The sequence below is a fragment of the Chryseobacterium taiwanense genome (assembly GCF_000813825.1).
Lineage (GTDB): Bacteria > Bacteroidota > Bacteroidia > Flavobacteriales > Weeksellaceae > Chryseobacterium > Chryseobacterium taiwanense.
This window is the reverse complement of the sequence record NZ_JWTA01000004.1, coordinates 1-115,343: the sequence shown is the minus strand read 5'-3', so window position 1 is coordinate 115,343 and position 115,343 is coordinate 1. Positions and strand designations below refer to the sequence as shown.

111 protein-coding genes (1 of these 111 running past the window's edge) are annotated in these 115,343 nt (G+C 34.2%); 64 read left to right on the top strand and 47 right to left on the bottom strand.

Going from position 1 to position 115,343, the window contains the following annotated elements:
* A protein-coding gene (locus RM51_RS04185) for a cytochrome-c peroxidase (protein ID WP_039365495.1) crosses the window boundary here: on the top strand, positions 1-864 show its 3' portion. The gene continues 303 nt to the left of window position 1, outside the view; only the last 864 of its 1,167 coding nucleotides appear in the window; its start codon lies beyond the left edge, outside the window; its stop codon occupies positions 862-864.
* A 268-nt stretch (positions 865-1,132) separates the two neighbouring features.
* Here RM51_RS04185 and RM51_RS04180 read toward each other — a convergent pair whose 3' ends face one another.
* Complete coding sequence (locus RM51_RS04180) at positions 1,133-2,332, bottom strand: MFS transporter (protein ID WP_039365492.1); 1,200 nt, start codon at positions 2,330-2,332, stop codon at positions 1,133-1,135.
* Positions 2,333-2,589: 257 nt separating this feature from the next.
* Here RM51_RS04180 and RM51_RS04175 point away from each other — a divergent pair, with 257 nt between their 5' ends.
* From RM51_RS04175 to RM51_RS04140, 7 genes are all read left to right on the top strand, one after another.
* Complete coding sequence (locus RM51_RS04175) at positions 2,590-3,846, top strand: aminotransferase class I/II-fold pyridoxal phosphate-dependent enzyme (RefSeq protein ID WP_039365490.1); 1,257 nt, start codon at positions 2,590-2,592, stop codon at positions 3,844-3,846.
* A gap of 5 nt (positions 3,847-3,851) precedes the next feature.
* Positions 3,852-4,490, top strand: coding sequence for a TetR/AcrR family transcriptional regulator (locus RM51_RS04170; protein ID WP_039365489.1), 639 nt, complete (start codon positions 3,852-3,854; stop codon positions 4,488-4,490).
* Between the two features lie 91 nt (positions 4,491-4,581).
* Positions 4,582-5,667, top strand: a complete 1,086-nt coding sequence (gene dnaX, locus RM51_RS04165; RefSeq protein ID WP_039365487.1) for a DNA polymerase III subunit gamma/tau — start codon at positions 4,582-4,584, stop codon at positions 5,665-5,667.
* A 293-nt stretch (positions 5,668-5,960) separates the two neighbouring features.
* Positions 5,961-6,281, top strand: coding sequence for a hypothetical protein (locus RM51_RS04160; protein WP_039365484.1), 321 nt, complete (start codon positions 5,961-5,963; stop codon positions 6,279-6,281).
* 386 nt (positions 6,282-6,667) lie between these two features.
* On the top strand, positions 6,668-7,747 hold the full coding sequence (locus RM51_RS04150) for a chorismate mutase (RefSeq protein WP_039365482.1): 1,080 nt from the start codon (positions 6,668-6,670) through the stop codon (positions 7,745-7,747).
* A 127-nt stretch (positions 7,748-7,874) separates the two neighbouring features.
* Complete coding sequence (gene rsgA / locus RM51_RS04145; RefSeq protein WP_039365481.1) at positions 7,875-8,801, top strand: ribosome small subunit-dependent GTPase A; 927 nt, start codon at positions 7,875-7,877, stop codon at positions 8,799-8,801.
* Between the two features lie 335 nt (positions 8,802-9,136).
* Positions 9,137-9,553, top strand: a complete 417-nt coding sequence (locus RM51_RS04140) for a nucleoside-diphosphate kinase (protein ID WP_039365479.1) — start codon at positions 9,137-9,139, stop codon at positions 9,551-9,553.
* Positions 9,554-9,617: 64 nt separating this feature from the next.
* On the opposite strand, the gene RM51_RS04135 is transcribed toward RM51_RS04140, so the two are convergent.
* The 3 genes from RM51_RS04135 to chrP form a co-directional block, all read right to left on the bottom strand.
* On the bottom strand, positions 9,618-11,462 hold the full coding sequence (locus tag RM51_RS04135) for an alpha-L-fucosidase (RefSeq protein ID WP_039365477.1): 1,845 nt from the start codon (positions 11,460-11,462) through the stop codon (positions 9,618-9,620).
* 290 nt (positions 11,463-11,752) lie between these two features.
* Positions 11,753-12,403, bottom strand: a complete 651-nt coding sequence (gene rpe / locus RM51_RS04130) for a ribulose-phosphate 3-epimerase (protein ID WP_039365475.1) — start codon at positions 12,401-12,403, stop codon at positions 11,753-11,755.
* Between the two features lie 37 nt (positions 12,404-12,440).
* Positions 12,441-13,517: a chryseobasin maturation metalloprotease ChrP gene (chrP, locus tag RM51_RS04125; protein WP_039365473.1), complete on the bottom strand. Its 1,077-nt coding sequence runs from the start codon at positions 13,515-13,517 to the stop codon at positions 12,441-12,443.
* A 51-nt stretch (positions 13,518-13,568) separates the two neighbouring features.
* Between chrP and RM51_RS04120 the strand changes: the two genes are divergently transcribed.
* Positions 13,569-14,273 carry a DUF4294 domain-containing protein gene (locus RM51_RS04120; protein WP_039365471.1) on the top strand — a complete coding sequence of 235 codons (705 nt, stop codon included), beginning with the start codon at positions 13,569-13,571 and terminating at the stop codon, positions 14,271-14,273.
* Positions 14,274-14,312: 39 nt separating this feature from the next.
* Here the strand turns inward: RM51_RS04120 and RM51_RS04115 are convergent, their stop codons facing one another.
* Complete coding sequence (locus RM51_RS04115) at positions 14,313-14,729, bottom strand: NUDIX hydrolase (RefSeq protein ID WP_039365469.1); 417 nt, start codon at positions 14,727-14,729, stop codon at positions 14,313-14,315.
* A gap of 128 nt (positions 14,730-14,857) precedes the next feature.
* Entirely contained in the window at positions 14,858-15,532 is a 675-nt protein-coding gene (gene mnmD / locus RM51_RS04110) for a tRNA (5-methylaminomethyl-2-thiouridine)(34)-methyltransferase MnmD (protein ID WP_039365467.1), read from the bottom strand.
* Positions 15,533-15,616: 84 nt separating this feature from the next.
* Between mnmD and RM51_RS04105 the strand changes: the two genes are divergently transcribed.
* From RM51_RS04105 to RM51_RS04090, 4 genes are all read left to right on the top strand, one after another.
* Positions 15,617-16,687 carry a branched-chain amino acid aminotransferase gene (locus RM51_RS04105; protein WP_039365465.1) on the top strand — a complete coding sequence of 357 codons (1,071 nt, stop codon included), beginning with the start codon at positions 15,617-15,619 and terminating at the stop codon, positions 16,685-16,687.
* Positions 16,688-16,974: 287 nt separating this feature from the next.
* Positions 16,975-17,487, top strand: a complete 513-nt coding sequence (locus RM51_RS04100) for an FKBP-type peptidyl-prolyl cis-trans isomerase (RefSeq protein WP_039365464.1) — start codon at positions 16,975-16,977, stop codon at positions 17,485-17,487.
* Between the two features lie 81 nt (positions 17,488-17,568).
* Positions 17,569-18,606, top strand: coding sequence for a peptidylprolyl isomerase (locus tag RM51_RS04095; protein ID WP_228375772.1), 1,038 nt, complete (start codon positions 17,569-17,571; stop codon positions 18,604-18,606).
* Between the two features lie 124 nt (positions 18,607-18,730).
* Positions 18,731-19,309 carry a hypothetical protein gene (locus RM51_RS04090; protein WP_228375771.1) on the top strand — a complete coding sequence of 193 codons (579 nt, stop codon included), beginning with the start codon at positions 18,731-18,733 and terminating at the stop codon, positions 19,307-19,309.
* Positions 19,310-19,363: 54 nt separating this feature from the next.
* Here the strand turns inward: RM51_RS04090 and RM51_RS04085 are convergent, their stop codons facing one another.
* The 5 genes from RM51_RS04085 to RM51_RS04065 are packed head-to-tail and all read right to left on the bottom strand — an operon-like array spanning position 19,364 to position 22,450.
* Positions 19,364-19,939 (bottom strand): hypothetical protein, encoded by a 576-nt coding sequence (locus tag RM51_RS04085; RefSeq protein ID WP_039365460.1) that lies wholly within the window; start codon positions 19,937-19,939, stop codon positions 19,364-19,366.
* Between the two features lie 38 nt (positions 19,940-19,977).
* Complete coding sequence (nudK, locus tag RM51_RS04080) at positions 19,978-20,559, bottom strand: GDP-mannose pyrophosphatase NudK (RefSeq protein WP_039365458.1); 582 nt, start codon at positions 20,557-20,559, stop codon at positions 19,978-19,980.
* 15 nt (positions 20,560-20,574) lie between these two features.
* The gene (locus tag RM51_RS04075; RefSeq protein ID WP_039365455.1) at positions 20,575-21,486 is read right to left on the bottom strand and encodes a TIGR01777 family oxidoreductase; all 912 of its coding nucleotides are present in this window, start codon (positions 21,484-21,486) and stop codon (positions 20,575-20,577) included.
* 12 nt (positions 21,487-21,498) lie between these two features.
* Positions 21,499-21,843, bottom strand: coding sequence for a DUF2116 family Zn-ribbon domain-containing protein (locus tag RM51_RS04070; RefSeq protein ID WP_039365453.1), 345 nt, complete (start codon positions 21,841-21,843; stop codon positions 21,499-21,501).
* A 4-nt stretch (positions 21,844-21,847) separates the two neighbouring features.
* Positions 21,848-22,450, bottom strand: coding sequence for an HPP family protein (locus RM51_RS04065; protein ID WP_039365452.1), 603 nt, complete (start codon positions 22,448-22,450; stop codon positions 21,848-21,850).
* A 161-nt stretch (positions 22,451-22,611) separates the two neighbouring features.
* Between RM51_RS04065 and RM51_RS04060 the strand changes: the two genes are divergently transcribed.
* The 3 genes from RM51_RS04060 to hisS all read left to right on the top strand — a co-directional run bounded on the left by RM51_RS04060 (position 22,612) and on the right by hisS (position 24,958).
* A complete protein-coding gene (locus RM51_RS04060; protein ID WP_039365450.1) occupies positions 22,612-22,944 on the top strand; it encodes a single-stranded DNA-binding protein in 333 nt (110 codons plus the stop codon).
* A 45-nt stretch (positions 22,945-22,989) separates the two neighbouring features.
* Positions 22,990-23,442: an HRDC domain-containing protein gene (locus tag RM51_RS04055; RefSeq protein WP_039365448.1), complete on the top strand. Its 453-nt coding sequence runs from the start codon at positions 22,990-22,992 to the stop codon at positions 23,440-23,442.
* A gap of 166 nt (positions 23,443-23,608) precedes the next feature.
* Complete coding sequence (gene hisS / locus RM51_RS04050; protein WP_039365446.1) at positions 23,609-24,958, top strand: histidine--tRNA ligase; 1,350 nt, start codon at positions 23,609-23,611, stop codon at positions 24,956-24,958.
* A gap of 85 nt (positions 24,959-25,043) precedes the next feature.
* Here hisS and RM51_RS04045 read toward each other — a convergent pair whose 3' ends face one another.
* Entirely contained in the window at positions 25,044-25,706 is a 663-nt protein-coding gene (locus RM51_RS04045) for a TerD family protein (RefSeq protein ID WP_039365444.1), read from the bottom strand.
* 206 nt (positions 25,707-25,912) lie between these two features.
* Between RM51_RS04045 and RM51_RS04040 the strand changes: the two genes are divergently transcribed.
* Positions 25,913-26,713, top strand: a complete 801-nt coding sequence (locus RM51_RS04040; protein WP_039365442.1) for a class I SAM-dependent methyltransferase — start codon at positions 25,913-25,915, stop codon at positions 26,711-26,713.
* A 42-nt stretch (positions 26,714-26,755) separates the two neighbouring features.
* On the opposite strand, the gene RM51_RS04035 is transcribed toward RM51_RS04040, so the two are convergent.
* Entirely contained in the window at positions 26,756-26,992 is a 237-nt protein-coding gene (locus RM51_RS04035; RefSeq protein WP_039365440.1) for a YtxH domain-containing protein, read from the bottom strand.
* Positions 26,993-27,326: 334 nt separating this feature from the next.
* Here RM51_RS04035 and glgB point away from each other — a divergent pair, with 334 nt between their 5' ends.
* From glgB to apaG, 7 genes are all read left to right on the top strand, one after another.
* Positions 27,327-29,267 (top strand): 1,4-alpha-glucan branching protein GlgB, encoded by a 1,941-nt coding sequence (glgB, locus tag RM51_RS04030; protein WP_039365438.1) that lies wholly within the window; start codon positions 27,327-27,329, stop codon positions 29,265-29,267.
* A 49-nt stretch (positions 29,268-29,316) separates the two neighbouring features.
* Positions 29,317-30,726, top strand: coding sequence for a glycogen synthase (locus RM51_RS04025; protein WP_052248386.1), 1,410 nt, complete (start codon positions 29,317-29,319; stop codon positions 30,724-30,726).
* Positions 30,727-30,744: 18 nt separating this feature from the next.
* Positions 30,745-32,013, top strand: coding sequence for a glucose-1-phosphate adenylyltransferase (locus RM51_RS04020; RefSeq protein ID WP_039365434.1), 1,269 nt, complete (start codon positions 30,745-30,747; stop codon positions 32,011-32,013).
* Positions 32,014-32,081: 68 nt separating this feature from the next.
* Complete coding sequence (locus RM51_RS04015) at positions 32,082-33,122, top strand: SRPBCC domain-containing protein (RefSeq protein ID WP_039365432.1); 1,041 nt, start codon at positions 32,082-32,084, stop codon at positions 33,120-33,122.
* A 123-nt stretch (positions 33,123-33,245) separates the two neighbouring features.
* Positions 33,246-36,059, top strand: a complete 2,814-nt coding sequence (locus RM51_RS04010) for a 2-oxoglutarate dehydrogenase E1 component (protein WP_039365430.1) — start codon at positions 33,246-33,248, stop codon at positions 36,057-36,059.
* Between the two features lie 38 nt (positions 36,060-36,097).
* Positions 36,098-37,345: a 2-oxoglutarate dehydrogenase complex dihydrolipoyllysine-residue succinyltransferase gene (odhB, locus tag RM51_RS04005; RefSeq protein ID WP_039365429.1), complete on the top strand. Its 1,248-nt coding sequence runs from the start codon at positions 36,098-36,100 to the stop codon at positions 37,343-37,345.
* A 79-nt stretch (positions 37,346-37,424) separates the two neighbouring features.
* Positions 37,425-37,811 (top strand): Co2+/Mg2+ efflux protein ApaG, encoded by a 387-nt coding sequence (apaG, locus tag RM51_RS04000; protein WP_039365428.1) that lies wholly within the window; start codon positions 37,425-37,427, stop codon positions 37,809-37,811.
* A gap of 51 nt (positions 37,812-37,862) precedes the next feature.
* Here the strand turns inward: apaG and RM51_RS03995 are convergent, their stop codons facing one another.
* From RM51_RS03995 to RM51_RS03980, 4 genes are read right to left on the bottom strand one after another with little or no spacing between them, the layout of a single operon-like run.
* A complete protein-coding gene (locus RM51_RS03995) occupies positions 37,863-38,417 on the bottom strand; it encodes a 3'-5' exonuclease (RefSeq protein WP_039365427.1) in 555 nt (184 codons plus the stop codon).
* Between the two features lie 3 nt (positions 38,418-38,420).
* On the bottom strand, positions 38,421-38,933 hold the full coding sequence (locus tag RM51_RS03990; RefSeq protein ID WP_039365426.1) for an endonuclease V: 513 nt from the start codon (positions 38,931-38,933) through the stop codon (positions 38,421-38,423).
* 3 nt (positions 38,934-38,936) lie between these two features.
* Positions 38,937-39,905, bottom strand: a complete 969-nt coding sequence (locus tag RM51_RS03985) for a glycosyltransferase family 2 protein (protein WP_039365425.1) — start codon at positions 39,903-39,905, stop codon at positions 38,937-38,939.
* A gap of 6 nt (positions 39,906-39,911) precedes the next feature.
* Positions 39,912-40,796, bottom strand: coding sequence for a lysophospholipid acyltransferase family protein (locus tag RM51_RS03980; RefSeq protein WP_039365424.1), 885 nt, complete (start codon positions 40,794-40,796; stop codon positions 39,912-39,914).
* Positions 40,797-40,875: 79 nt separating this feature from the next.
* On the opposite strand from RM51_RS03980, the gene RM51_RS03975 reads away from it, so the two are divergent.
* A complete protein-coding gene (locus RM51_RS03975; protein WP_039365423.1) occupies positions 40,876-41,466 on the top strand; it encodes a thioredoxin family protein in 591 nt (196 codons plus the stop codon).
* Between the two features lie 225 nt (positions 41,467-41,691).
* On the opposite strand, the gene RM51_RS03970 is transcribed toward RM51_RS03975, so the two are convergent.
* Entirely contained in the window at positions 41,692-43,053 is a 1,362-nt protein-coding gene (locus RM51_RS03970) for an aldehyde dehydrogenase (RefSeq protein ID WP_039365422.1), read from the bottom strand.
* Between the two features lie 179 nt (positions 43,054-43,232).
* Here RM51_RS03970 and RM51_RS03965 point away from each other — a divergent pair, with 179 nt between their 5' ends.
* Both RM51_RS03965 and RM51_RS03960 read left to right on the top strand, forming a co-directional pair.
* Positions 43,233-44,918: a hypothetical protein gene (locus RM51_RS03965; protein ID WP_039365420.1), complete on the top strand. Its 1,686-nt coding sequence runs from the start codon at positions 43,233-43,235 to the stop codon at positions 44,916-44,918.
* A 20-nt stretch (positions 44,919-44,938) separates the two neighbouring features.
* Positions 44,939-45,448, top strand: coding sequence for a hypothetical protein (locus tag RM51_RS03960; RefSeq protein ID WP_039365418.1), 510 nt, complete (start codon positions 44,939-44,941; stop codon positions 45,446-45,448).
* Positions 45,449-45,542: 94 nt separating this feature from the next.
* On the opposite strand, the gene RM51_RS03955 is transcribed toward RM51_RS03960, so the two are convergent.
* The 3 genes from RM51_RS03955 to RM51_RS03945 all read right to left on the bottom strand — a co-directional run bounded on the left by RM51_RS03955 (position 45,543) and on the right by RM51_RS03945 (position 50,025).
* Positions 45,543-47,105, bottom strand: coding sequence for an MFS transporter (locus RM51_RS03955; RefSeq protein WP_131667044.1), 1,563 nt, complete (start codon positions 47,103-47,105; stop codon positions 45,543-45,545).
* 530 nt (positions 47,106-47,635) lie between these two features.
* Positions 47,636-48,682, bottom strand: a complete 1,047-nt coding sequence (locus RM51_RS03950) for an HlyD family secretion protein (protein ID WP_039365414.1) — start codon at positions 48,680-48,682, stop codon at positions 47,636-47,638.
* Between the two features lie 5 nt (positions 48,683-48,687).
* On the bottom strand, positions 48,688-50,025 hold the full coding sequence (locus tag RM51_RS03945; protein ID WP_228375770.1) for a TolC family protein: 1,338 nt from the start codon (positions 50,023-50,025) through the stop codon (positions 48,688-48,690).
* Positions 50,026-50,081: 56 nt separating this feature from the next.
* Between RM51_RS03945 and RM51_RS03940 the strand changes: the two genes are divergently transcribed.
* Positions 50,082-50,966, top strand: coding sequence for a helix-turn-helix domain-containing protein (locus RM51_RS03940; RefSeq protein WP_228375769.1), 885 nt, complete (start codon positions 50,082-50,084; stop codon positions 50,964-50,966).
* 135 nt (positions 50,967-51,101) lie between these two features.
* On the opposite strand, the gene rplI is transcribed toward RM51_RS03940, so the two are convergent.
* The 8 genes from rplI to RM51_RS03900 all read right to left on the bottom strand — a co-directional run bounded on the left by rplI (position 51,102) and on the right by RM51_RS03900 (position 58,378).
* Positions 51,102-51,608, bottom strand: coding sequence for a 50S ribosomal protein L9 (rplI, locus tag RM51_RS03935; RefSeq protein WP_039365409.1), 507 nt, complete (start codon positions 51,606-51,608; stop codon positions 51,102-51,104).
* 108 nt (positions 51,609-51,716) lie between these two features.
* Positions 51,717-52,019 (bottom strand): 30S ribosomal protein S18, encoded by a 303-nt coding sequence (gene rpsR / locus RM51_RS03930; protein ID WP_007844708.1) that lies wholly within the window; start codon positions 52,017-52,019, stop codon positions 51,717-51,719.
* A gap of 31 nt (positions 52,020-52,050) precedes the next feature.
* Entirely contained in the window at positions 52,051-52,392 is a 342-nt protein-coding gene (rpsF, locus tag RM51_RS03925) for a 30S ribosomal protein S6 (protein WP_039365402.1), read from the bottom strand.
* Positions 52,393-52,538: 146 nt separating this feature from the next.
* Positions 52,539-52,883 carry a hypothetical protein gene (locus RM51_RS03920; protein WP_039365400.1) on the bottom strand — a complete coding sequence of 115 codons (345 nt, stop codon included), beginning with the start codon at positions 52,881-52,883 and terminating at the stop codon, positions 52,539-52,541.
* 53 nt (positions 52,884-52,936) lie between these two features.
* Entirely contained in the window at positions 52,937-54,283 is a 1,347-nt protein-coding gene (locus tag RM51_RS03915; protein ID WP_039365398.1) for a chloride channel protein, read from the bottom strand.
* Positions 54,284-54,531: 248 nt separating this feature from the next.
* On the bottom strand, positions 54,532-55,965 hold the full coding sequence (locus tag RM51_RS03910; protein WP_039365397.1) for a serine hydrolase domain-containing protein: 1,434 nt from the start codon (positions 55,963-55,965) through the stop codon (positions 54,532-54,534).
* 211 nt (positions 55,966-56,176) lie between these two features.
* Complete coding sequence (locus RM51_RS03905; RefSeq protein WP_039365395.1) at positions 56,177-57,487, bottom strand: dihydrolipoamide acetyltransferase family protein; 1,311 nt, start codon at positions 57,485-57,487, stop codon at positions 56,177-56,179.
* 63 nt (positions 57,488-57,550) lie between these two features.
* Positions 57,551-58,378, bottom strand: a complete 828-nt coding sequence (locus RM51_RS03900; RefSeq protein ID WP_039365393.1) for an SAM hydrolase/SAM-dependent halogenase family protein — start codon at positions 58,376-58,378, stop codon at positions 57,551-57,553.
* A gap of 130 nt (positions 58,379-58,508) precedes the next feature.
* On the opposite strand from RM51_RS03900, the gene RM51_RS03895 reads away from it, so the two are divergent.
* From RM51_RS03895 to RM51_RS03865, 6 genes are all read left to right on the top strand, one after another.
* Positions 58,509-59,465 (top strand): PhoH family protein, encoded by a 957-nt coding sequence (locus RM51_RS03895; RefSeq protein ID WP_039365392.1) that lies wholly within the window; start codon positions 58,509-58,511, stop codon positions 59,463-59,465.
* 84 nt (positions 59,466-59,549) lie between these two features.
* Entirely contained in the window at positions 59,550-60,212 is a 663-nt protein-coding gene (locus tag RM51_RS03890; protein ID WP_039365390.1) for a porin family protein, read from the top strand.
* A 116-nt stretch (positions 60,213-60,328) separates the two neighbouring features.
* Positions 60,329-60,838 carry a hypothetical protein gene (locus tag RM51_RS03885; protein ID WP_039365388.1) on the top strand — a complete coding sequence of 170 codons (510 nt, stop codon included), beginning with the start codon at positions 60,329-60,331 and terminating at the stop codon, positions 60,836-60,838.
* 401 nt (positions 60,839-61,239) lie between these two features.
* On the top strand, positions 61,240-61,896 hold the full coding sequence (locus RM51_RS03875; RefSeq protein ID WP_039365384.1) for an outer membrane protein: 657 nt from the start codon (positions 61,240-61,242) through the stop codon (positions 61,894-61,896).
* A gap of 71 nt (positions 61,897-61,967) precedes the next feature.
* Entirely contained in the window at positions 61,968-62,642 is a 675-nt protein-coding gene (locus RM51_RS03870) for an outer membrane beta-barrel protein (RefSeq protein WP_039365382.1), read from the top strand.
* 28 nt (positions 62,643-62,670) lie between these two features.
* Entirely contained in the window at positions 62,671-63,294 is a 624-nt protein-coding gene (locus RM51_RS03865) for an outer membrane protein (RefSeq protein WP_039365380.1), read from the top strand.
* Between the two features lie 82 nt (positions 63,295-63,376).
* Here RM51_RS03865 and ffh read toward each other — a convergent pair whose 3' ends face one another.
* Entirely contained in the window at positions 63,377-64,738 is a 1,362-nt protein-coding gene (gene ffh, locus RM51_RS03860; RefSeq protein ID WP_039365378.1) for a signal recognition particle protein, read from the bottom strand.
* A 200-nt stretch (positions 64,739-64,938) separates the two neighbouring features.
* On the opposite strand from ffh, the gene RM51_RS03855 reads away from it, so the two are divergent.
* The 12 genes from RM51_RS03855 (at position 64,939) to RM51_RS03800 (ending at position 75,472) form a co-directional block, all read left to right on the top strand.
* Positions 64,939-65,334, top strand: a complete 396-nt coding sequence (locus tag RM51_RS03855) for a hypothetical protein (protein ID WP_165584982.1) — start codon at positions 64,939-64,941, stop codon at positions 65,332-65,334.
* Positions 65,335-65,387: 53 nt separating this feature from the next.
* The gene (atpB, locus tag RM51_RS03850) at positions 65,388-66,488 is read left to right on the top strand and encodes a F0F1 ATP synthase subunit A (RefSeq protein WP_039365374.1); all 1,101 of its coding nucleotides are present in this window, start codon (positions 65,388-65,390) and stop codon (positions 66,486-66,488) included.
* Between the two features lie 48 nt (positions 66,489-66,536).
* Positions 66,537-66,728, top strand: a complete 192-nt coding sequence (gene atpE / locus RM51_RS03845; RefSeq protein ID WP_027384648.1) for an ATP synthase F0 subunit C — start codon at positions 66,537-66,539, stop codon at positions 66,726-66,728.
* Positions 66,729-66,815: 87 nt separating this feature from the next.
* Positions 66,816-67,313, top strand: coding sequence for a F0F1 ATP synthase subunit B (locus RM51_RS03840; protein ID WP_039365371.1), 498 nt, complete (start codon positions 66,816-66,818; stop codon positions 67,311-67,313).
* Positions 67,314-67,315: 2 nt separating this feature from the next.
* Entirely contained in the window at positions 67,316-67,855 is a 540-nt protein-coding gene (gene atpH / locus RM51_RS03835) for an ATP synthase F1 subunit delta (protein WP_039365369.1), read from the top strand.
* A gap of 11 nt (positions 67,856-67,866) precedes the next feature.
* Positions 67,867-68,409, top strand: coding sequence for a hypothetical protein (locus RM51_RS03830; protein WP_039365366.1), 543 nt, complete (start codon positions 67,867-67,869; stop codon positions 68,407-68,409).
* 34 nt (positions 68,410-68,443) lie between these two features.
* Positions 68,444-70,021 carry a F0F1 ATP synthase subunit alpha gene (atpA, locus tag RM51_RS03825; RefSeq protein WP_039365364.1) on the top strand — a complete coding sequence of 526 codons (1,578 nt, stop codon included), beginning with the start codon at positions 68,444-68,446 and terminating at the stop codon, positions 70,019-70,021.
* A gap of 80 nt (positions 70,022-70,101) precedes the next feature.
* Entirely contained in the window at positions 70,102-70,962 is an 861-nt protein-coding gene (atpG, locus tag RM51_RS03820; protein ID WP_039365362.1) for an ATP synthase F1 subunit gamma, read from the top strand.
* Between the two features lie 168 nt (positions 70,963-71,130).
* Positions 71,131-71,607, top strand: a complete 477-nt coding sequence (locus RM51_RS03815; protein ID WP_039365360.1) for a T9SS type A sorting domain-containing protein — start codon at positions 71,131-71,133, stop codon at positions 71,605-71,607.
* An 18-nt stretch (positions 71,608-71,625) separates the two neighbouring features.
* On the top strand, positions 71,626-73,557 hold the full coding sequence (locus RM51_RS19445; RefSeq protein ID WP_052248385.1) for an autotransporter outer membrane beta-barrel domain-containing protein: 1,932 nt from the start codon (positions 71,626-71,628) through the stop codon (positions 73,555-73,557).
* A gap of 239 nt (positions 73,558-73,796) precedes the next feature.
* Positions 73,797-75,155 carry a hemolysin family protein gene (locus RM51_RS03805; RefSeq protein ID WP_039365358.1) on the top strand — a complete coding sequence of 453 codons (1,359 nt, stop codon included), beginning with the start codon at positions 73,797-73,799 and terminating at the stop codon, positions 75,153-75,155.
* An 11-nt stretch (positions 75,156-75,166) separates the two neighbouring features.
* Complete coding sequence (locus RM51_RS03800) at positions 75,167-75,472, top strand: ATP-dependent Clp protease adaptor ClpS (RefSeq protein WP_039365356.1); 306 nt, start codon at positions 75,167-75,169, stop codon at positions 75,470-75,472.
* A gap of 271 nt (positions 75,473-75,743) precedes the next feature.
* Here the strand turns inward: RM51_RS03800 and RM51_RS03795 are convergent, their stop codons facing one another.
* The 6 genes from RM51_RS03795 to RM51_RS03770 all read right to left on the bottom strand — a co-directional run bounded on the left by RM51_RS03795 (position 75,744) and on the right by RM51_RS03770 (position 82,422).
* A complete protein-coding gene (locus tag RM51_RS03795) occupies positions 75,744-77,099 on the bottom strand; it encodes a M20/M25/M40 family metallo-hydrolase (RefSeq protein WP_084110925.1) in 1,356 nt (451 codons plus the stop codon).
* 1 nt (position 77,100) lies between these two features.
* Entirely contained in the window at positions 77,101-78,498 is a 1,398-nt protein-coding gene (locus RM51_RS03790; protein ID WP_039365353.1) for a M28 family peptidase, read from the bottom strand.
* A 54-nt stretch (positions 78,499-78,552) separates the two neighbouring features.
* Positions 78,553-79,797, bottom strand: coding sequence for a DUF1015 domain-containing protein (locus RM51_RS03785; protein ID WP_039365351.1), 1,245 nt, complete (start codon positions 79,795-79,797; stop codon positions 78,553-78,555).
* A gap of 8 nt (positions 79,798-79,805) precedes the next feature.
* Entirely contained in the window at positions 79,806-80,765 is a 960-nt protein-coding gene (locus RM51_RS03780; RefSeq protein ID WP_039365349.1) for a D-2-hydroxyacid dehydrogenase, read from the bottom strand.
* 124 nt (positions 80,766-80,889) lie between these two features.
* Positions 80,890-81,954, bottom strand: coding sequence for a 3-phosphoserine/phosphohydroxythreonine transaminase (gene serC / locus RM51_RS03775; RefSeq protein WP_039365347.1), 1,065 nt, complete (start codon positions 81,952-81,954; stop codon positions 80,890-80,892).
* Between the two features lie 117 nt (positions 81,955-82,071).
* Positions 82,072-82,422: a 4Fe-4S binding protein gene (locus tag RM51_RS03770; RefSeq protein ID WP_039365345.1), complete on the bottom strand. Its 351-nt coding sequence runs from the start codon at positions 82,420-82,422 to the stop codon at positions 82,072-82,074.
* Between the two features lie 59 nt (positions 82,423-82,481).
* On the opposite strand from RM51_RS03770, the gene RM51_RS03765 reads away from it, so the two are divergent.
* From RM51_RS03765 to RM51_RS03750, 5 genes are read left to right on the top strand one after another with little or no spacing between them, the layout of a single operon-like run.
* Positions 82,482-83,516, top strand: coding sequence for an acyl-CoA reductase (locus RM51_RS03765; protein ID WP_039365343.1), 1,035 nt, complete (start codon positions 82,482-82,484; stop codon positions 83,514-83,516).
* A gap of 46 nt (positions 83,517-83,562) precedes the next feature.
* A complete protein-coding gene (locus RM51_RS03760) occupies positions 83,563-84,009 on the top strand; it encodes a hypothetical protein (RefSeq protein WP_039365341.1) in 447 nt (148 codons plus the stop codon).
* A gap of 44 nt (positions 84,010-84,053) precedes the next feature.
* Positions 84,054-84,788: a hypothetical protein gene (locus tag RM51_RS03755; RefSeq protein WP_039365339.1), complete on the top strand. Its 735-nt coding sequence runs from the start codon at positions 84,054-84,056 to the stop codon at positions 84,786-84,788.
* A 38-nt stretch (positions 84,789-84,826) separates the two neighbouring features.
* Positions 84,827-84,982 (top strand): hypothetical protein, encoded by a 156-nt coding sequence (locus RM51_RS19440; protein WP_165584981.1) that lies wholly within the window; start codon positions 84,827-84,829, stop codon positions 84,980-84,982.
* A gap of 22 nt (positions 84,983-85,004) precedes the next feature.
* The gene (locus RM51_RS03750) at positions 85,005-85,694 is read left to right on the top strand and encodes a Bax inhibitor-1/YccA family protein (RefSeq protein WP_039365337.1); all 690 of its coding nucleotides are present in this window, start codon (positions 85,005-85,007) and stop codon (positions 85,692-85,694) included.
* Positions 85,695-85,874: 180 nt separating this feature from the next.
* On the opposite strand, the gene RM51_RS03745 is transcribed toward RM51_RS03750, so the two are convergent.
* From RM51_RS03745 to RM51_RS03725, 5 genes are all read right to left on the bottom strand, one after another.
* Complete coding sequence (locus RM51_RS03745; RefSeq protein ID WP_039365335.1) at positions 85,875-86,123, bottom strand: DUF6952 family protein; 249 nt, start codon at positions 86,121-86,123, stop codon at positions 85,875-85,877.
* Between the two features lie 2 nt (positions 86,124-86,125).
* Positions 86,126-86,431, bottom strand: a complete 306-nt coding sequence (locus RM51_RS03740; RefSeq protein ID WP_039365334.1) for a thioredoxin family protein — start codon at positions 86,429-86,431, stop codon at positions 86,126-86,128.
* Positions 86,432-86,556: 125 nt separating this feature from the next.
* The gene (locus RM51_RS03735) at positions 86,557-87,189 is read right to left on the bottom strand and encodes a peroxiredoxin (RefSeq protein ID WP_039365332.1); all 633 of its coding nucleotides are present in this window, start codon (positions 87,187-87,189) and stop codon (positions 86,557-86,559) included.
* 149 nt (positions 87,190-87,338) lie between these two features.
* Positions 87,339-90,278: a M16 family metallopeptidase gene (locus RM51_RS03730; RefSeq protein WP_039365331.1), complete on the bottom strand. Its 2,940-nt coding sequence runs from the start codon at positions 90,276-90,278 to the stop codon at positions 87,339-87,341.
* A 21-nt stretch (positions 90,279-90,299) separates the two neighbouring features.
* Complete coding sequence (locus tag RM51_RS03725) at positions 90,300-91,493, bottom strand: pyridoxal phosphate-dependent aminotransferase (RefSeq protein ID WP_039365330.1); 1,194 nt, start codon at positions 91,491-91,493, stop codon at positions 90,300-90,302.
* Positions 91,494-91,630: 137 nt separating this feature from the next.
* On the opposite strand from RM51_RS03725, the gene RM51_RS03720 reads away from it, so the two are divergent.
* From RM51_RS03720 to RM51_RS03700, 5 genes are all read left to right on the top strand, one after another.
* Positions 91,631-92,452, top strand: a complete 822-nt coding sequence (locus tag RM51_RS03720; RefSeq protein ID WP_039365329.1) for a GLPGLI family protein — start codon at positions 91,631-91,633, stop codon at positions 92,450-92,452.
* Between the two features lie 116 nt (positions 92,453-92,568).
* Positions 92,569-93,204, top strand: a complete 636-nt coding sequence (gene rsmG, locus RM51_RS03715) for a 16S rRNA (guanine(527)-N(7))-methyltransferase RsmG (RefSeq protein ID WP_039366378.1) — start codon at positions 92,569-92,571, stop codon at positions 93,202-93,204.
* A gap of 28 nt (positions 93,205-93,232) precedes the next feature.
* On the top strand, positions 93,233-93,640 hold the full coding sequence (locus RM51_RS03710) for a hypothetical protein (RefSeq protein WP_039365328.1): 408 nt from the start codon (positions 93,233-93,235) through the stop codon (positions 93,638-93,640).
* Positions 93,641-93,645: 5 nt separating this feature from the next.
* Positions 93,646-94,185: a DUF922 domain-containing protein gene (locus RM51_RS03705; protein WP_117590325.1), complete on the top strand. Its 540-nt coding sequence runs from the start codon at positions 93,646-93,648 to the stop codon at positions 94,183-94,185.
* Positions 94,182-96,875, top strand: coding sequence for a PD-(D/E)XK nuclease family protein (locus RM51_RS03700; protein WP_039365327.1), 2,694 nt, complete (start codon positions 94,182-94,184; stop codon positions 96,873-96,875). The genes RM51_RS03705 and RM51_RS03700 overlap by 4 nt, the downstream gene beginning before the upstream one ends.
* Positions 96,876-97,040: 165 nt before the next feature.
* Here the strand turns inward: RM51_RS03700 and RM51_RS03695 are convergent, their stop codons facing one another.
* From RM51_RS03695 to RM51_RS03685, 3 genes are all read right to left on the bottom strand, one after another.
* Positions 97,041-98,219, bottom strand: a complete 1,179-nt coding sequence (locus tag RM51_RS03695) for an acyl-CoA dehydrogenase family protein (RefSeq protein WP_039365326.1) — start codon at positions 98,217-98,219, stop codon at positions 97,041-97,043.
* 111 nt (positions 98,220-98,330) lie between these two features.
* Entirely contained in the window at positions 98,331-99,125 is a 795-nt protein-coding gene (locus RM51_RS03690; RefSeq protein WP_052194196.1) for an NUDIX hydrolase, read from the bottom strand.
* Positions 99,126-99,141: 16 nt separating this feature from the next.
* Positions 99,142-100,335 (bottom strand): MFS transporter, encoded by a 1,194-nt coding sequence (locus tag RM51_RS03685; protein WP_039365325.1) that lies wholly within the window; start codon positions 100,333-100,335, stop codon positions 99,142-99,144.
* 177 nt (positions 100,336-100,512) lie between these two features.
* Here RM51_RS03685 and RM51_RS03680 point away from each other — a divergent pair, with 177 nt between their 5' ends.
* The 6 genes from RM51_RS03680 (at position 100,513) to RM51_RS03655 (ending at position 111,290) form a co-directional block, all read left to right on the top strand.
* A complete protein-coding gene (locus RM51_RS03680; protein ID WP_039365323.1) occupies positions 100,513-103,422 on the top strand; it encodes a SusC/RagA family TonB-linked outer membrane protein in 2,910 nt (969 codons plus the stop codon).
* An 11-nt stretch (positions 103,423-103,433) separates the two neighbouring features.
* Positions 103,434-104,981, top strand: a complete 1,548-nt coding sequence (locus RM51_RS03675; RefSeq protein ID WP_039365321.1) for a RagB/SusD family nutrient uptake outer membrane protein — start codon at positions 103,434-103,436, stop codon at positions 104,979-104,981.
* Between the two features lie 4 nt (positions 104,982-104,985).
* Positions 104,986-106,410 (top strand): glycoside hydrolase family 30 protein, encoded by a 1,425-nt coding sequence (locus tag RM51_RS03670; RefSeq protein WP_039365319.1) that lies wholly within the window; start codon positions 104,986-104,988, stop codon positions 106,408-106,410.
* A gap of 80 nt (positions 106,411-106,490) precedes the next feature.
* Positions 106,491-108,713, top strand: coding sequence for a glycoside hydrolase family 3 N-terminal domain-containing protein (locus RM51_RS03665; RefSeq protein WP_039365316.1), 2,223 nt, complete (start codon positions 106,491-106,493; stop codon positions 108,711-108,713).
* A 238-nt stretch (positions 108,714-108,951) separates the two neighbouring features.
* On the top strand, positions 108,952-109,755 hold the full coding sequence (locus tag RM51_RS03660) for a glycoside hydrolase family 16 protein (RefSeq protein ID WP_039365314.1): 804 nt from the start codon (positions 108,952-108,954) through the stop codon (positions 109,753-109,755).
* 95 nt (positions 109,756-109,850) lie between these two features.
* Positions 109,851-111,290, top strand: coding sequence for a glycoside hydrolase family 30 protein (locus tag RM51_RS03655; RefSeq protein ID WP_039365312.1), 1,440 nt, complete (start codon positions 109,851-109,853; stop codon positions 111,288-111,290).
* Positions 111,291-111,360: 70 nt separating this feature from the next.
* On the opposite strand, the gene RM51_RS03650 is transcribed toward RM51_RS03655, so the two are convergent.
* The 3 genes from RM51_RS03650 to RM51_RS03640 form a co-directional block, all read right to left on the bottom strand.
* Positions 111,361-112,344: an aldo/keto reductase gene (locus RM51_RS03650; RefSeq protein WP_039365310.1), complete on the bottom strand. Its 984-nt coding sequence runs from the start codon at positions 112,342-112,344 to the stop codon at positions 111,361-111,363.
* A 170-nt stretch (positions 112,345-112,514) separates the two neighbouring features.
* A complete protein-coding gene (locus tag RM51_RS03645; protein ID WP_039365308.1) occupies positions 112,515-113,324 on the bottom strand; it encodes an enoyl-ACP reductase FabI in 810 nt (269 codons plus the stop codon).
* A 120-nt stretch (positions 113,325-113,444) separates the two neighbouring features.
* The gene (locus RM51_RS03640) at positions 113,445-113,744 is read right to left on the bottom strand and encodes a hypothetical protein (RefSeq protein WP_039365306.1); all 300 of its coding nucleotides are present in this window, start codon (positions 113,742-113,744) and stop codon (positions 113,445-113,447) included.
* 139 nt (positions 113,745-113,883) lie between these two features.
* Between RM51_RS03640 and RM51_RS03635 the strand changes: the two genes are divergently transcribed.
* Entirely contained in the window at positions 113,884-114,441 is a 558-nt protein-coding gene (locus RM51_RS03635) for a DNA-3-methyladenine glycosylase I (protein ID WP_039365304.1), read from the top strand.
* A gap of 30 nt (positions 114,442-114,471) precedes the next feature.
* Positions 114,472-115,329 carry a hypothetical protein gene (locus tag RM51_RS03630; RefSeq protein WP_039365302.1) on the top strand — a complete coding sequence of 286 codons (858 nt, stop codon included), beginning with the start codon at positions 114,472-114,474 and terminating at the stop codon, positions 115,327-115,329.
* Positions 115,330-115,343 lie beyond the last annotated feature (14 nt).

Here is a 115,343-nt window from a genome sequence, read left to right as displayed (position 1 = left end):
TCTAATCAAATTGCGTGCGCCTCTTGTCATGATCCTGAATTAGGGTGGTGTGACAATAGGATGGTTTCTTTTGGCCACGACAGGCAATTAGGAACCCGAAACGCAATGAGTATTTTAAATACAGCATATGCAACCTCATTATTTTGGGATGGTCGCGCTTCTTCATTAGAGGAACAATCTGAAATGCCTATTCAGGATCAAAAAGAAATGAGTGAGCATATTGATATAGCTGCAGGAAAAATTGCTAAAATAAAAGGTTACGAAATATTATTTGAAAAAGCTTTTGGAGATAAAGCAATAACAAAAGAAAGAATTGCTAAAGCTATTGCTACTTTTGAAAGAACGATAAAAAGTTCTCCAAGTAAATTTGACCGTTTTATTGATGGTGAAATTAATCTTTTTACAGATAACGAAATCATGGGGCTTCATTTATTTCGTACAAAAGCGCAATGTATTAATTGTCATAATTCAGGGTATTTTTCAAATAATCGTTTTGAAAATATTGGAACCTCTTTATTAAGTTCAGAACAAGAAGATCTAGGAAGATATTTGGTTACTAAAAAATCGGAGGACGTAGGTAAATTTCGTGTGCCAAGTTTACGTGAAGTGGTAAGAACAGGACCTTGGATGCATAACGGATCTTTTACTTCTTTAGCAGATATTATTCAGATCTATAACAAAGGAAATCCGGAACCTTATAAAAATCGAACAACTGTTCATAACGGGATTGAATTAACTTCCCAAAAATCTGATATGCTGAGATTGTTGGAGTTAACGGATGAAGAAGTAATGCAGTTGGAAGCATTTTTAACGACTTTATCTACAAGAAACCAGAGAATTTCTCCACCTATTTTACCTAAATAGTATAAGAAATATAAAAAACAAAACCCACAATCATAACAATTGTGGGTTTTTCGTAAATAAAATATATAATTAAGATTTGGGTGCTTACAAGCTATAAATTCAAAAATTTGTTCTTGATGTTTTTATAAACTTACTCGTACAACACGTTGCAAATACTATGCCTTAAATTCCACGGATTTGTGATTTTTCGTAAAATTAATTGAAGAAAATTGTTAACATATTCATTATCTGTAGGAAAAATATGTGATATTGGAAAATCGACTCACTATTAAGAAGGTTGTTTAGAAAATAAAAGTAGTTTTCCAGATAAAAGAAATGCAATAAATAGGATGGAAGCAAGCAAGCTTACAAAAAAAGTCCATGAAGTAGCGTGTAATAAATAACCTGTTCCGCTCCCCAGAATACTTGAACCAAAATAATAAAACAGCCAATAGATAGAAGTTGCAGAAGATTTTCCGAATTTCGCCCGAATAGCTATCATTTGACTTGCCATAGTGTGTGCAGAGAAAAAACAGAGCGTAAACAACGCTAAGCCTATTATGAGAAGATAGATGTTTTGCGAATAGAAGAGAAATAAAGAGGCGAACATCGTTAAAATTGAAAACTTCAGGATGTTTCTTTTCTCATAATGTTTTGATAAATAACTTGTGAGCATCGTTCCGAAAACTCCGAAAATATACATTAAGAAAATTAAAGCGATAAAATAATGGCTCAATGAAAATGGAGGAGCTTCAAGTCGGAAGCTTAAATAATTATAAATACTTACAAAAGTACCCATCAATAGAGCCGCAATACAGAATAAAGATAATAAAAAAGGATCTGAGAGAAACCGTCTCATTTGTTTGATCTTTAAAGAGTAATCTATTTTCTGAGGATGAAAAAAGCGTGAATTTGGGAATATCTTCCAGAAAACTAAACCCAATACAAGACTTATAATTCCAATGATCATAACAGCGTTTTTCCAGCCGTATTCTCCTGCTAAAATGGTTGTAGAAATTCTTCCGCTCATTCCTCCTATCGTATTTCCGCTCAGATACATGCTGATCGCAAGTGCTATAGACGAAATTTCAACTTCCTCGGTAAGATAAGCAAGTGCTACAGCCGAAACGCCGGAGATTACAAAACCTTTCAAACATCCGATTGCAATTAAAATGCTGAGATTAGGGATCCATGTCGAGATAAAAGTGAGTAAGGCAGAAGAAAGAAGAGAAAAGACCATTAATTTTTTCCGCGAGTATGCATCCGCTTTAAAGGCAAAGAAAAAAAGTCCTGCAGCCATTCCGATGGTGGAAGAAGAAACCAAAAGAGAGCTGTTTCCGGCTCCCGCATTAAAATATTCACTTACTAAAGGAAGAAGAGGCTGAAAAAGATAAAGCTGTGCAAATACAGAAAGACCCGATAAGAAGATACCTATTTTAATAAGCTTGAATCTGTAACTTTTTTTGCCTGCTTTTTCTGAATCATTCATAATGCTGTCTTCTTAAAGAATAGTTTTGAAAAAACACAAATTTCCGACTATTTTTTGAATGCATAAAATAATAAATTTTGATAAAATCGATAGGTAAAATTGATTGTGATTTTAATTTTTAAAGCAAAAGACAATCTAAGGGGTAACGTGCTGTAATTGTGGATAAAAATATGCTCATATTTTGAAAAAAAAACAAAAAAGTAAAACGATATAATGTTATATTTGTTATAAATAACTCACAAAACTAATAATTAAGGATGAACATAGATTTTACAACAGCGACTTTTAAAGATTTTGAGAATATTGCAGGATTAGATATGATGGAAAGGGCGAATGTTTATTATGATTTTTTAGATTATATGAAGTCTAATGGGCATCGTTATAGACTACAAAATAATACCGGATGCAGCTCAATAATGAACGTTACTGCAGAGAATACTACAAAAGAATTTATAAGCTTCGTTACAAGTGATTATTTAGGATTTACACAACATCCTAAAGTAAAACAAGCAGCCATTGAAGGGGTAGAAAAATATGGCGCAGGAACTGCAGCCACTCCACTTATTGGAGGATATTACTCGTATCACAATGAGTTGGAAGAAAAAATAGCCACTTTTTTTGGTAGAACCCAGGATGAAGCTGTAATTTTTACTACAGGATATACAGCAAATAGTGCTACCTTGCAGATTCTTCTTCAGAAAGAAGATATTGCTATAGTAGATATGGCAGTACATGCAAGTGTATATGAAGGATGTATTCTGACAAACAGAAAAACATTCCCACATAATAACTTAGAAGCTTTAGAACACATATTAAAAACTTCAGAAAGTCAATACCGTACCAAGTTGGTGGTTATTGATGGAGTGTATTCTCAGGATGGAGATACAGCCCCAATTGAAGAAATATATAAATTAGTAAAAAAATACAATGCATATTTAATGGTTGATGACGTGCATGGAGTAGGGATTTTAGGAAATACAGGAAGAGGAACAATTGAAGACACCGGTTTACTGGATAAAATTGATATCATTACAGGAACATTCAGTAAAACATTTGGTAATTTGGGAGGATATGTAATTGCTAATAAAAAATTGACTAATTTTATCAGGTTTCAATCTCGTCAGCAGATCTTCTCTGCAACTACACCACCTCCTACAGCTACAGGAATCATTAAAGCTATTGAATTAATAGATGAAGAGCCGCAATGGCGCGCTAAACTTTGGGATAATATCAATTACTTCAAAAAAGGATTAGATGATATGGGATTAGATACAGGAACTACCTGTTCAGCCGTGGTACCGGTGAAAATTGGAGATCCGCATATTACGGGTGATGTGGGTAGACTTCTTTTAGAACACGGAATCTATACAAACCCGATAATTTATCCCGCAGTAGCGAGAAAAGACGCCCGTATTCGTATGAGTGTTACCGCTACACACGAGAGAGAGCATCTTGACAAAACGTTAAATGCATTTGAGGATATCAAAAATAAATTGCATATTGCAAAAAAATAATAAACATGCCTAGAAAAGTTGTACAAGGTCCTATCAGAGATAAAGAGAAGACCAAACAAAAGTTATTAGCAGCAGTTGGCAAAATTTTACGAGTTAAAGGTTATTCTGGACTAAAAGTAAGTAAAATTGCTGCGGTAGCGGGATTTGATAAAAAACTAATCTATGAATATTTCGGAAGCACCGATAAACTGATTGATGAATACATCAAGTCTCAGGATTATTGGAGTAGAGTGAATCAGGAGAACGTGGAAGTCGATATTTCCGACGGAGGTAAAGAATTGTCTAAAATGGCTATTCTAAGCCAATATGATAATCTGAAGAAAAATAAAGAGCTTCAGAAGATTATACTTTGGGGACTTTCGGAAAGTAAGCCTATCCTTAAAAAGATTGCAGATGAAAGAGAAGAGATGGGAGAGATGCTTTTTTCGAATATTGTAGATCCTTATTTTGGACCGGAAGATTCTGTAAGATATAGAGCGATTACTGCACTTTTGGTTTCTGGGGCTTATTACCTTAATCTTTATACAGGCTATAATGCAAGCAAGTTCTGTGGTATCGATTTGAAAACCGACGAAGGAAGACAGGAAATTGAAAAAGCGATCGTTGATATTATTGATTATGCTTACCAGAAAAAAGAGAAATAATAGCCTCTATATTTTGTAAGAAAATAAATTTTGTTGATAATTTGAAAACTTAACACTTTCAGATTAAAACTTTATTTCTTATTTTTGACCAATGGAAAATTTTATTGTATCTGCAAGAAAGTACCGCCCACAGGAGTTTGATACCGTTGTTGGGCAATCCCATATTACAGATACTTTAGAGCATGCTATTGATGAGAACCAATTAGCTCAGGCTTTGCTTTTCTGCGGGCCGAGAGGAGTTGGTAAAACTACTTGTGCCAGAATTCTGGCAAGAAAGATCAATGAAAAAGACGGTTCTGTTTCAGAAGACGGTTTTGCGTATAATATCTATGAATTAGATGCTGCATCTAACAACTCTGTAGACGATATCAGAGAATTGATAGATCAGGTTCGTTTTGCTCCTCAGGTTGGTAAGTACAAAGTGTATATTATCGACGAGGTTCATATGCTGTCTTCTGCGGCTTTCAATGCCTTTCTTAAAACATTGGAAGAACCGCCTGCTCATGCCATTTTCATTTTGGCAACCACAGAGAAGCATAAAATCATTCCTACGATTTTGTCTCGTTGTCAGATTTATGATTTCAAAAGAATCACCATTGAAGATATACAGAGTCATCTTAGAAATATTGCTCAGAAAGAAAATGTACAGTATGAAGATGATGCACTATATTTAATTGCTCAAAAAGCGGATGGAGCATTAAGAGATGCTCTCTCTATTTTTGACAGGCTTTCTACTTTCTCTCAGAAGAATATTACGCTAGCTAAAGCGGCAGAAGTATTAAATATTCTGGACTATGATCAATATCTTAATATTGTTGACTTAGCAAAAGAGAATAAAATTCCTGAAGTCTTGTTCTCCTTCAATGAAATCGTAAAAAAAGGATTCGATTCTCATATTTTTATTGCAGGATTAGGCAATCATTTCAGAGATTTAATGATGGCTCAAAATGCTTCAACAATCGAATTGATAGAAGTAGGAGAGCAGACGAAAGTAAAATTTGTAGAGCAGGCTCAGAAATGGAATGCTCAACAATTAATTGATGCGATTGAGATATGCAATCATGCGGATATTAATTACAAAAATTCGAAAAACCCTAGGCTTACTGTAGAAATAGCTTTAATGCAGTTGGCTTCTTTAACGGCTAATGGAGACGTTACAAAAAAAAAAAGTTCTTAATATTAGCTCCGTTTCTTGAAGAAAAACTAGAAGTTAAACTTCCTGTTCCTGCAGTACAAGCTCAGGAAGTAAAAGAGAAAAAAGTAGAAACGGAAGTTTCTGCACCGGAGGAAAATGTTATAACAAAAACTTCAAAACCTTTATCAAAACGCCCGTCTTCATCTGGGTTTAGTATCAATTCTTTTATCAATAAAGAAGAAAAGGTAGAAGTAGACGAGACTGTCTCCATAAAAACTGAAAACTTACCGCAAAACCATTTCACAGATACTGATCTTCAGGCTGAATGGAACTTGATGCTGAAACAACTGCAGAGAAAAGATCCCTTTATTTTCAATGCTGTGAAGACTTTCAAAATGTTTAAATCAGATGAGCATCACATTACGGTTTCTTACCCTTCAGATTCTGCTAAAGTAGAGTTTGATAAGATAAGTGGTGAGTTTTTTAATCATTTTAAAACAAAAGTTCATAACTATTCTATTAAAATTGAATACAAAAGAGACTTCGAAAATTTAAAGGTAGAAGTCATGACTAAAAGGAAAATTTTCGAAAAATTTATAGAAAAAAATCCACTTCTTAAAGATCTTGATGATTTAATGAGGTTTGATTTGACATAATTTTTATATATTTGTCAAATATTTGAGCGAAAAATCATTTTTCGACAAATACAAATTAATAAAGAATAGCTAAAATAGACGCTTTAACAATGAAAAATTTGTTTACATCTTTCTTGTCTACTTTTGCACCCGCTAATTATTTTAGCGGTTATTTTAGCTTTTCGTTTACCTATTTTAGAAATTTCAGAAATTATTACCGATTTTATTGGTACTGCTAATCTGAATTTCTTTCTCAAAAAATACAGGAAAACTGAAATCTCTTTCATTTAAATTCCTGATTCCTTTAAAAACTTTAACGGCATTTTTTGAAAAGAATTATAAAGTAATTTTATAATGCATTTCCTATGGATATTAACTCACAAACAAAATTAAAATAGAATAAAGATATGAATTTAAAAGACCTAAAGAACGAGTGGATTAATGACTTCGCTCAACCGATGATGATTGCCGGACCATGTAGCGCGGAAAGTGAAGCTCAAATGTTGGAGACAGCCAGAAGAATGAAAGATACCAATGCGCAGGTTCCAATCTTCCGTGCAGGAATCTGGAAACCAAGAACAAAACCCAATGGGTTTGAAGGAGTAGGGGTAATTGGGCTAAACTGGCTTAAAAAAGTAAAAGAAGAATACGGATTCAAAACAGCAACTGAAGTTGCCAATGCACATCATGTTTTTGCAGCGTTGGAAGCAGATGTAGATATTTTATGGATTGGTGCTCGTTCTACAGTAAACCCTTTTACAGTACAGGAAATTGCTCAGGCCTTGAGAGGTACAGACAAAATAGTTTTGGTGAAAAACCCGGTAAATCCTGATTTAGCTCTATGGATTGGAGCTTTAGAAAGACTTTTAGGACAGGGGATTACCAATTTAGGTGTGATTCACAGAGGGTTTTCGACGTACCAAAAAACAAAATACAGAAATAATCCAAACTGGCAGATTGCATTAGATTTCAAAAGCCAGTTTCCGAACATTCCAATGTTGATCGATCCTTCTCATATTTGTGGGAACAGAACAGGTTTAGCAGATATTACTCAGGAAGCTCTGAATGTTGGTTACCAAGGTGCAATCATTGAGACGCATTGCAATCCTGATGAAGCTTGGAGTGATGCTTCGCAGCAAATCACACCGGAAGTCTTAGCTGAATTGATTGGTAATTTGAAAGTTAGAAATACAGACTTAGCTGGATTTGAAGGAGAAATGGGAAGACACAGAACATTGATTTCTGATCTTGACTTTCAATTGATTGAATTACTTTCTCAAAGAATGAAAATTTCTGAGAAAATCGGTAAGCTTAAAAAAGAGAACGATATTGCAATTTTTCAACCGGAACGTTGGAAGGTAATCACGGAATACGCCGTTCAAAAAGCACTGGAAACAGGAATGTCTCAGGAATTTATTGAAAAAGTATTCAAAGCAATTCACGAAGAATCTATTGAAGTTCAGAATAATATTATGATCAATAGGTAGTAGTTTTTAGATTTTAATTAAATAAGGCTTAGTTTTTAGGGAAATTTGAGTATAAACAATTCATTTCTCTAAAATACTAAGCCTTATTTCTATCTCCTAATTCCTTATATTTGCAGCAATATTGTTTATGAAAGGAAAAGTCATTAAATCTACAGGAAGTTGGTATCAGGTTTTAGAAATGGAAACCGGAAAAATTTTTGAAGCCAGAATTCGTGGAAAATTTAAATTGATTAAAACCAGATTGACGAATCCACTCGCTGTAGGAGATTTTGTTGAATTTCAACTGGAACAGGATGACATCGCTTGGATTACCAAAATAGAACCCCGCCGAAATTACCTCATCAGAAAATCGGTAAACCTTTCAAAAGAAGCCCATATCATTGCGTCAAACATTGATTTGGCATGCTTTATCTTTACTTTAAAACATCCTGAAACTTCTTTGGGGTTTCTGGATAGATTCTTAGCATGTTGTGAAGCTTACAATATTACTCCGCTCATTTTATTCAATAAAATTGATGTTCTCAACGAAGAAGAAATTGAAATTGTAAAAGATATAGAATTCCTTTATAATGAAATCGGATATGATTCTTTGGAAATTTCTTCTTATTCAAAATTAAACTTAGATCAGTTACAGGAAATTCTTAAAGACAGGACTTCTGTATTTTTCGGGCATTCAGGATGTGGAAAATCTACTTTGGTCAATGCATTACAACCGGGGTTAAATTTAAAAACCTCTGAGATTTCTGACACACACTTAAAAGGAAAACATACAACTACTTTTGCTCAGATGCATTTTTGGGACTTTGGCGGAAATGTAATAGATACTCCCGGAGTTCGTGAGTTTGCAATGATTGATATTGAAAAAGAAGAAGTTCAGCATTATTTTCCTGAGATTTTCAAGAAAAGGGAAGAATGTAAATATCACAATTGTCTTCACGTGAACGAACCTAAATGTGCCGTTTTGAATGCATTAGAGACAGGAGAGATTCAACATTCCAGATATTCTACGTATTTAAAGCTGATGGAAGAGGCAGAAGAAGCTTCTTTAAAATAATTTTAATCTAAAATTTTTAACGCTCTTTATTGTGTTATTGCTTTGTAATGAAGCAATAAGTAATTGATTGTGTTTTATATAGTTAAATTATTTGTGAAATTGATAAAAAAAAACGACATTTTTTAACGATATAAAAAAACCCAGCCGAAGCTGGGTAAAAACTAATAACCATGAAAACTCAAATTAAACATGAGAATCGGAATAGAATAAACAATTACTGTGCCAAAAAATGCATTATGAAATTCTCAAAAAGTTAATTTTATGTTAAAAAAAAATTAAAACTGAAATCGGATATTTTTTTGTAATTTTGATGACTTTAAAAAAATATAACATTTATGTCTAACATTACATTCACTATGATTAAGCCGGACGCAGTTGCAGACGGACATATCGGTGCGATATTAGGTAAAATCTCTGAGGGAGGCTTTAAAATTAAAGCTTTAAAATTGACTCAGCTTACAGTTGCTGATGCTAAAAAATTCTATGAAGTACACGCTGAAAGACCATTCTACGGAGAATTGGTAGAATTCATGAGCTCAGGACCAATCGTGGCTGCTGTTTTAGAAAAAGAAAATGCAGTTGAAGATTTCAGAACTTTAATTGGCTCTACTAACCCTGCAGAAGCTGCAGAAGGTACAATCAGAAAAATGTTTGCAAGAAGCATTGGAGAAAATGCTGTGCATGGTTCTGATTCTGATGAGAACGCTCTTATTGAAGCTCAGTTTCATTTTTCAGGAAGAGAAATTTTCTAAGAAAAAAGATTTCAAAATAAAAAGTCCGGAGAATTTTCTTCGGACTTTCTTTTTATACAAGGTGTTATAGGTTGCTTTCTATGGCTTTTACTTTTTCACGGTATAATTCAATAGGTTTGTCAAGTAAAACCGCAATAATGGTCATATTTTTATCTAATCTTTCTTTTGGAATATCAATGTAGATAATTCCCGGTCTGTCACTCCAGTACAGTTTGTTGTAAATAGAATGATTGAGCATAGATCCTTCACCTACAATACGGATTCTTGAGATATTGTTTTTAATTCCTTTTAAGGCAATTGGTCCCGTTGGAGTTCCTTCTACAAATAGATAAACGGTCTGTCGGTCTTTTGAAAGAGTGCTCATTCCTGGGTAATGTCCGTTTGGTAATCCTTTTTCTGTTTCAAAAAGAGCCTCAGCATGTTTACTGACCCATTTTAAAGTTTCCGGATTTGTTTTTGAAGTGACAGGAATCTTCATATTAAGTCCATCATTAGTTAACCCTGAATTATTGAAAATGTTATTGCCTTCATATAATTGTTCAGCAATTTCATAAACAGAATTTTTGTTGTCTTTGTTTGTTAAGATTGTTTGTAAAGTACTATTTTCATGTTTTATATTACCGGAAATATTGACAGTTTCATTAAAGCTAAGTTCAACAACTGTGACATCCTGATCAAATTTTACATTTGAAAAGTATAAGTTGATGTTTCCGTTACGGTCAGTTTTAAAGTCTACTTTGCCATTATTGTCCCCAATGATTTTTATAGAAGTGGGCTTTGAATGCAAACCATAAATTTTTGTAAAATCTTTAGCTTCTTCCAAATAAAGAAAGAGTTTTTTCCCATCTTTTGAAATGGAAGATTTTCCTTTGTAATTTTCAAATGGAAGTCCTTTTCTCGTTCCATAGATCGCTTCTTTATGCTTTGAAGTCCATCTTCCAAGGTTTTTTAAAATTTCTACTTGTTCTTTTGGAATGCTTCCATCTGCTTTAGGTCCGATATCTAACAATAAATTTCCGCCCATACTAATAACATCTGCCAATGTTCTGATAATCATGTTTGGACTTTTATAATGATTGTCAAAAGGTTGGAATCCCCAGGAATCATTCATGGTGTAACAAAGCTCCCAAAATTCATTTTCCGGACTGATGACTGGAATTCCTTGCTCCGGAGTTTCATAATCTCCATGATTGGTAAGTCGTGAATTAATAATGATATTTGGGTTGTATTTTCTAAGATTTTCAAGAATTTCCGCTGCATGCCATTCTGTCGAACTGTGTTCCCAGTCTCCGTCAAACCAGAGTAAGTCAGGTTGGTATTGAGAGGAAAGTTCATTTAATTGAGTTTGGTAATAGGTGAGATATTTTTGCCAGCGTTGGGCGTCATTTTTTATGTCATATCTTTTCTCAACTCTGGTTTTGATGTCATAATAAGGATGACTCCAGTCAGGAAGAGAATAGTAAATTCCTGTTTTTAATCCGGATTTTTTCAGCTCACTAATGAAAGGGGTTAAAACATCCTTTTTAGCCAACGAATGTTGAGGAATTGTAGTTGCTTTCTCAGCTTTGGAATTCCATAACGCCACACCGTCATGATGTTTTGAAGTAATAACAGAATATTTTGCTCCGGAATCTTTAATCAGTTTTACCCAGTCTTCAGGATGATACTGGGAAGCAGAAAATCCATTAAGTTGCTTCATGTAATTATCATGGTTGATATAATTGTTGAAGAGTGACCATGATTCGGAGATACCATTTACAGAATAAATTCCCCAATGAATAAAAATTCCCAGTTTAGCATCCTGAAACCACTCCATTTTTTTACGGTCAGATGAGATGTTTTGGGCATTAACGGGTGAACTTGCTAAAAGTAAGCCTATTACAAAACCTGGGAGGAGTTTATTCTTCATTGTTTATAATTTTTACTAAAATAAGAAAAGTAAGAGTGTTGGGAAAGATGATTTGTCTTGACTGATGTATTGGTGAAAATAGCTTAATTACCGTAAAAACACGGTAGTAAAATTCCGTGTTTTTACGGTGTTGTTATATTGTTATTTATTGAGAAATTTACGCAACAATTATTACTGAAGTAGTTTATAATTAATACAAGCAAAACTAATGACGATATAAACTCTATTTTTTTGGGAAATGATAAAGGCAACCGAAAGGTTGCCTCTTCATTTTTATATGTACAATCAATTTAGATTTTTAATAGCTCGATTGTTTTTTCTGGGTTTTCTGTAGAGAATACAGCATTTCCTGCAACCAAAACATCAGCTCCGGCTTCGAAAAGTTTAGAAGCGTTATCAAGATTTACACCTCCGTCTACCTGAATAAGAGCAGTAGAGTTGTTGCTTAGGATCAAATCTTTAGTTTCAGCGATCTTTTTGTATGTATTTTCAATGAATTTCTGACCTCCGAATCCTGGGTTTACACTCATTAATAATACTAAATCTACATCAGCAATAATATCTTCTAACATTAAAACCGGAGTAGACGGGTTTAAAACTACCCCTGCTTTTGCACCTAAGCTTTGAATATGATGAATGGTTCTATGAAGATGTGTACATACTTCATAATGAACAGAAACCAAATCTGCACCGTGGTTGATGAATTCTTCAACGTATTTTTCTGGTTCAACGATCATTAAGTGTACATCTACAAACTTTTTAGCATGCTGCTGAATTGTTTTCATCACCGGAAAGCCAAATGAGATGTTAGGAACAAATCTTCCGTCCATCACATCCACGTGAAGCCAGTCAGCCTGAGAGTTGTTCAGCATTTCAATGTCTCTTTGCAGATTCCCAAAGTCTGCAGATAAAAGGGATGGAGCAATAAGCTTCGTTTTCATTTTTATTTTTATACTTAATATTAGATTTCAGATATAATTAATGATACTTCAGTTTCATTGCAGGTTGTATTTTCAGAAGAGTTTCGTAGATTAATTTAATTACGTTTCCTACATCTTCTTTAGAAACCATTTCTACCGTGGTATGCATATAGCGCAAAGGTAGGGAAATTAATGCACTTGGTACACCGCCGTTAGAATGAGCAAATGCATCGGTGTCTGTTCCTGTAGCTCTGCTGGCTGCAGCTCGTTGGAATGGTATTTTTTTAGTTTTTGCAGTATCTATAATTAGCTCTCTGATCGTGTGATGAATGCTTGGTGCAAAGAAAACAACCGGACCGGCTCCACATTTTTGATCGCCTTCTTTTTTCTTTTCGATCATTGGAGTGGTGGTGTCGTGAGTAACGTCCGTAACGATCGCGATATTAGGTTTAATAGTATCTGCAATCATATCTGCACCATATAGACCTACTTCTTCCTGAACGGAATTGGTAATATATAACCCAAATGGAATCGTTTTTTTGTTTTCTTTTAAAAGTCGTGCAACCTCGGCAATCATAAATCCTCCGATTCTGTTGTCTAAAGCACGGCAAACAAAATACCTGTCGTTCATTTCAAAAAACTCGTCCGGATAGGTAATCATGCATCCTACATAAATTCCTAAATCTTCCACTTCTTTTTTGGAAACAGCACCACAGTCGATGAAGATATTTTCAATTTTTGGAGTAGGTTCGTTTTGGTTCGCACTCCTTGTATGGATTGCAGGCCAGCCAAAAACTCCTTTTACAATCCCTTTTTCTCCATGAATGTGAACCACTTTCGAAGGAGCAATCGTTTGATCTGAACCACCGTTTCTGATAACGTAGATCAACCCGTCATCTGTAATGTAATTTACATACCATGAGATCTCATCTGCATGAGCTTCTATCACCACTTTGAACTCAGCTTCAGGGTTGATGATTCCATAGCAAGTGCCATAATGATCAACTTCTATTTTGTCAACATAAGGACGTATATAATCCATCCAGATTTCTTGCCCTTTATGCTCAAAACCAGTAGGAGATGCCGTATTTAAGTATTTTTCTAAAAACTTTAAAGATTTCTTTTCAAATTTCATAAAAAGGAATGATTTTTGTAGGTAATTTTTGTTCTAATAAGTGTAAAAATAATGAATTTTAATAAAATTATTTGCCTTTTTCTTTTCTTTTTTGGGGTGGGTGTTTTTGGGCAAAAAGATTCCCTTGGGAATATTCCTTTAAGTCAGTATCCACCTGAATTATTGAAAGTAGATGAATTTGGTAATAAATATTATTATGATGAAAGGCAAAAAGCCAAGTTCTATGAAATAAATGGCGAAACCGTAGTCGTAATGGATGAGTTGACATTATTAAACAAGCCTAAGTTTAATAATCAGTTGGATAAAAACTACTATTATTTCCTTAATAAAAAACTTTACAGAGTATATCCTTTGTTTGTAACAGCTTTGGGGCAGTATCGTGATATTCAGAAGGAAATGACGAATTTGGATACTAAAGCCAAAAGGAAATATGTAAGAGACAGACAAAATATGCTGGCTGACCAATATGAAAAGCAGTTAAGGGATTTAACAACGACAGAAGGTCAGGTTTTTGCAAAGCTGATGAATCGAGCAACTGGTCAAAATGTATATGAAATCATAAAAGAGCTAAGAGGAGGATGGAGTGCGTTTTGGTGGAATGTAAAAGGAAAAATGGCCGATATTGATTTGAAAGATCAGTATAATCCACATGTGAACAGAACGGATGAGTTTCTGGAATCGTTGTTGCAGTCTAACTGGAACTCAGGTTTTCTTCAACCTTATCCAGGAGCATATCAGTTTAAAGTAGGTAAGTAGTATAAAATACAAAAGCATAAAAAATTCCTGTAAATTTATTTACAGGAATTTTTCTTTTAATTTATCAAAGACGATCTTGTCAATAGGTAAAGGAAACGGATTGTCTGGTCGGTCTATATCGATCCATTCTGTTTTTTCGATACATGGGTCAAGGATCAGGAAGTCTTCTTCATTAGTAATATGTACCAGATAATATATTGTAAGTAATTGTTCGTTTTCTCTGAAACGCGAAACTAAAAAGTCTTCCTGAGTATAAAAGTGTTCTTTGATTTCAACTTTTACATTGAGTTCTTCATCAAATTCACGATGGAGGCATTCTAAAACTCCTTCTCCATATTCTAATCCTCCTCCGGGAAATTTCATTAAAGGTTCGCCTGCGTACTCTTCAAATAAGGTTAAGACTTTTTTATCTTTCACTGCACAAGCATAGACTCTAATGTTAATCTTGTCTATCATATATAATAATTTGTATAGCTAAAATAAAGAAATTTATAGAGAAGTTAGAGGTTAGGATCTAGAAATTAGTTTAGAAAATGTATCCTTATTATATAGGTAAGATTCTATTAACTTCTAATCTCTAACTTTTATAATTTAACAGCATTGATCATTTCTCTTTTTCCTGGAGGTCCTTGTTTCTTTTCTACTTTAAAATTCAATTCCTGAAGTATTCTTCTTACACTGCCTTTTGAAGAGTATGTTGTTAAAAGTCCGTTAACCGACATTTTGTCAGAAACCAATTCAAATAAAGGTTTTTCCCAAAGATCCGGTTGTACTCTTGCTCCGAAACAATCGAAATAGACCAGGTTTATTTTAGGTAAAATAATGTCTTTCAGATCGAAAAAGTCACATTTTATCTTTTTGAGGTGGAATCCTTTAGTGATTTCAACTGGTTTTTCCCACTCTGCTAAATGAATTTTTTGATAAATATTTTTGAATTCAGGGTTGTCAAAAAGTTCAAAATAAGCCAAATCGTTAATTTCGGATTCATTTATGGGGTATTTTTCAAGGGAAAAATAGTTGATGATATGATTTTTGTCAGTTTTTAAATATTCATTAATTGTTACTAAAACATTTAAACCTGTTCCAAAACCTAGTTCTAAAATATTAATTTCGCAATCATTTATTAAATTTAGTCCGTTTTTAATAAACACGTGTTCTGCTTCCTGAAGTGCACCATTGTGTGAATGATAGTTTTCATTCAATTCGTTGATAAACAGTGTTTTACTTCCGTCTTTTGTGGTTTTTATTTCTCTTTTCAAGCTATTTTTTCACAAATTTACTCTAAAATTTTTATATTTAGAAAATTATGTTAAATTTGTAGAACATCATAAAAAATTTTAGAAATGATAATTCAAAAAACTGAAAACTCCAGAATTTCTACATTCGACCCAAACAATTTTTCATTTGGAAATACTTTTATTGATCATATGGTTATTTGTGAGTATGAAAATGGAAAGTGGGGTGATGTGAAATTAGTTCCTTATGGTCCAATACCATTTACACCAGCAATGATGGGAGTAAATTACGGACAGGCTTGTTTTGAAGGTATGAAAGCCTACAAAGACAAAGACGGACAGGTTTTCCTTTTCAGGCCTGAAAAGAATTTTGAACGTATCAATAAATCAGCGAAACGTCTTGCTATGCCTGAAGTAACGGAGGAAATGTTTTTGGATGGCTTGAAAGCGTTGGTAGATATCGACAGAGACTGGATTCCTCAAGGAGAAGGAATGTCTTTATATATTAGACCATTGATTTTTGCTACAGAAGAAGCATTAAAGGCAAGAGTATCTGAGAAATATATGTTTGCAATTGTAGCAACACCAGCAAAAATGTATTATACTGAGCCTGTTTCTGTTAAAATTTCAGACCATTATTCAAGAGCTGCAAATGGTGGAGTAGGTTCTGCTAAAGCGGCAGGAAACTATGCTGCTTCTTTCTATCCGACTCAGTTGGCTATTGAAGAAGGGTATGACCAAATTATCTGGACAGATGATGCTACTCACGAATATTTCGAAGAGAGTGGAACAATGAACGTGTTTGTAAGAATTAACGATACAATTTTTACACCACCAACTTCTGAGAAAATCTTAGACGGTGTTACCAGAGATAGTTTCATCCAATTGGCTAAGAAAAGAGGGTTTGAAGTAAAAGTAGAGCCAATTAAAGTAAAAGATGTTGTAGAAGCTCAGAAAAACGGAACTTTGAAAGAAGTTTGGGGAGTAGGAACAGCAGTTGTAACTACAGTTTTCCAGGCTTTAGGATACAATGGTGAAAAACTAGAATTACCAAAACTTTCTGCTGAAGAAAGCTATGCGGAAATTTTGAAAAAAGACCTGGTTGATTTACAGACAAATCTTTCTGAAGATACATTCGGATGGAGAGTAGTGGTAGATCACGTATTGGAAACGGTTTAATTCAATTCAATAAAAATCTATATGAAGTCGGGAAATTTCCCGGCTTTTTTGTTTTTAATGATGTGTTGCTATTCTGTCATTTTGAAAGGAACGAAGTGAATTGAAGAATCTGTGGTTGTAAATGTCTGAGATTCTTCCTTCGTCAGAATGACAGTTAGAAAATCTGGACATTGAAAAAAAAAAATAGCAATTTAAAATCAAATTATTTTAAAAGTTATATAACTTTTATCTAATAAGTTCATCAACTTTTGTAAGTAATTCCCGAAATGTGTATTTTCGCAATGTTTATGAAAAAAATACTCTTCATATCTGTATTGAGCTTATTGAGCTGCAATAGAAATACACAACAGGCACATCCTCCTGTAGGTGGTGTTTTAAGCAAAAGTGATTTGGATATTTCCAGAGATAGAATGAAAAATCTGAATGCTTTGGAAAGAAACCAGATTCAGGATTGGATTGGTGGACAAACTGAGAAATTTTATCCTACACAGCTTAATTACTGGGTAAATACTGAAGGTTTTGATAAAAGAGAAAGAAGACAGGATGAAAGTCTCATTTCTTACTCTTATGATCTTTATGATTTTGATCAGACTAAAATTTACGATCAGCCTGTTGCGAGAAGAGATGCCAAATTCGGACATTTTGATGAATTAAAAGCGGTAGAAAATGCTTTACGTTTTATACATGATGGTGAGGAAGTTACACTTTTGGTTCCATCTTCTCTGGCTTACGGAACTTTCGGAGACGAGAAGAAAATTGACAACGACATCCCTTTAATCATAAAATTAAAAGCTTTATAATAAATGAAATTGTTTAACAAGAATATAATTCTGGCAGCGGCAAGTATTTCGCTAATGAGTTGTACCCCAATTTATAAAAAAATGAACGTAGACAAAGAAACTTACGAAGGTCTTAATGACGGACTTTATGCAAACCTTCAGACGACAAAAGGAAATATGATCTTAAAGTTTGAAGATAAGAAAGCGCCTGTAACTGTAGCAAACTTTATCGGTCTTGCAGAAGGTAAAATCGATAACAAAGCTAAAGCTAAAGGAGTTCCTTACTATGACGGAACTATTTTCCACAGAGTGATCAAAGATTTCATGATTCAAGGAGGAGATCCTCAAGGAACAGGAATGGGAGATCCTGGATATAAATTTGAAGACGAAAGAAACGATCTTAAACATACTGGAAAAGGAGTTCTTTCTATGGCGAATTCAGGACCAAATACCAATGGTTCTCAGTTCTTCATTACAGAAGTTGCTACACCTTGGTTAGACGGAAGACACACGATCTTCGGAAAAATAGTAAAAGGTGAAGAAGTGATCGATGCGATTGCAAACGTAGAGAAAGGACCTCAGGATAAGCCTAAAACTGATATCGTTTTAGAGAAAGTTTCTATTTTCAGCAAAGGTGACGAGTACAAAAACTATGATGCTGCAAAAACTTTCAACGAAGGAAAAGCTAAAATAGCTGAGAAAAACAAAGAATTCGTTGCTAAAGAAGAAGCTGATAAGAAAAGAAAAGAAGAAGAATTTAAAGCAAACCAATTGAAAATGGTTGAAGACCTAAAAGCTGGTATGCAAAAAACAGAATCTGGTCTTTATTATAAAATAACAAAAACAGCTGACGGGAAAGCTCCAAAAGTAGGTGATAATGTATCTGTACATTATGCTGGTAAATTGGTAGACGGAACTGAGTTCGATTCTTCATTCAAAAGAAATGAGCCTATCGAAATTCCAATCGGAATGGGAAGAGTGATCAAAGGATGGGATGAAGGAATTATTTTATTAAAAGAAGGCGAAACTGCTACTTTATTGATTCCACCAGCAATGGGATACGGAGAAAGAGGAGCAGGAGGAGTTATTCCACCAAATGCTTGGTTGATTTTTGATGTTGAGCTTGTAAAAGTGAAATAATCGAATCTTAAAATATTTTGAAAGCCGTCCGAAAGGATGGCTTTTTTTATTTAACGAAAATACATTCTGTAACGATTTGCCTGAATCCTACGACATATTTATTAAATAACATAATCTTTAAACAATGATGAAAACCAAATCACTTCTGTTTCTATTTGTTCTGTTGTCATTCATTTCTTTTGCCCAAACAAAAGCTAGTACAGATGATATCGCAATAAAGAAAAACCTTACTTATTTTGTAAGCAGCATTCAGACGAAAAAAATAGATCAAGCTGTAAATTGTATCTATCCCAAGTTTTTCACGATCGTTCCGAAAGAGCAGATGACTCAGATCTTAAACCTTACGTATAACAATCCTTTTATGAAGATTGAGATGCAGGATCTTCAGTTTGGAGCTATTGAAAAACCAGAATTAATCAATGGTGAATATTTTTCTATTACCAATTATTCTTCTAAGCTGAAATGCAATGTAAGCTCTATGAACGAAGAAATGAAAAAGCAGATGAATGCAGCTTTAGTAAGCAAATATGGTAAAAATAACGTTAAATATTTAGCTAATGAAGGTACATATATCATCAATGCTAATATGAAAGCTTGTGCCGTATCAAAAGATAGAAAATATTGGAAATTTGTGATCCTTGAAAAAGAATATAAAACAGGATTGGAGAAAATACTCCCAAAGAAAATTCTTGATAAGATTTAAATTCTGATCATTAATAAAAAATCCCTCTCTTATTTCAAGAGAGGGATTTTATTTTTATTCAACCTGATCCAGATAGGTCAAATTAGACCCTTTTATAAATTCTTCCAATGGAGTATCTTCTTTCACACTTTTATTAGTAAGTTCAATGAGGTAGAGAATCGTGCTGCCAATTCTGTTATCTTTAAAAGTTATTTTGAATCTTTTAGATTTGGCATTGGAATTAGCAAATGAAAGTTCTTTAACGCTGGTCAACTTTACATTGTTCACATCGAAACCTGCGCGAGGGTCTTTTTGAAGTTTTAAAAATCTTTTCTGCGTTTTATCTGTAGTTTCATCTAAGAATTTTTGCATTTGATAATCAGTAAGCAATTGCGGATAAATAATGCCTTCTTTTAGTAGAGAAGCGATTGTTTTATCAGATTTATCATAAAAAATAATTTTATCGTCAAATTGCACCTGAGTATCTTTTGGAGTTATTTTTCCTTCAAATTTTTTATAATTTTTCTTTTTGTATTCAGTTTTAAAATGTTCGGCAATAGCTTGATCTTTCGAACTTAATGTACCTGTTTTTTGTCCGAAAGAGTATACGGATAATGATAAACAAAGACTTAATGATAGTAAGAATTTCATAATTTAAAAATTTAATTTTTACGTGGTGTAAGAATTTTTTACAAAATATTTTTTAGACGGAGATATTGAATCAGCATGATGGTTTTGGCATCTTTAATGCCGCCATTGTCAATCAGATGAAGTGTTTCTTCAAAAGGAAGTTCCAAAACTTCAATATTTTCACCTTCTTCTTCAAGACCGCCTCCATCAGCTATTTTCATTTCATTTGAATATTCAGCAATAAAAAAATGAAGAATTTCAGTAACCGAACCGGGTGACATATAAGCTTCAAATACTTTTTGAACCTCAGAAATTTTATAGCCTGTTTCTTCTTCCGTTTCCCTTTTGATGCATTCTTCCGGATGGTCATTGTCTAATAAACCGGCGCAGGCTTCTATTAGCATTCCATCAGTATTTCCGTTGATGTAAGTTGGTAAACGAAATTGTCTGGTAAGAATGATTGTTTTTTGAATTCTATTATAAAGTAAAATAACAGCCCCATTTCCCCTGTCATAAGCTTCTCTGCTTTGAGTTTCCTCACTGCCGTCTTTTTTTTCGATACTAAAGGTTACTTTTTTCAAAATATACCAATTATCAGATAATATTTCTGTGTTTTTAATCTTTATTTTTGGATTTTGCATCTGCAATTTTACTTTTTATATCTTTTTTAATAATAAATCTTCCAAACTCTCTTGTAAATTAGAAAATTCAAAACGGAAACCAGCATCCTGAATTTTTTGTGAAGAAGCTCTTGAGCCTTCCAGCAAAGCATTGGCTAATTCTCCAAAGATAAGTTTTAAAACAAAACCAGGAACATTTGGCATGAATAAAGGCTTTTTAATTACGTTGGCTATTTTCCTTGTTAGGTTCTCGTTGGTAGTATGTTCCGGAGAATTTGCGTTATAAGCACCATTCACATGAGAATTCTTCAGGGCAAATTCATAAATAGAACAAATGTCTTTAATATGAATCCATGGCATATACTGTTTTCCTGTTCCTAAGGCTGAACCAATGTAATATTGTATAGGAGGAAGCATTTTTTTTAAAGCACCTTCTTTTTCTGATAATACCACTGCAGTTCTTATTTTGACAACCCTTTCTGCCAGATTTTTGACTTCAAATTCGTCTGCAGCTTTTTCCCACAAAATAACGACTTCGCTTAGAAAATCATTTCCCGGAAGATCATTTTCAGAGAATATTTTTTCAGTAGTTTTCGTTCCGTAATAATTAATTCCAGAGGCAGAAATAAAAGATTTTAGTTTAATGTTTTTCTTCTTTAAAGTGTCTGAAAGAAGCTTTACCGAATCAACTCGACTGGATATAAGTTCTAATTTTCTTTCTGGAGTCCATCTTTTTTCTGAAATATTAGCTCCGGCAAGATGGATGATGTGAAAAGCGTTTTCTAAGGCGGCTTCATCAATGGTACCATTTTTTACATTCCATTCATACTCATTTTCATGCTTTTTATTTCGGGTGAGAAATCTTACCTCGTAATCATTTCCGATTTTTTTTGATAATTCCTGGGCAATCAAACCGCCGGCTCCTGTAATTACTACTATTTCTTTCATATAGCTAATCTTTTAGGCTTGATTTTTTACGATAAGGATATAGTTGTCTTCCAGTATTTTATAACCATAGTCGTAGATGAATTTATATTCTGCTCCGTTTTTATACACCTTTATATTGGTGAAATAATTGAAATCAAATCCTAAGCCATCCAGTTTTGCCTTCGCAATTTTAGTTTTACCTTCAGTATTTATCTCAGTCAGAATACGGTAGTTTTTACGCAATTTGTTGTTGATATTGCGCATCAGATTATTAGAATCTTTATTCTGCTTGTTATTGTAGGCGTTTCTACAGGCATCATTACAGAATTTTTTATCAGATCTTCCGGCTATTTTTTCACCGCATTCTAAGCAATTCATAATTTTATTTTTTCATTTTGTGTGGATGTGCATGCTTTTTTCTTAACAGCTTCTTAAATCTTGTATGATTAGGATAACTTCTGTTTGGAGTTAAATTATTAAAAAATAAAGCAACGAGTAATAAAATAATACACCCCGATAAAACAGGTGATAAAACATACCAATATCCCAGTTCAGGAATTTTTCCTGTAGAGCTTACGGCAATAAGCGCAGTTGCTCCTCCGGGAGGATGCAACGTTTTAGTGTACTGCATTAAAACAATTGAAAATGCAACCGCTAAAGGAGCTGAAAGCCAGATAATATCTGGAACGATCTTAAAAACGGTTACGCCTACCAAAGCTGAAAGAACATGTCCTCCGATTAGATTTCTAGGTTGTGCTAAAGGACTTTGAATTGCCCCGTAAATTAAGACACTGGACGCTCCAAAAGAACCAATCAGGAAAATATTTTCTGTGACAGATAATGTATGAGACTGAATAAAAGCAATAATTCCAATTCCAAAGAAAGCCCCTAAAAAAGACCAGAAATGTTCCTTATAATCTATTAAGGTTTCTTTGTATATCACATATTTTGAGACTCTTAATGTTCTTTTAAAAGTTTTTTTCATAAGCTAAAGGTACAAAATTATCCGTTTGCAAACGACTACAAATGAATTTAAATGATTTATAACCGACTCAATATCCAGATTTCCAGAATCTTTGCAACATAGATTTGAGAAAACAGTGAGCGTCTCTTATCTGATTGTTGAATTTTTAAAATAATAAAATTATGTCACTAAGAAACAAAGTAACATTAATTGGTTACACAGGAAAAGAAGTAGAAATTATAAACTTCGAAAACGGAAATATAAAAGCAAGTGTATCTCTGGCTACGAACGATCATTATGTAAATGCAAAAGGAGAAAAAGTAGAAGAAACGCAATGGCACAATTTAGTTGCATTTGGAAAAACGGCCGAAATTTTTGAAAAATATGTTCCAAAAGGGAAAGAAATAGCCATAGAAGGAAAATTGACTTACAGATCCTATGATGACAAAGACGGAGTGAAGAAGTATATCACAGAAATACGAGTAGATGAAATATTATTGTTAGGAGGTAAATAATATTGTTTACCATCAGATTATTTAAAAACACAAAAAATACATCCGATGAAAATTAAAGTTTTAAAAGTGAGAATTGCAGAAGAATTCCTGCGAAACGATCAAAAAAATATTGATCAGTTTTTGAACGAACATCACATACTAAATGTTGAAACCGCTTTTGTACATGATGAAAACTTTTGGTCAGTTATCTTTTATTATGATGAAGTTAAACATTCGGTAAACAGTGTAAGAGATTCTAAACCTGTAAAATATTCGGTCGAAGATGAAACTTTGAATGAAGATGATATTAAAATATTAGATGCATTAAAATTATGGAGATCTGAAAAAGCTAAAGAACAAAATTTGCCTTCTTATTTTATTGCAACTAATAAAGAACTGAGCTCTGTTGCAAAGTATAAACCCGCTAAAAAAGAAGAATTATTAGAAATTAAAGGTTTTGGAAAACATAAAATAGAAAATTATGGAGAAGAAATCCTAGAGATTTTAGAAAGTGTCTGATTAAATATTGATAGGAATAAGAATCAAAACAAACACAAATGATGATTCAATTATTTCCCAAAGCCAAAGGATGGAGTTCTTTGGCTTTTTGATGTCGGAAAAGTCTTTACAAATGCTTACTTTTGCATACTCAATCATTTATCAACTATCAATCATCATTTATAAAATGAAACCAAGTTTAGCGAAAGGAACGAGAGACTTTACAGCTTTAGAAGTTTCCAGAAGAAGATATATCATCAATATTTTACAGAAAAATTTTGAATTATTTGGTTTTCAGCCATTAGAGACCCCTAGTTTTGAAAACTTGTCTACATTGACAGGGAAATATGGTGAAGAAGGAGATCGTTTAATTTTCAAAATCTTAAATTCAGGAGATTATACTTCGAAAGTGAATCAGGAAGACTGGGAAAATAAAAGCCATCAAAAACTGACTTCTCAGATTTCGGATAAAGCTCTTCGTTATGATCTTACAGTACCTTTTGCAAGATTTGTTGCGATGAATCATGGGAAACTGACATTTCCATACAAACGTTATCAGATCCAGCCGGTTTGGAGAGCAGATCGTCCTCAAAAAGGAAGATTCAGGGAGTTTTATCAGTGTGATGCAGATGTTGTAGGAAGTGAAAGTCTTTGGCAGGAAGTTGAATTGGTACAGTTATATTTGAAATCATTTTCTCAACTTAATGTTTCGGTAACAATTCACATCAATAACAGAAAAATTCTTTCTGGTTTAGCAGAATATGCCGGAATTACAGATAAACTTATCGATTTCACTGTGGCTTTAGATAAGCTGGATAAAATCGGAAAAGAAGGTGTTGTAAAAGAGTTGTTAGAAAGAGGAATCGCTCAAGATTCAATTGATAAGCTAGATTTCTTATTTAATCAATCCAATGATGCTTTAGAAAACCTTCTTCAGCTGAAAGAAAAATTTGCTGGCAACGAAACAGGATTAAAGGGTGTTGAAGAATTAGAATTTGTTCTTACACAATCGGTTAATCTAGGAGTTGATATTCAGAATCTTGTTTTTGATATTACGTTAGCGAGAGGGTTGGATTATTATACAGGAGCTATTTTTGAAGTAAAAGCAGATGAAGCGCAAATGGGATCTATCGGCGGTGGTGGTAGATACGATAACCTTACAGAAGTATTTGGCGTGAAAAATGTTCCTGGAATTGGAATTTCATTCGGTCTTGACAGAATTTATCTGGTAATGGAAGAATTAAATCTTTTCCCTGAGGAAGCAACATCAAATATTGAATATTTGTTTGCTAATTTTGGAGGTGAAGAGACATTAGAAGCTTTGAAACTTATTAATCTTTTAAGAGAAAAAGGAATTTCAGCAGAGCTTTATCCTGAAAATGCTAAATTAAACAAACAGTTTACTTATGCAGAAAAGAAAGGAATTAAAAATTTAGTTTTCTTAGGAGGTGAAGAGTTGCAAAACTCGACGGTAAGAATTAAAAATTTAGAATTGGGTGAGCAAAAAACAATCTCTCAGCAAGAATTTTTAAGATAATTCTATTGATATAAAATAAAATTCCGGTTAATCTTCAGTGAAGGTAACCGGAATTTTTTATATACTTTATTTACGTTTTGCTTATTTAAGAAAAGTATTCATGACCTTTTGTTTGCATCACCATTTTCTTATCCTCTAAACCTTTACCAATTGCTTCAAACTTCCATTCACGATTTACTTTAAGGAGTCTTCCCAAGATTAAAGTTCCCTTTTTTACCGAATCTTCATCCCTAGGAATTTCAAACTGACAATGGGTCTCCGTAATTTGATGAATACTTCCTTCGTACATCTGAATCTTCACAGAGGGAATCAAAGAAAAATCAATTGTATTGACTTTTTTAGGATTTACATGAAGATAAAAAAAGATTTGATCTATTTCAGAATTAATCTTTTCCAGATTTATTTTAATTAATTTTTTATCAGAATTTTTTACAGAAGGATTGTTGTTTTCCTGATATTTAAATGCATCATCTTTAGAAGCCAGTTTTCCCAATGGAAAATTATTCTGAATAAGCCAGCTGTTATATTTCGGTGAGTGGATCCAGTCAATTCTGTTTCCATCTTTATCGAACATAATACAGCTTAATTCAAGATCAATTGCCGCTAAATTATTTCTATTAAAAAGGCTTAAATAAAAGGGTAGTGATAATTTTACATCTCCCCAACTCACTCCCAAACAGAAGTCAGTAAGATCTCCTTCAGTATGCTTTTTTAGAGTAAAGGAATCACCCTTTTTTAGGTTTAACATTAGCATGGTTTGTTTTTGGATAATGATAGTTTTTTAGTTTTTATAAATTTTCAATAATTGTGTTTTTTACAAATGTATATATTTTTTGCATAATAAATCTGTGAATTTGTGTAAAAAAAATGTGAATTTTTACAATGATAAGGGTTGTTGTCATTATTTAGTGATATATTTACTAACGAAAATATAATTGTAGTGTAAATAACATAATGGGGAATTATTTAGAAATAAACAGAGAATCATGGAATGCTAAAGTTGATTTACATTTAAAATCAGACTTTTATTTTGTTGATGAATTTATGAAAGGCAGAACTTCACTAAACTCAATAGAATTGGAGCTTTTAGGAGATATTCAGAATAAAAAAATCCTTCATTTGCAATGTCATTTCGGACAGGATTCTATCTCCTTATCCAGAATGGGAGCAAAAGTTACGGGTATAGATTTATCAGATAAAGCCATTGAAACCGCAAGAGATTTGGCGCAAAAATGCAGTACAGATACAGAGTTTGTTTGTTGTGATGTATATGGTCTTCCTGATTTTTTAAATGAAAAATATGATGTCGTTTTTACCAGTTATGGGACAATTGGTTGGTTGCCGGATCTGGAAAAGTGGGCACGTATTATCAATTATTTTCTGAAAGAAAACGGGAAATTTATCATGGCAGAGTTTCATCCGGCTGTTTGGATGTTTGATGATGATTTCACTAAAGTTACCTATAGTTACTTCAATGAGAAACCGATCATAGAAACTTATGAAGGAACTTATGCTGATCAATCCGCAGAGATTAAGCAAGAATATGTAATGTGGAATCACTCTTTAGCTGAAGTTCTTCAGAGTTTGATTAAAAATGGAATGGTGCTTCAAAATTTCCAGGAATTTGACTGGTCTCCATACCCATGTTTCAGGCATGTAGAAGAATTTGAAAAAGGAAAATGGAGAATCCCTCAGTTTGGAAACAAAATGCCATTAGTATACGCTTTACAAGCACAGAAAACGCCATCATTATGATGGCGTTTTCTGTGTGTATATGAATGTTAAATTGTGTTGATATTAAAAGTTTGAATCCTGAACTTTTGCTTTTGTTTCTTCAACTTTATCCTGAACCTGAGAAGCTACCTCATTCGCCTTATTTTTTATATCATTTCCCCATTTATTAATATTGTCTTTCGCAGTATTAATTTTATCTTTTACAGCTTGCTGCTGCTCTGGAGTTGATTTTTTATATTTCCAATATGCTAAAGCTCCTAAACCTAATAAAGCCAATAAGCCATTTGTTTTGTTTCCCATGATTTCTGATTTTAAAAGTTAATAATTAATATTCGATAATAGTATGTATGTAAATTACGTGCCAAAACACAAGTAAATGTAATAAATTAATGTTAAAATTTTGTATTTATTAATTAATATATCGATTTATTGAAAATTTAATCTGTAAATGTGACTTCCACTGATTTTTATTTGTATTTTTTAATAATTAAAGGGTATTACCTAAATTTAATGATAAAAACTTTCAAAATAAACGAGAGAAAGTCATATATTTGAGTGACATCCAAATTTTAAAATAAAATAGATTTTGAAATACCTTTTTTTCTGATGTTTTTATTTCAAAATCATTTTGAATATGAATTCTGTTAAGACATATACTCTTTTTACCGATCATGATATTTATCTTTTCAAAGAAGGTAAACATTACAGGCTTTACGAAAAATTTGGTTCACATTCCGTAGAGAAAGAGGGGATTCAGGGAGTTTATTTTTCAGTTTGGGCTCCACATGCCAGAAAAGTTTCTGTAATAGGCAATTTCAACAACTGGAATTCAAAAGATCATATATTATATCCTAGATGGGACGAATCCGGAATATGGGAAGGTTTTATTGAAGATTTGCCTTGGGGAACTTTATACAAATATGCTATTGAAACCGCTCATGGAGAAACTTTAGAAAAAAGTGATCCGTACGCATTGAGCTGGGAACAAAATATACAAGCTGCTTCATTAGTTTCCACCAATTGGTATGAATGGAACGATCAGAAGTGGATGGAGAGTCGCTGGAAAAAAAATAGCTTAGAGGCTCCAATTTCTGTGTACGAAATCCATTTGGGATCATGGAAAAAAAGTGAATCAAATACGTATTTAAACTATAGAGATATTGCAGTAGAGTTAATTCCCTATGTTAAAGATATGGGATTTACTCATGTGGAATTTATGCCGGTGATGGAATATCCTTATGATCCGAGTTGGGGGTATCAAATTACAGGCTTTTATGCGGCAACTTCACGTTTTGGTTCACCTCAGGATTTAATGTTTTTAATAGATGAACTTCACAAGAACAATATAGGCGTTATTTTAGATTGGGTTCCTTCTCATTTCCCGGGAGATGCGAACGGGCTTCATCGTTTCGATGGAAGTTACTTATACGAACATGAAGACCCCCGAAAAGGTTTTCATCCGGATTGGAAATCTCATATTTTCAATTACGGAAGGAATGAAGTGAAATCATTCCTGATTTCAAATGCCATGTTTTGGTTAGACCGTTATCATGCAGACGGATTGAGAGTAGATGCGGTAACTTCAATGCTTCATCTGGATTATTCAAGAAATCAAGGGGAATGGGAACCGAATGTTTTTGGAGGGAATGTAAATCTTGAGGCAAAAACTTTTTTACAGGAATTTAATACCGCTGTTTATAAAGAATTTGGGAATGCCATTGTCACCATCGCAGAAGAAAGTTCAGATTTTCCAATGCTGACAAAACCTGTTCACGATGGAGGAGTTGGTTTTGGAATGAAATGGATGATGGGTTGGATGCATGATACCCTTGATTATTTTAAAGAAGAATTTACCAATAGAAAATACCATCATCATAAGCTTACGTTTGCATCGATGTATATGTATAATGAAAATTATATGATGCCGTTGTCTCATGATGAAGTCGTTCATGGAAAATCCAGTCTTATTTATAAAATGGTTGGAGATGAATGGCAAAAATTTGCGAATCTGAGGACATTATTTGTACATATGTATACTCATCCCGGAGCGAAGCTTCTCTTCATGGGCAGTGAATTTGGACAAACCACTGAGTGGAATTTTACAAAAAGTTTAGACTGGAATTTGCTAGATTATCCTGTTCATAAAGGATTGCAGACTTTGGTAAAAGACCTTAATAGCATTTATAAAGAAGAATCTGCCTTTTATGAAAATCAGTTTCAGAAAGATGGTTTTGAATGGGTAGAAGCAGATGATCTGGAAAATTCTGTTTATGTATATGTAAGAAAAGGAAAAAGAAGAGATGATGTTTTTATGGTTGTTTTAAATCTTTTACCTAAAATTATCGAGTATAAAATAGGAGTGAATGCAGGAACGCATTGGGAAGTAATTTTTAATTCCGATGATGAAATATATGCTGGAAGTGGAGTAGAACCTGAGATATTTGAAGAACAGTATGAAGATTATATGCGTCATCCGAAATCAATACTAATGAAATTGCCACCTCTTTCCGGAATTATTCTCAGACAGACAAAAGACAAGAAGTATAAGAACCACAGAAGTAAATTTAGAAGATAAGAAGCTAAATTAAATTGATACACAAGAAAAAACATTTATAGAAAATCATATGACGATATATCATCTAAGTACAGAATGTTATCCGGTAGCAAAAGTAGGGGGATTAGCAGATGTTGTAGGAGCTCTTCCAAAATACCAGAATAAAGTAGAAGGTATTGATGCAAAAGTAGTCATGCCTTGGTACAACAAGTCTTTCATCTACAATCATGAGTTTGACATAGTTTTTGATGGGTTTATTCATCAGGGGCCAAATATGCTACAGGTTCAGGTGCTGAAAGAGAAAACCAATGTACTGGGATTTGAATTGTTTATGGTGAAGATACCGGGACTTTTAGATCGGGAAAATCCTTATGGATACTCAGATGAGAGTTTTCAGTTTATTGCTTTTCAGCATGGTGTTTTGCATTGGTTGAGTGCGATGGAAATTCGTCCAGATGTGCTGCATTGTCATGATTATCATACAGGATTAGTTCCTTTTATGGTAGAACATTGTCCTGATTTTGCCTTTTTAAAAGGAGTAAAAACCATTGGTACGATTCATAATGGCGAATACCAAGGAAATATGAACTGGGAAATGGCGAAATATATACCGTCATTCGATTATTATAAATGGGGTCTTTTAGACTGGAAAGGTCAGATTAATCCATTGGCAACAATGATTAAATGTTGTAATGCTTTTACTACAGTCTCAGAAGGATATTTGGAAGAATTGTTTATAAGTTTCAGAGGATTAGAAAGTTTGGTGCGTCAGGAATTTGGGAAAGCTTACGGAATTATCAACGGAATAGATAGTGAAGTTTGGGATCCTGCAACTGATCCTATGCTGGATTTTAATTACAGTATAAAGAACGCCGTTGAGCTAAAGAAGAAAAACAAAGAAAAAATCTGTAAAGAATACAACCTGAAACCAGAGCTTCCATTATTTGCATTTATTGGAAGATTCGCAAAAGAAAAAGGAGCAGATTTGCTTCCGGATATGGTTTGGAAAAGCATAAAACAGAGTTATGGAGCTTTAAATGTTATTGTTTTAGGATCAGGAGATCCTTATATTGAAAATAAATTGAAAGAATATGATGCTACATATACCAATTTCGCATTAGATTTGGGATATAAAGAGCAGCTTTCACATAAAATATATGCATCGGCAGATTTTTTATTGATGCCATCTCGTGTAGAACCTTGCGGACTGAACCAAATGTACTCTATGCGATACGGAACAATTCCTGTGGTAAGATATACAGGAGGATTAAAAGATACGGTAGCTGATATTTCTACAGGAGGAGCAGGGATTAATTTTGCTTTTCCTGGAGTAGATGATATGATTCATGCGATGAACAGGGCATTAAGTCTTTACAATCAAAAAGAATTGATGACTGATCTTATTCATGCCAATATGAATTTTGATTTCGCATGGGAAAAATCGGCAGAAAAATATTTACAATTATATAGTAATAGTTAAAAAAAACGCAAAAAATATATGAAGCACAATGTAATTTCTATTGTTCTTGGAGGAGGAAGGGGAACTAGGCTTTTTCCACTGACGTATACAAGGTCAAAACCGGCTGTTCCGATTGCAGGAAAATATAGATTGGTAGATATTCCTATTTCAAATTGTTTAAACTCTGGATTAAACAAAATTTTGGTATTAACGCAATTCAATTCAGCTTCTCTTAATTCGCATATTAAAAACTCCTATCACTTTGATATTTTTAGTAAAGGATTTGTTGATATTCTGGCAGCAGAGCAAAATGTAGAGAATGATAACTGGTATCAGGGAACAGCAGATGCAGTTCGCCAAACGATGAAGCATTTGGAAAAATATGATTACGATTATATTTTAATTCTTTCCGGAGATCAGTTATACCAAATGGATTTTACGGAAATGCTGGATTTCCATATTGAAAATGGAGGGGATGTGACCATTGCAACCATTCCTGTAAATGCAAAAGATGCGACAGGTTTTGGAATTCTAAGTTCCGACGATGAAGGAAATATTACTTCATTTGTAGAAAAACCAGCTTTGGACGCATTAGAAGATTTAAAATCTGAAGTTTCGGAAGAAAATAAGCATAAAGGAAAAGAATATTTAGCTTCGATGGGAATTTATATTTTCACAAAAAGCATTCTTAAAAAGATGTTTGATGAAGGAGCAGGAGATGACTTTGGAAAAGACATTATTCCAAGTTCAATCGGGAAGTATAAGACGTTGAGTTATCAATATGAAGGATATTGGACAGATATTGGAACGATTGAGTCTTTTTATGAAGCGAATTTAGATTTATGTCAGGATTTACCTCAATTCAATTTATTTTCTACTTCTCCAATTTATACAAGAGCGAGAATGTTGCCGCCTTCAAAAATTAACGGATCGTATGTAAGCAAAGCAATCTTTGGAGACGGATGTATCATTATGGCTGATAAAATTGAAAATTCCATTATCGGTAACAGAACGAGAATAGATAAAGGCAGTACAATTGTGAATTCTTATATCATGGGTTCAGATTTTTATCAGAATACAGATGAAATTCTGAAAAATAATAAAAAAGGAAATCCTAATATGGGAGTCGGGAAATACTGCTACATTGAAAAAGCAATTCTAGATAAGAATTCTTATATCGGAGATAATGTGAGAATTATAGGAGGAAAGCATTTAAAAGACGGAGATTACAAAACATATTCTGTACAGGATGGAATTGTAGTCGTGAAAAAAGGAGCCGTTTTACCTCCCGGAACTCATATCGGATAATGATTCTTTAACACAAACAAGTGGTCAAGCATATTGGTCACTTTTTTTATTTGTATTACATTTGTGCAATGCGTTTTTTTAAAATTATAGCTGTTATTATTGTTCTTTTGGTGGGAGCTTATGCTGCTTCCATGTATTTTTTTGTGGAAGAAAACAAAAATTTCCAGATTGAAAAAGAGGTTGATTATCCTTTAGAAAAAGTCTTTTCCCAATTCAACAATCTTCAGCACTTTACACGTTGGAACAATTTTTTTACCAGTTCTAAAAGTATCGATATAGATTATTACACTCCCTATGAAGGAAAAGGAAGTGCCATAAGTTATGTAGATAACAAAAACAACAGAGGTGGTGAAATGTTCATTCGTTACGAGAACCCAAACAAAACATTAAAATATCAGCTTTTTGAAGATAAAAACGAAAATCCTACACTGGTAGATGTGAAATTTAAAGCAGTTTCTCCAGAAAGAACCAAAATCACTTGGTATGTTCATACCCCAAAACTTTCCGTGCTAAGAAGAGTTGAAAATTTTTGGACAGAAGACAGGTTTGCTGAAAATATTGAAAAAAGTATGGGGAATCTGAGCAATGTTTTAGGAAACAAAGTAGAAAAAGACAACCAGATGGCTGCCATAAAATATGACAGTCTTATGGTGGAAAAAGAAGAAGAGAAAATAATACTGGGAATTAATGTCAGTACTTCCAACAAAAAAGATGCTTTGTATAAAAACGTAGTGATGAACTATAATAAAGTGTATAACTACGTAACGATGGATTTGGGTAAAAAAGACGATGAATTTGGTTTTCCTGTGATGATGACAGATGCGGATAATTACAAAGATAAAGAGGTGTCTTATTTTATAGGAATTCCATTGTCTAAAAAAATAGGAATTACAGATAATAACTATAGTTTCAGAACAATAAGTCCTACACAGGATTATATCATGTATTACAAAGGAACGTATGCCGGAAGAATACGTTCGATTCAGCAACTTATTCAAAAAGCCAAGAAAGACGAAATGCGTTTTGGGGATATTCGCCAGACTTTTATCGAGAGACCAACGGAAGATCAAAATGTGAATATGAAGTTATCTTTGTCAGTTTATAAGTAAATTACTGAAATATATCATTTTTATAGTTATTTTTAATAATTTAGGACTGCTTTACATCTGTTTTTTTATTAAATTTGAGGATTAATTCTACAAATAAATTTTAATAATAGATAAACTGTAATAATGGACAGATTTTCATTCCTAAACGCAGCTCATTCTCAGTTAATTGAGGATTTATACCAACAATATTTAAAATTCCCGGACTCTTTAGAACCATCATGGAAAGCCTTCTTTCAAGGTTTCGATTTTGCCTTAGAGAACTATGGTGATGATGAAAGTATTCAATACATTCAGGCTTCGGCTCCATCTGCACCCGCAGTACAGCAGATTTCTCAGGCAGCAGCCAACGGAGAAGTTCCTGAGCACATCAAAAAAGAATTTAAGGTAGTAAACCTTATTGAAGCATACAGAACGAGAGGGCATTTGTTTACGAAAACAAACCCAGTTAGAGAAAGAAGACATTATACTCCGACTTTGGATATCGAAAATTTCGGTCTTGATAAGTCAGATTTAAATACAAAATTCAACTGTGCTGTTGAAACAGGAATGAAAGGTCCTGCAACACTACAGGAATTGATTACACACTTAGAAAACATTTACTGTGATTCTATCGGTGTGGAATATATGCACATCAACAACGTTGAAGAAAAAGATTTCATTAAGCAATGGCTTCAGGTTAACGAAAACCACCCGAACCTTTCTGCAAATGAAAAAACTGAGATTTTATTAAAATTGAATCAGGCGGTAGCATTTGAAAACTATCTTCATACAAAATTTGTTGGACAAAAAAGATTCTCATTAGAAGGTGGTGAAACTTTGATTCCTGCATTGGATCAGTTGATCTCAAGATCTTCTCAGTTAGGCGTTGATGAAGTTGTACTTGGTATGGCTCACAGAGGTAGATTGAATGTACTTACCAATATCTTCGGAAAATCTTACAAGCAGATCTTCTCAGAATTTGAAGGAAAAGAATTTGAAGAAGATGTATTCTCTGGTGACGTTAAATATCACTTAGGTTCATCTAAAAAAATCAAAACAGCTTCAGGAGAAGAAGTTGCGATTAATCTGACTCCGAACCCATCTCACCTTGAAACGGTTGCTGCCCTTGTAGAAGGTATTTGCCGTGCAAAAGTAGATGATAAATATAAGGATTACGCTAAAGTGTTGCCAATCATCATTCACGGTGACGGAGCAATTGCCGGACAAGGTATTGCTTACGAAGTTGCTCAGATGATGACGTTGGAAGGATACAGAACAGGAGGTACAGTTCATATCGTAGTAAACAACCAAGTTTCGTTTACGACAAACTATATGGATGCAAGATCTTCAACATATTGTACAGACATCGCAAAAGTTACAGAATCTCCTGTAATGCACGTAAATGCAGATGATGCAGAAGCTGTAGTTCATGCAATCCACTTTGCTGCTGATTTCAGAGCGAAGTTTGGTAAAGATGTATATATCGATTTATTAGGATATAGAAAATATGGTCATAATGAAGGGGATGAACCAAGATTTACTCAACCTAACTTATACAAAACAATTTCTAAGCACCCGAATCCAAGAGAAATTTATAAAGATAAATTATTGAAGGATAGCATTACTTCAAACGAGGTGATCGCTAAAATGGAGGCAGACTTCAAAGCACTTTTAGATAAAGACTTTGATGCTTCTAAAGAAATTGAGAAAAACGTAATGGATGTTTTCATGGCAGAAGACTGGACGAACTATCCAATCGGTAAGAGAGGAGCAGTTCAGGATGCTGTTGATACAAAATACGACTTAGAGAAGTTGAAAGAATTGGCAATTAAAATGTCAACACTTCCGGCTGATAAAAAGTTCTTGAATAAAATCACAAGACTATTCGAAAACAGATTGAAAGCTATTGAAGGAAACTCATTAGATTGGGCTCTAGGAGAATGGTTGGCTTATGCTACACTTCTTGTAGAAGGTCACAACATAAGAATTTCCGGAGAAGATGTAGAAAGAGGAACATTCTCTCACAGACATGCTGTAGTAAAAACTGAAGATACAGAAGAAGAATATATCCCTTTAAGACATGTTTCTGAAAACAGATTCGATGTATTCAATTCTCACCTTTCAGAATACGGAGTTTTAGGTTTCGATTACGGCTATGCAATGGCGTCTCCTAATACATTGACAATTTGGGAAGCACAGTTTGGAGATTTCGTAAATGGAGCTCAAATCATTGTTGATCAATACTTAGCAGCTGCAGAAGAAAAATGGAAAATTCAGGATGGTTTGGTAATGTTGTTGCCTCACGGTTCAGAAGGACAGGGTGCAGAACACTCTTCAGCAAGACTAGAAAGATTCCTTACACTTTGTGCTAACGAAAACATGGTGGTTGCGAACATCACTTCACCTGCAAACTATTTCCACCTGTTGAGAAGACAGTTGAAATGGGCATTCAGAAAACCATTGATCGTAATGAGTCCAAAATCATTGTTAAGACATCCAAGAGTGGTTTCTCCGCTTGAAGATTTCTCAAACAAAGGATTCCAACCAGTGTTAGACGATCCAACAGCTGATCCTAAAAAAGTAGAAAAATTAGTTCTTTGTTCAGGTAAACTATACTTCGAACTATTAGCTAAAAAAGAAGAATTAAATGCGGATAACATCGCATTAGTAAGATTCGAGCAATTGTATCCTCTACAAACAGATGCGATTGAAGCGATTTTTGCTAAATATGAGAATAGAAAATCTATTGTTTGGGCTCAGGAAGAACCAGAAAACATGGGAGCTTGGTCTTATATCTTAAGAAACTTCAGAGATACAGGAATTCAGGTAGTTTCTCCGGTTCCAAGTGGCGCTCCGGCTCCGGGAAGTCACAAAATGTTTGAGAAAAACCAAAATGCAGTAATCAACAGAGTATTCGATAGAGATGATGCTCCTGTAAAAAGACCTGTAACAGCTTAATTATAAATAATAATACATAAAAAAATAAAAATTACGATATGTCAGTTTTAGAAATGAAAGTTCCTTCACCGGGCGAATCAATTACAGAAGTTGAAATTGCAACTTGGCTTGTGAAAGATGGTGATTACGTAGAAAAAGATCAACCAATCGCTGAAGTAGATTCAGATAAAGCGACTCTTGAATTGCCTGCTGAGCAAAGTGGTGTTATTACTTTGAAAGCTGAAGAAGGTGATGTGGTACAAGTAGGACAAGTGGTTTGTTTAATCGATATGGATGCTGCAAAACCTGCGGGTAGCGATGCTCCTGCTGCTGAAGCTCCAAAACAAGAGGAAGCTCCGAAAGCGGCTGAATCGGCTAAACAAGAAGCTCCAAAACCTGCTGCTGCACCTCAAACTTATGCAACAGGTGCTCCGTCTCCTGCTGCTAAGAAAATTCTTGACGAAAAAGGTATCGATGCTTCTCAGGTTTCAGGTTCTGGAAGAGATGGAAGAATCTCTAAGTCTGATGCTGAATTGGCTGCTGTTCCTGCATTCGGAGGAAACCCAATGACAGCTACAGGTTCTAGATCTACAACAACAACTAAACTTTCAGTTCTTAGAAGAAAAATCGCTCAGAGATTAGTTTCTGTAAAGAATGAAACAGCTATGTTAACGACTTTCAACGAAGTTGACATGTCTGAAATCTTTAGACTAAGAAAACAATATAAAGAAGAATTCGCTCAAAAACACGGAGTAGGACTTGGTTTCATGTCTTTCTTCACAAAAGCGGTTACTAGAGCATTACAACTATATCCGGATGTAAATGCATCTATTGACGGAGATTTCAAAGTAAACTACGATTTCTGCGATATTTCAATTGCGGTTTCAGGTCCAAAAGGATTGATGGTTCCTGTATTGAGAAACGCTGAAAATATGTCTTTCGCTGGTGTTGAAGCAAACATCAAAGATTTGGCAATTAAAGTAAGAGATGGTAAAATCACTGTTGACGAAATGACTGGTGGTACTTTCACAATTACAAATGGTGGTACTTTCGGTTCTATGTTATCTACACCAATTATCAACCCACCTCAATCTGCAATCTTGGGAATGCACAACATTATCCAGAGACCGGTTGCTGTTGATGGACAAGTTGTAATTCGTCCAATGATGTACGTTGCAATGTCTTACGACCACAGAATTATCGACGGTAAAGAGTCTGTAGGATTCCTTGTTGCGGTAAAAGAAGGTATCGACAATCCTGTTGAAATCCTATTAGGTGGAGACGAAAGAAAAGGTCTTGGATTATAATTTACAGAATTATAAATATTTTACAATCTCGCCTTGAAAAAGGCGAGATTTTTGTATTTAATAAATAAAATGAAAAAAAATGTTTTCTAAAATCACATCTAATATCAGAGTTTCAGTAGTTCCTGAATATGATAGTAAGAACAGTTATCCCTCAGAAAACCGCTACGTTTTCAAATATAACATTGTGATTGAAAATAAAGGAGATTTTCCTATTAAAGTTCTAAAAAGAAAATGGCTGATTTTCGATGTTGGCTTTGGCTATACAGAGATCGTAGGAGATGGAGTAATCGGTCTGACTCCTGAAATAGAACCAGAAGGAAACTTCGCTTATTTTTCGAATGTAATGCTTCGTTCCGGAGTAGGTAATATGAGTGGTAAATACTTGGTAAGAAATGAACAGACCAAAGAGAATTTTGAAATTGATATTCCGAAATTTAATCTGTTGTCTGAAGTCTTGAGTAATTAATATGAAATTGTTGCTCAGCCATTGATGCAAATTTGTGTAAGCACTATAGAATCAAAGTTTTTTGATCTTAGCTTTCATGTATTCTGAAATTTCTTCATTGCTTGTGAGAAATAATTTTTCAAAAGCCAATAAAGATATTTTTGCACAAACCTCTGCGTCATCTCCGGCTCTGTGGTGGTTGAATTTGATTTGATGATATTCTGCCAAAGGTTTCAATCCATATTTAGGAAGATAATTCCATGATTTTTTAGCAAGTTGAATACTGCAAAGATAATCTAACTTTGGAGTAAAGATCCCATAATAATCTAGACAACCTCGAAGAACACTTGCATCAAAACTTGCATTGTGAGCAATCATTAAGGTTCCGTACATCATTTCTTCCACTTCATACCAAATATCTTCAAAAGTAGGAGCATCTTTTACATCTTGCGGTAAAATTCCATGCACATCAATATTTCTTTGACTGAAATAGGGAAAACTTGGAGGTTTGATCAACCATGTTTTAGTTTCTACGATTTCAGAATTTTGTACAACACAAATTCCCAACTCGCAAGCTGAGTTCCGGTCAAAAGTGGCTGTTTCAAAATCTATCGCGCAGAAATCCATGATTTAAAATTGTCTTGTTAAGGTGTCGACTTTCTTCAAAAGAGTCGGGATTCTAAAGTCTCCATGCATCTTTTCAATGAAGTCATAAGCTGTTTCCATATCAATTCCTACACTTGAAATATACAGAGGAGTTTCACTATTTCCTCTTTTTAAATGCAGTTTATACTTTTCAACAGTGGCAAAATTTGTTTTGGCAACACCAATGATAGGTATTTCGCCATTTAAAGCATCAAATAAGTGTTTTCCCAGACCAGGCTTCATCTCATCATCAAGATATACAAAACCGTCGATAATAATGCAGGAAATGTCTTTAATCTGACTTCTAATCTTTTCTACAAGACTTAAAATACAAGGAAGTTCTCTCTTGTAAAATTGTCCGGGAATATATTCTTCAACACCATCTTTTATTTCAGAAAAGTCATAATCCGGAACTGAACTTTCCCAGTCTTTAAAAGCTAAACAGATGGTATTAGCTTTATTATGATCAAAATAATAAGTATCGAAAACTAAATTCATTCTTTATAAAAAGTGTTTAAAGATCAACCATTTTGACTGGTAGAATTTATCCTTCTGATGTTTTTGTCTACGTTTCCAGGTTCCTGAAGCCTGAGCGTAAAATCCAAAATGTGCTCTTACAACAGCCCAAAGATGAGGAAAGCCTTGTTTTAAACCAAAATAAATTCCGGCAACTCCATCCAAACACAATCTGAAAAAGATTAATCCTATTAATTTAGGAAAAGGTAGATTTTTAAGCATCATAGAAAGATTGTTTCTGATGTTTAAATATGTTTTTTGAGTACTTTGCTTGTTTAAAGTTCCGCCTCCAACGTGATACACTTTAGACTTTCCGGTATAAAAAATTTTTCTTCCTGAATTAATTAATCTCCAGCAAAGATCAATTTCTTCCTGATGGGCAAAAAATCTTTCATCAAAACCATTCTGATCCCAGAAATCTTTTGAACGAATAAAAAGAGCGCATCCTGAAGCCCAGAATATTTCCATTTCATCGTCGTATTGTCCTTTATCTTCTTCTACCTCATCAAAAACTCTTCCTCTACAATATGGATAGCCTAAATTATCGATTAAACCACCTGCAGCACCTGCAAATTCAAACTTATTTTTATCGGTATAAGAAAGTATTTTAGGCTGAATAGCTGCAATATCAGGGTTCTTCTCAAAAAGACTGATAATCGGTTCAATCCAGTTTTCAGTAACTTCCACATCAGAATTTAGAAGACAATAATATTCTGCATCAATTTGCTTTAACCCTTCATTGTATCCTCCTGCAAACCCCGAGTTTTTAGAATTAACTACAATGTTTACTGATAGAAAATTGAGTTTCAAGAATTCTACAGAGTCATCTGTGGATCCGTTATCAATAACAAAAATATCAGCATCATTAGAAAAATTAACTACACTTGGAAGAAATTTTTCCAACCAGCTTTTTCCGTTCCAGTTTAAGATGACCACTGCAAGCTTTGATCTCATCATTCTTTATATTTTTTCAGCATCAAAATTTTTGATGGAATCCTGATATTTCCATTTTCTGTGTGACCAAAGATAATTGTCAGGATATTTGTGAATGGTATTTTCTAATAATTTGTGAAACTTTTTTACGACTTCATTGTTAACGAACTTTTCTCCATCAGGATAAATTCTATGATAGTTCACCTGATAAAAACCTCTTTTCACCTTCTTCATTTCACAGTAAATAAAGATTAAATCCATTCTTGTCGCCAGTTTATCATAACCAATAAAAGCCGGAGTTCTCTGATTAAGAAATTCAAGACCGTAATTAACGTGAGCAACGTGAGGAGTCTGATCTGCCACAAACATATAAGCGGAGTCACCATCGTTTTTATTTCTGAAAATATTCATGATGACTTCATTAGCTTCTAAAGCCTCATTTCCAAACTTGTTTCTTACTTTCTTCATCTGGTCTTCCCAAAAATTACTGTTTACTTTTCTGTAAACGGGATGACAGTGTTTTTGAGGAATTATTCTGGCTAATGCATTAATCCATTCCCAGTTGAAAACGTGCCCTGCAAGTAGAATAATATTTTTACCTTCAGCTTTTGCTTCATGAAACAGATGTTGATTAATATGCTGCATTCGTACTCGTGATTCTGTCTCACTTATGCTGAATGATTTTACCGTTTCTACCAAATAGTCAGAAAAATTGAGATAGAATTTCTTTAAGATAGCCTGTAGTTCTTCATCTGTTTTTTCAGGGAAAGAATTTTTAATATTCTGTAAGATAACTTTCTTTCTGTAACCGACAATATAGTAGTTTAAAAAGAAAATGATATCCGAAAAAATATATAATATCTTAAGCGGGATCTTTGAGATTAAATAAAGTATTTTGATTAAAAAATTCATAGAGAATGCAAATTTAAGGATAATAAAAATATGGTTTCATTTTTGCAGGGAATAAGTATTATTTTTTTATTTTTATAGTATGAAAAAAGTGTCGATAATAGCTTTTGTAGTTTTAAGCACAGTAATTTGGGCTCAGAATACAGAAATAAAAGGAACTCCTGAAGCAAAGAACTCAGGAGATAAAGCTTTGTTGGTGAAAAGTGATGCTGCAGAATTGGAAGCAAAGAAAAAAGCTGCGGCAGAAGAAAAGGCAAAATTGCCGAAACCTTATGATCCGAAAGCAGATGCGCAAGCAGATATCAATAAACTAGTAGCTCAAGCCAAAAAAGAAGGTAAAAATATCATGATTCAGGCAGGAGGAAACTGGTGTATCTGGTGTTTAAGATTCAATCAGTATGTACAGACTACTCCGGAATTGAAAAATATTGTAGATAAAAATTATCTGTATTATCATTTAAATTACTCTCCGGAGAATAAGAATGAGAAAATTTTTGCTGAATACGGAAATCCGGGTGATAAGTTTGGTTATCCTGTATTTATTGTCTTAGATAAGAACGGGAAAATGATTCATGTACAGCAAAGCGACGTTTTGGAACAAGGAAAAGGATATAGTCTGGAAAAAGTTAAAGAGTTCTTTAATCAATGGGCTCCAAAAAAAATCATAAACTAAAACCGGGAATTTTCCCGGTTTTTATTTTTAATCTATTTCAACTTAACCACAAAAGATTCAAAAGCAATTTATACAGTTTCTAATAGAATTTAAAAGTTATCAAAAGAATAAAATCAAAGATTTTTAACGGCTTTTGTAGTCTTTTTTTCAGTTTAGCGATAAACTTTGATATATTATCTAGATCTTTTGTGACTTTTGTGGTTAAATAAAAAACTGGAACAAGTTTTACATAAATCTTCTGATCCAACTGAATTTTTTATCTGAATAAGGAGGATATTTTATGTTGGGCTCTCCCCACGTTGCTTTTTCAAGAACAGCTTTTTGGTGAGAGAAGGTTTCGAAACCGAATTTTCCGTGGTAATTTCCAATTCCAGAGTTTCCTACACCTCCAAACGGCAGGTTTTCATTTCCCAGATGCATAATGACATCATTAATACAACCACCTCCAAAAGATAGTTTCTGGGTGAAGCTTGCTTTTTCCTCTGAGTTATTGGTGAACAAATATGCTGCAAGTGGTTTTTCATGCTCTACAATTTCATTTAATGTTAGATTAAAATCTGTAAAAGAAATTACCGGTAAAATAGGTCCGAAAATCTCTTCCTGCATGACTTCATCTTCCCAACTTACATTTATAAGAACTGTTGGTTCAATATATAGGTTTTCTTTATTGGAATTTCCCCCGAGATAAAGTTTGTTTTGATCAATTAATTGGATAAGTCGCTCAAAATTCCTCTGATTAATAATTTTTGTATAATGCTCAGAGCCGGGTTGATAATTAAACTCCTGAATATACTTCTTTAAAACGTTTAAAAATTCTGTCTGGATTGATTCTTCTGCTAATATATAATCCGGAGCCACACAGGTTTGACCTGCATTTAAAAATTTTCCCCAGACAATTCTTTTGGCAACAATTTCAAGATTGGCATTTTTTGTAATAATTGTGGGAGATTTTCCTCCCAATTCAAGAGTAACAGGAGTGAGGCTTTCTGCGGCAGCCTTGTAAACTATTTTCCCCACTTTTGTACTTCCTGTGAAAAAGATCTTATCAAATTTAAGTTTTAATACTTCTGTGGTTTCATCAATTCCCCCTTCATAAACATAAAGATATTCCGGAGGGAAATTTTCATTGATGATTTTTGCCATAATCTTCATCGTATGTTCGGCAATTTCACTGGGTTTTAAAATACAGCAGTTTCCGGCCGCTAAAGCAGCAATAATAGGTGAGAGGGATAATTGATAAGGATAGTTCCAGGCTCCGATAACCAGAATATTTCCCAAAGGTTCCGAATAAATTTTGCTTTTCCCAATTTGATTGACAAGATTGGTGCTTACTCTTTTAGGTTTGGAAAGCGATTCTAAGTTTTTGAGATAATAGTTGATATCATTTAAGATAAAAGAAATTTCTGTCGTAAAGGTATCAAATTTTGATTTGCCAAAATCTTTATGAATCGCTTCATACAATGCATTTTCATTCTCTAGGATAAGCCCTTTCAATTTTTCAAGATACATTTTACGAAACTTACTATTTTTCGTTTGTTGTGTATTGAAAAATTTTTTTTGATGTAAAACGATTTCCTGGATTTCCATACAATAAGTTTACAAATTATCTTTTAGTTTTCAAATGTTGCTGTTGGTAAAAAATATTAATGATAAAATTACTAACATTTAAATTATTGATCAATATATTGTTAACATTAGAAAAATATTTGCTATTTCATTGTTTTGTGACAAAGAATTTTGTAGATTTATGTACCCAAATTATTAAGATGAGAAAAATTTTCCTACTGGCTTTTATTTTTATAAGCTACATTTTACGGTCTCAATGTGTAGGTTGTACCATTTCAAATCCAACCAATCCGGATTTTCATTTTCCTGATAATGAAACAGTCTGTTTTACTTCAAACATGACGTTCAATAATCCATCTTTCGGATCCAATGTAAAGGTATGTATTGCTACCGGAGTTACGGTTACATTTCAAAACAATATTTCAGGAGTTACGAATGCCATGATCTATTTTGATGTTCATGGGACACTCTTATTTAATCAAGCAGCTACTGCGGTTGCTGATGTGAATCTTCATGTGTATAATACCGGAAATGTGTCTGTGGGTTCGGGGAATGGAAATTTTACCCTTAACGGACAGCAAAATGTTATTTTAAATGAAGGAGTTATAGATGTGGGGGTTTTACAGTTTGGAGGTAATACGCTTAATACCATTGATAATTATGGAAATCTAACGATTAATGGAAACCTGAATATGAGTAATACTTCAGTAACTCAATTTAGAAATGAAGGAGGTGGACTTCTTCAAATAACAGGAAACTATAGCAATAACGAGAACAGTGTTTATATCAATTGTGGAACTATTGTCTGTAATAGTGGTTTTAATATCAATGGAGGACGTATTTACAATACGGGAATTTTTACTTCTGCCGGAGATATTAATATGTCCGGAAATTCCAGTGAGATTTATAATTTCGGGCTATTTACTTCGAATGGGAATATGAACAATGCGCCTTCGGATGCCATTATTTATAATGAAGGTAAAATTTTCCTCAATCAATATCAAGGTGGGAATGCTGCTTTTCATGGACCAGCATCTTCATCTAAAAAAGGATATATAGAAGTTAATAACGCTATTCAGGTTAACAACGCTGTGATGGGGCCTAATCTTGATTTCAAGAGAAGTACAGGTGTTTCAGATCCGAGTACACTTTTCATGAATAGTAACCCTTCTTACCTTGCTAATGTTACTTTTGACTGTGCTTCTACAAGTAGTTGTAGCGCTCCTCTTGTTATAAACCCAGGATTTTGTCCGGCGATTACAGGAGATTTACCACCAATGGCAGTAGATGATTCTTATACGATTAATGCAGGAAGTTCCTCCACAGGAATTGTTTTGGATAATGACTTTGAAACGTATAACGGACCACAGGCAACCATTACGAACGTTACAATGACGCAGATTTCAACGTCAAACTCAAATATTAATTTAAATACAACAACAGGCTTTGTTACCGTTGCTCCGGGAACACCTGCGGGAACCTATACTTTAGAATATCAGATTTGTCAACAGGCAAACCCTACAAATTGTGATACAGCAATTGATACCATCATTGTTCCAGGAGGGGGAACTACCCCTTGTTATAAGCCTGGAATTACTGCGGGAACATTGCTTCCTACCAATGTTGGAATTACCGCTTTACACAGAGCTCAATCCGGTGATACAAATTGGCCGGGAGTACGAAAAGGCGCTTGGATTGCTTTGGAATCTAAAACGAAAGGTTTCGTTTTAAATAGATTGACGGATGCTCAGGTTGCAGCAATTCCGACAACAGACCTGAAAGAAGGAATGATGGTTTATAATACGACTCAAAACTGTCTTCAGGTAAATATCGACGGAACTGCTACAGGTTGGAGATGTTTTAATAATCAAACGTGTCCTGATTAATTTTTAAAATCAAATCAAAAATGAAAAAAATAGTTTTAATAGTAAGTATAACGGTTTCGGGTTTGATGTATTCGCAGGTTGCTTTTGGAAAAACAACTCTTGAATCAGCCTCTTCTTCAATAGAATTTGGTGCTGCCAATCGTGGAATGGTTCTTCCTTGGGTAACAGACGTTGCAAGTGTACAAAATGCGGTTAACGGAACGATGATTTATGACCTTTCAGATAAAAAAGTAAAAGTGTATAAAAATAGTGCTTGGGTAGATCTTTCTATCGATGCAACGGGAGTCGCTGATTCAAGTATACAAGATGCTTTGAATGATAATCCGATTGCGAAAGTTGCTGTCGGGACTCCAACGACTACTTCAGGAATTTTGGTGTTAGAAGATAGCAATAAAGCGATGATTTTACCTAAAGTGGTGAGTCCGCATCTCAATATAATTTCTCCGGCAGCAGGTTTGATGGTTTATGACACGGTAAAAAAACAACTTGCTGTTTACAATGGTTCGGTATGGACTTTTTGGGGAGAGTAAGTGTTAAAACGGAAGCTTGAAAAGGGAATCTGAGAGTTATTGGTAACGTTCAGGTTCCCTTTTATCGTTTCTTAGGTCTTGTATAAAATTAAATTTACATAATATTTCTTACGGCAATTCTTACCGGATGATACAGTAATACAACAAATGCTGTGATTAAAGCCAGCCAAAATAATCCTGTGAAAATTTCCATATTGGAAAGTAGAATTGCCTGTGCATTTATCTTTGCTTTAAAAATAGCTCCTGTCATGGATAAAGATTCATTGACTGGAAGTTTTGACATATTGGCTCCGAACAGCTGATTCCATTGTGAATAGAAGATAGGATTGGTATCGGTAAGATTTGAACTTAATGTATCCGAATGTTTTAAAGTGAGAAACAACATTAAATTCTGCATTAAAGCATATCCGATAGCTGTAGTCCAAAATCTGGTTGCAGTTCCGACGGCTGTCGCATTAGAAACATATTGCTCGGGCATTCCTGCAATTAAGAAAAATACTAATGGTGTAAAAAGTAATCCTTGACCAACTCCTTGAAGAAAGAGAGGAGGACAAATCGTTTGTAGAGTGGTATCAGGATAAAACGTATAGGTAAACCATGCGGAATCAATTGCCAAAATCAAAAATCCGGTAAAGAAAACCAATCTTGAGGAAGCTCCTTTTGTGATACACAATGCAGAAATAAAAACACCCAATAAGCTGCCTGCAACATTCCAATATTGAATTCTTACAATATAATCCCATGGCCATTTCCATACTGTAGCCATAATGCTGTACACATTATTTATTGAGGCTCTCAAAATGTAAAAAATAAAAAAAAGAACAACTCCTACGATGACATTTTTAGAACTAAACACTTCGAAATGGAAAAAAGGACGAGGCTGGTTTCTCTGTTTTAACATAAATAAGCCTCCGAATAATAAGAAAATTAAAAAACAAAAAACAATGAGATCAGACTCGAACCACATTAGTCTTTTTCCATATATCAATGCATATCCACCTGCTTGGAGACATACCCAAAGCAGAAACCAGCTTGTAATATCCAGTTGGTACAAAGGTTTTTTAGGAAAAAATCTGTTTTTATTAAAAATAGCGAAGGCAATGATCAGTACAAAAACATGAAAGTAAACCATCATTAAGATCATATGCTTGAAATCATAATCTTCGATGCTTGATTTTAAAAGAGAAGTTGTCAATGTTCCTCCTGTAAGAATAATGGTATACATGAAGAGATAAGCAATTTCTTTGGCGTGTTTGGTCTTGAGTTCCGCTACAATTAATGGTAAGAAAATTGCCCCTTCCATCACTCCGAAAATCCCTTCTAGAAAACGAATGACTAAAATAATATGATAATCACTAGTGACTGAAAGCCCATAGAGAATAAGAATTGAAACGGACGACATCAGCAATGTGTAATATTTCACACTGAAATAGGCCATAAACCGCTGTATAACTAAAAGGGTAACCACAAATGTCCCGTACATCAAAATCATTAAGTATTGGATGTCGTCTGAGTCTACATCCATAAAAGAAGATGTGAAGGCGCTATTGGAGTGCAAAAGCGACAACAACATTAAGTGGGGAAACAGCGCAAGAATAAGAAGCGGCAGTTTCAGCCATTGTGGTACCCATTTATGATAAATTGTATTGTGTTGCATGACTTTCTTTAAAGAGCGATTAGTTGATGAACCAATTGCCGATTGTGTTTTATATTAAATGTGTTTCAACTTTTTTAAGAGCTTAATCCCGCTTTCCACTATATCTTTTGTTTCGCTTCGCTACACAAAAGGATGCCGTTGCAATCGGGGCTAGGATTGTAGTCGTTCCGTAGAATATTTTATGATTACACAAAACTTGTCACTAGGCTCGAATCTTTCCGATAGAATACTCTGCTTAGATTTCTACGGAATGGCAAACTTGCTGGAAATAAGTTTAAAAAGAGTTAAGACATATTCATGAGTGATGAAAAAGCGAAAAGACAAAAGGGCAAAAGTGTAAAAAAAGTAAAAGATAAAATGGCAAATATGCTTGAGAAAAAATTAGCAAATTCGCTATTTTGCAGTTCTGTCTTTTCGCTAAAATAATTTAAAAAGTTGTTTTAAATTTGAGAGAGAGGAATTTGAAGAATTTAAAATCTAATAAACATATCTTTCCAGCACCTAGTCTCAATTCCCCTGTCTCTCAAATTTTATATTTTCTTCGCACTCACCAGAACATTCATTCCGGAAAGCAATTTTTCGTTGTTTTGATTATGATCTAAAATTATTTTTACAGGAAATCGTTGTTCGATTTTCACGAAATTTCCTGTGGCATTATCCGGTTTTACCAAAGAAAATTGGGAGCCTGAAGCCGGAGAAACAGAAACTATTTTCCCTTTGAATTCTACGTCGGGATAAGCGTCCGCTGTGATAATAACCTCTTTATTCTGATCGATTTGTCCTAGCTGCGTTTCTTTGTAATTCGCGATAATCCATTTTTCTTTGCTTACAATCTGAACCAAAGCCTGACCTTCTTTGATCAACTGACCTTCCTGAATCGTTTTTTTACCTACCCAACCGTCGTAAGGAGCAGTAACAACTGTATACGAAAGGAAGAGTTTGGCATTATTAAGATTTGCAGAACTTTGTTCAATCTGGCTTTTTACGGGAGCAACTCTGGTTTCCTGTTCGTTCACACTCGCTCTTACCGCATTCTTTTGTTGTTCCAAAGCTAAAAGATTGGCTTTTGCCTGTTCATAAGACGCTTTTACGTTTTCAAATTGTTGCTCAGTTGCCGCATCTTCTGAAACCAGATTTTTATATCTTTTAAAATCCTGTTCGGTTCTCCAGATGTCAATTTTTGCAGAAGCTATTTTAGCATCGATGATTTTGGTATCACTTGCTTTCGTATTTACGCCACTTTCAATGGTATTTACATTTTCAGAATTGGCATCAAGATTGGCTTCTGCCATTTTCACCTGATTCACAAATTCACGATTGTCAATCACAATTAAAGTATCGCCTTTATGTACAAATTGATTTTCGTTAAACTTAATTGCTTTGATAAAACCTGAAACTTTACTGGAAACAGGGGTGATATATTGTTCAATCTGCGCATCATTGGTCGTCACATTTTTTCTCGAAAAAAGATAGAAACTTATCATTCCTGTAATCCCGCTGATGATAAGAATCCAGGCGAGTAAAGTAATCGTTTTGTTGATTCTTTTTTCTTTTTGCGTTAATTGTTTCTTTGCCATAGTTTTTATAAGTTTCCAATCGTATATTGGAGTTGGTAATATTTAAGTTGTCGGTTTATTTTTACGGAAATAAGGTTGGATTGAGCTTCCAGATAGGCGTTGTCAGCATCAATTAATTCCGTGATTAGGCTTAATTTATTCGCATATTTCGTTCTTACTATTCTGTAGTTTTCTTTAGCTTGAGTAATTGCTTCTTCGGCAATTTTTACCTTTTGATCGGTTTCTTCAAACTTTTTGTAAGCCTCATAAACATTGTGTCTGATGTTTTCTTCATTCTCTTCAATTTGCAGTTTTGCCAGATGAATGTTCTCTTTAGCTTCCTGCATTTTGTATTTATTTTTATACAGACTTTCGATAGGATAGGTGAGATTGACTCCAATCATTCCTAAACGGTAAGCGTAAGGTTCAGGAGGGAAAAACATCATGTTCGGATACTTCATGAAATATTCTCCGCCGGCTGTAATTTTAGGTAAATAATTTGCTTTTGTAATCTTTTGATCTAATTCTTTGAGGGAAAGATTTTTATTAGCCATTTCAACAGATTCATTTTTGTGCAAAGCAGTTTCTGTTAATTCATCTACATAAGGTATTTCTGCTTTTTCTGAAATCAGATCTTCCGTATCTACATGCATTTCCTGATTTTCTTCCAATGAAAGAATTGTTTTCAGTTTATGTTCGGCAATCTGAATATCATTATCCAGCTCTGTCCAGCTCATTTTGTGGTTAGAAAGCTGCAACGATGTTCTTAGCACTTCATTCACCGTTACTACACCATTTGCTTTTAAAGCTTTTACTTGTTTGATATTGACGGAATCTTCTTTCATTTTATCATTAATCAAGCTTTGTTGTTCTTTCAAATGATGAATTTGAAGAAAAGCCGTGATGATTTCCATGGTCAGTTGTCTTTCGTCCAAATGGGTTTTTAAAGAAGAAATTTCAGTGTCAATAGCTGCTTTCTTCTCTGTATTTTTAATCTTCCCACCCATATAAACCGGGATGGAAGCCGCAAGTGTAAAATCATACATCCCGTTGATGATATCATACTTTGTGGCTTTTCCAAATACGCCATTTTGATGCTGAAAAAGATTGGTAACCTGATTGTAGCTGGTATGGAATTCAATATCCGGAAGCTTTTCCATTTTGAGATCTTTCTCTTTGGTCTCGGACATTTCGTTTTTAAGATGGCTTATTTGAATATTTTTATTATTCTTTAGCCCGATCTCAACAGCTTGCTGCAAATTGAGATGCTGATAATCCATCACTTGTGAGTATAGAAGATTGCTTACCAATAATAAGCACAGCGTAATACAGTGATATCTGTGTACGCCAAATATCATTTTCATAATTTAATTAAAGGTTTTTTGCTAAATTGATTTTGATACTGCAAAGTTACGGGGTGATGCATAGCACACGATTTGTGAAAACAGAAAAAGATTTGTTCATTTACGCCAAATTGAAATTTTCTTCTTACCTTTATTCTATGAACGACAGTCATTTTGGAGCCGTAGAAGAAATAGATGCCGAATTTTACATCTATCATGTTCTCACGGGAAATGTGAAAACAGAGATTCATCATCACAGTTCTGCACAATTAGTATACGCAGAAGGCGGTATTGTGCATGTTTTTACAGATTCAAAACATTGGTATTTACCGGCAAGATGTTTTATGTGGATTCCAGCAGGAACACCCCATTATATTTTTTCGACCAGCCCTAAAGTAGATTTATATAATTTTTATTTTAAGAAAGAGGAAAATGAAAGTGGCTTTTTTGATGAAATTAATATCTATTCGGTAAGTCATTTATTGAGAGAAATGATTTTATATACGAAAGAGTGGGATGGAAAAATCACAAAAAATGACGAGTCTAAATATTATTTCCTTAAAGCATTAAAAGGAATTTTACCTGAAAAGAGAGATAAAAAGTTAGCATTTCCCGTTCAGCACCCATTTCCTAATGATGAAACTTTACTAAAGGTGGCACAATACATTCATGCGAATCTTGAAAAACCTTTAACGATCGAGTCTACCGCGAAAGAATTCGGGATGAGTACAAGAACGCTGTCAAGGAAATTTAAAGAGATTTTAGGGATGAATTACGTTCGTTTTCTGCGTGCTTTGAGGATCACCCGTTCGCTGGAACTTATGCTGGAAGGAAAATACAATATGTATGAAATTGCAATGATGGTAGGATATAACAGCCTTTCTTCTTTCAGTAATATCTTTAAAAAGGTAATCGGAATTCCACCTACGGAATATCAACATAAACTGAAAGGGGATGAGTAAATGGGAAGGATTATATGTTGTAAAACTCATAGTTAGCTTGTCATTCCGTAGGAATCTAAGCGACAATAATGATCTAAAAAAGAAAAACCACTTCGTAAGAAGTGGTTTTATATGTTGAGAAAAATCTCGTCTTGATTAAGCTTCTTCAGAAGGAGCTTCTTCTTTTTTAGCAGGAGCTTTTGGAGCTTCTACTGGAGCGTCAGATACGATATCGAATTCGAAGTTGTACTCAACGTTTCTGTGTAATCTGATGTTTGCAGTTACTTTACCAGTTCTCTTGATTGTGTTACCAGGGATTTTGATATATTTCTTCTCTACAGAAACTCCAGCTTTTTCTAGAGCAGCAGAAAGATCTGCATTGTTGATAGATCCGAATAATTTATCACCAGAACCTACTTTTGCAGGAATAGTAACAGAAGTTTTCTTCAATTGCTCAACTACAGCAGTTGCAGTAGCGATTAATTTAGCTTCTTCTTCTTTTCTAGCTTCCAAAGTAGCTTCTAGAGCTGCAATGTTTTTAGGTGTAGCTAAAAGTGCAAATCCTTGAGGGATTAAGAAGTTTCTTGCATAACCAGGCTTTACGCTTACTGTGTCGAATTCAAGACCTAAGTTTTCTACGTCTTTTTTTAGGATAATGTTCATTGTTGTTGTCCTTTTTTAGATTTTAGATGTCTAAAATCAAGTTAGAATTAATGATGTATTCAGCAACAAAAGAAGAGATTACTCTCTTCTTTTATTTATTTTTTTGTCTTATTTCAATAAGTCAGCTACGTAAGGCATCAAAGCTAAGTGTCTAGCTCTTTTGATAGCAGCAGAAACTTTTCTTTGGTATTTCAAAGAAGTTCCAGTGTATCTTCTTGGTAAAATTTTACCTTGCTCGTTTACGAACTGTAATAAGAAGTCAGCATCTTTGTAATCAACGTGCTTAATTCCGAATTTTTTGAATCTACAATATTTCTTTTCAGATTTTGTATTGATATCAAGCGGAGTAAGGAATTTTACTTCTGATTCTCCTCCAGCTGAGGCTTGTTTAGCCATTTCATCTATTGCCATGTCTTGTCGTTTTAAAAAATTGGGTTAATAATTAAGCTTTAGCTGCTTTTACTTTAGTTCTTCTAGTTACAGCGTACTCAACAGCGTGCTTGTCAAGTTTTGTAGTAAGGTAACGAATTACTCTTTCGTCACGTTTGAATGCTAATTCTAGATCAGCAACTACAGTACCTTCTCCTTTAAATTCGATTAAAGTGTAGAATCCGTTCTTTTTCAATTGGATCGGATAAGCTAATTTTTTTAATCCCCAGTTTTCTCTAGCAACGATTTCGCAGTTCTTTTCTTTTAAAAGATCTACATACTTGTTCACTGCTTCCTCTACCTGTGACTCAGATAGAACGGGAGTTAAAATGAAAACAGTTTCGTAATTGTTCATAATGTTAAATGAATTTGTTAATTATTTCGAGGTGCAAAAGTAGAAAATATATTTGTAATATGCAATATAATTGTTGGTTTTATTGACAGAAGGAACTTCATTTTTCTAATTTCCTTGAATGCAGACTTAAATTCTTAATAATTATCTTAATATTCGTTGAAGATTTCAAATATAATTTTTACACCAAAAAAAATCCAAAGAATCAAAATTGGAGCCGTAACAGCTATCGTTAAAATAAAAAATGTTTTATTTTGGTATTTTTTATTTTCTTCAATTGTTTTCCAGAAAATAACAATTGTAATTATTAATAATATAAACATACAAGGGAAAAAAAATTCAATGTTAAATCCAAACTCATAGGGAGCATAGCCTTTTATTACACCAAAATATTCTCTATATTCTGGAGTAATTAGAATCAAGATAAAGAAAATTAGATTTAATATACCGTAGTATAATCTTTTCTTTTCAAAGTTTTGAGATCCAAAATTCATTAAATCAGGTTTTATACTTGTCTGTTTTGTAATTTCAAATTCAACTAAATTGTTTATCGTCTAAGCTCTTCCAAAAATCTCATTTTTAAAGCGTCATATAATGAATGTCTGCTCACCAAAATAGAGGCAATAGAAGAAACCATTCCGGCTAACATCAAATGAAATATCAGAGAATGTCTGTCGGTCATCTCTAAAACAATAATAGCTGATGTAAAAGGAGCTCTTGTAATTCCTGTCAAAAAAGCGACCATTCCGGCAAGAATAACAACATTGGTTTCGTTGGGTGTTAAATGAATAAATCCGGAAATGACAGATCCTATACTTGCTCCGGCTGTCAATGCTGGAGCGAAAATTCCACCCGCACCTCCGGAAGTAAAAGATAGGGCAGGACCTAACATTCTTAATACAGGAACGTACCAGTCCTCATGTTTATCTTTTGTGAAAAGTACGCGTTCCATAATTTCTTTTCCGGAACCCAGAATTTCTCTATTAATAAAGAAAGCAATCGAAGCAATAATTAAAGCTGAAATGATAAGGAAAATAACATTCGCTCTGTCTGTTTTCAATTTTCTCTTCTTCCAATCATTCATTTTTAACATAGTAACCGAAAGTTGACTTGCTAAAATTCCTGCAGTTCCTGCGACCAGAATAATAGGAAGCATCACCATTAATGAAACATCATTTGTTTTAGGATATCCTAAATATAAATAAGAACCTGCTAAAGTCTGAGCTGTTAACCCAGCGATAATAACCGCCGTGAATAAAGCAGTTTTAAAATAATTAATATGAGTCTTAGAAAGTTCTTCCACGGCAAATACAATTCCGCCAAGCGGAGTATTGAAAGCTGCAGCAAGTCCGGCTGCTGCGCCGGTCATGATCATATTTTTCTTAGAAATTTTTGGCCACCATTCAGGAAGATATTCATTTACTTTTCTAAAAATAGAACCTGCAATCTGAATAGTGGGACCTTCTCTACCGACTGCGCCACCACCAATGACTAAGACTACAGAGGAAATGATTTTAAAAACAATAATTTTTATACTTAAAAGACTTCGGATTTTTTTATGCTCTTTCGGATTTGCTAATTCTACAGCGGCCATTACTTGTGGAATCCCGCTTCCTTTAGCGTTGGGTGCAAATTCTTTTACCAGCCACCAGGAAAGTACAAAGCCAATTGGGGCAATAATGAAAATCATCCAGGAATGCCAGTCGAGAATAAAATGAAGAAGATTTTCACCCCAAGCAAAGATTTTAGCATACATCACGGCAAAAAAACCGGTAATGACAGAACCAATCCAAAAAGGAATAGCCTGAAGTAGGTTGTACTTCAGTTGTTCGTTTCGGATGTTGTCGAAAGATTTTTTTAGAGATCTTCGAATGAGGGATAAAAATTTCAGCATTTGTTAATTTCGGAGGTTAAAAGTACGTCAATTTTATGGATTTTATTTGTAAAGTGAATCTTTACTATCTACGACTTAAATAATATGTTTAATTATTGATTTGTTAATAAAATTAAAAAATAATTAAATTTTATTTAATATTAAAAAGTAAATATTGCTAGTTCTTTGATTAAGTAATTATTGTTGATTATAAATGAAAAATCCCAACTTTCGCAGGGATTATATTGAGTGAATTTATAGGTTGGATATTAATTTTTTTGAGTCATGACAGTATTAATTTTCTCAATCATATTTTGTGCATTGGTATTCTGAGGATTGAGTTCAAGTGATTTTTTATAATTTTTCAGTGATAGTGCATAGTTTTTTGCTGAAAAATATCCGTCACCCAAACTGTCAAAAGCATTTGCCGATTGTGGATGTTCTTTAGCATTGAGTTCAAAAACTTTAACAGCTTCATCAGTTCTTGAATTTCTCAATAAGCTATAACCAATACTATTCAGAAGGTTTTCAAAATCCCATGTTGGATTTTTTGCTTTGAGGCTATGGTAATTTTTTTCAGCATTAGGATTATCTTTTTTAGAAAACTCAGAAATAATGGATTCCTCTGTTAATGAATAGCTATCTGCTAATTTTTCATCAATCATACCCGCAATATGATTTACCATTTGATATTGTACCGGAAAGAAATTATATCCGTTCGACATCATAATGATCGTCATATTATTCTGCGGAAAAATTCTGTAAGCGCTTACATTCCCACCAGAGAAACCATAAGACGGAATAGTATTCGTTGTATTGATTTCCCAACCGTAAGCAAAGACATCGCTTTTGTTTCCGTACTCAAACGGTTTCCACATCATTTCTTTTGTGTTTTGATTCAGTAAATTATTTTTATTGAGATGATTGCTCCATTGTAAGAAAGCGGGGAGAGTGATTGCTAATCCGTTTCCGGAATGTGCTCTCATTCCATCATTGAAGGTCGATTTTTCGTATTGATGTGTTGTTGAATTATAATTGTATTTCTGAACTCTATTAGGAATTTTTTCAAAGGAATTTGATGAAAAATATACCTGATCTTTTACATCGGAAAGCTGATTATTAATGATAAAAGTATCGAAAGATTCTCCTGTAATTTTTTCAATAATCATGGTAAGCAGCATATAATTGGTTTGATTATATCTGTACTCATTTCCTGTACTGAAATCCATTTTCTCTTTGCCTAGGCGTTCAATGGCTTTATTGTTAGGGTCTTCAGGTAAAATATCATTGATAGCAACAACATCCGGCATTCCCGATGAATGGGTCAAAAGATTTTTAACCTTAATGTTCTGCCAATCTTGTGGAAGATGCTCAACATATTTTGAGATGGGGTCTTCTAAAGATAATTTCCCTTGTTCAATCAATTGAAAAATACCGACGTTTGTCATTAATTTTGAAGTAGAATATACCCTGAACATTGAACTGGGACCCACTTTTTTAAGATCGTCAAGGTTTTCAGTACCGTAATAGTGTTCAAAAATGACTTTGTTATCTTTTATAATCCCAAGAGCCAATCCCGGAATTTGATTGTTTTTCATCACTTCTTTTACATAGCTATCAATCAATTTTGTCTGATTGGTTTGTTGTGAGAAAGCAATTGCAGAAGTATTTAAAATGAATGTTGCTAACAGGATATGTTTCATATTTTGATGAGTGGAGTTTATGTTTTTATGTAAGACATTTTAGTGGCTTATTTTCTTACATGGTTTGTCCAGTATTTGTATAAAATGTTACACTTTTTTCTCAATAAAAAAACCTCCGAAAAAATTCGAAGGTTTAGTATTTTTAAAGATGTTTCGATAAGCTCAATATGATCATTAGAATCATTGATAACTTATCAATTATCATCTATAATTAAATTTCAGTGTTCAGATCCCAGTTTTCAAGGTAATCATGAACATGTTTCAGCATCATTCCACCTAGAGAACCATCTACCACTCTGTGATCGTAAGAGTGAGACATGAACATTAGGTTTCTGATGGCAATTACATCACCATCTGCTGTTTCAAGAACTGCTGGTTTTTTAACGATAGCTCCGATTGCTAAAATTGCAACCTGTGGTTGAGGAATGATAGGAGTTCCCATCAAGTTCCCAAAGCTTCCTACGTTAGAAATAGTATAAGTAGCCCCTTGAGTATCTTCAGGTCTTAATTTCTTGTTTCTTGCTCTGTACGCTAAATCGTTGATCGCTTTTGCCAACCCTGAAAGAGATAGCTGATCTGCATTTTTAATGACAGGAACAATAAGGTTTCCGTCTGGTAAAGCAGTTGCCATACCGATATTGATGTTTTTCTTTTTAATGATATTTTCACCATTAATAGAAACGTTGATCATTGGGAAATCCTGGATTGCTTTTACAACCGCTTTCACGAAAATAGGCATGAAAGTTAGTTTTTCACCTTCACGCTTTTCGAAAACAGCTTTGTTTTTGTTTCTCCATTTTACTACGTTGGTAACGTCTGTTTCAATGAAAGAAGTAACGTGTGGTGCAATTTGCTTAGCCTTCACCATGTTTTCAGCAATGATCTTTCTCATTCTATCCATAGGAATGATTTCGTCACCTGCTGCAACAGGAATAGTAGAAGCCGGAGCTGAAGTAGCCACTGGTTGTGGAGTAGAAGCTACCTGTATCGGAGCAGCTTGTGGAGCTGGCTGGTTTCCTCTGTTTTTAACGTAAGTTAAAATATCTTCTTTTGTAATTCTTCCCTCTAAACCACTTCCTTTGATAGTTTTTAGTTCAGATTCAGAAATGTTTTCTTGCTGTGCGATTGATTTTACAAGTGGAGACAAGTAAAGATCTCCCGAAAATTCTGTTGAAGCAGCTGTTTGAAGAGGCTGTTCAATTGTTTTTAAAGTTTCAGCATCTGGAGCAGCTACCGGAGTTTCATTTGTTACTTCTTCTGCAGCTGTATTTCCGCCTTCTCCTTCAATCTCTAAAATAGCAATAGCTTCACCTACTTTTGCAACCTCGTCTTTCTGTTTCAAAATCTTTACGATTTTCCCCGAAACTGGGGTTGGAACGTCTGAATCTACTTTGTCTGTTGCAATTTCTACTACGGAATCATCTTCCTTTACATTATCACCTTCGTTGAATAACCAAGTGATAATAGTAGCTTCCATAACACCTTCTCCCATGGAAGGAAGCAATAATTTGTACTCTGCCATTTTTAATTTTTAGATTTTGACAAATATATAAAAAAAATCGGTTTTTTTATGAAATGTATAATTTTAGAAAAATTCAATGTAAATATTCTCTCCTACGTTCATTCCGAACAGGCTTTTAGCCCCGTTTTTTTTACTTCCTTTATAGATCGTAAGCTCCAAAAGCTGGCTGTCATTGAAGATTGCGGCTGACTGACCATGAAACTCTGTTTCTCTTTCCCAATCCGAAACAACTTCTGTATGGCTTGAAAAAACTTTTGAAAGGGCTAAGTTTCTGAACTTGATGGTGAAGTTCTCATACCCGTTTCCAACACTTTCAAATAAATCTTTACTGATATTTGAAATGATATTTCCGAAATTATCAATGTATGTTACTTCCCCAATAATCATCCTTTCAGATTCATTATAGACAGGTTTGGGGAATAAAAGTTGTTTTGCGGTATCAATTTTTCGCCCAATTACTCCAGGAAGTCCACCGTTAGCCAAATGCACGGCTGCAGGAACAAAAATATCTGTTGACGTGAAATTAACGATATCGTCGAACCTGTTATTTAAAGTGATTTCAAAAATAGCTTCCGGTTTGATGTCAAAAAAGATCAAGCTTAAAAGACCATTATCAGCTGCAATAAAGTAATGACCATCTGCTTTGTATAAGATGTTTTTTCTCGATTTATGCTGAAAGCTGTCGACAGCAAGAATATGAATACTGCCTTTCGGAAAATGTTTGTAAGCGTTTCTTACAATGTATGAGGTCTGTACAAGGTTGAAAGCCTGAATATCGTGGGTGATATCAACAATATTAACCTTCTGATTCAGAGAAAGAATACTGCCTTTCACAGCGGCGACTCTGTAATCCAAATTTCCGAAATCTGAAGTAAGGGTAATAATTGACATTAATAGTTTGTAGAATAATAGAACTGCAAATTTATCTAAAATAAAAAGAAAGCCCGAAATATTCTAGAAAAGAATTTGATAAAAATTTCAAAAAAAGCTTTACATTTAAAATCTAAAATAAAAATACTGCATGTTTGAATTGACATATGATTTGGAAGATATCGACATGAAAATCTTCTACGGAGTTAATAACCAATTTTTCAATTTAATAAAATCAAGTTTTCCTACCCTTAAGATAACAGGGAGAGATCATTTTATCTTTGCGATGGGGAATCAGGAGGCTTTAGATATATTTAAACAGAAACTTGATGATATCGTTAAGTTTATCTCAAAAAACAACTCTATCGGGCTTAAAGACGTTGAAAACATCCTCAATTTAAAAGACGAAAATGAAAAGCAACTTGTTTTTGATCAGGACATCATTGTAAAAGGAGTAAATGGTAAAGTCATTAAAGCTAAAACAACCAATCTTAAAAAATTAGTTAAAGAAACTGAGAAAAAAGATATGGTTTTTGCAATCGGTCCTGCGGGAACGGGTAAGACTTATACCAGTGTAGCTTTGGCGGCACGTGCTTTAAGAGATAAAGCGGTAAAAAGAATTATATTGACCAGACCGGCTGTAGAAGCAGGGGAGAGCTTAGGATTTTTACCGGGTGATATGAAAGAAAAGTTAGACCCCTATATGGCGCCACTTTATGATGCTCTTCGAGATATGATTCCTCATGAGAAACTGGAAGGTTTTATTGAGAAAAAAGTGATTGAAGTAGCGCCGTTGGCTTTTATGAGAGGAAGAACGTTGGATGATGCTTTTGTAATTCTTGATGAAGCACAAAATACAACACATTCTCAGATGAAAATGTTTTTAACGAGAATGGGGATGAATGCAAAGTTTATCATTACAGGTGACCCAAGTCAGATCGATTTACCGCCAAAACAGCAATCCGGGTTAAAAGAAGCGATGAGAATTTTGAAAGATGTTAAGGAAATAGGTTTTGTTCATTTAACGGAAGAAGATGTAGTGAGACACCCTGTTGTTAAGAAGATTATTTTAGCATATAACGAAGAGGATAAGCGTCAGAGAGATTAATTTTCGTTAAATTTTAATAATTCTTGTTAAATCCGCAAAAAGTGATATATTTGCTCGCTAATTTTTTAGAAAAACAAATATATCATGAAAAAACTTTTACTTATTGCAGCTGTTGCTGTCATGGGAAGCAGTGCTTACGCACAGGAATTTAGATTCGGGCCAAAAGCCGGTTTTGCAATGTCGACAATGAAAATTGATGAAAATCAAGATGATTTGGGAAAAAGAAGTATGGATCCCAAATATACTTTTTACATTGGAGGGATGGCAGAATACAAAATCAATGATAATTTCGGATTTCAGGCAGAACTTTTATATTCACCGCTTGGAGCAAAAGAAAAAATCGATGGGATAAATGCTGGAATTATGTTTGTGGGTGAGCAAACTAAAGTGAATCTAGGAACAGTATTGGTTCCGATTTCTGCAAAATATTTCATTACAGAAGGTTTGTCTGTAGCAGCAGGAGCTAACTTTGGCGTTATTCTTTCCGCTAAACAAAAAACGGTAATCGGTTCTGATTTTGCTGATATGGAAATTGAAGGAGAATCCGGAGAGGTAGATATTAAAGATGATATCAAAAAATTAAACATTGCTCCGTTTGTTGGGGTAGAATACATGTTTGAGAATGGATTCTTCATTGATGGAAGATACAGTATGGGGGTATCAAACCTTTCTAATGACGGAAGCGGAGGAAAAGTAACCAACAGCTTTGCTCAAATTGGAGTAGGTTTCAAATTTGGAGGTAACTAAGATTGATTTCTTAACTGATAAAAATAAAGCAGGACAAAAAAAAGTCCTGCTTTTTTCATGAACGGCATTTAGTTTGCTATACCTATTTTTTAGAATAACATTTTAAATATTAAACAATGAAAAAATTATTATTACTAGGTGCTTTTGCGCTTTTTGGTGGTATAGCGCATGCGCAGGAAGGTTTTAGACTTGGAGGTCATATTGGAGCTCCGCTAGGTGACGCTGCAGATGCTGCAAGCGTTACAATAGGTGTAGACGCTGCTTATATGTGGAATATTACTAAAGGTTTGGATATCGGTGCCACTACAGGATATTCTCACTTTTTTGGAAAAGACCAAGTAGATGATTTCGGATTTATTCCAATTGCAGCATCAGGAAAATATAAATTTGATAAAATTCCTCTTTTTGTAGGATTAGATTTAGGAGCGGCGATTTCAACTAAAGACTATATCAATAGTGGTTTATATGTTGCACCAAGAGTTGGGTATCAAATGAAAAATGCAGAATTGTATTTAGGATTCCAAAATATCAGCAGCAGATATAAAAATCATGGAGGGTACTGGTATGATGATGACAGATATAATTTTGGAGCTGTAAACTTCGGTGTAAATTTCTTTTTGAAATAATAAATTAAGAAATAATTATCATAAACTCCGGCTGTAGAGCTGGAGTTTTTATTTTTTATAGTAAGGTATTTTTAAGTTTTGATATTTTCAATTAAAAAATACTAGCTTTTTTTGAATGGATAGATCATATATTAATTTATTATACAATATTGGGCTGAAATTACTGAGTTTTATGATTTTTTTAAGCCTGAAAATTTTGAAAAGTAACTTTTTTTATATTCTAAATGATAATTTGTTGTTTTTTTATTCAAAATATTGTGAAAAAGTCAAAAATGCTTGTTTGATGGGATTTATATTGGAAAAATTACAAACTTTAACAATGATATTAATCACATTAACAAATTTTAATATTAGCGTAGACCCTTATAAATTTGTACTCAGAAAGTATTAAAATTATTAAAATGAAAAAATTATTATTAGCAAGTGCTATTGCACTTTTCGGTCTATCTAATGCTCAGATTGCTAAAGGAACAGCTTACCTTTCTGGATCTGTAGGATATTCTCAAACAGAAACTAACAACGGTAACAATAAACTAGAAAACTTCAACGTATTGCCAACAGCTGGTTATTTCGTAGGAACAAACTTAGCAGTAGGTTTAGGAGTAGGGTACCAGACTCAAAAAGAAACTAATGTTTCTACTACTGTATTATCAGGTGCTACAATCGTAAATACTAACGAAACTAAGCAACCAGCTTTTGTTGTTGCTCCTTTCGTAAGAAAATACTGGACTTTAGGCGATAAATTATACATCTTCGGTCAATTAGCAGTACCAATGGAGTTTGGAAAAACTGAGGTTGAAAATTCTTCTGTAGTAACTTCAGGTTCTACAACGTCTACAACTTCTACTTCTACTGAAGCTAAATACACTCAAGTTGGTGTTACTGTAAAACCAGGTTTAGATTATTTCTTAAACAAAAACTGGTCTATCGAAGCTACAATTGGAGAGTTTGGATATAACAACTACAAACCAAAAGACGGTGAAGCTACAAACAACTATAACTTCGGTTTGAACTTATCTTCTGTAACTTTCGGAGTTAAGTATGTTTTCGCTAAATAATGTAAGCTAAAAGCATTAAAAATAAAAGTCCTAAGTTTTCTTAGGGCTTTTTTATCATTATAAAACTATACATGAAAAAACTAATATTAGCAGGTGCTATTGTACTTTTCGGGCTTTCTAATGCCCAAATTACTAGGGGTAATGTTTATTTAACTGGACAAATAGGTTATTCTAAAAAAGAGAATAAAAACATTGATGTCAAAATAGAAACGTTAAAAATAATTCCTACTATAGGCTTTTTTATTGGTTCTAATTTGTCTATTGGTACTGGGATTGGTTATACTAATAGTAAATCAAATACCTTTGAAGTAATAGCTGCAAACCCTAATTTATTTTTTATAACAACTAGAGAGAATAGATCTGCTGTTGTCGTTAATCCTTTTGTTAGAAAATATTGGACATTGTCTGAAAATTTGTATTTTTTCGGACAATTAGAAATACCAATGGAATTTGGAAAAACTGAAACGTACGAGTATGTATCAAATGTTTCAAATCCTATTAATGGTATATATTCAGTAAACCCTGCTACGGATATCAAAACAAATTATACATCAATCGGCGTAAATGTAAAACCTGGTCTGGATTATTTTCTAAACAAAAACTGGTCTATTGAAGCGACAATAGGGGAGTTTGGGTATAAGAATTTAAAGTATAAAGAGACAGATGCTAAAGCTCTTAACAACTATAACTTCGGTTTAAACTTATCATCAATCACTTTTGGAGTGAAATATATTTTTGCTAAATAAAAAAATAAACTTTTTTAAATAAATAAACATGAAAAAATTATTACTAGCAGGTGCTGTTGCACTTTTCGGTTTGTCAAATGCTCAAATGACTAAAGGAGACTGGGTAATCAGTGGAAATACTGGTATGGGTTTCAACAGTGTTGATACTAAAACTAAAGTAGAAGGACAAAGCTATGATGGACCAAAAGTAAGTACGTTCTCTATTACTCCTTCTGCGGGATATTTTGTAATTGATAAATTGGCAGTAGGAATTGACCTAGGTTTTACAAGCATTACAACAAAAGAAGACGGTGATAAATCAACAATCTCTAGCTTTTCTGTAATGCCTACAGCAACTTATTATTTTGCAAACAGCAGCAAATTGGTTCCTTTCTTAGGTGCAGGTGTTGGTTATGCATCTAATAAAACAAAAGAAACTTATTCAGGAACTTCAGATGAGTACACTGCTGATGGTTTAGCTTGGAAAGTAAAAGGAGGGGTAACTTATATGGCGACTCAATCTTTAGGGATCAACTTAGGAGTTTCTTTTGATCAGTTTTCTAACAAAGAAACTTTTATGGGAACAGAGTTTAAAAATACTGTAAACACTTTCGGTGTAAACGTAGGGTTCTCTTATTTCATCAAAGCTAAAGCTCAAAAAGGAGATAAATAGTCAACTATTGTAAGCTTAAAATAAAAAAAAATCCGACTCAATTTTGAGTCGGATTTTATATTTATTGGATGTTGTTTAGGTTTTATTTTCCAAACATTCCACCCATTCCAGGCATATTTGGCATTTTGCTCATCATCTGCATCATTTGCTTTCCTTGAGGTCCTTGCATCATCTTCATCATTTTGCCCATTTGGTCGAATTGCTTCATTAATTGGTTTACATCCTCAATTTTTCTTCCGGCTCCTCTTGCAATTCTGTTCTTTCTTTGGGTATTGATAATAGAAGGTCTTCTTCTTTCTTCCGGAGTCATAGAGTAGATGATCGCTTCGATGTGTTTGAAAGCATCATCACTGATTTCAACATCTTTGATCGCTTTTCCAACTCCAGGAATCATTCCCATTAAATCTTTCATGTTACCCATCTTTTTGATCTGATTGATCTGCTTCAAGAAATCATCAAAACCAAATTCATTTTTTGCGATTTTCTTGTGAAGTTTCTTTGCTTCTTCTTCGTCAAATTGCTCTTGCGCTCTTTCTACTAAGGAAACAACGTCTCCCATTCCCAAGATTCTGTCTGCCATTCTTTCCGGGTAGAAAAGATCTAAAGCTTCCATTTTCTCACCTGTAGAAATGAATTTGATTGGTTTTTCAACTACAGAACGAATCGTCAATGCAGCTCCACCACGAGTATCACCGTCTAATTTCGTTAAAACAACCCCGTCGAAATTTAAAGCATCATTGAACGCTTTCGCTGTATTTACTGCATCCTGACCGGTCATTGAGTCAACAACGAATAGGGTTTCGCTTGGCTTAATGGTAGCATGAACTGTTTTGATCTCGTTCATCATCTGCTCGTCAATTGCCAAACGACCCGCTGTATCTACAATTACGATATCGTGACCATTAGATTTAGCAAAATTAATGGCATTCTGTGAGATGCTTGAAGGATCCATAGAACCTTCTTCTGTGAAAACAGGAACCCCGATTTGTCCACCTAAAACTTTTAGCTGGTCGATTGCAGCAGGACGGTAAACGTCACAAGCAACCAAAAGAGGTTTTTTATTTTTTTTGGTTTTTAAATAATTAGCAAGCTTCCCTGAGAAAGTTGTTTTACCAGAACCCTGAAGACCTGCGATAAGAATTACAGATGGTTTTCCTGAAAGATTAATTCCTTCCTGAGAACCTCCCATTAAATCTACTAATTCATCATGAACGATTTTAGTCATCAATTGTCCGGGAGTAAGCGAAGTAAGAACGTCTTGTCCTAAAGCTTTATCTTGAACTCTTTTAGTAAGATCTTTTGCAACTTTATAATTAACATCGGCATCTACCAATGCTCTACGAATCTCTTTTACGGTTTCCGCTACATTGATTTCCGTGATTTTTCCACGTCCTGAAATATTATGAAGCGCTTTGTCTAATTTATCCTGTAAACTATTAAACATATGTATTGTAAATTATAGGTGTGCAAAAATAAGGAATTTTTTAGTAATCAAACCTGTTCGACACGTAATATTATATAGGATATGAAATATTATGGTGCGTAAAATAGAAATGATTGAGATGATATAAATCAAATCATGGAAAAATAAGATAGAAAAAGTCTATTTTTGCGATAAATCAAAATGAACCTAATTGATGTTAGGTGAAAATAAATTTTAGAATGAAAGCTAATCCTAATATTCTGGTTACAGTATTATTTTTTTTAACATTCCTGATTCATTTTTCTCTTTGGAAATTTGTTTTTCATTTGGATGAAATTGTTATTGTGAAATTTTACTTATTCCTAAGTGTGATGTTTATGATGATGATTACATTGGTAATTTTAATAAACAGAGTAGCACCACAATTTTTAGGAATGTCTGTAATAGGATTAATTCTTTTAAAATTTGGTTTAATGTTTTTAATTAGAAAGAAATTGGACTTTGAAGCTATTCCAGGCTATAAATTTCATTTTATAATTCCATATTTTATCCTGACAGCGCTGCTTACATACTATGCGATAAAGCTAATTAATCATGATAAAAAACAGGAAAATTAATTATTGAAACTAGAAAAAATATCATATTTTTGCACAACGAAAAAAACCTATCAATGTTTAAGAAATTCGCAGTTTTATTTTACAGTATTTTTGTATTAAACCTAGTGTCTGCACAGCATGGCGAGGCTACTACTGGTGCCGCTCCAGCTAAAGAGCTTTCAGAGAAAGACAAAGTAACTAAAGAAAACAAAGAGTTCATCGATCATCACTTGTTGGATGCACATGATTTCACATTGATGGTGGATAAAGACGGTCACCACATTGGTTTTCCTCTTCCGGTTATTTTCTATGATAATGGTTTTCATTCTTTCATGAGCAACGGTAAAGAAGGTTTTATGCACGGAGAGCCTGTAGAAGTAGACGGTTCTTTTTATGTATTACATCATGAGAAAATTTATAAAACAGATGCAAAAGGGACATTAACTTTAGGTAAAGATGGTCACCCAACTAATGAAAAACCACTAGATCTTTCGATTACTAAAAGTGTACTTATTATTTTCTTAGTTGCGGTTGTAATGTTATTAGTTTTCACAGGAATGGCTAGATCTTATAAAAAGTCTCCAGTTCCAAGTGGTGCTGCTAGATTCTTAGAGCCATTGGTAATCTTCGTAAGAGACGAAGTTGCTATTCCAAATATCGGACATAAGTATAAGAGATTTATGAGTTATTTATTAACGGTATTTTTCTTTATCTTGTTCCTTAACGTATTAGGTTTGATGCCTTTCGGAATCAATGTTACAGGTAATATTACAATGACATTCTTCTTGGCTATCCTTACATATTTAATCACTACATTCTCAGCGAATAAAGATTACTGGAAGCATATTTTCTGGATGCCTGGAGTTCCGGTTCCAATGAAGTTTATCATGTTGCCAATCGAATTATTAGGAACTATTACTAAGCCTTTCGCTTTGATGATTCGTCTTTTCGCGAACATGACTGCAGGTCACATCGTAGTAATGACACTTATCGGTTCAATCTATATTTTTAACAACTGGATCGCTGGAGTAGCATTCCCATTCTTAACATTAGTAATTTATCTGCTAGAAGTTTTAGTAGCATTCCTACAAGCTTATATCTTTACAATGTTATCAGCACTATTCATTGGAATGGCTGTTGAAGAGCACGAACATGAACATCATGCAGCTCACTAATTAAAATTTGAAATTTAAACTAAAAACAATTTTTTAAAATTATATATTATGGAAATCCCTAGAATTATTGGTGCAGGTCTTATCGTACTTGGTGTAGGTATCGGTCTTGGTAAAATCGGAGCTGCTGCTCTTGAAGCTATCGCTAGACAGCCTGAGCAATCTGGAAAAATCCAAACTGCTATGCTTATTGCAGCTGCACTAGTAGAAGGTGTTGCATTTGCTGCGTTATTCGCATCATAAGCCAAACAAACAAAAACATTGTTGTAGCGGTTGGCTGCAACAATGTTAATTTTAAAAAAAAGTAATAATTATTTATACATTTATATAATGGAATTAATTCATCAGTTTTCGTCAGGATTATTTATTATCCAGTCTGTTATTTTTCTAGCATTATTATTTTTGTTAGGTAAATTCGCTTGGAAACCTATCTTAACATCTATCAATGACAGAGAAACATCTATTGTTGACGCTCTTAATCAAGCTAAATTGGCTAGAAAAGAGATGGAAAGTTTAAAAGAGGATAACGAAAGAATCATTCGTGAAGCTAAAATCGAAAGAGATGCGATCCTTAAAGAAGCTAGAGACATTAAAGATAGAATTGTAGCAGAAGCTAAAGATGCTGCTAAAGCTGAAGGAGATAAATTGATTGAATCTGCTAAACAAACTATCAATGCTGAGAAAAATGCTGCAATGGCAGATATCAAAACTCAAATTGGTACCATCTCTGTAAATATTGCAGAATCTATCCTGAAGCAAAAATTAGACAACAACGAAGCTCAGAATGAGTTGGTTCAGAATTATTTAAACAAATCAAATCTTAACTAAGAATGCTTACATCTAAAGTAGCTAAAAGATACGCACAAGGTTTGCTTGATTTTACAAACGAAACAAGCCAAACAGCTACTGTATTTTCTGAAATGAAAGATGTAGTAAAGGTAATGGCAGAGTCTAAAGATTTGAATAAATTCTTCCTTACTCCTTATATCGATTCTAAAAAGAAAATTGAAGTAGCATCAGAAATTTTCAAAGGATTATCACAGTCTTCTCAAAACCTAATTAAATTGGTGATTAAGCAAGGTCGTGAATCTCAATTGAGAAATATCGCTCAGGAATTCATCAACAAAGTTGAAGATATCAACGGAGTACAGAGACTTACTCTTACTACTGCTACAGAAATCTCTAACGCTAATATTGAAGAAATCCTAAAATCAAGTAATCTTGTAAACACAAGCGCTAACTTCGATTTGAAGAGAATTATCAATCCTGAAATTTTAGGAGGATATATTTTAAGAGTAGGAGATCAGCAGATCGACGCCTCTGTAAAAACTAAGCTTAACCAAGTTAAAAAAGGTTTTCAATTAAACTAAACAACACAAAGATGAAAAAAGTTTTATTTGGTTTTGCATTGATAATTACGTCTCTGACTTTTGGACAAAAAATTAAACTGAAAAAAGAAATTGCTTCAGTTGACGGAAAAGATTTTGTCAAAGTAATAAAAGACCCCATAGCTGATGATTGTTATAATATAACAACGTTAGATGGTAAAGACCTTTTCTATTTGAAATTCAACAGTTACAAAGACCCCAAAGAAGTAGATTATAAATATAATAAAATGGGTTTTGTAAGCTACTTTGAAGTAATGTCTGCAGATCTCAATACAGTATATTTTGAAACAGATATTACACACTGTATGATGGGATGTAACAATACAGATAATATTATAAAAATGCTTTTTGGAGGAAGAGTTGTAAAAGACGATGGTTCTTTAGATATGAACAGACTTGAAATCCTTTCTAAAAAAGCAGGATTTGAATACTCTAAAAAGAGGGATGAGATGGCAAATACGCCAAATGGAACAAATACTGTTATCATACAGGATTCAAGACCTAGAAACGGTTTTAATATCAGTGTAGGAAGATAAAAATTATTTTAAAAAAAAGAAAAACAACCATACAATGGCAGAAATAAATCCGGCAGAAGTATCTGCGATCTTAAAACAGCAATTGGCCAACTTCGATACTCAATCAAACGTTGAGGAAGTAGGTACAGTTTTAACCATCGGTGATGGTATCGCTCGTGTATACGGGTTAGAAAACGTACAATACGGAGAGTTGGTGAAATTTTCTAGTGATGTAGAAGGTATTGTACTAAACCTTGAAGAAGACAACGTAGGTGTCGCTCTACTTGGTGAAAGTAAATTAGTAAAAGAAGGAGATACAGTAACAAGAACAAACAGAATTTCTTCTATCAAAGTAGGAGAAGGAATGTTAGGAAGAGTAGTAGATACTCTTGGTAACCCTATCGATGGTAAAGGTCCTATTACTGGGGAATTATACGAAATGCCATTGGAAAGAAAAGCTCCTGGAGTTATCTTCAGACAGCCGGTAACTGAACCATTACAGTCAGGTATCGTTGCGATTGACTCTATGATCCCTGTAGGAAGAGGACAGAGAGAGCTTATCATCGGTGACAGACAAACAGGTAAAACTACTGTTGCGATCGATACGATCATCAACCAAAAAGAATTCTTTGATGCTGGTAAACCAGTATATTGTATATATGTTGCTATCGGGCAAAAAGCTTCTACAGTAGCACAAATCGTTAAAACGCTTTCTGATAAAGGAGCTTTAGCTTATACGGTAATCGTTGCAGCTAATGCATCAGATCCAGTTCCAATGCAGGTATATTCTGCAATGGCAGGAGCTTCTATCGGTGAGTTCTTCAGAGACACCGGAAGACCAGCTTTGATCGTTTATGATGATTTATCTAAACAAGCGGTTGCTTACCGTGAGCTTTCTCTACTATTGAGAAGACCACCGGGTCGTGAGGCTTATCCTGGAGACGTTTTCTATCTTCACTCAAGATTATTGGAAAGAGCTGCGAAAGTTATCGCTGATGACAATATCGCTAGCCAAATGAACGATTTACCTGAGTCTTTAAGACCAATCGTAAAAGGTGGTGGTTCATTAACTGCACTTCCAATTATTGAAACTCAAGCGGGTGACGTTTCTGCATATATCCCTACCAACGTAATCTCTATTACAGACGGACAGATCTTCTTGGAGTCTGATCTATTCAACTCAGGGGTTCGTCCTGCGATCAACGTAGGTATCTCTGTATCGAGAGTAGGAGGTAATGCCCAGATCAAATCAATGAAAAAAGTTTCTGGTACTCTTAAATTAGACCAGGCTCAGTATAAAGAACTAGAAGCGTTTGCTAAATTCGGTTCAGATCTAGATGCTTCTACTTTAGCAGTTATCTCTAAAGGGGAAAGAAACGTTGAGATCCTTAAGCAACCAGTAAACTCTCCACTTCCTGTAGACAGCCAAGTTGCTATTATCTATGCTGGAACTGAGAACTTATTGAGAAATGTTCCTTTGAACAAAGTAAAAGAATTCCAACACGAATATATCGAGTTCCTAAGATCTAAGCACCCAGATACAATGGCTGCGATCAAAGCTGGAAAAATCGATAACGATATTACAGGAGTTCTTAAGCAAGCGGCTAATGATTTAGCTTCTAAATACAACTAATTAAAAATTCAATGTTTAAGGTTTAGAATTTCAAAGTTTTAAACCTTAAACTTTAGACCTTAAACTTTGAACCTAAATTAATGGCAAACTTAAAAGAAATACGAGGTAGAATCAGTTCAATTTCATCTACGATGCAAATTACACGTGCTATGAAAATGGTTTCGGCAGCGAAACTAAAGAAAGCACAAGATGCAATCGTAATGTTGAGACCTTATTCTGAAAAACTTCAGGAGATCATCCAGAATGTAAATTCAAGTTCAGATCCTGATCAGGTTTCTATTTATGCTCAGAAAAGAGAGGTGAAGAGAGTTCTTTTCATTGCTGTAACTTCAAACAGAGGTTTGGCAGGTGCTTTCAACTCATCTATCGTAAAAGAGCTTAACAACCAGTTTCAGAATAATTCTCAGTACGAAATTGAGGTTCTTACTATTGGTAAAAAAGCTTTTGATGCTGTAAGAAGAACGAGAACGGTATTTTCTAACGAAAGTGCAGTATTTGATAATCTTACATTTGACAGAGTTGCTAATGTTACTGAAGGGGTAATGAAAAGTTTCAGAGACGGTAAGTTTGATGAAGTTTATTTGATTTATAATAAATTTGTAAATGCTGCATTGCAAGAAGTAACTGCAGAACAACTTCTTCCAATTTCAATGCCTGAAACAGAAAAATCAGAAGTAGAAACTGATTATATCTTTGAACCTAACAAAAATGAGATTTTGGATAATTTGATTCCTAAATCGATTAAAACTCAGGTTTTCAAAGCAGTTTTAGATTCTGTAGCCTCTGAACACGGAGCAAGAATGACAGCAATGCATAAAGCAACAGATAATGCACAGGCATTGAAAAATGATCTTGTGATCTTCTACAATAAAGCGAGACAAGCTGCTATTACAAACGAAATCCTTGAGATCGTTTCTGGAGCTGAAGCTTTAAAGAATTAATCAATGAAATAGTATTTATAATTTCTATAATACAGAAAGCATCGAATATTTTCGATGCTTTTTTTGTTTTCGGGAATTCCCGAGGATAAAAATGGTTTTTTTACGGATGTAATATTTTCATGCATGCTGTAAATTTGTAGAATTAAAAACCTAAAAACCAACTTATCCATGAAAACAAAATTCTATTTTTCGTTTTTATTGCTATTATTTTTTTTCATGAGCTTTGCTCAGGAATCAGTAAATGCTTCTGGGGGAGGTGTTACCAATGCTAGCAATACAATTTCATATTCGATAGGTCAGCCTTTTTATCATCAGGTAAGCGGTGGTGGAATAATTCTCATAGAAGGTGTTCAGCAACCCTATGAAATTATAACGATGGGAACCAGCGAATATTCAGGTATACAATTGGGAGTAAAAGTATATCCCAATCCTACTTCTTCTTTACTTTTTCTTCGAGTAGAAGGTATAGATCTTAAAGATGTAAGCTATCAGCTTTTTGATTCTTCAGGCAGAAATGTTTTACGAGATAAGATAAAACAAACTGAGACATCGATCGATCTTACTTCCAAACCTTCGGGAGTTTACATTTTAAATGTACTTACTACTGAATCGAGTATTAAAACTTTCAAAATCATTAAAAACTAATGCAAAAAAATAAAAATCATGAAAAAAATTTCTCACTTAATTAAATCGGCCTTAGTGGTTTGTATTTTCTTATTATTTCAAAATTATGACGCTCAATCACCTGAAAAAATGAGTTATCAGGCGGTGGTAAGAAACGCAAGTAATGCTTTGATAACCAATCAGGCTATTGGAGTAAGAATAAGCATTCTGAAAACTTCTCCTGCAGGAACAGAAATATATAAAGAGACTTTTGCACCCAATCCGACTACAAGTGCAAGCGGACTTTTAAGCTTGGAAATAGGTTCCGGAACTCCGGTTACAGGTACTTTTTCTTCTATTGATTGGGGAGTAGGTCCTTACTTTGTAAAAGTAGAAATTGATCCTACAGGAGGAACAAGTTATACATTGACTTCAAACTCTCAGCTTTTAAGCGTACCCTATGCTTTATTCTCTAAATCTACATCAGCCATCAACGGAACGGCAAACTCAGTTCCTAAATTTGTAACCGCTAATTCAATAGGAAGTTCACAATTAACAGATGATGGAACAAGTGTTGGAGTGAATACGGGTACATTAAGCCCTAATATAAAATTGCAGGTAACTGCGGGTTCAATTGGTAATACAATTAGAGGAACTTTAGTGGGGACTCCGGCTACCTCTATTGCTACAGCCGGTTCTATCTATGGAGAATCAACCACAGGAATTGGGGTGATTGGAGTAAGCGGTTCTCAGAATGGAGTGTATGGTTTATCTACCGGCACTTTAGGAGGAACAGTTGGGGTAAGTACAGGGACTGGTAACGGGATTTGGGGAGTCGCAACAGGCGCAGGTGTTGCCGGTTTCTTTGATGGAGGAACAACAGGACGAGGAATTATAGTCTCCACTGGAGCTTCAGGATTTGGAACAAGTACACCTACAGCAAGATTAGAAGTAAGACAACCTTCAACACCGGTTGCCGGATTGGATGATAATGCAGCTATCGTAGGATATTCTTATAATGCAGCTGCGTCATTAAAAGGAGGAATTAACGGCTCATACAATACATCCAATTACGGTACAGGGCTACAGGGAGTAGGGTATAATGGAGTAACCAATACAGATGCCAATACAACTTTCGGGGTAGGAAATCAGGATTTAGGAGTGTATGGATCTGCAAATACTGCCGGAGTGATGGGTGGTTCCGTAGGTGGAATAGGAGTTGTAGGCTACAATAAAAATGCTTCTTTCGCGGCAACTACAGGTATAGGAAATACGTATGGAGTTTACGGAAACTCTCAAACTGTAGGCGGAGCTACGGTTCCGAATGTGCGTTATGGAGTCTATGGGTTTGCTTCAGGTGCTACTACAAATTACGCAGGGTATTTCTCTGGAAATGTTCAGATTACAGGATCTATTTCAAAAGGAAGTGGAACGTTTAAAATTGACCATCCTGTAGACCCTGAGAACAAATATTTATACCATAGTTTCGTTGAAAGTCCGGATATGATGAATGTCTATAACGGAAATATTACAACAGATGCCAATGGATATGCTACCGTAAAATTACCAGGTTATTTTGATGCTCTGAACAAAGATTTCCGTTACCAGTTAACTGTGATAGGAACATTTGCAAACGCGATTGTTTCTCAGGAAGTAAAAGATAATGCTTTTGTGATTAGAACAGATAAACCATCAGTGAAAGTAAGTTGGCAGGTAACCGGGATAAGAAAAGATAATTACGCCAATGCACACCGAGTAATTCCTGAAGTTGATAAAGAACCGGAAATGAGAGGTAAATACCTTCATCCTGTGGAAATGGGTAAATCTCCACGTTTAGGAATTGATGAATCTACTCGTCCTAAAGATCCATCTGAAATTAAGAAGGATAAAGAGATAAAAGTAAACGATAATACAGAAAAACCTGTTTCAAATCAGCAAAATAAAGATGAAATAGCAGGAGTAAGTATTAAAAATCAAACCACAGAAAAGTAGTTTCTTCATATCAACAGAGAGTCAGCTATATCATTTGATTGGCTGACTCTTTTGTGTATACGGAGGTCTTATTTTATATCATTATTAACTTAAAAGGATTGGGAAATTAAATATATAATTGTATTTCAGTACATAAGAGACTGAATCTATTAGATATTTTGATGGTTTCTAGGAAATAGACGGGTTTTAATTGTATTATTTTGTATATCTTTGTATGATAAATTTATATTAATTTCTAAATGGATTCGGACATAGTCAGGCTTTTGCTGGCCTTATTACTTGTTTTACTTAATGGCTTTTTCGTAGCCGCAGAATTTTCAATTGTTAAAGTTCGTTACTCACAAATACAGCTAAAAGCCGCAGAGGGAAACTCTATGGCAAAGCAGGCAGAGCACATTATCAAGCATCTTGATGAGTATTTATCTGCAACACAATTAGGAATCACATTAGCTTCCCTTGCTTTAGGTTGGGTAGGAGAAAGTGCATTACACCATATTATTGCAAATGTTTTTGATTCTCTTAGTATTAATCTTAGCGAATCATCTATTACTTCAGTTTCATTGGTGATTAGCTTTGTGTTGATTACCATTATGCATATTGTTTTCGGAGAGCTTATCCCTAAATCGATTGCTATCAGAAAGTCAGAAGCAACTACAATGGCAACAGCGGTGCCTTTGAGAGTTTTCTATACTATTTTTAAACCGTTTATCTGGTTGATGAATTCAATGTCGAATGCGTTTTTAAGAATTGTAAAAATACATCCGGCTTCTGAACAGGAAATTCACTCCACAGAAGAATTACAGCTTTTGGTAAAGCAAAGTGCTGATAGTGGAGAAATTGAGGAAGAAAACTATGAGATCATTAAAAATGCATTTGATTTTACAGATCACTCTGCCAAACAGATCATGGTTCCGAGACAGAATATTACTTCTATTGACTTTGAAGAAGATATCAACGAGATCATCAATAAAATTATGGATAGCGGATATTCCCGTATTCCTGTTTATGAAGATTCGATAGACAATATTATTGGTATTTTATATACTAAAGAAATCATCAGAGAATTTGTAAAAAGAAAAGGGGTGCTTAATCATGAAGATCTTAAAGAACTGATGCGTGATGCATTCTTTGTGGTAGGAAGTAAAAAGATTTCAGACTTATTGAAGATTTTCCAGCAGAAGAAACAGCATATCGCTGTTGTAATTGATGAGTTCGGAGGTACGGAAGGAATTATCACTCTTGAAGATATCTTAGAAGAACTTGTAGGAGAAATTCAGGATGAAGAGGATGATGAAGAAAAAGTGGTAGATAAAATTGGTGAAAATATTTATTGGGTTCAGGCAACGCAGCCTTTAGATGAGATCAACGAATTTTTACCTAAAAAATTACCTCTTTCAGAAGAAAGCGAATACAATACATTGGCCGGATTTATTCTTCATGCTTTAGAAGATATTCCTGAAGAGAATCAGGAGTTTGATCTTGACAGTTATCATTTCAAAATTTTGAAAATGAATAATAAAAGTGTTGAGCTTGTAGAGTTGGTATACGAACAGCCCAATAGTACGAATGAATTGGCAGATAAATTAGGTGAAGTTTAAAATTGAGGAATATGTTTTTTCATAACCATATAGAAGATTACGAAAACCCGAAACGTCAGTACGAAGAAGAAGTACTCGTACTGGATGATCTGGATGAAGTGTACAAACTTGTATTGCATAATGATGATGTACACACTTTTGATTATGTAATAGATTCACTGATCGAAATTTGTAAACATACGTTGGAACAAGCTGAGCAATGTACGATATTAGTTCATTTGAAAGGCAAATGCACAGTAAAAACAGGCTCAATAGATCTTTTGAAGCCTATGCATGAAAAACTGCTTTCAAGGGAATTAACAAGCGAAATTGTGTAAGGATTTTAATCTTTACTAATGATAAAATAAAAAGAGTTCAGGATTTCCTGAACTCTTTTTTATAAATAGATTCTTGATATTATTTATACAGTTTTACACCATTGTCATTCTGACGAAGGAAGAATCTTTGGAAATTTGGTTGAGATTCTTCACTTCACTATGTTTCGTTCAGAATGACAGGTCGTCTTGAACAAACATCATAAATATTTACTTTAGATCCTTTTTATAGATAGTAAGTTTACTTTTCTTCTGATATCAAGAATTAAAATAATTACCAGTTTTTATCCACCATATAAATCAACTGTGTCATTACCGTAGCACCAAGAAGTAATTCTCTTCTGTTGATTTTCTCAAAAGTATCTTCTTCGGTATGGTGAATGTCAAAATATCTTTGAGAATCCGGAACAAGTTCTGCAGCTGGAACTCCCATATCCCGAAGTGGGTAAATATCGGTTCCGGAATATTTATTTTCAAAATCGTAAGCTCCGTAAGGAAGAAACAGAGGTTTCCAGCTTTGGATCTGTTTTCTTTTTGTTTCATCCATTTCCAGAGCAATTCCTCTCGGTGTAAATCCTCCTGCATCCGATTCTATGGCAAAAAGATGCTTTTCGTTGTTTTCTTTAGCGGTTTTACCATACTGTATTCCTCCCTTCACACCATTCTCTTCATTAGCGAAACAAACTACACGGATCGTATGATTATTTTGAATTCCCAACTTTTTAAATGTTCTTAAGACTTCAATACTTTGTACAATTCCGGCTCCATCGTCATGAGCGCCTTCACCTACATCCCAAGAATCTAAGTGACCACCCACAACAATGACATTCTTGTCTTTTTTACCTGTGATTTCACCAATAACAGAGTGGGAGAGTTTTTCTCCTTTCATTCCGCAGTTGGAGTTAAGCTTTGCGGTAACTTGTTGAGATTTCAAAAGACCGGCTAATTCATCAGCAACCGTATTTCCGATCGCAACTGCAGGGATTTTTTTATCATCCTGATAACGCATTGCTCCGGTATGCGGAACATCATCAAAAGCTGAAGAAAGCGAACGGATGATCGCAAACTTTCCGCCTTTTTTTGCTGTTAATGAAGCGGCTGTTGTTCTGTATTTTGCCGCATCACTATATCCTTTAAAGGTTTCAATATAAGATTGGCTAAACGGATAGTTGAAGAAAACGATCTTATCTTTTACTTTTTCTGCGGATAATTTTTCATATTCCTCCATCGATTTTACCATGATAATTTCTCCGGTGATGTCTTTTCCACCCGTTCCTTCAGAATTTCCTAAAGAAAGCATTTTTAGGCTTTTCCACTTTCCGGAATTGGTCTTGATCTGTAACGACTCTTTTCCTCTTTCCCAAACAGGAATCATTACTTCCTGTAACCAAACCTTATCCGCTCCAGCATCACGAAGCTGTTGAGCTGCCCATTGAACCGATTTTTCATAGGCTGCAGAACCGCTCAGACGATGTCCTATATTTTTAGTTAAGTCTCTAAGCTCATTGTAAGCTTTTCCGTTATTTAAAATTTCTGTTGAAATCTTATTAAATTGGATTGAATCTTCTTTAGTCTGTGCTACAGCAACGAGATTCATTACTATGCATATTGTTCCTAATACTTTTTTCATTTTACCAGTTTTGATCGATCATAAGTACCATTTGTGTCATGACAATAGAGCCCAAAAGGAGCTCACGTTTATTTACTTTATCATAAGTATCCTGAACAGAGTGGTGGTAGTCGAAATATCTTTGAGTGTCTACGACAAGTTCAGCAAGAGGAATATCCATTTTTTTCAGTGGAGAAATATCCTGAATAGCATCCGTCTGATCGAAATCATAAACGCCGTACGGAATGAAATAGTTTTTCCATTCGAAGATCTGCCTTCTTCTTTGTGGTGACATATCTAATGAAAACCCTCTCGGAGAATATCCTCCAGCATCAGTTCCTAGAGCAAAAATGTGCTTTTCCTCTTTCTTTTTTACATAAGAAGCATACATTTCTCGTCCTTGCCCGCCGTTTTCACTGTTTGCATACAGAACAACTCTTATGGTGTGATTATTTTCGTATCCAAGAGCTTTCAATGTTCTTAGAACTTCAATGCATTGTACCACTCCGGTACCATCATCGATAGCACCTTCGCCAAAATCCCAAGAATCCAGTTGGGCTCCTAAAACAATAACTTTAGAATCTTTTTTGCCGGGAATTTCTGCAATGATATTAGGATTGACAGTTTCTCCTTTTGATTCAGCAGACATATTGATTTTTGCTGTAACCTTTTGCTTTCCTAGCAGTTTTTCAAGGTCATCAGCAGATTTTGACCCAATTGACAGCGCCGGAATTCTGGCTTTATCGTCTGGTTCGTAATAGACCATTTTAGCGTGAGGAATATCATTGTAAGCTGTTGTTAATGATCTTATAATTAATGCTTTTGCTCCTGTTTTTGCAATCACAGAAGCTGAAATTAATTTTGATTTAGCCGTAATTAAATAAGAATCACTGGTGTTGATGATTTTCGGATCCATCGGAAGATTTACGAAAACAATCTTATCTTTTAATTGTCCGATAGATAGAGAATTAAGTTCAGCAGTAGTATTAATTAGAACAATTTCACCCGTCAGATCTTTTCCGCCCGTTCCTTCAGAATTTCCGAAAGAAAGCATTTTAATACTTTTCCATTCACCATTTGAGGTCTTTATTTGTAAAGATTCTCTTCCTCTGATCCAGATAGGAGCTTTGGCTTCCTGTTTCCAGATGGCGTCAATTCCGATTTCTTTAAATTGTTTTTCTGCCCAGTCTACGGCTTTTGTATAGCCGGGAGTTGCGCTGAAACGAGGTCCTATTCCTTTTGTAAGTTCACCAAGGTTGTCATAAGCAGTTCCGTTGGTCATAATCTCATCAGAGATTCTCTTAAATTCAGTATGGTAATTGTATTTAGGAGTAGGAACTACTTTCTTTACCTGTTTCTTTTGGGAAAATAAAAATCCACCCAAAAAGAGTGGAAATATGATTAGCAATGATTTCTTCATTTTTATACTGACCTATTTCTTTTCAAAGCATAAAAATAAATAAAAAATTGTGAATTAAGGCTTCATGTCATACATTAATAATGCAGTCACCAATTTCGGTTCTATAAAAGTACATTTTGGAGGCATACTCAATTTAAGATCTGAAATTTTGATCATGTCATTGAAGCTTACAGGATAGATCCCGAAGCCAACTTTACCTTCACCGTTGTCAATACTTTCTTTCAGTAATTTAATCCCTTCAATATTGGAAGTTCCTTTTATATAGCTGATTTTGTCTGAGCTATCAGAATCTTCAATATTAAGAATGTCTTTGATGATATATTTATCCAAAAGATGGTGATCAAGATTGTCTAAAGACATTTCCTGAGAACGAAGGTCATGTTTTACGTGAAGAGAATAAAACTTCCCTTCAAGATACATTGAAATGTGAAATTTCTGAGAAGGGTAGTACGGAGTTTCTTCCTTTTCGTGAATTAGAAAATACTTTTCAAGCTTAGCTAAAAACTCTTCATTACTCAACCCGTTAAGATCAGTTACAATTCTGTTGTAATCGTGAATTTTGATAGACTGGTTGGAAACAATGAAACTATACACAAAGTTATACGCTTCTGTACCGTTGTGCTTTTTGTTTTTGTCTTTCAGGCGTTTTGCATTCAATGCAGTAGATCCAATTCTGTGGTGTCCATCCGCAATATAAAAAGAATCAATCTGATCAATCACTTCCTTGAACTGCTGTAATTTCAGACGATTGTCTATTCTCCAGATTTTATGACGGATTCCGATAGTGTCTACATGATTGAAGATAGGAACATTCTTCTCTTCATGGTTCATCAGCAATTCTATTTTAGAATTGGATGGATAGGTCAACAATACAGGTTCAGCCTGAAGGTTTACTTTTTCAAGATAATGTGCCAGTTTTTCCTTTTTTTGAGGAATCGTACTTTCGTGTCTTTTGATTTTCCCGCTCCAGAAATCTTCCACACTGCTTAAACCTAAAAGTCCTCTGAATACCTGTTTGTTAGGATATATTTGCTCATAAAGATAATAGGCCGAGTTATCCTGTACCAGGACTTTCTCATTCAGAAGCTCTTCGAAAGTAGAACGGATTTTTCTTAAATTCCTATCTACGTCTTTAGATTTACTTACAACATATGGTTTTATCATATTGATGTACGTATTTTCAACCTGTGCTTTTTCAGCAATTTCAGATTGGGTAAAATTGTCTAAAGGGTGAGTAGGAAAAGTTGCTTCATAATCTTTATGAGGTCTTATTCCACGAAATGGTTTAAAAACAGGCATATTTTATTTTATAGTTCGTTTTTTAACTTAATAATTTGTTCTGCAAGTTCAAGTCCTATCTTTTCCTGAGCATCCACAGTGTTTCCACCTACGTGAGGGGAAAGCGATAGCGCAGGGTTCATTAGCAGTGGCAATTCAGGACTCGGTTCGTTTTCAAAAACGTCCAATGCAGCTCCTGCTACCTTTTTAGATTCAATGAAATCAATTAATGCGACTTCATTAAGGACACCGCCTCTTGCAGTATTTACAATATAAACACCATCTTTCATTTTTTCAAATTGTGGTGCGTCTATAATATATTCGTTCGTTTGTGGTGTATTGATGCTTATGAAATCTGCTTCTTTTAAGAAAGCATCCATATCATTGGTAGAAGTAATCTCAAATTTCACCGACTGTCCGTCGAAGAAATTTAAACTAAGAACTTCTGTTCTAGGCTTTCTCGTTAACACGGTAACTTTCATGCCTAAAGAAATTCCTATTTTCACCACTTCCTGACCAATACTCCCAAAACCAATAACTCCTAACGTTTTTCCGGAAAGCTCATAAGCGTTGCTGAAAGATTTTTTCATCGCATTGAAATGAGTATCTCCTTCCAATGGCATCAATCTGTTAGACTCATGAAGGAATCTCGCCAGAGAAAAGAAATGTCCGAAAACCAATTCTGCAACCGATTTTGAAGATGCAGTCGGCGTATTGATGATATATTTTCCTTTTTCAATAGCATATTCAACATCAATATTATCCATTCCGATGCCTCCTCTTCCGATGATTTTCAGATTCGGACATGCATCGATAAGATCCTGCCTTACTTTCGTAGCACTTCTTACCAAAAGAACGTCTACGTTATTTTCGTTGATGAAATTGATCACATGATCTTGTGCTACTCTGTTGTCCAAGACTTCAATTCCCGCATCTTTCAATGCCTGTTCTCCTGCTTTCGAAATACCGTCGTTAGCTAAAACTTTCATGGTTTTTTTATTTAATTTAAATAGCTAAATAGTGAATTATTAAAAATTTAAACAGTTGCGCAAATTAAGAAAATTTAAAATAATACTCAATTTGTATTTAAATATTTGATTTTTAATATTTTAATTATTTTATAGATCTCATTACATCTACTAAAACCTGCACACTTTCGATAGGTAACGCATTATATAAACTTGCTCTGTATCCTCCTAAACTTCTGTGTCCGTTTAATCCACTGATTCCTGCAGCTTTCCAAGCATTGTCGAATTCTTCTTTTTTGCTTTCATCGGTAATTTTGAAAGAAACATTCATTAATGAACGATCTTCTTTTACACAGAATGTTTCAAATAAAGGATTGCTGTCGATTTCGTCATATAAAAGTTTTGCTTTTGCTTCGTTTCTAGCTTCAGCAGCAGCGATTCCTCCGTTGTTTTCTAAGTGTTGCAAAGTAAGCAAAGAAGCATACACAGGGAAAACCGGTGGAGTATTATACATTGATTCTTTAGAAATATGCTGAGAATAATCTAAGATAGAGAACATATTCTCTCTTCCTGTTTTACCTAAAATTTCCTTTTTGATCACCACTAAAGTGACTCCTGCAGGTCCCATATTTTTCTGAGCTCCGGCGTAGATCAAATCAAATTTAGAGAAATCCAGTTGTCTTGAGAAAATATCTGAACTCATGTCACAAACCATCAAAGTATCTACTTCAGGGAAAGATTTCATCTGAGTTCCGTAGATCGTATTGTTTGACGTGCAGTGGAAATAATCGTATTCTGAACCTACTGTATAATCTTTAGGAATGAAAGAATAGTTTTCTTCTTTTGAAGAACCTACTACATCTACTGTTCCAACTTTTTTAGCTTCTTTAATAGCTCCTGCAGCCCAAGTTCCTGTATCCAGGTAAGCTGCTTTTCCGTCAACTTTCATCAAATTGTAAGGAACCATGGCAAATTGAAGACTTGCCCCTCCTCCTAAATATAAAACTTCGTAATCATCTCCTAAATTCATCAGTCTTTTTACGATGGCACGAGCTTCGTCCATTACCGCAACGAAATCTTTGCTTCTGTGCGAAATTTCAAGAAGTGATAATCCGATTCCGTTGAAATCTAAAATCGCCTGTGCAGATTTTTCGAAAACTTCCTGAGGTAAGATACATGGTCCCGCGCTAAAGTTGTGCTTTTTGCTCATATTTTTATTTTTTGATTTTGTAAACGTCTGTGTTTACAGTTGTACTTTTAGTTTTGCTAGTGAAAGTTGAAATATTTGGTAAAAAAAACCGTCTCATGAAGTATGAGACGGTGTATGTTATTCACCGTGTAAGAATGCTTTTTTATTAAGCAATGCTTCTTCAGATTCTACATGATCCTCATCTGGAACACAGCAATCTACTGGGCAAACTGCCGCACATTGTGGCTCTTCGTGGAAGCCTTTACATTCTGTACACTTATCGGTTACAATGAAATAAACATCATCACTTACAGGCTCCTGTGGTGCATCTGCATCTACTGTAAGACCTGATGGTAATGTAATAGTACCTTTCAGTTCGGTACCTTCGGAAGCTTTCCAATCTACTGCTCCTTCATAAATTGCATTGTTTGGACATTCTGGTTCGCAGGCTCCGCAATTAATGCATTCATCAGTTATTTTAATAGCCATCGCTAATTTTTTTTAAATTTGCACAAAATTACAAAATATTCCCCAATTTAAAAGAAATTATGAATATTGAAAATCAAGTTTTAGGACTTATAAGGCTAAGTGGATATCTAAAAGAGTTTTTATCAAAAAAATCGGAGGATTACAATGAGAACGATGCTGACTTTGAATTATTATTAAAGAAGTCTGAAATAGAGAATCCATGGTTCACCGACGAAAATCAAAAATTTGCTTTGCAGCAATGGGCGGATTTATTAACTGAAGACCATATTAAAAATTGGCTTAAAGAATATTCTATTTCTAAAACATCAAAAAGAGTAGGGTTGATCTTGGCCGGAAATATTCCTTTAGTAGGACTTCACGATGTGATTTCTGTAGTATTGAGCAATCATATTCCGGTGATTAAGCTTTCTTCAAAAGACAGATATATGATTCCGTTTTTATTAAAGAAATGGAACGAATTTTCTGAAGGGAATGTTTCCTTTGAATTTGTTGAAAAATTAGAAAATTTTGATGCTGTAATCGCTACTGGAAGCAATAATACGGCAAGATATCTGGAATATTACTTTAAAGACCGTTTGAATATCATTAGAAAAAACAGAACCTCAATTGCTGTTTTGAAAGGTGATGAAACGGATGAAGAATTGCAGTTATTGGCAAAAGATATTTTTCAATATTTCGGATTAGGATGCAGAAATGTAACGAGATTATTTATTCCGCAGGATTTTGTAATCGATAGGCTATTTGAGAACTTCCTGAATTTCCAGGATGTGATCAATCATAATAAATATGCGAATAATTACGATTATAACAGAGCCGTTTATTTATTGAATCAGGAAAAATTCTGGGACAATAATTTTGTGATGCTAAAAGAAGACGATAAATTGTTCAGTCCGCTTTCTGTAATTAATTTCAGCAGATATTCATCTTTGGATGATGTAAAGAATTTTATTGCAGAAAATGAAGAAAGTATTCAGTGTGTTGTGGCAAAAGATGAGTTAGGTTTGGATTCCGTTCAATTGGGAGAAGCTCAAAATCCTAGTTTGGATACGTATGCTGATAATGTGGATACTATGAAGTTTTTAGAAGTTATTTAATTCTTTGTATCTTCATCACTTGAATTGATCTAATCGAAAAATTGATATGAAAAAAATATTTCTGATCGTTGCTGTTTTTGCTATACAGCTTGGATTTTCACAAAAAGTGACAAGTCTGAAGATTGAAAAGGGTGAACAAAAAGAAAAACTTATAGAACTAAGTAAAAATCAGCTTACTTCTTACAATGCTAATTTTGTGAAATTCTTAGCTGCTTTAAAAGCTTCTGACCGAAAGGCTTCGGACGAATTGCTATCTGCAAAGGCAAAAGAGATTGTAACGGATAAAATATACCAAAAGCTTTCTACAGATATTCATTTTGAGAAAAAGCTGGAAATTTTTAAATCAGGCTATAAACCGATGATCGACGGAAGTTCTTATCCTATGATTCAGTATAAATACTCTGATGATAAAGCTACAATTCCAAATGAATTAGTAACGGTAGTATTTGAAGAAAGTGGAAAGATTCTTGGAGTGAAACCTTTTAAGAAATAGAGTTCTTTAATATACATCCTTTCATAGAATAAGTTAAAATACAGATGAATACAAAAATTTCAATCTTTTTTCTATTGATAAGTCAGTTTTGCTTTTCTCAAAATATTGTTCAAGTAGATATTGAGGGGAAGAAATTAGAAGATTTTGTACAATTGGAAAATAAGTTGGGGAGTAAGGTTTATAAAACTGATGAAGAGTATGTTTCTCCCAGACCTGTTCTGCAACCCGTTATTTTTGAGAGAAAGGAAAAAGAGATTCCTAATCTTCTAGTGTTTTATACACCCTATAAAAAAGACTCTACAATTTCTGAAGTTCTTTATGAATGGGATGTTTATAATTTTGATAAAGGAGATAATGTTAAAAAAACTTTGAGCTTTAATAAAGCCATGATCAAAAAATATCACGAGCTTGTAAATGAGGTTTCTAAGAAATATGGTAAAAGCAAGCAGAAGGGGAATTTAGAAAGTATTAATCTCGTTAATTCAAAAGAAGGACTCAAGAGACGTGATGATTGGGAAATTAGCAAGAATGTAAAAGTATATTCTTATATCGCATTATCTGAATATTACGAAAAAAACGGAATGATTACAACGCCTCCTACCCATAGAATAAGATTGTATGTAACGAATGAAAATAATGAAAAAAGGGAAGAAGGAGTTGTTATAAGTGAAGAAAAAATAAAATTATTTAATGACGAGTTTCTAATTTTACAGAAGCCAGAAATTTTCTTTCTGAAAGAATCAAAAGCTCTGCAACAGATGAAGTTCTTAAAAGTTTAATTGAGAATACTCATTTTGAGAAAACCATTAAAGTTTTTATGACAGGCTATCAGATTATTGATGATGGTAATCAGTATCCGATGCTTCAATATAGATATGTTGAAGAAGCTCTTCCTCCTAAAGAAATTATTACCGTTCTTTTTGAAGAAGATGGAAAGGTGTTAGGTGTTAAACCGATGAAAAGAATTGAATAAAAAATCAAATAAAACATAAATTATGATGACAGATGCATTAGTCGCTCATTCTTCAGAAATAGAAAAGGCGAATTTTTACAAAAAAACATATTTGCATGTTGCTTTATCCATCCTTGCATTTATTGGTGTGGAAACGGTATTGCTAAATGTAGTTCCGGTAGAGCTTATTGCTATGATGTTTGGACAAAAATACACTTGGTTGTTAATTATCGGAGTTTTTTGGCTGGCTTCTATTTTGGCGAATAAATGGTCTTTATCTCAAAGCCGATCTACACAATATTTAGGGTTGGGATTTTATATTTTGCTTGAAGCTGTAATTTTTCTTCCGTTGTTATATATGGCAGTAGGATATTCAGGAGGAGGAACGGTAATTTTTCAGGCGGCAATGCTTACTATTGCGATGTTTGCAGGACTATCTTTAGTCGCTTTTACTTCAAAAAAAGATTTTTCTTTTTTAAGAAACATCATTATTATCGGAGGTTTCATTTCAATAGGATTAATTATTGCCGGAGCGATTTTCGGATTCAATTTAGGACTTTGGTTCTCGGTTGGAATGGTGATCTTGGCTTCAGCTAGTATTTTGTATGAAACAAGCAAATTGAAAAATGTATATACAACAGACCAATATGTAGGAGCTTCTTTACAGCTTTTTGCTTCTATTATGTTGTTATTCTGGTATATCTTAAGAATATTAATGAGCAGAAGAAGCTAGTTCTAGTGATAAGTTATGAATTATAAGTTTGTTGATGTTATCAAAATTTTATAATTCATTTTTATAAACCCAAAAAATCCTGATGTCTTTTCATCGGGATTTTTTATTGAAAAAATATAGGGAAACTTCGCGCGAAGTCTGTGTTTTTGTAATAATTGAAAGGTGTCTTTCAATTATAATTTACTTGTCAATAGATCCTAAAACCTTTTGAGCAAATGAGTTTAAAGCGTCCTTTTCACTCATTCCGTTTTGTACGTTAGCATGAACTTCTAAAGCTCCGCAGATGTTGGTGATTAACTCTCCTGCAACGTTTAAGTCTTCTTCGCTTGTTCCTCTGAACTCGCAGAAGCTTTCTAAAACTTCTAATGTCTTTTCAAGATTCTCAGGAGTCTGGTTTTGAAAAAATTGTCTGATTACGGGTAGTTTCATAATTAGAATTCGTTAAATAAGGTAATTAAACTTTCTGCTTTGTTCGTCTGAACCTGATTAACCAATTCTCCGTTTTTGAAGATGGCAAAAGTAGGTAAGTTGTCAACTTTAGCTAATTTTCTGCTTTCCGGCAATTTTTCAGCGTCTACATAAAGGAAAGGAATGCTATCGTTTTCAGAAGCTAGTTTCTTGAATTTCGGCTTCATAATTCTGCAGTTTCCGCACCATGTAGCTCCGTACTGTACAACTACTTTTTCATTATCGTTTACAATATTCTGTAGCGTATCTTCTGTTAATTCTGTATACATAATTTTAATTTGAAAATTGAAAAATTTGTTAATTTGAACATGTAAATAATAGAAAATGAGATAATTTTTAAGTAATCAATGTGATTAATTTTCAAATTATCTCATTTTCAAATTAACACATTGTATTAGTTCTTAGCTAAATACTCAGCAGTAGAAGTACTGTTTGCTTTCATAGCCTCTTTTCCTTCTTCCCAGTTTGCAGGGCAAACTTCACCGTGCTTCTGAACGTGAGTGTAAGCGTCAATTAGTCTTAAGAATTCATTTACATTTCTTCCTAATGGCATATCGTTTACCGCTTCGTGGAAGATTTTTCCAGTTTCGTCAATAAGGTAAGTTGCTCTGTAAGTAACGTTTGAACCTGTGAAAACTTCTTCTCCTTCTTCATTGTATTCGAAATCCTGATCTACAATTCCTAAAAGGTTAGCCAGTTGTCTGTGGGTATCTGCAAGGATAGGGTAAGTTACTCCTTCAATACCACCGTTGTCTTTTGAAACGTTCAACCAAGCGAAGTGTACTTCGTTTGTATCACAAGAAGCACCAATTACTTTAGTGTTTCTTTTTTCGAACTCACCTAGAGCCTCTTGGAAAGCGTGAAGCTCAGTTGGACAAACATAAGTGAAATCTTTTGGATACCAGAACAAAACGATTTTTTGTTGGTTAGTTGTAGCCTCTTCAAAGATGTTGATTCTAAGATCATCACCCATTTCAGACATTGCATCTACTGTTACATTCGGGAATTTTTTTCCTACTAAAGACATAATTTTCTCGTTTTTATATTTAAATTTTCTGTTGCAAATGTATGAATATTTCATCTATCGAACAAATCAATTTTGATAAATAAAATCTATAATTGTTTTTGATTGATTATAAAGAAAAAAGCTCTGATTTCAGAGCTTTTTATTGATATTTAGTAACCAAATATTTCAGTTAAATTAAGTTTTTTTACCTCACCTAATTTCTTCATGTCGGCTTCGTTGACTTTTTCTTGAGAGGCTACAATACAGTAGGTGTAATTTTTACCTTTCATTTCCTTATCATGGAAGTTATTGATGTCTGTAAAAGCAAGTTTTGGAGACTGATCGTAAACATTTCTCCTGATGTCAGCATTATTTCCAAGTTTCTGAGCTCTCAGATAAGAGAAAATAATTCCGTCCTGAGTAATTCTTTCGGAAGCAATCGATTTTCTTAATCCGCTTTTTGCAGTTTCAAATAACTGCTCAGATTTAGGAAGCGTAGTTAAAAGCTCATTCATTGCTGTGGTAGATTCATTGAATTTATCAGCCTGAGTTCCTACATAGGCTAAAACCATATCTTTATCTTCTTTTTTGCTAGGAAGTGCAAAATAAGAATAGGTAGAGTAGGCTAAAGCTTTAGATTCTCTGATGGTTTGGAAAACAATTGATCCCATTCCGCCACCAAAATAATTGTTAAATAAACTAACAGTTGGTGCGATAGAAACATTGTATTGATCTGCATTTCTTACCCAAAAGATTTCTGATTGCACCATATCGTAATGAGCAAAAAGAACCTTGTTTTTATCTGTCGGAACCTGTACAAAAGTTTTTGTTTTGGTTAGTTCTTTCAGACTCTTAGGAAGTGTGTGGATAGGTTTTAAAGAGGTTACAATCTCGTTTCCTGATTTTGGACCGTAATACAATACTTTATGCTTATAATTAAATAAATCATGAAGTACATTGATCAGATCTTCTGCTTTTAAAGCTTCTAATTCTGCATCAGTTAAAACATTATTGAATGGGTTTTGGGGGCCATATTGAGCATAACTTCTCAAACCGGACATGATAGCACCTTTGCTTTGTTTTACATCAGCTCTGGCTTTTTTCAATCTTGCTTTGTAAGCATTTAACGCATTTTGGTCAGCTTGGCAGTTTTTAATAAGTTCCTCGAAAAGTGAAGCGGTTTTATCAAAGTTTTCATTAAGTCCTTCTAATGTCACGTATGTTTCTTCGTTACCTGCACTTACATTGAAGCTGGAAGCCAGTCTGTAAAATTCTTTGCTGATTGCTTCAGAAGATTTATTTTTTGTTCCTAAATACTGAAGATATTCTGCCGCTAATGGAAGGATTTTGTTGTTCCATTTTCCTGAGTCAAAATGATAGTATAATCTGAATAGAGCGTTGTCCGTATTTTTTACAGACAATACATCTACATCTCCCAGTTTATTTTTAGTAATATCTTTATCAAAGTTCAGCCATACCGGAGCAATTGCGTTTTCCGGCATTTCATCGATCTTTTTCAGGAAAGGCGACTGGTCTTCTCTGTTTACAGAAACCGGTGTAATGGTTGGTTTATCAACCTTTACGATACTCTTGTCTTCACCTTTTCTTTTATAGATCGCAACATAATTATTAGCCTGCAAATATTTTGCAGCAAAATCCATAATGTCTTTTTTGGTAAGCTTAGAGATTTCATCTACATATTCCAGAGAAACTTTATGATCGATGTCAGACGTAAATTCATCCATCAAAATTCCTGCTCTGGAAGAATATTTTTCATCCTTTTGAATGATGCTTTTCTTCTCATTATTGACAATAGATTCGATAAGGTCGTCTGAAAACTCACCTTTTCTTAACTTATCGATCTCCTGAAGCAAAAGAGTTTTCACTTCATCCAAAGACTGACCATTGGTAGGTCTTCCTTGTAATAAAAGAACAGAATAATCTTTCAGTACATAAGGATAAGCGTAAGCGGCTAGTAATTTTTGTTTTTTTACAAGATCCAAATCGATTAAACCTGCCTGTCCGTTGGTAAGCATATTACCTACTAAATTAAGAAGTCTTGCATCTTTAGTCGTTGCTCCCGGGAATCTGAAACCAAGCATTACGTTTTCAGGATTAGGCCCCACAACTTCTTTTACGATTGGAGAACTAATCGGTTTTTCCTGCCCGATTTTATATTCCGGAATCGACTTAGGCTTCATATAAGAGAACGCTTTGTCGATTTTAGCAATCACTTCATCCGGATTGAAATCTCCGGACATAATGATTCCCATATTATTAGGAACATAATAGGTGTCGAAATACTGACGGATTGCCTTCAAAGAAGGGTTTTTAAGGTGTTCTATAGTTCCGATTGTGGTTTGCTTTCCGTAGTTGTTGTTAGGAAAAAGACTAGCAAACATCATATCGTATACTTTATCTCCATCGTCATCCAAAGATCTGTTTTTCTCTTCGTATACAGCTTCCAGCTCAGTATGGAAAAGTCTTAAAACTGGCTGTCTGAATCTTTCTGACTGTACCGTAAGAAATTTATCTACAACATTAGCTGGAATATCTTCAGTATAAACAGTTTGTTCAAAAGAAGTGAAAGCATTCGTTCCGTCTGCACCCATTCCAGCCATCATTTTGTCGTACTCATTGGCAATGGCAAATTTGGCTGCTTCTCCAGAAACCTTGTCAATTTCTTTATAGATTTCTTTTCTTTTGCTTTCATCTTTTGTCGTATTGTACTTTTCGTACAGCGCATCAATCTGATCAAGGATTGGTTTTTCTTTTGCCCAGTCTTTAGAACCGAATTTATCTGTACCCTTGAAAAGCATATGCTCTAAATAATGGGCAAGACCAGTGTGATCTGAAGGATCTGTTTTGCTTCCTGCTTTTGTGGCGATATAGGTTTGTATTCGAGGATCCTTGTTGGTAGGACTTAGAATAACGGTAAGTCCGTTTTTTAATTTATAATATCTTGCAGCAGTAGGATCATTCGTTACATATTTGTAAGTGTATCCGTTTGATGTGGCTTCTTTCCACTGGAAATCCTGTCCGTAAGCATAGCCCACGAAACTTGCTGCCGCAATACTGGTTACGATACTGATTTTTTTTAAAAAGTTCATGGTGTATTTTTTTGATTCAGTTTAGTTGAATTGATCTAATAATTCTTTAATTCTTCTCATGGCTTCTCTTAACTCTTCTTCAGAAGCTGCATAAGAAAATCGGATACATTCCGGGCTTCCGAAAGAAACTCCTCCTACACATCCTACATGAGCATTTTCTAAGATAAACATAGCGAAATCGTCAGAATCCTTGATTTCAGTTCCGTTTAATGTTTTTCCGATATAATGAGAAATATCCGGGAAGAAATAGAAGGCTGCTTTAGGAAGTAATACCTTAAATCCAGGGATTTCTTTCATTAAATCATACACAAGATCTCTTCTTTTTTTGAATGCATCAATCATGTATTTGTATTCAGAAGGATCTGTTTTTAGAGCAGTAATGGAAGCTCTTTGAGCTACTGTGTTCGCACCACTTGTCATTTGTCCCTGAACTTTTTCACAAGCTTTGGCAAGCCATTCCGGACATGCTGAATAACCGATTCTCCATCCGGTCATCGCAAACGCTTTAGACATTCCGTTGATTACGGCTGTCTGTTCGTATACTTCAGGAAACTGAGCGATAGAAGTGGTTTTTGTTTCATAATTGATGAATTCGTAGATCTCGTCAGAAATTATCGTTACATGCGGATATTTAGCAATGACTTTTGCCAAAGATTTTAATTCATCATAAGTATAATATCCTCCGGAAGGATTACAAGGTGAGCTGAATAAAACAGCTTTTGTCTTATCTGTAATAGCTTCTTCCAATTGCTCAGCTGTAATTTTGAAGTCCGTAACATAAGAAGTAGGAAGCATTACAGAATTTCCACCCATCATTTTTACCATTTCATCATAACTTACCCAATACGGATTTGGTAATATTACTTCGTCTCCGTCATTAATAAGTGCTGCTAAAACATTGATAATCGACTGTTTTGCACCGTTTGAAACACAGATTTGTGTAGGTTTATATTCTAAATTATTATCTCTTTTCAGTTTGTGAACAATGGCTTCACGAAGTTCCAGAAATCCGGGAACAGGAGAGTAGTGGCTGTAGTTTTCGTTAATCGCATCAAATGCTGATTGTTTTATATTGTCCGGAACATCGAAATCCGGTTCTCCTAGTGTTAAGCTGATAACATTGATGCCGTTGGCTTTCATTTCTCTAGCCTTATTAGACATCACGAAAGTCTGTGAGTACCCTAATCTGTTTACTCTATCTGAAAGTTTGTTCATGAATTTTTTTTGAATTTTAACAAATATATATAATAAAATTCTCCTAGGAAACAGAAATGAGCTAAGATTAAGTTTTTTAAATATTAATCACTAGATTTGGAGATATTTTGAATCAAAAATTGTAAAAAACAATTAAAATGTATAAAATTTTATTTTTGCTGATCGCGTCTTTGTGTTCAGCGCAGAGTTATCGTTTTGTGTATGAATATAAGATGAAACCTGATCGCAAAATAGATTCTCTGGTTACAGATTACATGAACCTGGATTCAGATGGCAAAAAATCTTATTTCTTCAATGCGGCGAAGTATGAAAGAGATTCCGCTTATCGCAGTACAAAAAGCGATGCTGTTCTTTATAACGGTAAAAAATATGATCAGAATCTGGGATATATTGTGGAAAAAGAATATGCTCAAAAAAACATTAAGTTTTATGACAAATATAAAACAGCCAATTTGTTAGTAATAGAGGATGGATCTCAGAAGTGGAATATCGAGAAAGAATTTTCAATCATTAATAATATCAATTGCCAAAAAGCAACTGCAAATTATAAAGGGAGAGTCTGGGAAGCTTGGTTCAGTAAAGAATATCCTATCAATGACGGACCATATAAATTCAAAGGCCTTCCGGGGTTGATCGTAAGTCTTAAAGACAGTGAAGGAAATCATGCTTTTAATTTAATTCAAATTAAAAAGATTAAGACAATCTTTGCTTTCCTGCCAAAAAGCAGTAAAGAAATGAGCTGGAAGGAGTACAGAAAAACATTAATGACGTATACTCCTAATCTTGCAGATGATATAGAGACTATGAAAGTTGATAAGAGTGTAGGAGCAATGAATCTTCAGTTTAAAGATGGATATGTAGCGAAATTTGATCTTCAAGAATTGAAAAAAAATAGCAGTCCGGATGATGAAATTGCCAAAAGACTTCGCAGAACCAATAACCCGATTGAAAAAGAGTGAAAATAAATGAAAAGACCATCTGTTGATGGTCTTTTTTCATGAAATTGAATCAGGTGAAATTTAAATATTTGACCAAAGCTAATAAAAACTTATTTTTGCAGATTATAATAATTGATATGTCTACATCGTTACTATTAAAATATTTTCCCAATCTTACCGAAACGCAGATTGAACAGTTTTCAAAATTAGAAGCTCTTTATAATGAGTGGAACGAAAAGATCAATGTAATTTCCAGAAAAGATATGGAATCATTGTATGAGAAACATATTTTACACTCTTTAGGAATTGCTAAGGTGATGGAATTCGCACCCGGAACAAAAGTGTTGGATATTGGAACGGGAGGAGGTTTCCCAGGAATTCCTTTAGCCATATTGTTTCCAGAAACAGAATTTACGCTGATAGATTCTATCGGGAAAAAAATTACTGTTGTAAATGCTGCTGCAGAAGGAGTTGGGTTGAAGAACGTAACGGCTATTCATGGAAGAGCTGAGAAGCTGAAAGAGAAATTCCATTTTGTAGTAAGTAGAGCAGTTACCCAAATGCCTGAATTTTTAAGATGGCTGAAAGGGAAATTTGAAAAAGAGCAGTTCAATACAAAACACAATGGTGTTCTTTATTTAAAAGGAGGAGACCTTGCTGAAGAACTTGCAGGACTTAAATGTGAAATCTTTAGTCTTAAAAATTATTTTGAAGGTGAATTCTTTGATACAAAAAAAGTAGTCTATCTCTCGAAAGGTAATTTTAATTCGTAAATTTATACTTCCAAATCAAGATAACAGTATGAAAAAGTTTATAAATATTGGAATTTCTGCGGTCATATTAGGTTTTATTTCAACATCGTGTAATGATGATGATGACTATCAAACCGTAGAATCTATAGATAAAGTAAAGATTGATAGTGTAAAGATTATCAATGATACGATGGATGTTTTTACCGTTCAGAGTATTAAAACGTATTCTGCTTATCAATCGAATTGTGAAGGTTTTTATGGTTATGATTATATTCATGATGATAATGTAACCAGATCCGTTACTGCCTATAAATTTAAGACAGATGGAGCTTGTCAACCCTCAACGAAAACACTTGCCAGTCAAATTAATTTCAGTCCGCAGCAAACCGGAACGTATACTTTTAAATTCTGGAGCGGAGGAAGTACTTGGATTACCAAAACCATTGTAGTGGAGTAAATTAGATGCTGAAATTCATTGTTTTATTGTGTTCATTATTTTCCATTCAGGCATTGAGTCAGAAAATTAGCTGGAATGAGAATGTAAAGCTTAAATGGGAAAACTTTCAAAGTCCTGTTAATCGCAAAAGCAATCCGGATGTAGTTGCTTATACTAATTGTGGGTGGGAATACACTGTAATAAAATCTTCCAATCCTAAAGCAGCAGTTGAATTTAATATCCAAACAAGATTTAACGAAGATAAATCGTGGAAAGATGTAAAAAGAATCAATGATTATTACCTTCTGCATGAACAAAAGCATTTCGATATTGCTGAAATATTTGCCAGAAAGCTGAGAAAAGAAGTCAAAGAAAAAATTAAAACATCCACAGATTTCGATAAGTATTTTAAAGGGATTTATAATACAATTTCAAACGATTATAAGAACTTTCAGATTACCTACGATAAAGAGACTGAACACGGTATTAATAAAGAAAAACAAGCTGAATACAATACATTAATATCTTCCGAATTAGAAAATTTAAAAAACTTTAAAACCTCTTGAAGTTCCTCAATAAAATTGTTCACGAATTATTAGCTCAAAGTTCTGATCTTTCCGAGTTCAATATCGTATTACCGGGAAAACGTCCCATCGTTTTTATTAGAAGAATTTTAGAGGAAAATAACTATTCAGGACTTTTACCCAACTTTTTTACAGTAGAAGAACTGATCAATCAGATTGCAGACAAACAGCCGATTCAAGGGATTTCTTTGTGGCTTTTTTCTTTTGATGTCTATAAAAGTCTTAATCTTATTCCAAGAGATGATTTTTCTGATTTTTTGAAATGGTTTCCTACGTTACAGAAAGACTGGGATGATATTTTGAAATTTTCGGAAAGTGATCAGGTGGTTCTTCAATATATGTTCGATGAAGAAAGAATCAAAGAGTGGGCGCAGGATTTGGGAGAAGATGATGATGTTCCGAGAAAGAAATTCCTGAATTTCTGGAAAAATATGAATGTTTTTCTTCCCGTTCTGAAACAAAAATTGCAGGAGAAAAACTGGGCGACTTCCGGAATGATTCACGAAACCGCAAAAGCTGAAATTGATCATTTTGCTAAAAATACCAAAGAAAAATTTGTTTTTTGCGGGTTTAATGCCTTTACTCCGGTTGAAGAAAAATTAGTTAGAAGTCTTTTACAATGGGATAAAGGACAATGCTTCTTTCAGGCAGATTATTATTATTTTGATGATGAAAGACAAGAAGCCGGAAAATTTCTGAGAAACCATAAAACCTGGAAAGAATTTAACGATCACAGAGCTTTTAACTGGATCGAAGATGATTTTAACCAACCTAAAAATATAAAAGTATATGAGGTTTCAGGAAATATTACCCAAACAAAAGTATTGCCTGAAATCTTTAAAGAAATAGAAAATAAGACGTATTCCAATACAGCGGTTGTTTTGTTGGACGAAAATTTGCTTCCTGCAAGTTTAGATGTCATGTACGGAGTTCAGAATCTGAATATCACTATGGGATTTCCGCTGAAGAATCTTTCATTTTCTAATGCGGTAAAGCAACTTTTTTATCTTCAGAAACAACTAGAAAAAAACAAATCATCATATTATTATCGTGATGTTTTTCCTATTCTTGAAGAACTTCCGAAATCTGCCGAAGACGAATTGGTCATCAATCAGTTTAAAGCAAAAGTAGAAGAGAGGAATATTGTTTATATATCAAGAAAACTATTGCAGGAGCTTTTAGGAGAATTATCATACTATAATTTGCTTCAAAAAGCAGATTCCACGAATATTTATTTAGATTCCTTAATTGATTTTTGTAAGAAAGTAAAATGGCTGGAAATAGATGATATACAGTATGAAAACGTATCTCACTTCGAGAATTCATTTAGGATTATAAAAAACCAGCTGAGTCCGTATGATTTTGAAATCACGATGGAAACACTGGAGATTCTGATCAATCAGCATATCAATTCCGAGAGCATAGATTTTCAGGGAGAGCCGTTAAGAGGATTACAGATTATGGGGCTTTTGGAGACCCGTCTTTTGAATTTTGAGAATGTAATCCTGCTTTCTGTGAATGAAGGGAAATTACCGCTCGGAAACTCTCAGAATACCTATATTCCGTTTGATATCCGAAAGTTTTTTGATCTTCATACCTTCTTGGAAAACGACAGTATTTATGCTTACCATTTTTACCGTTTGATTCAGGATTCCCAGAATGTACATTTGTTGTTCAATGCATTAAGTTCAGGGGTGAATTCGGGAGAAAAGAGCCGATTTATTACCCAGATCGAAATGGAAAGTTCTCACCATATTGAACACCTCATTATAGAGAATTCATCGGAGCCAATTATTACCGAACCTATTGAGTTTATAAAGACACCTGTAGTGTTAGAGAAGCTTGAAAAATGGAAGGAAAAAGTTTCGGCTTCACACCTTACAAGTTACCTGTACAATCCGATTGATTTTTACCTTTCTAAGATTTTGAATACTTCCGAAAACGATGAAATTGAAGAAGAATTATCGGTTAAAAATTATGGGAATTTAGTTCATTATACACTTCAAGAAATATATGAGGTATTAAAAGGTAAAGTATTAAAAGAAAATGATTTAAAAGTTTCAATTAAAGAAATAGATAAATATATAGATATTGCTATCGATAAGCTGAAACATCAGCCGGAATTCTATGAAAAGGGAATGAATTTCATTCACAAAGCCATTGCTAAAAAAGTGATTGAAAGCATTCTGAATTATGACCTTGATCTGGTGAAGAATGGAAATAAACTTGAAATTTTAGATATTGAAAAACGATTTGAAAACGTAGATTTCTATCTCGATGCATCACAGAAAATATCATTTTTCGGATTCATTGACCGAATCGACAGATTGAATGGAACCCTGAGAATTATCGATTATAAAACCGCAAAAATCAAAAATCTGATCGTTAAAATTGATCAGGATAATGTGGAAGAATATTTCCATAACAGTGATCGGAAACAGGCGTTGCAGCTTTGTATTTATCAATATGTGGTACAGAATCTTCCTGAGTTTTGGGGGCTTCCTATTGAAACCGGAATCTGGAGTTTCGCCGAAGCTAAAAAAGGAGTGGTATCATTACAATTCGAAAAGGGTGATATTGATGATGCAATGAAATCTATTAAAAGTTTAATTGAGGAAATCCTGAATCCGGAGATGAATTTTGTTGAAGAGATTAAGACTTATTCTATTTAATTTACACATAGCTATTACATGGAAATTTGTCATTCTGAAGTGTAGTGAAGAATCGTATTTTTTTGCAGAGATTCCTCCTTTGTCGGAATGACAGTGTACATAAATTAAATAAAAAGCCTAATAAATTAACTTTATCAGGCTTTTTTATAGCATATTTCTAATTTTTTAGAATGCGTTAATTCCGGTAATATCTAACCCTGTAATCAATAAGTGAACATCATGCGTTCCTTCATACGTAATTACAGATTCAAGGTTGGCAGCGTGTCGCATCATCGGGAATTCACCCATGATTCCCATTCCTCCAAGGATCTGACGGGATTCTCTTGCAATATCAATCGCCATTTTCACATTGTTTCTTTTTGCCATTGAAATCTGAGCAGGACTTGCTTTATGTTCATTTTTAAGGTTTCCTAATTGTAAGCAAAGTAGCTGAGCTTTAGTGATTTCAGTCAGGAATTCTGCTAGTTTTTTCTGTTGCAACTGATAAGAACCGATTGGTTTTCCAAACTGTTTTCTTTCTTTAGAATACTGAACCGCAGTACAGTAGCAATCAATAGCAGCTCCGATTACACCCCAAGAAATTCCATATCTCGCGGAATTCAAACAAGATAAAGGTCCTTTTAATCCAGTCACTCCAGGAAGTAAATTTTCTTTTGGAATCTTCACGTCATTGAAAACCAATTCTCCTGTTTTGGAAGCTCTTAAGCTCCATTTGTTGTGGGTTTCAGGAGTTGTAAACCCTTCCATTCCTCTTTCAACGATCAGTCCCTGAACTTTTCCTTCTTCATTTTTAGCCCATACTACAGCAATATCGCAAAGCGGAGAATTGGTGATCCACATTTTTGCCCCATTTAAAAGATAATGATCTCCCATATCCTTAAAATAGGTTTCCATAGAGCTTGGATCTGAACCATGATTAGGCTCCGTTAATCCAAAAGAACCGATCATTTCTCCGGAAGCTAACTTTGGTAAATATTTTCTCTTTTGTTCTTCAGAGCCGAATTCATTGATAGGGAACATGACTAAAGAACTTTGTACGGAAGCGGCAGAACGAACGGCAGAATCTCCTCTTTCCAGCTCCTGCATGATCAAACCGTAAGAAATCTGATCAAGACCAGAACCTCCATACTCAACCGGAATATACGGACCCAATGCTCCAACTTTTCCCAATTCTCTCATCAAGCCGGGAATGTCGGTATGATTTTGTGCAGCATGATCGATCTGTGGCATGACAAAACTTTCTACCCATTCTCTGATCGATTGGCGTATAAGTTTGTGTTCTTCGGTAAGTAAAGCATCAATTCCATAATAATCAGGGATTGATGTAAGAGGATAATATGACATTGTAATTTAATTTTTCTAAAAATAATACTTTTCGCTATTCCAGAAAAATTTTTTTTAAATGCCTGATGAAAATTGATTTTTTAAACTATTTGAAAAGATTAAAAGGCAGAATTATGCTTCATCCTCTTTATCATTTGAGATAGGATACTGATTGGGTGAATTATGAACTTTGCTTTTGAATTTATACAAATAAGGAGCTTTATTTGCAGAACCGTCATACAGTTTCTCCAGCCTATCAAGAATGTTAAGACTCAATATTTTACGTTGGAAATTATTTCTTCTGAATTTCTCACCTAAAATAGTTTCATAAAGAGATTGCAGATCTTTCATCGTAAACTTTTCAGGAAGCAAATTACTGGCAGCAACTTCGGTATTGATGTTCATTCTCAGGTATTCAAGACCTGTTTCTATGATTCTGTCATGATCGAAGGCCATCTGAGGAAGGTTATTGACCTCAAACCATTCACAGGTTTCATTAAAAGCATCAGGAAATGTGTTGGCAAGAGAAAAATCAATCAAGCTACAGTAACCTACTGTAATGAACCTTTGAAAAATCCAGTGATCTTTTGGGATTTCAATTCCTTTATTTTGAAGTAAAATCTGGTGTACATTGTTTTCTGTACGATCTATTCTTCCAAAGGTGTGAAATTGTTTCAGAAAAATATCTTTTATATGTGTTCTTTCAAATAAAACACGAGCTGCTGCTTCTCTGAGATCTTCATCATTAAATACAAATCCGCCGGGAAGTGACCACAAATTGAGGTCATGATATTTCAAAAGTAAGACTTTCAGGATATTATTATGAAAACCAAATATGGTACAATCTACAGATACATGGGCTACAAAGTCTTTTGTATCAATAAGTTCCTGAAGGTTTTGTTTGTTTTTTGTGTCTTTGATTTTCATGGGAGTAAAAATAAAATTATTTTTTTAATGTTTTTCTACTTATTGTAAAATAGACTAAACTTATTGTAAACAGCACAAGTACAGCAAATAAAATATACACTGAATAGTAGTTGAGTAATTGGTTTCCAAATAAGATTGACATCATAATCGAACTCACAGAACTTCCTAAAGATGAAAAAATAACGATTAGCGATGTAAAAAGGTTTACATTCTCTTTATTGATTCTGGTGATCATTTTTGAATTGATAATAGGGTAGAGCGGTGATAAGAACAATCCAATTACAGGAAACAAAAACAACAAGATTTTAGAATCTTTCGGACCCAAGAACTGTATTCCAATAATAATGGATAAGACAGAAACAATCAATACCAAACACCAAACATAATATTTTGATAAAGAGAATCTGTGGATGATATTTGAAGTGATCATTCTCCCCACATAAGAAAAAAGAGCAAGGAAAGAGGAAGCCTGAAGGGCGAAGAAGGAGTTGACTTTTAAATGGTTTTTATAAAAAGAGGGTAACCATGAATTAAAACTCTGCTCAACAAAAACAATAGAAAATAATACAGCTAAAAAGACAATAATCAAAGGACTGATGAATTCTGAAAGCTCTTTGATGAGATTTTCTTTTTCTTTTTTTACCGGTTCCGCAATCTCAAGTCTTGAAAATAAAAATATGGTGATAGCTGATAAAACAGAAATAAATAAGAATCCAAATTTCCAAAACTGAGAGAATTGGCTTGAAATCAACCAGCCAAATCCAGTATTTACAACAAAAATCCCAATCATAAAAGAAGCTTCAACGCTGTTCATCGTTTTTGCAAGTGTCTTTTCATCAGAAATATTATTACGGATGACTCCAAATACGCATATTTTACCAATGGCAAAACAAGCTCCAATGATGGCGAACCAAAGTTTGTAAAACCAAAATACTTCTATAAACGGTAAAATAATTGAGCAAATCCCTACAATACTCAATGCTAAAATCAACGATTTTTTTGTTCCGAATTTGCTGATAAAGTTAACGGCAAAAAGTGAAATAAGGGCAACAGGAATATCTTTAAATGACTCTAAAAATCCCAATTTATCGTAGGTGATTTTTGCCTCCGAAAGTTGAAGAATTACAATGCCCATACAGTTTAAGACCATTGAAAAAATCAGGAAAGTTAGTTTCAACGGAAGGGAGATTTTGGAGAGCTTGGTCGTCATTTCAGGGATTTTTTTTGTTCTTTTTTATGAAAATTTAAGGTTTTTTTTAATAAAAATTATGCCTTTGAAGCCCCAAAAATAAACGAAATATTAAAATAGTTATTAATAAAATGTTAATTATTTAAAAAAAAATATATTTTTATTGTCTCAATTTGAGAATTAAAAAACTAACTGTATATGAATGTAAAAATATCAAGAAGTTTAGGACTGGTTGCAGCACTCTATTTTACTGCAAATTTCAGTGCCCAAAACACCAAGAAAGACACGCTTCCGAAAGAGCAAAAAATTGAGGAAGTGGTAATGATCGGTTACGGTACTCAGAAGAAGAGTAATGTGACGGGTGCGATTTCCAGTATTAAGGCCAGTGATATTGAAAATGCTCCTGCAGCGGGAAGACCAGAACAGGTACTCCAGGGAAGAGCTGCAGGTATAAGTGTAATTTCAAATTCCGGACAACCGGGAAGTGCTCCTACGGTTCGTGTACGTGGTATTACCAGTTTTGGTGCGGGAAGTAATGATCCGCTTTGGGTAGTAGACGGAATTGTTGTAGACAATATTGGATGGTTAAATCAATCTGATATTGAAGGAATGGAAATTCTTAAAGATGGAGCTTCTGCAGCTATTTATGGAGTTTCAGCTGCAAAAGGCGTTATTCTTATTACAACCAAAAAAGGAGCAAAAGGAAGAATGAACCTTTCTTATAATGGTTTTTTTGGTGTAGGAAACGCTGCGAAAAAACTTGATTTATTAAATGCTACACAGTATGCGAACATCATGAACGAAGCCAATACTAATGATGGAAAAGCACCGATGTTCAGCAATCCAAATTCATTTGGGGCAGGAACGGATTGGCAAAAGCAGATTTTTAATAGTGCACAACGTCAATCTCACGAATTCAGCATCAATGGAGGAAATGATAAATCTACGTTCTTTACCTCATTTGGATATTATGATCAGGAAGGTATTGTATTAAGAGATATTTCAAATTATAAAAGAATTAATGCGAGATTCAATTCTACACATAAGGTTTTTGATTTTTTAACAATAGGGCAAACTTTTGCATATACCCATGTGAAAGCACAGGGTATTAGTGATAACAATGAATTTGGAGGACCATTAAGCTCTGCCATTAACCTTGACCCTACAACACCTCTTGTTGTTACTGATATTGCAAGTCAACCATTTCCAAGCGATTATACGAATAATCCTAATATCATAAGAGATGCCAATGGAAATCCTTATGGAATATCACATTATGTAAGTAAAGAAATGTCTAATCCATTGGCGTTTCAAGAGACGCAAAGAGGAAGGTATAGATGGTCTGATGATATTGTTGCCAACGTTTTCGGCGACTGGAAAATAAATAAGAATTTTAATTTTAAGTCAACTGTAAATGGAAAATTGTCTTATTGGGGGAATCAGGCATTTACACCAAAAGCATATTTAAGCTCAGCAAATTCTAATTCTACAAATAATTTATTTAGAGAAATTCAGAGAAAATTTGAGTGGAATACAGAAAATACCCTTACTTACCATAATAAGTTTGGATTACACAATTTAAATGTTTTATTAGGTCAAGGATATTATGAGTATAATATTTCTTACGGACAAAATACCACATATAAAAATCTTCCAACAAATAACTGGCAAGACGCGTCTTTTAATTTTGATATTTCTCCAACTGATAAGACTTCAAATGCATGGGATGGAAAGCAAACACATAAAGCTTCTTATTTTGCTAGAGTGGTGTATGATTATGATAATAAATATCTTTTCACAGGTACAATTCGTAGAGACGGATCTTCTAAGTTTGGAAGAAATAACCATTGGGGGAACTTTCCTGCAATGTCTTTAGGATGGAATGTTTCTAATGAAAATTTCTGGCCCGAGAACAATGTAGTTAATAGTTTTAAATTAAGAGGAGGATATGGTATTTTAGGAAATGATGGGATTGATAATTTCCAGTTTGCTAACTTCTTAGTTGCAGGAAGCAATTATACTTTTGGAGATAATATCATTCATGTAGGATATGCACCAAGTACTTTGGAGAATCCTGATTTAAAATGGGAAAGAACATCGCAATTTAACATTGCTGCAGATCTTAAAATTTTCAAAAACTTTGACTTAAGTGTAGATGTCTATAGAAAGAAAAGTACAGATATCCTGAGACAGGTTGAAGTTCCTGGGTATCTTGGATTAATCAATAATCCATGGAGAAATATTGGAGACATGAATAATGATGGGATAGAGGTAAGTTTAGGTTACAAAAAGAATTGGGGTGACTTTGGCTTTTCTGCAAATGGAAACTTTGCTTATTTAAAGAATGAAATTACTAGGCTTGAAGGAGGTAAGGAGTATGTTAATTTTGCATCTTTTCAGACCCTTGGAACTGTTTCTAGATTACAAGTTGGACAATCATATGGTTCTTTTTATGGGTATCAAAATCTAGGTGTTTTCCAAAATCAGGCAGAAATTGATGCCTACAGAAATTCTAATGGAGGATTAATTCAGGCAAATGCTAAACCTGGTGACTTCAAACGACTTGATGCCAATGGAGATGGTAAAATAGATGAAGCTGACTATGTAAATTTGGGGAACTCTGTGCCTAAATATACTTTTGGCTTTACTTTGAATATGAATTATAAGAATTTTGATCTTATGGTATTTGCACAAGGCCAAGCAGGAAATAAAATTTTCCAAGGTTTAAGAAGACTTGATATTCCAGAAGCTAATTATCAAACTGCAATTCTTGATCGTTGGACAGGTGAAGGAACGTCTAATACAGTTGCCAGACTTACAAAAGATGATCCGAATCAAAATTATACTAGAATGTCCGATTATTATCTTCAAAAAGGAGATTATCTACGTTTGAAATTAGTTCAGATAGGATATACTCTTTCTAAAGATGTTGCAAAAACGATTGGAGCTTCAAAAATAAGATTTTATGTAACAGGAGAAAACCTTGTAACTTTTACAAAATACACAGGGTATGATCCTGAAATTGCAGGAGGTGATACTTTTGGTATAGACAGAGCGTATTATCCGCAAGCAAGAACTTTCCTTTTTGGTGCTAATGTTCAATTTTAATTAAAAGAAAAATGAAAAATAAAAGATTTATATATAAAAGTGTTTCTGTTTTAATGCTTGCGGGAATTGGTTTTGGAGCCGTTTCTTGTAATAATAGTAACCTTGAAGATGTACAAAATACGGGAACTTTCGATTCTGACAATTATTTTCAAAATGAAGAACAATCTTTTTCTGGACTTGTTGCTACCTATGATATGTTAAGAAAATATTCCGGAGGATTTGAAAATATGGTGACATTTTTTAATGGTGCTTCTGATGATTTTTACTCTGGAGGAGGAAATTCTTCGGATGGAGCAGGAATTCAAGGATTCTCGAATTATACAATAAATCCGATTATTATGCCGGCGAGTTATTGGAAAGACTATTACCAAGGGATAGCAAAAGCTAATCTTTTACTTGATAGAATTCCTAACGCAAATATGAATGATCAGACAAGAAAAAGATTTATTGCAGAAGCTAAAGTATTAAGATCATTATATTATTTTGAACTGTTAAGAATGTTCAAAAATATCCCTCTTATTTTAAAACCAATTTTGGTTTCAGACGATTATTATCACATTCCTCAAGCAAAGCCGGAAGATGTATATAGCCAAATCGAAGGTGACATTCTTTCTGCGATCAATGATCTTCCTTTAACTATTAGTTCAAATAATAAAGCTGAATTGGGAAGAATCACACAAGGTTCGGCTCGTGCTATTTTAGGTAAAATTTATTTGTATGACAATAAAAAAGCTTTAGCTGCCACACAATTTGAAATGGTAAATGGTACTCCTGGACAGACTAGTCAATACGGTTATCATTTGGTAGCAAGTTTTGCCGATCTTTGGAAGATTGATAATAAATTTACTACAGAATCAGTATTAGAAGTAATGCATACCAATGCAAGTAATGCAGATTGGGGATTTTGGGGATCTGGAAAAGACGAAGGAAATTCTGTTAATCAGATGGTAGGAATTATTTCTTATGGAGTTAATACACAACTCCCTAATAATGATGCACCAAGTATTCATAAAGGATGGGGATTCAATCCTGCTACAGATGATTTGTTTACCTTCATGCAAGGGGATCCACGCTTGGACGCAACAATATTTAATGCTAAAGCATTAGTACAGCAAAACAAAATAACTTATTCTGCAGGATTTAAAGATACCGGATATTTTTTAAATAAATATTTACCAAGAACAGCGGACGAATCTACACAACCAGGAGCAACAGAGCTAAATTTCCGTCAGAATTATATTGCAATAAGATTAGCAGATACATATTTAATGGAAGCTGAATCACTTAATGGGACAGGAGCGAGAGCTCAGGCTTTACTAGATGCAGTAAGAGCAAGGGTAGGATTGGCTTCAGTTCCGGTTTCGATGCAGGCAATTAAAGACGAAAGAAGAAGAGAGCTTGCTGGAGAAGGACACAGATGGTTTGACTTGGTAAGATGGGGAGATGCTCCGGCTAAATTGGGTTCAAGAGGGTTTACAGCAAATAAAAATGAGATATTGCCAATTCCTTTTAATGAGTTAGCAAATACGGCTTTAAAACAAAATCCTGGCTATAATTAATCACATGAAACTTCACAGTTTATATAGTTTCTTTTTAAAAAGTACTGCACTGCTATTTAGCGGTGCGGTGCTTTTGCCTTTATCATCATGTAAAACCTTGAGTACAAAGGATAATAAAGTTGAAGTTTGGCTTACTAAGGGAGATGAAAGTGTAAAATTAGAACAACAACAAAACATTGTTTTTATAAATACAACCAATAGCTTTCAAAATATTGAAGTAGATGCTTCACAGGTTTTCCAAAGTATTGACGGTTTTGGATATACTCTGACCGGAGGAAGTGTTCAGGTGATCAATCAGCTGAGTGCAACCAAGAAACAGGAATTATTGAATGACTTATTCAGTGCTTCAGGAATTGGTGTTAATTATTTAAGAATAAGCATTGGTGCTTCAGACTTGAACAGCGAAGTTTTTTCTTATGATGATTTACCGGCAGGACAGACGGATCCTACGCTTTCTCAATTTAGCTTAACTAAAGATCAGGCTGTTATCCAGATGTTAAAAGATATTTTGGTGATTAATCCCAATATTAAAATCTTAGCAACACCTTGGTCGCCACCGGTTTGGATGAAAGACAATGGAAACAGCGTTGGAGGAAGTTTAAAGCCTGAATTTTATGGAACATACGCTCAGTATTTCGTAAAATATATTCAGGCAATGCAGGCACAGGGAATTAAGATTGATGCCATCACTCCTCAAAACGAACCATTGCATCCGGGAAATAATCCAAGTATGTATATGACACCGGGAGACCAAGCTACTTTTATTAAAAATAATTTAGGACCTGCTTTTCAGGCGGCAAATATTACTACAAAAATTATTGCTTACGATCATAATTGTGATAATCCTGCTTATCCTTTGGCGGTTTTAAATGATACAACGGCCAATCCTTATGTGGACGGATCTGCTTTCCATTTATATGCAGGAGATATTTCGGCGTTGAGTATGGTTCACAACTTATTCCCGAATAAAAACGTATATTTTACAGAACAATGGACAAGTTCTACAGGAGGATTCTCTGGAGATTTGGATTGGCACGTTAAAAACGTTATTATAGGATCAATGAGAAATTGGAGCAAAACAGCATTGGAATGGAATGTAGCAAACGATGCGTCATTTGGACCTCATACACCGGGAGGTTGTACACAGTGTAAAGGAGCAGTTACAATTAATAATGCAACAGGGTATGACAAAAATGTAGCCTATTATATTATTGCCCATGCTTCAAAATTTGTTCCTGCAAATTCCCAAAGAATTGCTTCAACACAAGGAGATAATCTTTCAACGGTGGCTTTCAAAACACCAGCTGGGAAAACAGTTTTGATTGTTCAGAACAGCAATTCTACAGATAAGACATTTAACATTAAGTATAACCAAAAGACAGCTCCTGTAACCATTGCAGGAAGTTCAGTAGCAACCTATATTTTTTAATATAAAATCATGAAATTGCGGTAATAAAAAGATGATTATTACACGATTTCATTCGACCTTAAAAAGATAGAATATACCATATGAAAAGAATTTATTTCTTATTAGCATTTACAGCATTCGGATTAAATCTATTCGGACAAAAGACGATTGATCAAAAAGTCACTGAATTGTTGTCGAAAATGACATTGGAGGAAAAAGTTGGGCAACTCGTTCAATATAGTGGTTTCGAATATGCGACAGGACCTCAGAATTCTAATTCTGCAAGTGTTTTAAATGAAATAAAACAGGGAAAAGTAGGTTCGATGCTTAATGTAGCTGGAGCAGAAGAAACCAGAAGGTTTCAGGAATTAGCTTTAAAATCGAGATTGAGAATTCCTTTGTTATTCGGTCAGGATGTCATTCATGGGTATAGAACAACATTTCCGGTGAATCTTGGTCAGGCGGCGAGTTGGGATTTAGGATTAATAGAAAAATCTGAGAGAATTGCTGCAACCGAAGCTTCGGCTTATGGGATTCACTGGACTTTTGCACCGATGGTGGATGTTGCCAGAGACCCGAGATGGGGAAGAGTGATGGAAGGTTCGGGTGAAGATACCTATTTAGGAACTCAAATTGGATTGGCAAGAATCAAAGGGTTTCAGGGGAAAGGTCTTGGAAATCTCGATGCTATCATGGCTTGCGCGAAACATTTTGCAGCGTATGGAGCGGCAGTTGGTGGAAGAGATTACAATTCTGTTGACATGAGTTTAAGACAATTGAACGAAACTTATTTACCTCCGTTTAAAGCGGCTGCAGAAGCCGGAGTCGCTACTTTCATGAACTCTTTTAATGATATCAACGGAATTCCGGCAACGGCAAACCAATATATTCTGAGAGATTTATTAAAAGGGAAATGGAATTATCAAGGTTTTGTGGTTTCAGATTGGGGAAGTATTGGTGAAATGGTTCCTCACGGTTATGCCAAAGACAATAAAGAAGCTGCGGAAAAAGCAATCCTTGCAGGAAGTGATATGGATATGGAAAGCCGCGCTTACATGGCTGAACTTCCCAAATTGGTTCAGGAAGGAAAAGTTGATCCTAAGTTTATTGATGATGCGGCAAGAAGAATTTTGATTAAAAAATTTGAGATGGGATTATTTGATGATCCTTACAGATTTAGCAATGAAAAAAGACAGAAAGAACAATTAAATAATCAGGAAAACAGAAAATTCGGAAGAGAATTTGGTTCGAAAAGCATTGTTTTGCTTAAAAATCAGAAGAATCTTTTACCCCTTTCAAAATCAACGAAAACAGTTGCTTTAATAGGTCCTTTCGGAAAAGAAACATCTGCCAATCACGGATTTTGGTCGATTGCTTTTAAAGATGATAACCAAAGAATTATCACTCAATTTGACGGAATCAAAAATCAGTTAGACAAAAATTCAACATTATTATACGCAAAAGGAGCCAATGTTGATGATCAGGACAAATCGATGTTTGCAGAAGCGTTGGAAACGGCTAAAAAAGCAGACGTTGTGATTATGACTTTAGGCGAAGGTTCGGCAATGAGCGGGGAAGCGAAAAGCAGAAGTAACCTACATTTCTCAGGTGTTCAGGAAGATCTTTTAAAAGAAATTGCTAAAACAGGCAAACCGATTGTTTTAATGATTAATGCGGGAAGACCTTTGGTTTTTGATTGGGCAGCAGACAATATTCCAACGATTATATACACATGGTGGTTGGGAACAGAAGCTGGAAACTCCATTGCGGATGTTCTTTTTGGAACCGTAAATCCGGGCGGAAAACTTCCGATGACTTTCCCTAGAACTGAAGGACAAATTCCGGTGTATTACAATCATTATAATACGGGAAGGCCAGCGAAAAATAATACGGACAGAAATTATGTATCGGCGTATATAGATCTGGATAATGATCCAAAATTTCCATTTGGTTATGGGTTAAGTTACACTCAGTTTAAATACTCTGATCTGATTTTGAGTTCAACAAACCTTAAAGGTAATCAAACATTAACGATCAGTGTAAATATTGCCAATGCAGGAAAATATGATGGGGAAGAAGTGGTACAGTTGTACATCAGAGACTTATTTGGAAAAGTGGTAAGACCTGTGAAAGAATTAAAAGGTTTCCATAAAGTTTTCATTAAAAAAGGAGAAACTAAAACCATAACGTTTACTTTAACTCCGGAAAATCTGAAATTCTATGATGACGAACTGAATTTTGATTGGGAAAGCGGAGAATTCGATATCATGATCGGAACCGATTCTCAGCATGTTCAGACAAAAAGAATTAATTGGTCAAAATAATATAAGTTTAGTTACTAAGAGCGGGATAAAACCCGCTTTTGGCGGTAGAAAACATTGGGTTTTAATGAATTGAAACGTTGTGTTTATCATTCTGAAAGGAGCGAAGCGGATTAAAGAATCTCAAATAATAAGATAGGTTTTTCCTGTATCAGAAGGAGAAACTTTGAAAATAACTTATAATACCTTAATTTTAATTGAATTTTTAAAAGCAATATAGAAAAACCCGAATCTTTTACATATGAAATTCCAAAATATCACAACCGTTTTAATCGGGGGAAGTCTCCTGTTTTCAGCTTTAAACTGTGCTTCGAATAAGCCTGATTCAAGCAAGAAATTAATATGGAGTGATGAATTTAATTATAAAGGATTACCGGATTCTTCAAAATGGAATTATGATGTCGGTGGTCATGGATTTGGGAATGAAGAGTCGCAGTTCTATACAAAAGACCGATTGGAAAATGCAAGGGTAGAAAAAGGAAACTTAATCATAGAAGCCCGAAAAGAAAATTGGGAAGAAAGTAAATATACTTCTGCAAGACTTCTTACCAAAGGGAAATTTGCCTTTCAATACGGAACCATTGAAGTAAGAGCGAAACTTCCCAAAGGTCGTGGAACATGGCCTGCAATCTGGATGCTAAGCGAAGATTTGAAGAAATGGCCTAATGACGGCGAAATTGATATTATGGAACATGTCGGGTACAATCAAGGGTTTATTCATGCTTCTATTCACACAAAAAACTATAATCATTTAAAAGCAACACAAAAAACGGATACATTAAAAGTAAACGATGCCAGTGAAAAATTTCATGTGTACAAAGCAGACTGGACTCCTGACAAAATTGACTTTTATATTGATGATAAGAAGTTTTTCTCTTATGAGAATGAAACTAAAACTTATGAAACATGGCCTTTCGATAAACCTTACTTCCTCATTTTAAATTTAGCGGTTGGTGGATTATGGGGCGGAATAAAAGGAATTGATGATACCATTTTCCCTCAAAAATACTACATAGACTATGTAAGAGTCTATCAAAACAAATAATACACATCGCTAAATTCCTTTACTTTGAAGGAGTGGATAAATTTCAATGAAAATTTAGACTGGGTGGTTTAAACATATAAATTAGAAAAGATATAATGAAGAGATTAGTCGTAAGTTGTTTTGTAGTCGGGATGGCTTTCAATGCAAATGCACAAAACTACTGGAAAAAGAATGCTGGTAAAACAGCCAAAGTTTACCTTACCAATTCGAATACCAATGAAAAAATGGTAGACAAAGGAGCCGTAAAATTTGAAAAACTTGATCAGCCTAAAGAAACGGATGCCTGTATTTTTGTAGATCCGGATTTTAAATATCAGAAACTGATAGGAATTGGAGGGGCGATTACAGATGCTTCTGCTGAAACCTTTTATAAAATGCCGAAGAATAAGCAGAAAGAAATTCTTGACGCTTACTATGGTAAAAATGGATTGGGATATACGGTTGTTCGTACCAGTATGAATTCTTGTGATTTCTCAAGCGATTCATACACCTATGTTCAGGATAATGATACTTCTTTGAAAACATTTAATGTTGCTCATGATGAGAAGTATAAAATCCCATTGATTAAAGAAGCTCAAAAAGCAATTGGAAAAGACTTTACGTTTTATTTTTCACCTTGGAGTCCACCGGCTTGGATGAAGTCTAATAAAAGCCTGTACAAAGGAGGAAGATTAGAAAATCAGTATTACCAACCATGGGCTGATTATTATGTGAAATTCATCAAAGAATATGAAAAAAGAGGAATCAACATTTGGGGATTGACCGTTCAGAATGAACCCATGGCAACACAAAGTTGGGAATCTTGTATCTATACAGCACAGGAAGAAGGGGAGTTCTTGAAAAACAATTTAGGCCCAACTCTTTGGAAAAACGGATATAAAGATAAAAAAGTGATGATCTGGGATCATAACAGAGATCTGATTTATCAAAGAGCAACAACAACATTGGGAGATCCTGAAACCGCGAAATATGCATCAGGAATCGGATACCACTGGTATGAAACATGGAATAATAAAACTCAGCTTTTCGATAATTTAGCCGAGACTCAAAGAGCTTTTCCAGAAAAGTTTTTGGCCTTTACTGAAGGCTGTAAAGAGCAGTTTGATCTTTCTAAAATTTACGATGTAAAATTAGGCGAACTGTATGGCAGAAATATGATCAACGATTTCAATAAAGGAACAGCTTTATGGACGGATTGGAATGTACTTCTTGATGAAACAGGAGGTCCTAATCACGTTGGAAATTTTTGTTTTGCCCCGATTATTGCAGACACAAAAACAGGAGAAATTCACTATACCTATGAATATTATTATGTAGGACATGTTTCGAAATTCATTAAACCTAATGCACAGAGAATTGGGAGTTCATCTAATAGAGTAGCTTTAACTTCAACTACTTTTATGAATGAAAATGGACAATTGGTGACCGTCATCATGAATGATACGGATAATGATATCGATGCGAATTTGTGGATTGAAGGAATGGCAGCAAAACTTGCGGCGCCTGCACACTCTATACAGACCGTAATTTTATAAACTTCATATTAATTTTTTTATTATTTCGGCGGCTCCAAAGGAGCCGCCGAAACTTTTATTATAATATATCTTATTTTCCGACACGAGCTTGTAAATGGGCAGGATAACGCTCACCAATAATCTGTATTTCATTCAGAGCTTTTGTAATCGTACTCAATTCTTCAGTTGTAAGTTCTAGGTTTGCAGCACCTGCATTTTCCTCTAATCGATGGATCTTTGTCGTTCCAGGAATAGGAACGATCCATGGTTTTTGAGCAAGAAGCCAAGCTAACGAAATTTGTGCAGGACTTGCATTTTTCTCTTTAGCAATAGATGTTACCAATTTTACTAGTTCTTGATTGGCTTTTCTATTGTCCGCCGAAAATCTTGGAATAACATTTCTAAAGTCATCCTTAGTAAACGTTGTATCAGCATTAATAGAGCCTGTTAAAAAGCCTTTTCCCAGTGGACTGAAAGGAACAAATCCAATTCCTAGTTCTTCTAATACCGGAAGAATCTCTTTTTCAGGTTCACGCCAAAACATAGAATATTCACTTTGTAAAGCGGTCACAGGTTGAATAGAATGGGCTGTACGAATACTTTGTATACCTGCTTCACTCATTCCGAAATGTTTTACCTTACCTTCTGCGATAAGATCTTTTACGGTTCCGGCAACGTCTTCCATAGGAACGTTTGGATCTACGCGATGTTGGTATAATAAATCAATAACGTCTGTATTTAAATGTTTTAAAGAGGCTTCCGTTACTTTTCGGATGTTTTCAGGTCTGCTGTCTACACCTTTGTTGGCATCTCCATCTAAGAAACCAAACTTTGTAGCAATCACTACATTTTCACGGAAAGATTTTACGGCTTTTCCTACAAACTCTTCGTTAAGTCCCTGACTATAAGCTTCTGCGGTATCAAAAAAGGTAATTCCTAAATCATAAGCTTTCTGAATCAGTTCAATTGCATCTTTTTCACTGGAAGGATGACCATAACCAAAAGTTAACCCCATACATCCTAATCCTAATTCAGATACTTCTAATCCACTTTTTCCTAATATTCTCTTTTTCATAATTATTTTGTAAAATTTATAGAACAAATTTCAGGATATTATAGCTGTTTTTCTGTATATAGATTACGGGAATTATTACCATAATTACTGATTGAGAAGTTGTAAGAAAAGTAAACAAAAAAACCGCTTCAAAAAATGAAACGGTTTTATATCTAAAAATAGAATATTAATTATTCTGCATCATATTTGCTGATTACTCTTTGAGTAACTCCAGAACTGCTGAATCCACCATCATGGAATAGATTCTGCATCGTTACTTTTTTAGTAAGATCTGAGAATAAAGTAACACAATAATCTGCACATTCAAGAGCCGTAGCGTTTCCTAGTGGAGACATATCTTCAGCATATCCTAAGAATCCTCCGAATCCTTTTACTCCGCTTCCTGCAGTAGTCATTGTTGGAGACTGAGAAACCGTATTTACACGTACTTTTCTTTCTCCCCAATAGTTTCCGAAAGTTCTTGCAATACTTTCAAGATACGCTTTGTTATCAGACATATCGTTGTAATCCGGGAACGTTCTCTGAGCAGCAATATAAGTAAGTGCCAAAATGCTTCCCCATTCATTCATACAGTCTTTTTCCCAAGCCACACGCATTACTTTGTGGAAAGAAACAGCTGAAATATCCCAACCTTTTTCCAACCAGTCGTAGTTCATTTCTGTATAATGTTTTCCTTTTCTTACGTTGATAGACATTCCTATAGAGTGAAGGATAAAGTCGATTTTCCCAAATTTTGCTGTTGCAGCGTCAAAAAGTTTTTCAAGATCTTCAACAGAAGTGGCATCTGCACCAATTACTTCAGATCCGGTTTTTTCTGCTAAACCGTTAAGTTCGCCCATTCTCAAGGCGATAGGAGCATTAGACAAGATAAACTCAGCGCCTTCTTCATGACATCTTTCAGCAACCTTCCATGCGATTGATTGTTCATTAAGGGCTCCAAAAATAATTCCCTTTTTGCCTTTAAGTAAACCGTATGACATAATTTTTTAATGTTTATTTACCTACAAATGTAGCAATAATTTGTGTTTACAACATAATAAAAACGAAGCCTTCTATAAAAAAGACTCCGTTTTTGTTGAAAATATTTATATAACTGAAATTTAATTTGTTTTTTTATTCCATTCTGCTTTTACATCCTCTGCTGCATCTTTTGTTTTTTCCCATGCATCGTTGGCTTTATCCTTAATATCGTCCCATGCATCAGACACATTGTTTTTCACTTTGTCAAACCAATCTTCTTGTTGTGCTTCCTCATCATTAGCTCTTTTTTCATTAATGTAATCCTTTGCTCTGTCTGCTAGTTCTTCAATTTTCCATTTTACATTATCTGCCGCATTTTTTAGAGAATTTTCCGTGTTATCGACAGCATGTTCTGCTTTGTTATATTCTGAATTGTTCATAATATTAATATTTTAGTGTTGGTTGTTATGAATTAAACAATAACCATTCCTAAAATGAAAGAAGCATGTTAAACTTTTCATAAACTTTTGTTATCTTTTTACCAACAAATGTATCTTTAAGTGAATAAAATAAACAATTATGGAGAAAATACGTTGCGGATGGTGCGAAAAAGATGATTTATATAGAAAATATCATGATGAAGAATGGGGAAGACCTATATATGATGATGAAACCATTTTTGAATTTCTGATTCTGGAAAGCTTTCAGGCTGGGCTAAGCTGGTATACCATTCTTAGCAAAAGAGAAAACTTCCGAAAAGCGTTTGATGATTTCGATTACAAAAAAATAGCGTCTTATTCTGATGAAAAAGTAGAAGAATTGATGCAGGATTCAGGAATTATAAGAAACAGACTTAAAGTTTTGGCAACGATTACCAATGCACAGAAATTTCAGGAAGTGCAAAAAGAATTTGGTAGCTTTTCAAATTATATCTGGGGATTTGTAGACGGGAAACCAATTGACAATAATCCTAAAACACTAAAAGATGTTCCCGCTACAACAGAAATTTCAGATGCTCTATCTAAAGATCTGAAAAAAAGAGGATTTAAGTTTATGGGATCCACCGTTGTTTATGCTCATATGCAGGCAACAGGAATGGTAAATGATCATGTGGAAGGCTGTCATATAAGAGGTTAGAGAAATGTAAATTTTCTTATTTTAGCGGGCATGAAGAAAATTTATTATTTGGGAGTAGCTTTCGTTATTTTTAGCTCATTCAATGCACAAAAAACTAGAAATGAAAATGATTTTATTCCGGTAGAAATTACCCGTGAAAATGGTGAAGTTGAAAATGTTCTTATGAAAGGCATTTATTTTCCTAAAACCAAACGTTTTCAGGGAATGGTGGCACAATCCAATACAAAACATTCAATTTATTCAACCGACGTAGTTTTTGAGTATAAAATTTCATCTTCTGATGAAGTAAAGAAAATTACTTTTAATGAAGTGAAAAAAATTAAAGTGAAAGATAAATATGATGATGAAATTGTCGGTTATGAAAAGTTAAAAATTCTCGAATTGGATTCTAAGATGAATTTGGTTCATAAAAACTACGTTGCTATGTTACCAATTTTATATGAAGGCAAGATAAATATTTATGGATATGACCACTATCTATGCTATAATCAAAATGAAAGCAGTTGTAGTTATAATACTACGCTATTGTATTTAAAAAAAGAAAATGATCCTTATGCTATAATGCCTTTTGATTTAGATAGAGTAGGAATACTAAACTTTAGAGAAGTTGATGATCGGTTTATTGCAGGATTTAGACAAGCAGGAGGGAAATGTTCCAATTTTTCACAGTATTTGGATCAGCTTTATAAAAAATTAGATACAGAGGGTTTTTATGCTACACTTAGGAAGGGATATCCGGAATATATGAAAAAAATGAGAGAGACTGCCAACAACGATAATATAAAAGGGAAGGAAAGGAAAAATTTTATTGTAAAAGCAAAGCATGATTTTATTATGAATTATTATATAAACATTATAGGAGAGTATGAGAAAAACTGCCCATATTAAATAATAAAAAAAGG

What these genes read in the sequence shown, in the direction of transcription:
- RM51_RS04180 (WP_039365492.1), bottom strand. Translation starts at nt 2,332, where the DNA reads ATGAATGATTCAGAAAAAGCAGGCAAAAAAAGTTACAGATTCAAGCTT.
- RM51_RS04175 (WP_039365490.1), top strand. Translation starts at nt 2,590, where the DNA reads ATGAACATAGATTTTACAACAGCGACTTTTAAAGATTTTGAGAATATT.
- RM51_RS04170 (WP_039365489.1), top strand. Translation starts at nt 3,852, where the DNA reads ATGCCTAGAAAAGTTGTACAAGGTCCTATCAGAGATAAAGAGAAGACC.
- dnaX (WP_039365487.1), top strand. Translation starts at nt 4,582, where the DNA reads ATGGAAAATTTTATTGTATCTGCAAGAAAGTACCGCCCACAGGAGTTT.
- RM51_RS04160 (WP_039365484.1), top strand. Translation starts at nt 5,961, where the DNA reads ATGCTGAAACAACTGCAGAGAAAAGATCCCTTTATTTTCAATGCTGTG.
- RM51_RS04150 (WP_039365482.1), top strand. Translation starts at nt 6,668, where the DNA reads ATGAATTTAAAAGACCTAAAGAACGAGTGGATTAATGACTTCGCTCAA.
- rsgA (WP_039365481.1), top strand. Translation starts at nt 7,875, where the DNA reads ATGAAAGGAAAAGTCATTAAATCTACAGGAAGTTGGTATCAGGTTTTA.
- RM51_RS04140 (WP_039365479.1), top strand. Translation starts at nt 9,137, where the DNA reads ATGTCTAACATTACATTCACTATGATTAAGCCGGACGCAGTTGCAGAC.
- RM51_RS04135 (WP_039365477.1), bottom strand. Translation starts at nt 11,462, where the DNA reads ATGAAGAATAAACTCCTCCCAGGTTTTGTAATAGGCTTACTTTTAGCA.
- rpe (WP_039365475.1), bottom strand. Translation starts at nt 12,403, where the DNA reads ATGAAAACGAAGCTTATTGCTCCATCCCTTTTATCTGCAGACTTTGGG.
- chrP (WP_039365473.1), bottom strand. Translation starts at nt 13,517, where the DNA reads ATGAAATTTGAAAAGAAATCTTTAAAGTTTTTAGAAAAATACTTAAAT.
- RM51_RS04120 (WP_039365471.1), top strand. Translation starts at nt 13,569, where the DNA reads ATGAATTTTAATAAAATTATTTGCCTTTTTCTTTTCTTTTTTGGGGTG.
- RM51_RS04115 (WP_039365469.1), bottom strand. Translation starts at nt 14,729, where the DNA reads ATGATAGACAAGATTAACATTAGAGTCTATGCTTGTGCAGTGAAAGAT.
- RM51_RS04105 (WP_039365465.1), top strand. Translation starts at nt 15,617, where the DNA reads ATGATAATTCAAAAAACTGAAAACTCCAGAATTTCTACATTCGACCCA.
- RM51_RS04100 (WP_039365464.1), top strand. Translation starts at nt 16,975, where the DNA reads ATGAAAAAAATACTCTTCATATCTGTATTGAGCTTATTGAGCTGCAAT.
- RM51_RS04095 (WP_228375772.1), top strand. Translation starts at nt 17,569, where the DNA reads ATGAACGTAGACAAAGAAACTTACGAAGGTCTTAATGACGGACTTTAT.
- RM51_RS04090 (WP_228375771.1), top strand. Translation starts at nt 18,731, where the DNA reads ATGATGAAAACCAAATCACTTCTGTTTCTATTTGTTCTGTTGTCATTC.
- RM51_RS04085 (WP_039365460.1), bottom strand. Translation starts at nt 19,939, where the DNA reads ATGAAATTCTTACTATCATTAAGTCTTTGTTTATCATTATCCGTATAC.
- nudK (WP_039365458.1), bottom strand. Translation starts at nt 20,559, where the DNA reads ATGCAAAATCCAAAAATAAAGATTAAAAACACAGAAATATTATCTGAT.
- RM51_RS04075 (WP_039365455.1), bottom strand. Translation starts at nt 21,486, where the DNA reads ATGAAAGAAATAGTAGTAATTACAGGAGCCGGCGGTTTGATTGCCCAG.
- RM51_RS04070 (WP_039365453.1), bottom strand. Translation starts at nt 21,843, where the DNA reads ATGAATTGCTTAGAATGCGGTGAAAAAATAGCCGGAAGATCTGATAAA.
- RM51_RS04065 (WP_039365452.1), bottom strand. Translation starts at nt 22,450, where the DNA reads ATGAAAAAAACTTTTAAAAGAACATTAAGAGTCTCAAAATATGTGATA.
- RM51_RS04060 (WP_039365450.1), top strand. Translation starts at nt 22,612, where the DNA reads ATGTCACTAAGAAACAAAGTAACATTAATTGGTTACACAGGAAAAGAA.
- RM51_RS04055 (WP_039365448.1), top strand. Translation starts at nt 22,990, where the DNA reads ATGAAAATTAAAGTTTTAAAAGTGAGAATTGCAGAAGAATTCCTGCGA.
- hisS (WP_039365446.1), top strand. Translation starts at nt 23,609, where the DNA reads ATGAAACCAAGTTTAGCGAAAGGAACGAGAGACTTTACAGCTTTAGAA.
- RM51_RS04045 (WP_039365444.1), bottom strand. Translation starts at nt 25,706, where the DNA reads ATGTTAAACCTAAAAAAGGGTGATTCCTTTACTCTAAAAAAGCATACT.
- RM51_RS04040 (WP_039365442.1), top strand. Translation starts at nt 25,913, where the DNA reads ATGGGGAATTATTTAGAAATAAACAGAGAATCATGGAATGCTAAAGTT.
- RM51_RS04035 (WP_039365440.1), bottom strand. Translation starts at nt 26,992, where the DNA reads ATGGGAAACAAAACAAATGGCTTATTGGCTTTATTAGGTTTAGGAGCT.
- glgB (WP_039365438.1), top strand. Translation starts at nt 27,327, where the DNA reads ATGAATTCTGTTAAGACATATACTCTTTTTACCGATCATGATATTTAT.
- RM51_RS04025 (WP_052248386.1), top strand. Translation starts at nt 29,317, where the DNA reads ATGACGATATATCATCTAAGTACAGAATGTTATCCGGTAGCAAAAGTA.
- RM51_RS04020 (WP_039365434.1), top strand. Translation starts at nt 30,745, where the DNA reads ATGAAGCACAATGTAATTTCTATTGTTCTTGGAGGAGGAAGGGGAACT.
- RM51_RS04015 (WP_039365432.1), top strand. Translation starts at nt 32,082, where the DNA reads ATGCGTTTTTTTAAAATTATAGCTGTTATTATTGTTCTTTTGGTGGGA.
- RM51_RS04010 (WP_039365430.1), top strand. Translation starts at nt 33,246, where the DNA reads ATGGACAGATTTTCATTCCTAAACGCAGCTCATTCTCAGTTAATTGAG.
- odhB (WP_039365429.1), top strand. Translation starts at nt 36,098, where the DNA reads ATGTCAGTTTTAGAAATGAAAGTTCCTTCACCGGGCGAATCAATTACA.
- apaG (WP_039365428.1), top strand. Translation starts at nt 37,425, where the DNA reads ATGTTTTCTAAAATCACATCTAATATCAGAGTTTCAGTAGTTCCTGAA.
- RM51_RS03995 (WP_039365427.1), bottom strand. Translation starts at nt 38,417, where the DNA reads ATGGATTTCTGCGCGATAGATTTTGAAACAGCCACTTTTGACCGGAAC.
- RM51_RS03990 (WP_039365426.1), bottom strand. Translation starts at nt 38,933, where the DNA reads ATGAATTTAGTTTTCGATACTTATTATTTTGATCATAATAAAGCTAAT.
- RM51_RS03985 (WP_039365425.1), bottom strand. Translation starts at nt 39,905, where the DNA reads ATGAGATCAAAGCTTGCAGTGGTCATCTTAAACTGGAACGGAAAAAGC.
- RM51_RS03980 (WP_039365424.1), bottom strand. Translation starts at nt 40,796, where the DNA reads ATGAATTTTTTAATCAAAATACTTTATTTAATCTCAAAGATCCCGCTT.
- RM51_RS03975 (WP_039365423.1), top strand. Translation starts at nt 40,876, where the DNA reads ATGAAAAAAGTGTCGATAATAGCTTTTGTAGTTTTAAGCACAGTAATT.
- RM51_RS03970 (WP_039365422.1), bottom strand. Translation starts at nt 43,053, where the DNA reads ATGGAAATCCAGGAAATCGTTTTACATCAAAAAAAATTTTTCAATACA.
- RM51_RS03965 (WP_039365420.1), top strand. Translation starts at nt 43,233, where the DNA reads ATGAGAAAAATTTTCCTACTGGCTTTTATTTTTATAAGCTACATTTTA.
- RM51_RS03960 (WP_039365418.1), top strand. Translation starts at nt 44,939, where the DNA reads ATGAAAAAAATAGTTTTAATAGTAAGTATAACGGTTTCGGGTTTGATG.
- RM51_RS03955 (WP_131667044.1), bottom strand. Translation starts at nt 47,105, where the DNA reads ATGCAACACAATACAATTTATCATAAATGGGTACCACAATGGCTGAAA.
- RM51_RS03950 (WP_039365414.1), bottom strand. Translation starts at nt 48,682, where the DNA reads ATGGCAAAGAAACAATTAACGCAAAAAGAAAAAAGAATCAACAAAACG.
- RM51_RS03945 (WP_228375770.1), bottom strand. Translation starts at nt 50,025, where the DNA reads ATGAAAATGATATTTGGCGTACACAGATATCACTGTATTACGCTGTGC.
- RM51_RS03940 (WP_228375769.1), top strand. Translation starts at nt 50,082, where the DNA reads ATGCATAGCACACGATTTGTGAAAACAGAAAAAGATTTGTTCATTTAC.
- rplI (WP_039365409.1), bottom strand. Translation starts at nt 51,608, where the DNA reads ATGAACATTATCCTAAAAAAAGACGTAGAAAACTTAGGTCTTGAATTC.
- rpsR (WP_007844708.1), bottom strand. Translation starts at nt 52,019, where the DNA reads ATGGCAATAGATGAAATGGCTAAACAAGCCTCAGCTGGAGGAGAATCA.
- rpsF (WP_039365402.1), bottom strand. Translation starts at nt 52,392, where the DNA reads ATGAACAATTACGAAACTGTTTTCATTTTAACTCCCGTTCTATCTGAG.
- RM51_RS03920 (WP_039365400.1), bottom strand. Translation starts at nt 52,883, where the DNA reads ATGAATTTTGGATCTCAAAACTTTGAAAAGAAAAGATTATACTACGGT.
- RM51_RS03915 (WP_039365398.1), bottom strand. Translation starts at nt 54,283, where the DNA reads ATGCTGAAATTTTTATCCCTCATTCGAAGATCTCTAAAAAAATCTTTC.
- RM51_RS03910 (WP_039365397.1), bottom strand. Translation starts at nt 55,965, where the DNA reads ATGAAACATATCCTGTTAGCAACATTCATTTTAAATACTTCTGCAATT.
- RM51_RS03905 (WP_039365395.1), bottom strand. Translation starts at nt 57,487, where the DNA reads ATGGCAGAGTACAAATTATTGCTTCCTTCCATGGGAGAAGGTGTTATG.
- RM51_RS03900 (WP_039365393.1), bottom strand. Translation starts at nt 58,378, where the DNA reads ATGTCAATTATTACCCTTACTTCAGATTTCGGAAATTTGGATTACAGA.
- RM51_RS03895 (WP_039365392.1), top strand. Translation starts at nt 58,509, where the DNA reads ATGTTTGAATTGACATATGATTTGGAAGATATCGACATGAAAATCTTC.
- RM51_RS03890 (WP_039365390.1), top strand. Translation starts at nt 59,550, where the DNA reads ATGAAAAAACTTTTACTTATTGCAGCTGTTGCTGTCATGGGAAGCAGT.
- RM51_RS03885 (WP_039365388.1), top strand. Translation starts at nt 60,329, where the DNA reads ATGAAAAAATTATTATTACTAGGTGCTTTTGCGCTTTTTGGTGGTATA.
- RM51_RS03875 (WP_039365384.1), top strand. Translation starts at nt 61,240, where the DNA reads ATGAAAAAATTATTATTAGCAAGTGCTATTGCACTTTTCGGTCTATCT.
- RM51_RS03870 (WP_039365382.1), top strand. Translation starts at nt 61,968, where the DNA reads ATGAAAAAACTAATATTAGCAGGTGCTATTGTACTTTTCGGGCTTTCT.
- RM51_RS03865 (WP_039365380.1), top strand. Translation starts at nt 62,671, where the DNA reads ATGAAAAAATTATTACTAGCAGGTGCTGTTGCACTTTTCGGTTTGTCA.
- ffh (WP_039365378.1), bottom strand. Translation starts at nt 64,738, where the DNA reads ATGTTTAATAGTTTACAGGATAAATTAGACAAAGCGCTTCATAATATT.
- atpB (WP_039365374.1), top strand. Translation starts at nt 65,388, where the DNA reads ATGTTTAAGAAATTCGCAGTTTTATTTTACAGTATTTTTGTATTAAAC.
- atpE (WP_027384648.1), top strand. Translation starts at nt 66,537, where the DNA reads ATGGAAATCCCTAGAATTATTGGTGCAGGTCTTATCGTACTTGGTGTA.
- RM51_RS03840 (WP_039365371.1), top strand. Translation starts at nt 66,816, where the DNA reads ATGGAATTAATTCATCAGTTTTCGTCAGGATTATTTATTATCCAGTCT.
- atpH (WP_039365369.1), top strand. Translation starts at nt 67,316, where the DNA reads ATGCTTACATCTAAAGTAGCTAAAAGATACGCACAAGGTTTGCTTGAT.
- RM51_RS03830 (WP_039365366.1), top strand. Translation starts at nt 67,867, where the DNA reads ATGAAAAAAGTTTTATTTGGTTTTGCATTGATAATTACGTCTCTGACT.
- atpA (WP_039365364.1), top strand. Translation starts at nt 68,444, where the DNA reads ATGGCAGAAATAAATCCGGCAGAAGTATCTGCGATCTTAAAACAGCAA.
- atpG (WP_039365362.1), top strand. Translation starts at nt 70,102, where the DNA reads ATGGCAAACTTAAAAGAAATACGAGGTAGAATCAGTTCAATTTCATCT.
- RM51_RS03815 (WP_039365360.1), top strand. Translation starts at nt 71,131, where the DNA reads ATGAAAACAAAATTCTATTTTTCGTTTTTATTGCTATTATTTTTTTTC.
- RM51_RS19445 (WP_052248385.1), top strand. Translation starts at nt 71,626, where the DNA reads ATGAAAAAAATTTCTCACTTAATTAAATCGGCCTTAGTGGTTTGTATT.
- RM51_RS03805 (WP_039365358.1), top strand. Translation starts at nt 73,797, where the DNA reads ATGGATTCGGACATAGTCAGGCTTTTGCTGGCCTTATTACTTGTTTTA.
- RM51_RS03800 (WP_039365356.1), top strand. Translation starts at nt 75,167, where the DNA reads ATGTTTTTTCATAACCATATAGAAGATTACGAAAACCCGAAACGTCAG.
- RM51_RS03795 (WP_084110925.1), bottom strand. Translation starts at nt 77,099, where the DNA reads ATGAAAAAAGTATTAGGAACAATATGCATAGTAATGAATCTCGTTGCT.
- RM51_RS03790 (WP_039365353.1), bottom strand. Translation starts at nt 78,498, where the DNA reads ATGAAGAAATCATTGCTAATCATATTTCCACTCTTTTTGGGTGGATTT.
- RM51_RS03785 (WP_039365351.1), bottom strand. Translation starts at nt 79,797, where the DNA reads ATGCCTGTTTTTAAACCATTTCGTGGAATAAGACCTCATAAAGATTAT.
- RM51_RS03780 (WP_039365349.1), bottom strand. Translation starts at nt 80,765, where the DNA reads ATGAAAGTTTTAGCTAACGACGGTATTTCGAAAGCAGGAGAACAGGCA.
- serC (WP_039365347.1), bottom strand. Translation starts at nt 81,954, where the DNA reads ATGAGCAAAAAGCACAACTTTAGCGCGGGACCATGTATCTTACCTCAG.
- RM51_RS03770 (WP_039365345.1), bottom strand. Translation starts at nt 82,422, where the DNA reads ATGGCTATTAAAATAACTGATGAATGCATTAATTGCGGAGCCTGCGAA.
- RM51_RS03765 (WP_039365343.1), top strand. Translation starts at nt 82,482, where the DNA reads ATGAATATTGAAAATCAAGTTTTAGGACTTATAAGGCTAAGTGGATAT.
- RM51_RS03760 (WP_039365341.1), top strand. Translation starts at nt 83,563, where the DNA reads ATGAAAAAAATATTTCTGATCGTTGCTGTTTTTGCTATACAGCTTGGA.
- RM51_RS03755 (WP_039365339.1), top strand. Translation starts at nt 84,054, where the DNA reads ATGAATACAAAAATTTCAATCTTTTTTCTATTGATAAGTCAGTTTTGC.
- RM51_RS19440 (WP_165584981.1), top strand. Translation starts at nt 84,827, where the DNA reads ATGACAGGCTATCAGATTATTGATGATGGTAATCAGTATCCGATGCTT.
- RM51_RS03750 (WP_039365337.1), top strand. Translation starts at nt 85,005, where the DNA reads ATGATGACAGATGCATTAGTCGCTCATTCTTCAGAAATAGAAAAGGCG.
- RM51_RS03745 (WP_039365335.1), bottom strand. Translation starts at nt 86,123, where the DNA reads ATGAAACTACCCGTAATCAGACAATTTTTTCAAAACCAGACTCCTGAG.
- RM51_RS03740 (WP_039365334.1), bottom strand. Translation starts at nt 86,431, where the DNA reads ATGTATACAGAATTAACAGAAGATACGCTACAGAATATTGTAAACGAT.
- RM51_RS03735 (WP_039365332.1), bottom strand. Translation starts at nt 87,189, where the DNA reads ATGTCTTTAGTAGGAAAAAAATTCCCGAATGTAACAGTAGATGCAATG.
- RM51_RS03730 (WP_039365331.1), bottom strand. Translation starts at nt 90,278, where the DNA reads ATGAACTTTTTAAAAAAAATCAGTATCGTAACCAGTATTGCGGCAGCA.
- RM51_RS03725 (WP_039365330.1), bottom strand. Translation starts at nt 91,493, where the DNA reads ATGAACAAACTTTCAGATAGAGTAAACAGATTAGGGTACTCACAGACT.
- RM51_RS03720 (WP_039365329.1), top strand. Translation starts at nt 91,631, where the DNA reads ATGTATAAAATTTTATTTTTGCTGATCGCGTCTTTGTGTTCAGCGCAG.
- rsmG (WP_039366378.1), top strand. Translation starts at nt 92,569, where the DNA reads ATGTCTACATCGTTACTATTAAAATATTTTCCCAATCTTACCGAAACG.
- RM51_RS03710 (WP_039365328.1), top strand. Translation starts at nt 93,233, where the DNA reads ATGAAAAAGTTTATAAATATTGGAATTTCTGCGGTCATATTAGGTTTT.
- RM51_RS03705 (WP_117590325.1), top strand. Translation starts at nt 93,646, where the DNA reads ATGCTGAAATTCATTGTTTTATTGTGTTCATTATTTTCCATTCAGGCA.
- RM51_RS03695 (WP_039365326.1), bottom strand. Translation starts at nt 98,219, where the DNA reads ATGTCATATTATCCTCTTACATCAATCCCTGATTATTATGGAATTGAT.
- RM51_RS03690 (WP_052194196.1), bottom strand. Translation starts at nt 99,125, where the DNA reads ATGAAAATCAAAGACACAAAAAACAAACAAAACCTTCAGGAACTTATT.
- RM51_RS03685 (WP_039365325.1), bottom strand. Translation starts at nt 100,335, where the DNA reads ATGACGACCAAGCTCTCCAAAATCTCCCTTCCGTTGAAACTAACTTTC.
- RM51_RS03680 (WP_039365323.1), top strand. Translation starts at nt 100,513, where the DNA reads ATGAATGTAAAAATATCAAGAAGTTTAGGACTGGTTGCAGCACTCTAT.
- RM51_RS03675 (WP_039365321.1), top strand. Translation starts at nt 103,434, where the DNA reads ATGAAAAATAAAAGATTTATATATAAAAGTGTTTCTGTTTTAATGCTT.
- RM51_RS03670 (WP_039365319.1), top strand. Translation starts at nt 104,986, where the DNA reads ATGAAACTTCACAGTTTATATAGTTTCTTTTTAAAAAGTACTGCACTG.
- RM51_RS03665 (WP_039365316.1), top strand. Translation starts at nt 106,491, where the DNA reads ATGAAAAGAATTTATTTCTTATTAGCATTTACAGCATTCGGATTAAAT.
- RM51_RS03660 (WP_039365314.1), top strand. Translation starts at nt 108,952, where the DNA reads ATGAAATTCCAAAATATCACAACCGTTTTAATCGGGGGAAGTCTCCTG.
- RM51_RS03655 (WP_039365312.1), top strand. Translation starts at nt 109,851, where the DNA reads ATGAAGAGATTAGTCGTAAGTTGTTTTGTAGTCGGGATGGCTTTCAAT.
- RM51_RS03650 (WP_039365310.1), bottom strand. Translation starts at nt 112,344, where the DNA reads ATGAAAAAGAGAATATTAGGAAAAAGTGGATTAGAAGTATCTGAATTA.
- RM51_RS03645 (WP_039365308.1), bottom strand. Translation starts at nt 113,324, where the DNA reads ATGTCATACGGTTTACTTAAAGGCAAAAAGGGAATTATTTTTGGAGCC.
- RM51_RS03640 (WP_039365306.1), bottom strand. Translation starts at nt 113,744, where the DNA reads ATGAACAATTCAGAATATAACAAAGCAGAACATGCTGTCGATAACACG.
- RM51_RS03635 (WP_039365304.1), top strand. Translation starts at nt 113,884, where the DNA reads ATGGAGAAAATACGTTGCGGATGGTGCGAAAAAGATGATTTATATAGA.
- RM51_RS03630 (WP_039365302.1), top strand. Translation starts at nt 114,472, where the DNA reads ATGAAGAAAATTTATTATTTGGGAGTAGCTTTCGTTATTTTTAGCTCA.